The sequence below is a fragment of the Ensifer sp. Root558 genome (genome assembly GCF_001427045.1).
Taxonomy (GTDB): Bacteria; Pseudomonadota; Alphaproteobacteria; order Rhizobiales; family Rhizobiaceae; genus Ensifer; species Ensifer adhaerens.
In genome coordinates, this window is sequence record NZ_LMGC01000009.1 from 1 (window position 1) to 112,791 (window position 112,791).

General features: G+C 63.1%; 105 protein-coding genes and 2 pseudogenes (1 of these 107 only partly in view). 41 read left to right on the forward strand and 66 right to left on the reverse strand.

The features are described from left to right. Positions 1-64: 64 nt before the first annotated feature. The 7 genes from ASD63_RS11235 to ASD63_RS11265 form a co-directional block, all read right to left on the reverse strand. Positions 65-1,819, reverse strand: a complete 1,755-nt coding sequence (locus tag ASD63_RS11235) for an IucA/IucC family protein (RefSeq protein ID WP_060529291.1) — start codon at positions 1,817-1,819, stop codon at positions 65-67. Further along, positions 1,803-3,587 carry an IucA/IucC family protein gene (locus ASD63_RS11240; protein ID WP_060529292.1) on the reverse strand — a complete coding sequence of 595 codons (1,785 nt, stop codon included), beginning with the start codon at positions 3,585-3,587 and terminating at the stop codon, positions 1,803-1,805. The genes ASD63_RS11235 and ASD63_RS11240 overlap by 17 nt, the downstream gene beginning before the upstream one ends. Before the next feature lie 102 nt (positions 3,588-3,689). Then, positions 3,690-3,980, reverse strand: coding sequence for a DUF2218 domain-containing protein (locus ASD63_RS11245; RefSeq protein ID WP_034787636.1), 291 nt, complete (start codon positions 3,978-3,980; stop codon positions 3,690-3,692). 110 nt (positions 3,981-4,090) lie between these two features. Further along, on the reverse strand, positions 4,091-6,397 hold the full coding sequence (locus ASD63_RS11250) for a TonB-dependent receptor (RefSeq protein WP_082566290.1): 2,307 nt from the start codon (positions 6,395-6,397) through the stop codon (positions 4,091-4,093). A gap of 117 nt (positions 6,398-6,514) precedes the next feature. Next, on the reverse strand, positions 6,515-7,513 hold the full coding sequence (locus ASD63_RS11255; RefSeq protein WP_051659105.1) for a FecR family protein: 999 nt from the start codon (positions 7,511-7,513) through the stop codon (positions 6,515-6,517). A 165-nt stretch (positions 7,514-7,678) separates the two neighbouring features. Further along, positions 7,679-8,221, reverse strand: coding sequence for a sigma-70 family RNA polymerase sigma factor (locus tag ASD63_RS11260; protein WP_034787638.1), 543 nt, complete (start codon positions 8,219-8,221; stop codon positions 7,679-7,681). 117 nt (positions 8,222-8,338) lie between these two features. After that, positions 8,339-9,280 (reverse strand): LysR family transcriptional regulator, encoded by a 942-nt coding sequence (locus ASD63_RS11265; RefSeq protein ID WP_060529293.1) that lies wholly within the window; start codon positions 9,278-9,280, stop codon positions 8,339-8,341. A gap of 96 nt (positions 9,281-9,376) precedes the next feature. On the opposite strand from ASD63_RS11265, the gene ASD63_RS11270 reads away from it, so the two are divergent. Continuing rightward, on the forward strand, positions 9,377-10,792 hold the full coding sequence (locus tag ASD63_RS11270) for an aldehyde dehydrogenase family protein (protein WP_060517859.1): 1,416 nt from the start codon (positions 9,377-9,379) through the stop codon (positions 10,790-10,792). 136 nt (positions 10,793-10,928) lie between these two features. On the opposite strand, the gene ASD63_RS11275 is transcribed toward ASD63_RS11270, so the two are convergent. Next, positions 10,929-11,912, reverse strand: coding sequence for a TerC family protein (locus ASD63_RS11275; protein WP_034787640.1), 984 nt, complete (start codon positions 11,910-11,912; stop codon positions 10,929-10,931). A 224-nt stretch (positions 11,913-12,136) separates the two neighbouring features. Here ASD63_RS11275 and ASD63_RS11280 point away from each other — a divergent pair, with 224 nt between their 5' ends. The 3 genes from ASD63_RS11280 to ASD63_RS11290 all read left to right on the forward strand — a co-directional run bounded on the left by ASD63_RS11280 (position 12,137) and on the right by ASD63_RS11290 (position 13,987). Next, complete coding sequence (locus ASD63_RS11280) at positions 12,137-12,556, forward strand: GNAT family N-acetyltransferase (protein WP_034787642.1); 420 nt, start codon at positions 12,137-12,139, stop codon at positions 12,554-12,556. Between the two features lie 128 nt (positions 12,557-12,684). Then, complete coding sequence (yghU, locus tag ASD63_RS11285; RefSeq protein ID WP_034787644.1) at positions 12,685-13,599, forward strand: glutathione-dependent disulfide-bond oxidoreductase; 915 nt, start codon at positions 12,685-12,687, stop codon at positions 13,597-13,599. Positions 13,600-13,609: 10 nt separating this feature from the next. Continuing rightward, positions 13,610-13,987 (forward strand): hypothetical protein, encoded by a 378-nt coding sequence (locus ASD63_RS11290; RefSeq protein ID WP_034787648.1) that lies wholly within the window; start codon positions 13,610-13,612, stop codon positions 13,985-13,987. Positions 13,988-14,062: 75 nt separating this feature from the next. Here the strand turns inward: ASD63_RS11290 and ASD63_RS11295 are convergent, their stop codons facing one another. Both ASD63_RS11295 and ASD63_RS11300 read right to left on the reverse strand, forming a co-directional pair. Beyond that, positions 14,063-14,800, reverse strand: coding sequence for a glutathione S-transferase family protein (locus ASD63_RS11295; protein WP_034787650.1), 738 nt, complete (start codon positions 14,798-14,800; stop codon positions 14,063-14,065). 197 nt (positions 14,801-14,997) lie between these two features. Further along, positions 14,998-15,768, reverse strand: coding sequence for an SDR family NAD(P)-dependent oxidoreductase (locus ASD63_RS11300; protein ID WP_348272614.1), 771 nt, complete (start codon positions 15,766-15,768; stop codon positions 14,998-15,000). Positions 15,769-16,016: 248 nt separating this feature from the next. Between ASD63_RS11300 and ASD63_RS11305 the strand changes: the two are divergent. Next, positions 16,017-16,489: pseudogene (locus ASD63_RS11305) on the forward strand (VOC family protein). Between the two features lie 241 nt (positions 16,490-16,730). Here the strand turns inward: ASD63_RS11305 and ASD63_RS11310 are convergent. After that, entirely contained in the window at positions 16,731-17,426 is a 696-nt protein-coding gene (locus tag ASD63_RS11310) for a type 1 glutamine amidotransferase domain-containing protein (protein WP_034787656.1), read from the reverse strand. 122 nt (positions 17,427-17,548) lie between these two features. Here ASD63_RS11310 and ASD63_RS11315 point away from each other — a divergent pair, with 122 nt between their 5' ends. Together ASD63_RS11315 and ASD63_RS11320 are read left to right on the forward strand one after the other, a co-directional pair. Further along, positions 17,549-18,442, forward strand: a complete 894-nt coding sequence (locus ASD63_RS11315) for a LysR family transcriptional regulator (RefSeq protein WP_034787658.1) — start codon at positions 17,549-17,551, stop codon at positions 18,440-18,442. 140 nt (positions 18,443-18,582) lie between these two features. Continuing rightward, positions 18,583-18,762, forward strand: a pseudogene (locus tag ASD63_RS11320) (helix-turn-helix domain-containing protein); the annotation flags it as partial. Between the two features lie 19 nt (positions 18,763-18,781). Here the strand turns inward: ASD63_RS11320 and ASD63_RS11325 are convergent. Genes ASD63_RS11325 through ASD63_RS11335 form a run of 3 tightly spaced genes read right to left on the reverse strand, consistent with a single transcriptional unit; the run spans position 18,782 to position 19,770 of the window. Next, positions 18,782-18,997 carry a hypothetical protein gene (locus ASD63_RS11325; protein WP_034787664.1) on the reverse strand — a complete coding sequence of 72 codons (216 nt, stop codon included), beginning with the start codon at positions 18,995-18,997 and terminating at the stop codon, positions 18,782-18,784. Between the two features lie 42 nt (positions 18,998-19,039). After that, complete coding sequence (locus tag ASD63_RS11330) at positions 19,040-19,450, reverse strand: SRPBCC domain-containing protein (RefSeq protein WP_034787666.1); 411 nt, start codon at positions 19,448-19,450, stop codon at positions 19,040-19,042. After that, entirely contained in the window at positions 19,447-19,770 is a 324-nt protein-coding gene (locus ASD63_RS11335; RefSeq protein WP_034787670.1) for a metalloregulator ArsR/SmtB family transcription factor, read from the reverse strand. Before ASD63_RS11335 ends, ASD63_RS11330 begins: the two co-directional genes overlap by 4 nt. A 217-nt stretch (positions 19,771-19,987) precedes the next feature. Here ASD63_RS11335 and ASD63_RS11340 point away from each other — a divergent pair, with 217 nt between their 5' ends. Further along, the gene (locus ASD63_RS11340; protein WP_034787676.1) at positions 19,988-20,566 is read left to right on the forward strand and encodes a flavin reductase family protein; all 579 of its coding nucleotides are present in this window, start codon (positions 19,988-19,990) and stop codon (positions 20,564-20,566) included. A 168-nt stretch (positions 20,567-20,734) separates the two neighbouring features. Here the strand turns inward: ASD63_RS11340 and ASD63_RS11345 are convergent, their stop codons facing one another. Together ASD63_RS11345 and ASD63_RS11350 are read right to left on the reverse strand one after the other, a co-directional pair. Continuing rightward, positions 20,735-21,271: an invasion associated locus B family protein gene (locus ASD63_RS11345; RefSeq protein ID WP_034787678.1), complete on the reverse strand. Its 537-nt coding sequence runs from the start codon at positions 21,269-21,271 to the stop codon at positions 20,735-20,737. After that, complete coding sequence (locus tag ASD63_RS11350) at positions 21,271-24,321, reverse strand: autotransporter domain-containing protein (RefSeq protein ID WP_162253346.1); 3,051 nt, start codon at positions 24,319-24,321, stop codon at positions 21,271-21,273. The genes ASD63_RS11345 and ASD63_RS11350 overlap by 1 nt, the downstream gene beginning before the upstream one ends. A gap of 256 nt (positions 24,322-24,577) precedes the next feature. Here ASD63_RS11350 and ASD63_RS11355 point away from each other — a divergent pair, with 256 nt between their 5' ends. From ASD63_RS11355 to ASD63_RS11365, 4 genes are all read left to right on the forward strand, one after another. Beyond that, positions 24,578-25,495, forward strand: a complete 918-nt coding sequence (locus ASD63_RS11355) for a histidine kinase (RefSeq protein WP_200953477.1) — start codon at positions 24,578-24,580, stop codon at positions 25,493-25,495. An 8-nt stretch (positions 25,496-25,503) separates the two neighbouring features. Beyond that, positions 25,504-25,677: a hypothetical protein gene (locus ASD63_RS35660; RefSeq protein ID WP_200953479.1), complete on the forward strand. Its 174-nt coding sequence runs from the start codon at positions 25,504-25,506 to the stop codon at positions 25,675-25,677. Between the two features lie 122 nt (positions 25,678-25,799). Beyond that, the gene (locus ASD63_RS11360; protein ID WP_060529378.1) at positions 25,800-26,888 is read left to right on the forward strand and encodes a histidine kinase; all 1,089 of its coding nucleotides are present in this window, start codon (positions 25,800-25,802) and stop codon (positions 26,886-26,888) included. After that, positions 26,885-27,688 carry a LytTR family DNA-binding domain-containing protein gene (locus ASD63_RS11365; RefSeq protein WP_060529295.1) on the forward strand — a complete coding sequence of 268 codons (804 nt, stop codon included), beginning with the start codon at positions 26,885-26,887 and terminating at the stop codon, positions 27,686-27,688. The genes ASD63_RS11360 and ASD63_RS11365 overlap by 4 nt, the downstream gene beginning before the upstream one ends. 10 nt (positions 27,689-27,698) lie before the next feature. Here the strand turns inward: ASD63_RS11365 and ASD63_RS11370 are convergent, their stop codons facing one another. After that, entirely contained in the window at positions 27,699-28,592 is an 894-nt protein-coding gene (locus ASD63_RS11370; protein ID WP_060529296.1) for a LysR family transcriptional regulator, read from the reverse strand. Between the two features lie 147 nt (positions 28,593-28,739). Between ASD63_RS11370 and ASD63_RS11375 the strand changes: the two genes are divergently transcribed. From ASD63_RS11375 to ASD63_RS11385, 3 genes are all read left to right on the forward strand, one after another. After that, on the forward strand, positions 28,740-29,351 hold the full coding sequence (locus ASD63_RS11375) for a glutathione S-transferase (RefSeq protein ID WP_060529297.1): 612 nt from the start codon (positions 28,740-28,742) through the stop codon (positions 29,349-29,351). A 59-nt stretch (positions 29,352-29,410) separates the two neighbouring features. Then, entirely contained in the window at positions 29,411-31,477 is a 2,067-nt protein-coding gene (locus tag ASD63_RS11380; RefSeq protein ID WP_060529298.1) for a pyridoxamine 5'-phosphate oxidase family protein, read from the forward strand. 68 nt (positions 31,478-31,545) lie between these two features. Then, positions 31,546-32,766: an adenylate/guanylate cyclase domain-containing protein gene (locus ASD63_RS11385; RefSeq protein ID WP_034787961.1), complete on the forward strand. Its 1,221-nt coding sequence runs from the start codon at positions 31,546-31,548 to the stop codon at positions 32,764-32,766. A gap of 10 nt (positions 32,767-32,776) precedes the next feature. Here the strand turns inward: ASD63_RS11385 and ASD63_RS11390 are convergent, their stop codons facing one another. Beyond that, the gene (locus tag ASD63_RS11390; protein ID WP_060529299.1) at positions 32,777-33,070 is read right to left on the reverse strand and encodes a DUF6074 family protein; all 294 of its coding nucleotides are present in this window, start codon (positions 33,068-33,070) and stop codon (positions 32,777-32,779) included. 335 nt (positions 33,071-33,405) lie between these two features. On the opposite strand from ASD63_RS11390, the gene ASD63_RS11395 reads away from it, so the two are divergent. The 9 genes from ASD63_RS11395 (at position 33,406) to ASD63_RS11435 (ending at position 42,683) form a co-directional block, all read left to right on the forward strand. Further along, positions 33,406-35,124 (forward strand): ABC transporter ATP-binding protein, encoded by a 1,719-nt coding sequence (locus ASD63_RS11395; RefSeq protein ID WP_060529300.1) that lies wholly within the window; start codon positions 33,406-33,408, stop codon positions 35,122-35,124. A gap of 97 nt (positions 35,125-35,221) precedes the next feature. Next, on the forward strand, positions 35,222-36,784 hold the full coding sequence (locus ASD63_RS11400) for a D-aminopeptidase (RefSeq protein WP_060529301.1): 1,563 nt from the start codon (positions 35,222-35,224) through the stop codon (positions 36,782-36,784). A gap of 78 nt (positions 36,785-36,862) precedes the next feature. Next, positions 36,863-37,648, forward strand: a complete 786-nt coding sequence (locus ASD63_RS11405; protein ID WP_060529302.1) for a pseudouridine synthase — start codon at positions 36,863-36,865, stop codon at positions 37,646-37,648. A gap of 228 nt (positions 37,649-37,876) precedes the next feature. Further along, on the forward strand, positions 37,877-38,854 hold the full coding sequence (locus ASD63_RS11410) for a tripartite tricarboxylate transporter substrate-binding protein (protein ID WP_060517764.1): 978 nt from the start codon (positions 37,877-37,879) through the stop codon (positions 38,852-38,854). Between the two features lie 219 nt (positions 38,855-39,073). Further along, positions 39,074-39,535 (forward strand): tripartite tricarboxylate transporter TctB family protein, encoded by a 462-nt coding sequence (locus tag ASD63_RS11415; protein WP_034787711.1) that lies wholly within the window; start codon positions 39,074-39,076, stop codon positions 39,533-39,535. Positions 39,536-39,545: 10 nt separating this feature from the next. Continuing rightward, complete coding sequence (locus ASD63_RS11420; protein WP_060517766.1) at positions 39,546-41,051, forward strand: tripartite tricarboxylate transporter permease; 1,506 nt, start codon at positions 39,546-39,548, stop codon at positions 41,049-41,051. Positions 41,052-41,231: 180 nt separating this feature from the next. Beyond that, a complete protein-coding gene (locus ASD63_RS11425; RefSeq protein WP_060529303.1) occupies positions 41,232-41,627 on the forward strand; it encodes a hypothetical protein in 396 nt (131 codons plus the stop codon). A gap of 89 nt (positions 41,628-41,716) precedes the next feature. After that, positions 41,717-42,412, forward strand: a complete 696-nt coding sequence (locus ASD63_RS11430) for a helix-turn-helix domain-containing protein (RefSeq protein WP_051659109.1) — start codon at positions 41,717-41,719, stop codon at positions 42,410-42,412. Between the two features lie 55 nt (positions 42,413-42,467). Further along, entirely contained in the window at positions 42,468-42,683 is a 216-nt protein-coding gene (locus ASD63_RS11435) for a hypothetical protein (protein WP_034787730.1), read from the forward strand. Positions 42,684-42,726: 43 nt separating this feature from the next. Here the strand turns inward: ASD63_RS11435 and ASD63_RS11440 are convergent, their stop codons facing one another. From ASD63_RS11440 to repA, 4 genes are all read right to left on the reverse strand, one after another. Beyond that, a complete protein-coding gene (locus tag ASD63_RS11440; RefSeq protein ID WP_060529304.1) occupies positions 42,727-43,893 on the reverse strand; it encodes an RHE_PE00001 family protein in 1,167 nt (388 codons plus the stop codon). A gap of 736 nt (positions 43,894-44,629) precedes the next feature. Then, positions 44,630-45,898, reverse strand: a complete 1,269-nt coding sequence (repC, locus tag ASD63_RS11445) for a plasmid replication protein RepC (protein ID WP_060529305.1) — start codon at positions 45,896-45,898, stop codon at positions 44,630-44,632. A gap of 155 nt (positions 45,899-46,053) precedes the next feature. Next, positions 46,054-47,055, reverse strand: a complete 1,002-nt coding sequence (gene repB / locus ASD63_RS11450; RefSeq protein WP_060529306.1) for a plasmid partitioning protein RepB — start codon at positions 47,053-47,055, stop codon at positions 46,054-46,056. 3 nt (positions 47,056-47,058) lie between these two features. Further along, positions 47,059-48,258 carry a plasmid partitioning protein RepA gene (gene repA, locus ASD63_RS11455; protein ID WP_089043038.1) on the reverse strand — a complete coding sequence of 400 codons (1,200 nt, stop codon included), beginning with the start codon at positions 48,256-48,258 and terminating at the stop codon, positions 47,059-47,061. A gap of 284 nt (positions 48,259-48,542) precedes the next feature. Between repA and ASD63_RS11460 the strand changes: the two genes are divergently transcribed. Next, positions 48,543-48,734 carry a hypothetical protein gene (locus ASD63_RS11460; protein WP_034787749.1) on the forward strand — a complete coding sequence of 64 codons (192 nt, stop codon included), beginning with the start codon at positions 48,543-48,545 and terminating at the stop codon, positions 48,732-48,734. Between the two features lie 139 nt (positions 48,735-48,873). Continuing rightward, complete coding sequence (hutC, locus tag ASD63_RS11465; RefSeq protein WP_051659117.1) at positions 48,874-49,653, forward strand: histidine utilization repressor; 780 nt, start codon at positions 48,874-48,876, stop codon at positions 49,651-49,653. A 64-nt stretch (positions 49,654-49,717) separates the two neighbouring features. Here the strand turns inward: hutC and ASD63_RS11470 are convergent, their stop codons facing one another. The 7 genes from ASD63_RS11470 to ASD63_RS35665 form a co-directional block, all read right to left on the reverse strand. After that, the gene (locus ASD63_RS11470; RefSeq protein ID WP_034787751.1) at positions 49,718-50,971 is read right to left on the reverse strand and encodes an adenylate/guanylate cyclase domain-containing protein; all 1,254 of its coding nucleotides are present in this window, start codon (positions 50,969-50,971) and stop codon (positions 49,718-49,720) included. Positions 50,972-51,114: 143 nt separating this feature from the next. After that, positions 51,115-52,584 carry a HAMP domain-containing sensor histidine kinase gene (locus ASD63_RS11475; protein WP_034787754.1) on the reverse strand — a complete coding sequence of 490 codons (1,470 nt, stop codon included), beginning with the start codon at positions 52,582-52,584 and terminating at the stop codon, positions 51,115-51,117. Then, positions 52,581-53,255: a response regulator transcription factor gene (locus ASD63_RS11480; protein WP_034787757.1), complete on the reverse strand. Its 675-nt coding sequence runs from the start codon at positions 53,253-53,255 to the stop codon at positions 52,581-52,583. Before ASD63_RS11480 ends, ASD63_RS11475 begins: the two co-directional genes overlap by 4 nt. Before the next feature lie 66 nt (positions 53,256-53,321). Next, on the reverse strand, positions 53,322-53,702 hold the full coding sequence (locus ASD63_RS11485; RefSeq protein ID WP_060517777.1) for a hypothetical protein: 381 nt from the start codon (positions 53,700-53,702) through the stop codon (positions 53,322-53,324). Between the two features lie 244 nt (positions 53,703-53,946). Next, positions 53,947-54,255 (reverse strand): hypothetical protein, encoded by a 309-nt coding sequence (locus tag ASD63_RS11490; protein ID WP_060529307.1) that lies wholly within the window; start codon positions 54,253-54,255, stop codon positions 53,947-53,949. A 355-nt stretch (positions 54,256-54,610) separates the two neighbouring features. Then, entirely contained in the window at positions 54,611-55,363 is a 753-nt protein-coding gene (locus tag ASD63_RS11495; RefSeq protein WP_244495189.1) for an EAL domain-containing protein, read from the reverse strand. Between the two features lie 90 nt (positions 55,364-55,453). Continuing rightward, the gene (locus ASD63_RS35665) at positions 55,454-56,173 is read right to left on the reverse strand and encodes a hypothetical protein (protein WP_234798791.1); all 720 of its coding nucleotides are present in this window, start codon (positions 56,171-56,173) and stop codon (positions 55,454-55,456) included. A 311-nt stretch (positions 56,174-56,484) separates the two neighbouring features. Here ASD63_RS35665 and ASD63_RS11505 point away from each other — a divergent pair, with 311 nt between their 5' ends. Both ASD63_RS11505 and ASD63_RS11510 read left to right on the forward strand, forming a co-directional pair. Then, positions 56,485-57,870 (forward strand): sensor histidine kinase, encoded by a 1,386-nt coding sequence (locus ASD63_RS11505; protein WP_034787765.1) that lies wholly within the window; start codon positions 56,485-56,487, stop codon positions 57,868-57,870. Between the two features lie 5 nt (positions 57,871-57,875). After that, entirely contained in the window at positions 57,876-58,517 is a 642-nt protein-coding gene (locus ASD63_RS11510; protein WP_034787767.1) for a response regulator transcription factor, read from the forward strand. A gap of 53 nt (positions 58,518-58,570) precedes the next feature. Here the strand turns inward: ASD63_RS11510 and ASD63_RS11515 are convergent, their stop codons facing one another. Continuing rightward, positions 58,571-59,029, reverse strand: a complete 459-nt coding sequence (locus ASD63_RS11515; protein ID WP_034787769.1) for a hypothetical protein — start codon at positions 59,027-59,029, stop codon at positions 58,571-58,573. A gap of 276 nt (positions 59,030-59,305) precedes the next feature. On the opposite strand from ASD63_RS11515, the gene ASD63_RS11520 reads away from it, so the two are divergent. Then, positions 59,306-60,613 (forward strand): hypothetical protein, encoded by a 1,308-nt coding sequence (locus tag ASD63_RS11520; RefSeq protein ID WP_226020780.1) that lies wholly within the window; start codon positions 59,306-59,308, stop codon positions 60,611-60,613. Between the two features lie 40 nt (positions 60,614-60,653). On the opposite strand, the gene ugpC is transcribed toward ASD63_RS11520, so the two are convergent. From ugpC to ASD63_RS11590, 14 genes are all read right to left on the reverse strand, one after another. Next, a complete protein-coding gene (gene ugpC, locus ASD63_RS11525) occupies positions 60,654-61,736 on the reverse strand; it encodes a sn-glycerol-3-phosphate ABC transporter ATP-binding protein UgpC (protein ID WP_060529310.1) in 1,083 nt (360 codons plus the stop codon). A 3-nt stretch (positions 61,737-61,739) separates the two neighbouring features. After that, positions 61,740-62,786, reverse strand: coding sequence for an NAD(P)-dependent alcohol dehydrogenase (locus ASD63_RS11530; protein ID WP_060529311.1), 1,047 nt, complete (start codon positions 62,784-62,786; stop codon positions 61,740-61,742). A 32-nt stretch (positions 62,787-62,818) separates the two neighbouring features. Next, the gene (locus ASD63_RS11535; protein ID WP_244497233.1) at positions 62,819-63,640 is read right to left on the reverse strand and encodes a carbohydrate ABC transporter permease; all 822 of its coding nucleotides are present in this window, start codon (positions 63,638-63,640) and stop codon (positions 62,819-62,821) included. Continuing rightward, positions 63,640-64,500, reverse strand: a complete 861-nt coding sequence (locus tag ASD63_RS11540) for a sugar ABC transporter permease (protein ID WP_060529313.1) — start codon at positions 64,498-64,500, stop codon at positions 63,640-63,642. Before ASD63_RS11540 ends, ASD63_RS11535 begins: the two co-directional genes overlap by 1 nt. Before the next feature lie 90 nt (positions 64,501-64,590). Next, complete coding sequence (locus ASD63_RS11545; protein ID WP_082572853.1) at positions 64,591-65,868, reverse strand: sugar ABC transporter substrate-binding protein; 1,278 nt, start codon at positions 65,866-65,868, stop codon at positions 64,591-64,593. Between the two features lie 227 nt (positions 65,869-66,095). Further along, positions 66,096-67,028, reverse strand: coding sequence for an AraC family transcriptional regulator (locus ASD63_RS11550; protein WP_051659111.1), 933 nt, complete (start codon positions 67,026-67,028; stop codon positions 66,096-66,098). A gap of 96 nt (positions 67,029-67,124) precedes the next feature. Further along, a complete protein-coding gene (pepT, locus tag ASD63_RS11555; protein WP_060529314.1) occupies positions 67,125-68,357 on the reverse strand; it encodes a peptidase T in 1,233 nt (410 codons plus the stop codon). A 134-nt stretch (positions 68,358-68,491) separates the two neighbouring features. After that, entirely contained in the window at positions 68,492-69,298 is an 807-nt protein-coding gene (hpaI, locus tag ASD63_RS11560; protein ID WP_060529315.1) for a 4-hydroxy-2-oxoheptanedioate aldolase, read from the reverse strand. Between the two features lie 8 nt (positions 69,299-69,306). Beyond that, on the reverse strand, positions 69,307-70,110 hold the full coding sequence (gene hpaH / locus ASD63_RS11565) for a 2-oxo-hept-4-ene-1,7-dioate hydratase (RefSeq protein WP_060529316.1): 804 nt from the start codon (positions 70,108-70,110) through the stop codon (positions 69,307-69,309). Between the two features lie 3 nt (positions 70,111-70,113). Next, on the reverse strand, positions 70,114-70,983 hold the full coding sequence (locus ASD63_RS11570; RefSeq protein WP_060529317.1) for a fumarylacetoacetate hydrolase family protein: 870 nt from the start codon (positions 70,981-70,983) through the stop codon (positions 70,114-70,116). Further along, positions 70,980-72,416: a pyridoxal-dependent decarboxylase gene (locus ASD63_RS11575; protein ID WP_060529318.1), complete on the reverse strand. Its 1,437-nt coding sequence runs from the start codon at positions 72,414-72,416 to the stop codon at positions 70,980-70,982. Before ASD63_RS11575 ends, ASD63_RS11570 begins: the two co-directional genes overlap by 4 nt. A gap of 50 nt (positions 72,417-72,466) precedes the next feature. Beyond that, entirely contained in the window at positions 72,467-73,447 is a 981-nt protein-coding gene (hpaD, locus tag ASD63_RS11580; protein ID WP_034787793.1) for a 3,4-dihydroxyphenylacetate 2,3-dioxygenase, read from the reverse strand. Between the two features lie 33 nt (positions 73,448-73,480). Then, positions 73,481-74,998, reverse strand: a complete 1,518-nt coding sequence (gene hpaE, locus ASD63_RS11585) for a 5-carboxymethyl-2-hydroxymuconate semialdehyde dehydrogenase (RefSeq protein WP_060529319.1) — start codon at positions 74,996-74,998, stop codon at positions 73,481-73,483. Between the two features lie 64 nt (positions 74,999-75,062). Beyond that, positions 75,063-75,455, reverse strand: a complete 393-nt coding sequence (locus ASD63_RS11590) for a 5-carboxymethyl-2-hydroxymuconate Delta-isomerase (protein WP_034787798.1) — start codon at positions 75,453-75,455, stop codon at positions 75,063-75,065. A 126-nt stretch (positions 75,456-75,581) separates the two neighbouring features. On the opposite strand from ASD63_RS11590, the gene hpaR reads away from it, so the two are divergent. Further along, the gene (gene hpaR, locus ASD63_RS11595) at positions 75,582-76,052 is read left to right on the forward strand and encodes a homoprotocatechuate degradation operon regulator HpaR (RefSeq protein WP_090296574.1); all 471 of its coding nucleotides are present in this window, start codon (positions 75,582-75,584) and stop codon (positions 76,050-76,052) included. Positions 76,053-76,072: 20 nt separating this feature from the next. On the opposite strand, the gene ASD63_RS11600 is transcribed toward hpaR, so the two are convergent. The 6 genes from ASD63_RS11600 to ASD63_RS11625 are packed head-to-tail and all read right to left on the reverse strand — an operon-like array spanning position 76,073 to position 82,442. Continuing rightward, positions 76,073-77,083 carry a phosphotransferase gene (locus ASD63_RS11600; protein ID WP_060529320.1) on the reverse strand — a complete coding sequence of 337 codons (1,011 nt, stop codon included), beginning with the start codon at positions 77,081-77,083 and terminating at the stop codon, positions 76,073-76,075. A gap of 7 nt (positions 77,084-77,090) precedes the next feature. Beyond that, entirely contained in the window at positions 77,091-78,374 is a 1,284-nt protein-coding gene (locus ASD63_RS11605) for an aminotransferase class III-fold pyridoxal phosphate-dependent enzyme (protein ID WP_060529321.1), read from the reverse strand. Positions 78,375-78,377: 3 nt separating this feature from the next. Beyond that, the gene (locus ASD63_RS11610) at positions 78,378-79,733 is read right to left on the reverse strand and encodes an aspartate aminotransferase family protein (protein ID WP_034787806.1); all 1,356 of its coding nucleotides are present in this window, start codon (positions 79,731-79,733) and stop codon (positions 78,378-78,380) included. 2 nt (positions 79,734-79,735) lie between these two features. Further along, positions 79,736-80,398 (reverse strand): HAD-IA family hydrolase, encoded by a 663-nt coding sequence (locus ASD63_RS11615; RefSeq protein ID WP_060529380.1) that lies wholly within the window; start codon positions 80,396-80,398, stop codon positions 79,736-79,738. Between the two features lie 8 nt (positions 80,399-80,406). After that, positions 80,407-81,660: a Tm-1-like ATP-binding domain-containing protein gene (locus tag ASD63_RS11620; RefSeq protein ID WP_060529322.1), complete on the reverse strand. Its 1,254-nt coding sequence runs from the start codon at positions 81,658-81,660 to the stop codon at positions 80,407-80,409. After that, positions 81,660-82,442 (reverse strand): IclR family transcriptional regulator, encoded by a 783-nt coding sequence (locus ASD63_RS11625; RefSeq protein ID WP_060517815.1) that lies wholly within the window; start codon positions 82,440-82,442, stop codon positions 81,660-81,662. The genes ASD63_RS11620 and ASD63_RS11625 overlap by 1 nt, the downstream gene beginning before the upstream one ends. A 297-nt stretch (positions 82,443-82,739) precedes the next feature. On the opposite strand from ASD63_RS11625, the gene ASD63_RS11630 reads away from it, so the two are divergent. Together ASD63_RS11630 and ASD63_RS11635 are read left to right on the forward strand one after the other, a co-directional pair. Next, positions 82,740-84,191 carry an APC family permease gene (locus ASD63_RS11630; RefSeq protein ID WP_060529323.1) on the forward strand — a complete coding sequence of 484 codons (1,452 nt, stop codon included), beginning with the start codon at positions 82,740-82,742 and terminating at the stop codon, positions 84,189-84,191. A 71-nt stretch (positions 84,192-84,262) separates the two neighbouring features. Beyond that, entirely contained in the window at positions 84,263-85,741 is a 1,479-nt protein-coding gene (locus ASD63_RS11635; protein ID WP_060529324.1) for an aldehyde dehydrogenase, read from the forward strand. Between the two features lie 45 nt (positions 85,742-85,786). Here ASD63_RS11635 and ASD63_RS11640 read toward each other — a convergent pair whose 3' ends face one another. Continuing rightward, a complete protein-coding gene (locus ASD63_RS11640) occupies positions 85,787-86,689 on the reverse strand; it encodes a LysR family transcriptional regulator (protein WP_034787984.1) in 903 nt (300 codons plus the stop codon). A gap of 176 nt (positions 86,690-86,865) precedes the next feature. On the opposite strand from ASD63_RS11640, the gene ASD63_RS11645 reads away from it, so the two are divergent. Together ASD63_RS11645 and ASD63_RS11650 are read left to right on the forward strand one after the other, a co-directional pair. Then, positions 86,866-88,593, forward strand: coding sequence for an amidohydrolase family protein (locus tag ASD63_RS11645; protein ID WP_034787816.1), 1,728 nt, complete (start codon positions 86,866-86,868; stop codon positions 88,591-88,593). Positions 88,594-88,757: 164 nt separating this feature from the next. Further along, on the forward strand, positions 88,758-89,465 hold the full coding sequence (locus ASD63_RS11650; RefSeq protein ID WP_034787819.1) for a DUF6198 family protein: 708 nt from the start codon (positions 88,758-88,760) through the stop codon (positions 89,463-89,465). A gap of 84 nt (positions 89,466-89,549) precedes the next feature. Here the strand turns inward: ASD63_RS11650 and ASD63_RS11655 are convergent, their stop codons facing one another. The 3 genes from ASD63_RS11655 to ASD63_RS11665 form a co-directional block, all read right to left on the reverse strand. Continuing rightward, positions 89,550-90,803, reverse strand: coding sequence for a sensor domain-containing diguanylate cyclase (locus tag ASD63_RS11655; protein ID WP_060517822.1), 1,254 nt, complete (start codon positions 90,801-90,803; stop codon positions 89,550-89,552). 148 nt (positions 90,804-90,951) lie between these two features. Beyond that, a complete protein-coding gene (locus ASD63_RS11660; RefSeq protein WP_034787824.1) occupies positions 90,952-91,464 on the reverse strand; it encodes a flavin reductase in 513 nt (170 codons plus the stop codon). Positions 91,465-91,472: 8 nt separating this feature from the next. After that, the gene (locus ASD63_RS11665; protein ID WP_034787827.1) at positions 91,473-93,035 is read right to left on the reverse strand and encodes a 4-hydroxyphenylacetate 3-hydroxylase N-terminal domain-containing protein; all 1,563 of its coding nucleotides are present in this window, start codon (positions 93,033-93,035) and stop codon (positions 91,473-91,475) included. Positions 93,036-93,129: 94 nt separating this feature from the next. On the opposite strand from ASD63_RS11665, the gene ASD63_RS11670 reads away from it, so the two are divergent. Next, complete coding sequence (locus tag ASD63_RS11670; protein ID WP_034787830.1) at positions 93,130-94,008, forward strand: helix-turn-helix domain-containing protein; 879 nt, start codon at positions 93,130-93,132, stop codon at positions 94,006-94,008. A gap of 36 nt (positions 94,009-94,044) precedes the next feature. Here ASD63_RS11670 and ASD63_RS11675 read toward each other — a convergent pair whose 3' ends face one another. The 4 genes from ASD63_RS11675 to ASD63_RS11690 are packed head-to-tail and all read right to left on the reverse strand — an operon-like array spanning position 94,045 to position 98,002. After that, positions 94,045-95,169 carry a P1 family peptidase gene (locus tag ASD63_RS11675; RefSeq protein ID WP_060529381.1) on the reverse strand — a complete coding sequence of 375 codons (1,125 nt, stop codon included), beginning with the start codon at positions 95,167-95,169 and terminating at the stop codon, positions 94,045-94,047. 2 nt (positions 95,170-95,171) lie between these two features. After that, a complete protein-coding gene (locus tag ASD63_RS11680; protein WP_234824461.1) occupies positions 95,172-96,059 on the reverse strand; it encodes an ABC transporter permease in 888 nt (295 codons plus the stop codon). After that, positions 96,010-96,909, reverse strand: a complete 900-nt coding sequence (locus ASD63_RS11685) for an ABC transporter permease (protein ID WP_034787833.1) — start codon at positions 96,907-96,909, stop codon at positions 96,010-96,012. Before ASD63_RS11685 ends, ASD63_RS11680 begins: the two co-directional genes overlap by 50 nt. A 1-nt stretch (position 96,910) precedes the next feature. Then, on the reverse strand, positions 96,911-98,002 hold the full coding sequence (locus ASD63_RS11690; protein ID WP_060529325.1) for an ABC transporter ATP-binding protein: 1,092 nt from the start codon (positions 98,000-98,002) through the stop codon (positions 96,911-96,913). 162 nt (positions 98,003-98,164) lie between these two features. On the opposite strand from ASD63_RS11690, the gene ASD63_RS11695 reads away from it, so the two are divergent. Both ASD63_RS11695 and ASD63_RS11700 read left to right on the forward strand, forming a co-directional pair. Further along, on the forward strand, positions 98,165-99,244 hold the full coding sequence (locus ASD63_RS11695) for a spermidine/putrescine ABC transporter substrate-binding protein (protein WP_244497234.1): 1,080 nt from the start codon (positions 98,165-98,167) through the stop codon (positions 99,242-99,244). A 76-nt stretch (positions 99,245-99,320) separates the two neighbouring features. Next, a complete protein-coding gene (locus ASD63_RS11700) occupies positions 99,321-100,178 on the forward strand; it encodes a MurR/RpiR family transcriptional regulator (RefSeq protein ID WP_034787843.1) in 858 nt (285 codons plus the stop codon). A 17-nt stretch (positions 100,179-100,195) separates the two neighbouring features. Here ASD63_RS11700 and ASD63_RS11705 read toward each other — a convergent pair whose 3' ends face one another. The 6 genes from ASD63_RS11705 to ASD63_RS11730 form a co-directional block, all read right to left on the reverse strand. Then, on the reverse strand, positions 100,196-101,494 hold the full coding sequence (locus tag ASD63_RS11705) for an amidohydrolase family protein (RefSeq protein WP_034787847.1): 1,299 nt from the start codon (positions 101,492-101,494) through the stop codon (positions 100,196-100,198). Positions 101,495-101,539: 45 nt separating this feature from the next. Next, positions 101,540-102,499: a GlxA family transcriptional regulator gene (locus tag ASD63_RS11710; RefSeq protein ID WP_034787850.1), complete on the reverse strand. Its 960-nt coding sequence runs from the start codon at positions 102,497-102,499 to the stop codon at positions 101,540-101,542. Beyond that, positions 102,499-103,494, reverse strand: coding sequence for an SLAC1 anion channel family protein (locus ASD63_RS11715; protein ID WP_034787853.1), 996 nt, complete (start codon positions 103,492-103,494; stop codon positions 102,499-102,501). The genes ASD63_RS11710 and ASD63_RS11715 overlap by 1 nt, the downstream gene beginning before the upstream one ends. A gap of 157 nt (positions 103,495-103,651) precedes the next feature. After that, positions 103,652-104,413 carry a sulfite exporter TauE/SafE family protein gene (locus ASD63_RS11720; protein WP_034787855.1) on the reverse strand — a complete coding sequence of 254 codons (762 nt, stop codon included), beginning with the start codon at positions 104,411-104,413 and terminating at the stop codon, positions 103,652-103,654. A 28-nt stretch (positions 104,414-104,441) separates the two neighbouring features. After that, positions 104,442-105,317: an MBL fold metallo-hydrolase gene (locus tag ASD63_RS11725; protein WP_060517836.1), complete on the reverse strand. Its 876-nt coding sequence runs from the start codon at positions 105,315-105,317 to the stop codon at positions 104,442-104,444. Continuing rightward, positions 105,310-106,806: an aminotransferase class V-fold PLP-dependent enzyme gene (locus ASD63_RS11730; protein ID WP_082566296.1), complete on the reverse strand. Its 1,497-nt coding sequence runs from the start codon at positions 106,804-106,806 to the stop codon at positions 105,310-105,312. The genes ASD63_RS11725 and ASD63_RS11730 overlap by 8 nt, the downstream gene beginning before the upstream one ends. A 100-nt stretch (positions 106,807-106,906) precedes the next feature. Here ASD63_RS11730 and ASD63_RS11735 point away from each other — a divergent pair, with 100 nt between their 5' ends. After that, entirely contained in the window at positions 106,907-107,389 is a 483-nt protein-coding gene (locus ASD63_RS11735; RefSeq protein WP_060529326.1) for an Lrp/AsnC family transcriptional regulator, read from the forward strand. Positions 107,390-107,422: 33 nt separating this feature from the next. On the opposite strand, the gene ASD63_RS11740 is transcribed toward ASD63_RS11735, so the two are convergent. Both ASD63_RS11740 and uxuA read right to left on the reverse strand, forming a co-directional pair. Beyond that, on the reverse strand, positions 107,423-108,115 hold the full coding sequence (locus ASD63_RS11740; RefSeq protein ID WP_034787868.1) for an RraA family protein: 693 nt from the start codon (positions 108,113-108,115) through the stop codon (positions 107,423-107,425). An 8-nt stretch (positions 108,116-108,123) separates the two neighbouring features. After that, positions 108,124-109,314, reverse strand: a complete 1,191-nt coding sequence (gene uxuA / locus ASD63_RS11745) for a mannonate dehydratase (RefSeq protein WP_034787871.1) — start codon at positions 109,312-109,314, stop codon at positions 108,124-108,126. A 201-nt stretch (positions 109,315-109,515) separates the two neighbouring features. Here uxuA and ASD63_RS11750 point away from each other — a divergent pair, with 201 nt between their 5' ends. From ASD63_RS11750 to ASD63_RS11760, 3 genes are all read left to right on the forward strand, one after another. Beyond that, positions 109,516-110,259 carry a FadR/GntR family transcriptional regulator gene (locus ASD63_RS11750; RefSeq protein ID WP_051659113.1) on the forward strand — a complete coding sequence of 248 codons (744 nt, stop codon included), beginning with the start codon at positions 109,516-109,518 and terminating at the stop codon, positions 110,257-110,259. 111 nt (positions 110,260-110,370) lie between these two features. Further along, on the forward strand, positions 110,371-111,330 hold the full coding sequence (locus ASD63_RS11755) for a substrate-binding domain-containing protein (RefSeq protein WP_051659114.1): 960 nt from the start codon (positions 110,371-110,373) through the stop codon (positions 111,328-111,330). A gap of 74 nt (positions 111,331-111,404) precedes the next feature. Beyond that, positions 111,405-112,791: the 5' portion of a sugar ABC transporter ATP-binding protein gene (locus tag ASD63_RS11760; protein WP_082572855.1), read on the forward strand. The gene runs 158 nt beyond the window's last position; only the first 1,387 of its 1,545 coding nucleotides appear in the window; its start codon is at positions 111,405-111,407; its stop codon lies beyond the right edge, outside the window.

Here is a 112,791-nt window from a genome sequence, read left to right on the forward strand (position 1 = left end):
AAGCCGAAAGGCCGGAAGCGTGGCTGTCCCTCAATCATCACCTGCATCTCAGTGATCCGTTCTCTCAGCGGACGCGGTCTCTTTCATGCCACCTCCTTCGTTGAAGCATCCTTGCGGCCAAGGCGTTTGCCACCTCGTGGTGGTATTCCGGCTTGAGCGCGAGCAGCTTCCTCGTCATCAGGGATTCGGTCAGGATGCGGGGTTGGTCGCAGCCGAGCTGCGCCAGCCGCTCCGTCGCGCCGTGCTCCGCCTCGTAGGCGGCAAGCACGGTTTGAACGCGCTGCCAGAAGAGCGTTTCCGGCAGGTTGTAGCAGTGGTCGAGAAGGTGGGAGATCTCACTCAAATTGTAGACGAACAGCGTGTCCATCACCAATTCGCGCAGCGAATCCAGGTTGTCCGTCCAATAGAACTGGTCGGGCTCCGCCTCCCGGTAGATCGGCTCGAGCGACAGGAAATCCGGCGCCTTTTCCGGCGCGCGCAGAAAGCCCGGCGAAAACTCGATGCTCTCGTGAAAATCGCGCAGGATCAGCCGGGCCGGCCAGCCATCGCGATGGACGAGCAGCATGTTCTGCCCGTGCGCTTCTACCGCAAGCCCATGGTGCACCAGCAGGTGCCAGACAGGCAGGACCGCGACTTCAATCAGGCGGTTGATCCAGGGCATCAAGCCGAAGCGCTGGATCCAGTCGTCGGCGAAGGCACGCCCGTCCGCTTCGACCATCATCAGCGCGTTGAAGGGAATGACGGCCTCGCCGGAGCCAAGCGTCGCTTCCGCGTTCTCGCGCCAGATGGCTGCGACCTGTCCGGCCAAAGGGCCGTCCCTGTCGGCTATGATGCCGGCATATTCCTGCAGGACGGTGAGCGGATAGCGGTCGCGAAAGGCCGGATCTCCGGCAACCATCTCGGCGATCCAGCGCGAGATCACCGGCGCCGTGCAGACCGAATGCGGCTCAAGGGTACGGCGCGACGAGGTGTTGACGATGTTGAGCGGCAGCTTGACGCTCGCGGCCAACGGTCGGTCCCGGTTCAACAGGGATCGGACCGACTGCGTCGCCGTGTATCGGTCCCCCGCCGGGCCGAGGCAAAGGGCTTCGCCCGCGGCGATCCAGCCAGAAAGCTGTCTCTCACGGAGTTCGCGCCATTGCCAGGGATGCAGCGGTACGAGACCGAACGCATCAGGCGAAACACCGCGCTCTTGCCGCTTCGCCCGGAGTTCGGACCAGGTTTCCTCCCCCAGTTCCGCTTCCCAGAAGGCATCCTCGTCACCGGGGATCGCGCAGCGAAGATGCTTGCGCGCCACCAGAAGCCAGACGAGCTGGAACGCTCCTCCCATTTCGGGCCCATAGGCTGCATGGTCGGCGACGGAAAAGCCGGTACGCGCCTTGTAGCAGGGATGATAGGGATGGCCCTCCTCAAGCGCTCCCTCCAACTCCGCAAATGACAAAGCGCGGCGCAGCCGCGCCGGTACCTGACGCTCGTTCCAGGCGCTGAAGGCGATCGTCTGCGTGAGTTCGTTGAGCAGCTTTCCGCGCGTCGGTCCGCTGCCCGGCAGGACGGATACCAGCTGCGCCAGCGGCGGCACGACCCAGCCGTCCGCATCATCGCGCATCTCTACCGATCCGGCAGCCAGCCGGAGCCGGCCAAAGGGGCCGATGGCGCCGTGGCAGCGGAACTGCCGGCCGCCGATCGACCAGTGGAAGGTGGTGACATCCCCGTCCGTGTGCTCGCTGGCCTCAACGATACCTTCGAACAGCAGCGCGGCAACGAGCTGGCGAAGCACCCGCTCGTCCGGGCGGCCCTTGAGATCAAGAGGCAATGGCATGGTCGGTCCTCGGCGCAGTCAGAACAGCCGGCGCCCTCAGCGGGTTCGGCACGGGGCGATAAAGGGACGGCGCGTTGCTGGATTGCAGTTCGTCGACGTCGTAGAGACGCGTCGTCAGGTTGGCCTTGGAGACGATCGTCGGCAGGTCGAGCACGTGACGGGCAAAGTCACGCCCGGCGCCACTCATTCGGCTGGCATAGCGCTCGAGATGCCCGCGCAGTTCGCGCAGGAGCAGGCTCTCATCGCAGAGCCCGTCATGGCCCATGCGGCTTATCACCGAGAAGACCTGATTGACGATCAGGTAATAGGCGAAGCGATCCCGAATCTCGCTCTCGGCAAAATAGAGGGACGCGATCGTTTGCGTCTCGGGCACATGGCCGGCAATCAGGCTGCGGTACCGCTCCGAGAGATAGAAGCCCTGATTGTCCCGATAGTAGCTGACGGACGGATAGCCGGTGCCGACGTCCAGCAGGCTGTTTTGCTGGTGGGCTTCGAGCGCTATACCATAATCGTCATAGAGGCGGATCAGCGGCTCGACGGCGCAATCGAGATACCGGCGAAACCAGAGGTGCGTCGCATCGAGCAGGCTCTCGCCCGTACGGGCGGCGACCGTCCGAACCAGCCGTTCGAGGCGCGAAACCTGCCCCGGTAGCGGATCGGCCGTCAGGGCCGCGACGGTGACGACGCCCCGCCCACCGCCGTCCGCAAATGGGTTCTCCCGCAGGATGACTTCAAAGCCGCTCTCGCTGCGTCCGGGCAGCTCGAGCGTGATATAGGCGGGGTCTTGAATGATGCGGAAGTTTCGCGAGCGTTCGGCAAAACCGATCCGGTCAATCAGCTTCGCCATTGCGACACCCGCTTCGAGCTCCTGACGACGATTGAGACGCACAGAGTTGGTGATGCGCACGGGCAGGGAAAATTTAAGCATCCAGCCGGCATCGGCGCCGTAAACCGTGCGCACCGACGAGGTCGCGGTAAAGGCCGGGCCGGCGGGGCCGAGATGCCGCAGCCGCCCGTCCCCCAGCATGCCGCGGATATCGGGATCAAGCAGCAGGGCTTCAGCCTGAAGCGGATGCATCGGCAACAGATACTCGTCGTCTCCGAGCGCGATGCCGTTAGCATCCGACCCGACGAGGGACCGCACGATCTCGGGCGCTGCAACCGCGCGCGCGCAATCGTGCCTGATATCGCCGCGTTTTGCCGCGAAGTAGTGCAGTTTGAACTGGCCGCGCAGTTCCGGCGCGTAGCTCTCCTGCTGCCAATAGGTCATGCCCTGGCGGCTCTTCGGCGTCGGGTGCTGCCAATGGCCAAAGACGAGCGACTGCTCCGCTTCGATGAAATGACCGCCGTCCGCCGGCTCCGGCGCGGCCCTGTCGATATAGAGTGCCGTTTGCTGGTAACTTTCGAGCACGCGCATCAAGAGTTCGAGCTCGAAGCCGCGCAAAACGTCGGCCTTGGCCTCGTCGACCTGGCGGTAGCATTCGTGCACCAGGATATGGAGCGCCGAAATCAGTTCGATATGGCGCCAGGTGGCGTCGGACACGCCCCTGCCCCAGACCCTGCCGAAATGGTGTGGGCCGCAGAGCGACGGCGATGTCACCTCGGCGCGCAGGATCATCTGCTGCCTGGGCAGAGACCATTCCACGCAGTCGACGGCGCCGCCTGCGGCGCGATGCATGGCCCGGATGCCCGGATTGACTTCGCGCAGGTAGCAGTTTGCGAAGCTTTGAAAGGTGGCGATTTCTGCTATTTGCCTAGACGATTGCATCCTGATCCTCGGCACGCGACACGCATAGCCGCGCAATTGCGTTGGGCGCTTTCGACCAACACATTGAATTTTCTTGTCGGAACTAGCTTGCGAGCGGTTCGCTTAGCCGGCGGGCTGCCAGGCAAGCGGATCGGGCTCTTCCCGGAACGCGAAGCGCAGAAGATGGCTTTCGATCACCGATTTCGTGTCCGCAAGGTTGGCGTCATCGGGTGAGCGGGCGCGGATGCTCAAGCCTTCTGATGTGGCATGGAGGTAGCCGGTGCCGCAGGAAAACCTGAGCTCGGCGCGCGGGCCCTCCTGTTCGACGTCGACCTTGTGGGCGAAATGCTTGCAGAGCTGCGTCAGGTATTTCTGGCCGTCTTCCGTCGCAAAATGGGTGGTGGCTTCTTGCATCTGGAACTCCCGTTTCGGCTTTCGCTTGCGTGGGCGGCGCTTGGGTGGCCGCCTCCGCTTGTTGAGGCAACGGCCACCTGGAGGCGGCGGCCGTTGCGGTCGCGGACGCCCTAGAAAGTCGCCTTGGCGGTCAGGATGAAGGAACGGCCCGGCTCGTAGAGTGGCGTCACCGTTCCGAACTCCTGACCGTAGGTCGCCCGATCCGAATAGGTTTCGTCGAAAATGTTCTTCAGTTCGGCGCGCAGCGACAGGTTCGGCCGCTCCGGCGGCACGTATTCGACAAAGGCGTTGAAGACTTGGTAGCCCTCGAAGGGCTTGCTGCCGTCGGCAACGTCGTCGTAGTCGAGCGCAATTTCCGCGTCGGCCCCGAAAGTGACGCCCCAGTCCGTCAGCGTGTGGACCGCTTGCAGCGTGATGATCTGGCCGGCCGGCGCGGCCAGATAGGTGCCGAGATCAGAATCGGCAGGCTTGCCGTCGATCTCCACGTCGATATTGGCGTATTTCACCTTGAAAAAACCATCGCCCCAGCTGTAGCCGGCGCCGATCTCGAAGCCGCGCGAGCGGACGTCATGCGCTTCGATCCCGCGCGTGACCGCATAACGCGGCGTGCGCGCGTCATCGATATCGGTTTGGAAGACGCTGCCCTCGACGGTGAAGTCGTTGTAGTTCGCCTCCAGGCCCAGGATATAGTTGTCCGCCGTCACCGGCTTCGGACCGCTGCCATAGTTCCAGTTGGGATTCATGATGAAGTTTTCGGCGAGCGGAATGCCTGCCCAGACGTGCGAATAGCCCGCCTTGGCGGTCAGCAGGTCCTCGATGAGGTCGTACTCGCCCGAGACGTTGCCGCTGAGGCCCGAATTGTTCCACTCTTCTCCCGTCGTCCCGGTAAACTGCTGCGTGTCGCCGCGCGCACCGAAGGAGAGGCGCGTTCTCTCCCAGGGCTCGAGCCGGGCCTGGGCATAGATGCCGACATTGCGCGCCTTCTCGGTGCTGGCATCGAACATGTCGTCGAGGTCAGCCTTGTCGTCATAAAAGTCAACGCCGGCAATGACGTTACCCATGTCGAACGAGAACTTGTTCTCGAACTTGCCGTTGAAGCTGCTCGTGGTGCCGGTGGCGGGATAGGGCGGAATGTTGAGGCGCGGCGGCAGGATGATCGGAATTTCGACCTCCGTCCTGGAGTAGGCGAGCATCAGCGTTGGATCCCACCAGCCCTCCGGCGTGCTGTCGGTATAGGTAAACACCGTGTTCTGCCGGTCGAGCATGTAGTCGCGCACGCGCGGCTCCCATGGTGGGCGTCCGTCGATAAAGCCGATATTAGCGCGAAACGGACGCGGCGCGTCGTCGCGAATGCGGTCGTGGCTGATCTCGAAACGGTCGCCGCTGTCGAACTCGTAGGCAAGCTTGCCAAGCCCGCTCAACACGTCTGTCGAGGTGCCTTCCACGTCCTGCCCATTGCCGGCGGTGAAATCGTTGCCGTTGCCGAAATTGAAGTAGCCGAGGAACTCGAGCCCGTCGCGCATGCCGTATGCGGAGATCCCGGTCGTCACCGTGTCGCTGTTGAAATTGTAGCTCGACGTGACAAAGCCGCCGAAGCCGTCGCCATCGAGCAGATCGCGCGCGTCGATCGTCTCGTAAGCGATCGCGCCGGCAAGCGCCCCGGGACCGGCATCGGCCGGCGCAACGCCGGCATCGACGTTGACGGCCTTCAGCAGGCCGGGGTCAATGAGGTTGGTGCCGTTGTGGTGGAAGACCTTGTTGTTCTGTCGGCCGCCATCCATCGTGACAGCGAGGCTGGTTTCCTCGATGCCGTGGACGTAGACCTTCTGCGACATCGGCAACGAGCTGCCGACCGAAATGCCGGGCTCGCCGGAAAACACGTCGGCAATGTTGGCGGGGTTCTTGCGCTTCAGGTCTTCCGACGAGATGACGATCTCGCCGGCGCCGAGCGGCCCGGCACCGAAGGCCGAAATCGGATCGAGGACCGTTGCTCCGTCCGCAGCGACAGCAGCGCTGCCACCCGCCGACACGGCCGAGCCGACCAGCGCGGTGCCGCCCGATATCCTGTAGGAAATGCCGGTGCCCGACAAAAGCCGGGCAAGCGCCTGGTCCGCCGTCATCGTTCCGCTGACCGTCGCCGAGCGAAGCCCCTGCGAGGTGGAAGCCGCCAGGGTCACCTGCAGGCCGGACTGCCGCCCGAAGGCGTTGAGCGCGGTGGAAAGCGGCTGCGACGGGATGTCGAAGCTGCGGGCGTTGCTGACGCGCGACGTGGTCTGCTGGGCGGAGGCCGTGGAAACGGGCATCAGCGCGAGCGAGGAAAACGCGGCGATCGCCGTCGTCGTCAGCAGGCGCCGTCTTTCACGGCGACGTCCCGTATCGAATTTCAGATGTCCCTTGCGGCATTTCGGCGAACGCATTTTACCCCCGTCTCGGCATTCCACGCGGCCTTGCGGGCGCGCGTTTCCAACCAAAGACGACCGGCCCCGGATTTTTTTTCACCGGCGCGCGATTTTTTCCTGATTTTTTTACTCCAATTAAAACCGCGTCAGGATGCGGCCATAGGGGGTCACCTCGCGTACCTTGCCGCCGAAAGGCTGCACCAGCGCCTGGAGCGCCCGATCCGGATCCTTCAGATCGTAGACGCCGGTTACACGCCGCCCTGCCAGATCCGGCTGCGGAATGGAAATCCAGGCAGAATGGTAGCGCTGCAGCCGCTCGGCGGCAGCGGCGACCGTGACATCATTGACGAACATCCTGCCGCTTCGCCAGGCGCCGATATCATCCGCCGCGATCGCGCTTCGCAAGACTGCGCCGGTCGCATGGCTCACCGTCGCCATTTCTCCCGGGGCCAGTTCGAAATTCTGCTTGTGCGCGTTTGCACTATAGGAGACGGCCACCGTGCCGTGCGCCAGCTCGACGGTCGTCTCCGTGCTCGCCAGCTGCACATCAAACGCAGTCCCCAGCACGGACACCTCGACGCCACCCGCCTCAACGACAAAGGGACGCGAGGGATCGCGGGCGACGTTGAAATAGGCTTCGCCCTTCAGCAGCCTGACATGGCGGGTGCCGGCGCTGATGTCGGTGGCGATGGCGCTGCCGCCGCCCATTTCGATGATCGTCCCGTCCGCAAGCGTAATCGTCCTGTTTTGCGCCGTCTCGGTCACGTGATCGGCCTGCCACCACACGAGAAGCGACGGCAGGGAGACGAAGAGGACGAGGCAGGCAGCAAGCGCCAGCGCCACGCCGGCGACCAAGCCGCCCGTTCCCATCCGGCGACGTTGGCGGACCGGTGGCTCGACGAAAACGGACGGCCTTGCCCCACGCCATAGATGCTCGTGCACCGGCGGCACCTCACCGAGCAGCTGCCAGGTCCGCAACGCCGTCTGCCAGGCTTGGCCATGCAATTCCGACTGGCCCAGCCAGGCGCGGAACCGGGCTTGCGTGTCGCGACAGTTCGGGCGCGCCTTCAACTCGAGGAACCAATCCATGGCCTCTTCGAGCAGCGCCTCCGATATGTGGTTGTCCTTGGTCAAAGCCCTGCCTGCCGCTTGGATGTTCGACGCCCTAGCACTTTGTTTCTGTAGCCCCCAACCCCGTCAAGCGGCGTCACCGGGAAGCGGGACGCTTCCGTGGTACTTTCGCTCTGTCATAAAGACGACCAGCACCCGATTTTTTTTCACACGGGGACCCCTGAAATTCTAGGAGGCCCCACCCGCAAGCGTTGTCGCAACCCGCATCATGGCGGCGCGCACGTGGCGGTGCGCCGTCGCGACGGAGATGTCGAGATGGGCGGCGATCTCTTCGAGGGTGTAGCCGCCGAAACGGTGCATCTCGAGCGCGACCCGCACTTCCTCGGGAAGGTCTTCGAGAATGCCGGAGATGCGTCTGATTTCGTCGCTGACGAGAATGATGTCCTCGGGCGTCGGCACCTCGATCGGCATCGACCAGAACGGCGGCTCGCTCTGCTCTTCCCGCGCTTCGATCTTGCGGCGCTTCAAGAGGTCGAGGGACAGGTTGCGGACGATCTTGTAGAGATACGCGAGCGAAAGCCCGGACGGTCCGGCAGAAGGCGGATTGCCGGTGTTTGCCGGCGCAAATCGAATGAAGGCCTCCTGCACGATATCTTCGGCCGTTTCCCGCGATCCGACGATCCGCGTGGCATAGGCGACCAGGGCAGTACGGTTGGCGAAATAGACCTGATGGCGCGTATCGATGTCGACCACTGTGTCTGATCCGATCATATAATTTCGATTTGGCGCGGCGTGCGCACCCCTGCCGAGAGGCGATCTATGGCCAAGGGACCAATCGAGCGCCGTGTCTCTTAGCACGCAGAAATAAACTTGTCTGTAATACTCATGTTAAAATTTCAAGGCTGGCGAATGCGGGGTGTGAGCGGGCGCGCGGGGGCCGCCGGAACGCAGTTCCCGGACCAGATCGATCAGGGCACGCAATTTCGCCGGTACGTGCCGGCGGCCAGGAAAATAGAGACATAGCCCATCGTAGGGCGGCGTCCACTCTTCCAGCACCGGAACCAGACGCCCGGCCTCGACGTCGTCGCGGACGTGATGATCGGAGAGATAGGCCAGTCCCACCCCGCCGAGAGCCGCCTGAAGCATGAGTTCGCTGTCGTCGAGGATGAGCGGTCCCGGCGCATCGATTTCGACGCTTTCCCCGCGCCGGGAAAACTCCCAGTGATAGATCCTGCCGCTTGCCATGCGCGCCCGGATGCAGGCGTGCTGCCTCAGATCGCCCGGCAGCAGCGGCACCGCTCTTTCGCGAAAATAGTCCGGCGAACCCACGACGATCATGCTCGACTGAGGCACGACCGGAACGGCGACCATATCCGGAGGAACCGCCTCGGCGAGACGAAACCCGGCGTCGAAACCGAGCGCTACGATATCCACCAGCGCATTGTCGGTCGCAACCTCCAGCGCCATCTCTGGATATCGCCTCAGATACTCGATCAGTAGCGGCCGCAAAACCATCTTCGCCGCTCCCGGGGAGGTGTTGAGCCGCAGCATGCCGCTCGGTCGTGCCTGAGACTCCGTCGCCCGCTCGACGGCGCCGTCGATGGCGGCAAGAGCCGGCAGGATCTCGGCAACGAAAGCCTCGCCTGCCGTCGTCAGCGCCACCGATCGCGTCGTGCGGTTGAACAGGCGCACATTGAGGCGCGCCTCCAGCGCCAGGACCGCATGGCTCAACGACGAGGACGAAACCCCGAGTTCCCGGGCAGCGGCCCGAAAGCCGCCGAGCCGCGCGATTGCCGCCACCGCCTCCAGTTCGGACAGGCTCGCCTTCATTGCGCTATTTTCCTCATCAGAGTGTCTGTGATTGATGATCTTATCCTGACGATCGTTCCGATGCATATCCTTTTCATCGCAACAGGAAATCGGACGATGAAGATCATTGAGCAGATATATGTCGATGGCGCTTTCGTTGCGCCTCACGGCGACGAGCGCTTCGCGCTTTTCAATCCCGCCACGGAGGAAAAGATCGGCGAGGTCCGGCTGGGCGACAATCGGGATGCGCACGCGGCCATTGCTGCCGCGAAACGGGCCTTCCCGGCCATGCGGCAAACGACACCGGCCGAACGCATCGCCATGCTGCAAACGCTGGCGAAGGCTGTCGCCGCCAACGCCGATGCGCTTCGTGCGGCCATGACCATCGAATACGGCGCGCCGCAGTCGTTCCTCGCATTCTCCGTGCCGCACGCCGCGAACGTGTTCGACGTCGCGGCAAGGACCGTGGCCGACTACGCCTTTACCCGTCGTATCGGCAATGCGGAGGTGGTGATGGAACCCGTGGGCGTGGCCGCGGCAATCACACCCTGGAACAGCAACATCGGCTTCATCTGCACCAAACTCGCCACGGCGATCGCGGCCGGCACGACCATCGTGATCAAGCCGTCGGAGATGAGCGCTATCCAGACCCAGGTGCTGCTCGAAGTCTTGCACGAAGCGCGACTGCCCGATGGCGTCCTCAATGTCGTCAACGGCTACGGCCACGTGGTCGGCGCGGAACTCAGCCGGCATCCCGACATCGCCAAGATCACCTTCACTGGCTCCACCACGACCGGTCGGGAGATCCTGCGCAATGCAGCGGAAAGCTTCAAGCGCGTGACGCTCGAACTGGGCGGAAAAGGGCCGCAGATCCTGCTCGATGACGCGGACCTCGACCGGGCGATCCCGCATGTTCTGGCATCGGCCTTCCGCAACAGCGGGCAGGCCTGCATCGCCGGAACCCGGCTTCTTGTTCCGAAGCGAAGACATACGGAGGTGATATCGCGCCTTGCGCACGCCGTTTCCGCGCTGCGACCCGGACCTTCGAGCGATCCGGCCTCCGACATCGGCCCGATGGTGAGCGCCCGGCAGTGGGAGCGTGTCCAGGCCTATATCCGCCTGGGGCAGGAAGAGGGTGCGACGCTTCTTGTCGGCGGCGAAGGCCGGCCGGAAGGGCTGCAACGGGGATGGTTCGTCCGCCCGACCGTCTTTTCCGGTGTGACCAACGACATGCGGATTGCGCGCGAGGAAGTCTTCGGCCCCGTGCTCAGCGTTCTTTCCTACGAAACGGAAGCGGAAGCGATCGCGATTGCCAACGACACGGAATACGGATTGCAGTCCTACGTTCTTGGCACCGACGCCGAACGTATGCGCAGCATCGCCCGACAATTGGAGGCGGGGCGCGTGGTGATCAACGAAACCCCGGCCGACGCTCAAGCGCCCTTCGGCGGGTTCAAGCAATCCGGCATCGGCCGCGAATTCGGTCCCTTCGGCCTCGACGCCTTCCTCGAACCGAAGGCGATCATCGGGTGATGCCTCGCCCGGACGGCTCGACCCGACGGGTCGTCCGGGCGAGGGTCAACCCCACGCTCGGCAAGGCCAAAAAGATCGCGGCGGCCCCCTTTCGAAGGCCGCCGCGTTTCTCGTCACGGTCGGATGAGCCCGGGCGTTATGCCGGCAGTTGCTCTTCCTTGGTCTTGACCAGGCTCCAGACAACACCCGAAGCGATGATCGCGAAGGTGACACCGAGCGACAGGGCCGCGGGGAACTTCTCTAGCCCCAGGAGATCGGCGACGAAGATCTTCGAACCGATGAAGATCAGGACGACGGCCAGCGCCGGCTTCAGGTAGCGGAAGCGATGGATCATGGCAGCGAGCGCGAAGTAGAGGGCGCGCAGGCCGAGGATAGCGAAGATGTTCGAGGTGTAGACGATGAACGGGTCCGTGGTGATCGCGAAGATCGCGGGAACCGAGTCGACGGCGAAGATCACGTCGGCCACCTCGACCATGACCAGCGCCATGAAAAGGGGCGTGATGAACCAGGTCATCTTGCCGGTCTTCGGGTTGACGAGCTTCACGAAGAAGCGCTCGCCGTGATGTTCCTCGGTGACGTTGAAACGGCTGCGCATGAAGCGCACGAGCGCGTTGTCCGAAACGTTGGGCTCGGCCTCCTTCATCACCAGCATCTTGATGCCGGTAAAGACCAGGAACGCAGCGAAAATATAGAGAACCCAGGAGAATTCGGCGACGAGCGTCGCGCCGACGCCGATCATGATCGCGCGCAGCACGATAACGCCAAGGATACCCCAGAAGAGCACGCGGTGCTGGTAGATGCGCGGGACGGCGAAGAAGGAGAAGATGAGGGCGATGACGAAGACGTTGTCGAGCGCCAGGGTCTTTTCGACGACGAAGCCGGTCATATAGGCAAGGCCGGACTCGGCACCGAGATACCACCAGACGAAGCCGCCGAAGCTCAGGCCGAGGGCGATATAGAAGGCGGAAAGCTTGACGCTTTCGGCAACGTTGATCTCCTTGTTCTCCTTATGGAGAATACCAAGGTCGAACGACAGGATAGCGATCACGAGGGCGAAAAAGCTCGCCCACAGCCACAGTGGCGTTCCCAGCCACACTACAGACATGAAGGAAAAGTCCACAGACGGGTCCCCAATCGGCACATGCTGTCGGAATAAGGTCCGACATCGCAAGAGTGCCGAAGCTCTCGCCAGAGGGGCCCGGACCAGCGGGTTAGGCGGCAGATAGGAGCTCGGTTTTCCGGTATCAAGGGAGGCCCATGATTTTTTTCAAGAACTCGGCCGCGCTTGCTGGCAGCCGAGCCCTGGTGGTCAAAATCGATCCCGGCAAACTCTGAGGTTGAACCGTGACGGTAGAGAATCCGACTGAAGTACCCGCGTTCGCCTGGCGCGGCGCATTTGAAAACAAGGAACTGAATACCCTGCACGCCGAATGCTTCGAGCACGCCTTGACCGATGACGACTGGTGGAGCCAGGTCAACCGCTTCAGCCTCGGCTGGGTCACCATGCGGATCTCGGGCGCACTGACAGGCTTCGTTAATGTCGCCTGGGACGGTGGCGTGCATGCTTTCCTGCTCGATACGATGGTGACGCTACCGTTGAGGCGTAAGGGTTACGCCACGCTGCTCGTCGAAGAGGCCGTAACGCACGCCAAGGCCTCGGGCTGCGAATGGCTGCATGTAGACTTCGACCCGCATCTGCGCGAATTCTACGTCGACCGGTGCGGTTTCGTGCCGACGGATGCCGGTCTCATCCAACTTCGATAAAAAAATTCTCCAGCGTCTGGCCTTTGAGCATGGTCGTCCTCGCAGCCAAGTCGATGTGGTGGCTTGATAAACTTCCTATATAAGCGAACACGACGTTCGAGGTTTCCGCCAAGACAAGGACAGATTTGATGACCGAAAAATCCCCCGCTGACAATTTCCCCGCCGGCTATGACGTTCCCAAGGTCTGGACCTGGGACAAGGGCAATGGCGGCGCGTTTGCCAGCATTAACCGTCCGACCGCCGGCGCGACGCGCGATCAGGATCTGCCCGTCGGCAAGCATCCGTTGCAGCTTTACTCGCTGGCGACGCCGAACGGCGTGAAAGTCACGATCATGCTCGAAGAGCTGCTGGCGGCCGGCCATAAGGACGCCGAATACGATGCCTGGCCGATCCGGATCGGAGACGGCGACCAGTTCGGTTCTGGCTTCGTCGACGTCAACCCGAACTCCAAGATCCCGGCGCTGATGGACCATGCGCCCAAGGGCGGCGGCGCGCCGGTGCGCGTGTTCGAATCGGCCTCGATCCTCACCTATCTCGCCGAGAAATTCGGCGCCTTCTTGCCGAGCGAGCTTCGCGCCCGCACAGAGACCTTGAACTGGCTGTTCTGGCAGATGGGCTCGGCACCGTTCCTCGGCGGCGGCTTCGGCCATTTCTATGCCTATGCGCCGATGAAGATCAAATACGCCATCGACCGCTACGCGATGGAGGTGAAGCGCCAGCTCGACGTGCTCGATCGCCATCTCGCGGAGAACCGCTTCCTCGCCGGCTCGGAATACACCATTGCCGACATGGCCACCTGGCCCTGGTATGGCAATCTGGCGCTCGGGCAGGTATATGGCGATGCCGGTACTTTCCTCGAGGTTCAGAGCTACGAGCACGTCCAGCGCTGGACGGCCGAGATCGCCGCCCGGCCGGCCGTCAAGCGTGGCCGCATGGTCAACCGCTTGAGCGGCAACCCGTCCGAACAATTGCATGAGCGTCACGACGCTTCCGACTTCGATACGAAGACTGAGGACAAGATCGTCGAGAAGCAGACCGCCTAAGGAGAATAGAATGGCCAAGCTGGCTGATATGACGAAACACCGGGGTTTTCCCTACGCCATGCCGGGCACGGGCATCCAGTTCGTCATCCGTCGGGCCAACCCCAAGGGAGCAACGCCGATCAAGGCGTTGCCCCGCCATGCCCGGCCCGGCTCGGGGGCGCACCGCATCGATGCGGCCTTCCTCCACGCCCTCTGGCATCATTTCGGCGCGGAACCATTCGAGCGCGGCAATCTCGATGCCGCCCGGCTGAACCTCCTGTTCGGACGCGAGGTGCTGCCGGTCGACAAGGATTTCGATCCCGTGTCCTACGAAGCATTGCTCGTCATCAACGAGAAGGTTGCCCGGCAAAGCTTCCCGGAATCGTTCGTCGACGTATTCGAGGTGTGATGTCGGCGGCGGCTGGCCGCTCCAACTGTTTGAGGTGGCGCACCGCCTGCCGGTGCGCCACCTCACTTTCTTAAATCACGCGCGGAGTGCGCCCGTCATCCGCAACACATCCTCGAGCGGGACGAGGCCCTTCATCGCACCGCTGCCGGTAACAGGCTCGCCATCCTCGATCGCCACTGCGAAGCGGAAGGCCGGATCGGCCTCGATGCGCTGGCGCAGCGCATGGATGCGCGGATAGTTGCGCGCATAGTCCTTCGGATCGATCGCCTCATGGAAATCGACCCAGCGGGCCACGCCGGCAAAGACCGCATCGGCAAGCGTCGGCCGGTCGCCGATGAGGTAATCGCTGTCGCCCATCATCGCTTCGAGCTGCTTGTGACGCTTGGCGACGAATTCGCGGCCGAAGGCGCGCAAGGTTTCGCGGTATTCCTCCGTGGCGCCTTCGGATTCCAGCGCCACCCACATCGAGAAGAACGCGCCGGTAAAGCCGGTGTTGAGGAAGGCGATGAACTGGTGCATGCGGTCCGCCTCGAAAGTGCCCGGGGCGAAGCTGATGCGACGCTCCTGATCGCGCCCCTCCAGCCATAAGGCGATCGCCATGGTCTCGGTCAGCACGTCGCCCTTGTCGGTCACGAGAGCGGGCGTTTCGACCCGACCGTTGAAGCGCTCATAGGCGTCGGTGCGCATTTCCCCGAGCATGTCGACGCGGGTGAGGCGATAGGGCTGGCCGAGCCATTCCAAGGCGGTGACCAGGCCGGCGGAACTTCCGAGTGGAAAGCCTGAGGTGAAGATCGGTTCAGAGACACTGTGCATGATGTCGTTTCTCCATTGTTGATGTCATGGATATATCGACGTGGACGGCGCCTCTGTAGTCGGCCTAAATTGGACTTATCGTCTGCATATGTGGACGATCGAGATTGAAGGATCTCGGCGAACGATGCCTGATTTTCGCCGAACGCCATTGGGGCGTTCGGCAATGTATCGGATCGGTCTCTGACAGGCCCCCGCCGCTAGGCGGAGCGAGCCGGAGACGGATAGAGGCCGCCTTCGTCGGCATCGACGGTGATCGACAAGGTTACATGCCGCGGCCGCGTCAGCGCGAACAGCACTGCCTCGGCGATGTCCCGGTTCGTCGCCGCCTCGCCCTTCCGTCGACTGCCGGCCGCCTCCCATGCGCCATCAAGCGGCGAGATGTCCTCAATGTATGGCGGGTGGACGACGATCGAACGGACGGGGGTACCTGCAAGCTTCTGGCGCAGGCCATCGGCCAGGGCGGCCTGCGCCCGCTTGGCAGCATAAAAGGGCACGGACACGGTCTGGAGTGCGGCATTAGGCAGGCCGCTGATCGAGCCGATCGTGACGATATCCGGCCGGGGCGAGTGAGCGAACAAAGGCAGCAGCCCCTGGGTGAACAGGAAGGTCCCGGTAACCGCCGCGTTGACGACGCCGAGCACCGCGTCATCAGGATGATCCTCGTCACTGTCCTCGAGCCACATGGCGCCGTTGTTCACGAGGATATCGATGCGTCCGTTCTCGGCCTTGATGCCCTCGACTGCCGCAGCCACGCTTTTCGCATCCGCAAGATCGAGCGCAACGGTTTGTACCCGTCGCCCGAAAGCACGGACAATCGGTTCGGCCACGTCCGTGAGCGCGCTCTGGCTGCGCCCGCACAACACGAGAGCGCAGCCCGCTTCGGCCAATGCATAGGCCAGGGCCGCTCCGAGGCCGCGACCAGCACCTGTTACCACCGCAACAGTTCCATTCAGTTGTATCATCCGCATCCCCTAGGAGCGCGCGAAGAGAAGCCTCGCGCGCGTATCGAGGCTGCACAATTAGGTATCAGCGGTTGAACTTCCAACGGGAAAGCGCCGGATGCGACGACCCGGCGCACATGCCTTCGACGCGCGTTCCGTCGGGCAAAGGCAAGTGCGGGAAGATTTCAGGGTGGAGAAACGGGGGCACCGACCTATCTCGCAGAGCAGGTGGCGAAGGAAACGGCCCCTCCGGCTTCAAAACGAAAGGACGCGTCATGGCCAAGAATACGATCTGCCTCTGGTACGACAAGGAGGCCGAGACAGCCGCTCGCTTCTACGCCGAGATCTTTCCCGATAGCCGGGTCAGTGCCGTGCACCGCGCGCCCGGCGACTTTCCGTCGGGCAAGGCGGGAGACGTGCTGACGGTGGAGTTTACGGTCGCCGGAATTCCCTGCCTCGGCCTCAACGGCGGGCCGATGTTCAAGCACAACGAGGCCTTTTCGTTCCAGGTCGCCACCGACGACAGGAGGAGACCGACCGCTACTGGAACGCCATTGTCGGCAATGGCGGACAGGAGAGCGCCTGCGGCTGGTGTAAGGACAAATGGGGCATTTCCTGGCAGATCACGCCAAGGGTCCTGACCGATGCCCTGGCGGCCGGCGGCGGCGAAGCAAAGCGCGCCTTCGAAGCGATGATGACCATGGGCAAGATCGACGTCGCTGCGATCGAGGCGGCGCGGCGCGGCTGAAGCCTCCGCTCCGACGGAACTTTCCGGCCCGAGACGGCTTACCCAATGGTGTGCGGGCCGTGTCAACCGGACGCGACAGGGATGGTGAACATGGCGGTTTTTCCGGTTTCCCGCCATGGCCAACGCAATGGCAGTCGAGCGCCCCACCTGTCCGGTTCGCCTCACGCTGTCGGCGACGCATCGCCGGCAGCACGATCGGGACAGACTTGCCGAACCTTTCCAAGTGCCCGGCTACGCGGGATCAGGCACTCAGGATATCGCGAAGCGCCTCGCCGACCCCAGTCGCCGACTGCGGGTTCTGGCCGGTGATCAGCCTGCCATCGACAACCACCTTCGATGTCCAGTCCGCGGCCGGATGGTGCGTCGCACCGCGCTCGACAAGCGTGCTTGCGAGCAGGAACGGGACCGTCTTGTCGAGGCCGACGGCGCGCTCTTCGGAATCGGTGAAGGCGCTGACGTTGCGGCCAGCAACCAGATAGCGGCCGTCGGAAAGCTTGACGTTTACGAGGGCTGCCGGTCCGTGGCAGACCGCCGCGACAGCACCGCCGGCCTCGAACACCGAACGCGTCACCCGGTCGACGGCGCGGCTTTGTGGCAGGTCCCACATGGCGCCATGACCGCCGGCGAAGAAAATGGCCGCGTAGCGGGCGGGATCGATATCATCGAGCCGAACCGTCGTGCGGATTGCGGCACGGAACCCTTCGTCGTTCCAGTAGCGGACATTGGTCCCGTCATTGAGGTCGAGCCCGTCGACCGGCGGCTCGCCGCCCTTGATCGAAGCAAACTCGACGGCAATGCCGGCCGCCTCGAGCACGGCAAGCGGGTGGGTGACCTCTCCAAGATAGAAGCCGGTGGGTTGGCCGCCCTCCCCCTTAGTGCCATGGCTGGTGAGCACAAAGAGCACAGGCTTTTTCGGAACGGATGTCGTCTCTGGCATCATTTTCTCCTGGTTGAAGCGAGCCTGACATTGCGGCTCTCAATTGATGCTGCTTATTTATTGCTTCCATCTGCGGCGATAAATGCGCCGCGCAGGAAATGATCTGGTCTTCAGAGGCAAAAATGCGTCGCTTCGATCACCTCGCCGATGTCGAGGCTTTCATCACCGTCATGGACAAGGGGTCGATGACCGCAGGAGCCGTCGCGCTGGCCACGACGCCTTCCGTGCTGAGCCGCGCCATCACCAGGCTCGAGACGAAACTCGGCACGCAGCTGGTGCGGCGGACGACGCGGCGCATCAGCCTCACCGACGCCGGGCGGGTCTACCTCGATCAGGTGCGAGCAGCCTTCGAGACAATCGATCAGGCCGAACGCGCCATTCAAGGCGACGGCGTTGTTGCCGGACGCGTTCGGCTCAGTGCGCCCACGACCTATGGCCATTTCCAGCTGCCGGAAAAGCTGACCCGCTTCGCGACGAGGCATCCATCCGTCACCGTCGAGCTGTCGATTGCCAACCGCAATGTCGATCTGGTCGCCGAGGGCTACGACCTTGCCATACGCCTCGGCCAGCTCCCCGACAGCGGCATGATCGGCAGAAGGCTCGAAGATGCGCCGTTGAGGCTGGTCGCCTCGCCCGATTACGTCGCGCGGCGTGGCATGCCGCGTTCTGTCGACGAGCTCGCAGCACATACCTGCCTGCCCTTCATCATGCCGAGCAGCGGGCGTCCGGCCCCATGGCTGTTGCGCGTCGCCGGAGCCGACCTCGACTGGATACCCCATGGCCCGATCCAGGTGGAGGACGACGTGCTCGGCACCGTCTCGTTGACGGAGGCAGGCCTCGGGATCTGCCAAACCTATGATTTCATCGCGCGCGACCGCCTGGCGCGCGGCAGCCTGGTCGAGCTTCTGCCGGAATTCGGTGGCCGGTCGCGCCCCTTCTCCCTCATTTATCCGCCGCACAGAAACCTACCGGCTGCGACCCGAGCATTGATCGACTGCCTCGTGGAGCAGGCCTGAGGGAAGCGCTCGTCAGTTCGCGCCGTGGCCGTGGTGCCACCGCGCGCAATCAGCGGATCCGCAGTATGACAATCAGCAGCGATTTTGCGCCCTATCTGTTTCGCTGGTCGCTTATGCCCGATGTTGGGCCGATCGTAGAAGCACGTGTCGCGGCGGCCAGGCGCCTGCTCGAGCAGGGGCAGGACGCCCCCAAGCAGGTCGCCGCCCGCTGCGGCTTTGCCGATGCCGATACGCTCCGGCGCGCCTTCATGCGCCATGTCGGCGTCACGCCGGCCGAATATCGCAAGCGCTTTGCCAGCCCGGCTCTGTCCGCGGATTGAGCCGGGCTGGCGCTATTCCCTACTCCGCCGCCTGCATCCTGCCCTCGGGCTTGCCCAGATAGGGCAGCACGAAAAGGTAAATGCCGGTCGGTAGCAGCACCGCCAACGGCGGCAGGGGCAGGTAGTAGACCCATTCGGGGAGCGTCATTACTGGCATGCCGGCAAAGATCGCGGCAACGGCCAGGGAGAAGAGCAGCGACGTCCAGCGATGGATTTTCCGGATCAGGGCGGTCATTCTGGCACCTTGGGTTTGAGCAACGGTCGTCAATGGCTGCGATCAGTCGAGTTTCGCGACGACGTCTTCCAGCTGGGTGAAGAAGCGTGGCCATCCGACCGTCGCGCCCTGGAAATAGGCCTTTTGGTCGGCTCTGAAGCCGCGCTGTTCCATGCGCAGGCTCGTGCCGCCCCTGGCGGGCGCGAGCGTCCAGGTGACGACACTGGTCAAGTCCTTGGTGTCCCAGCGATAGGCGAGCGAGCGGTTCGCCTCGATCGTCTGAACCTCGCAATCGACCTGGCCCCAATCGGCGGAAAGGGTAAAGCGACGGCCGACTTCGGGAATGAAATCGTTGCGCATCAGCCATTCGGCAATCAGATGCGGCTGCGTCAGCGCGCGCCAGATCTTCTCCGGCGGATAGGGAAAGTCGCGTTCGACGACGACAGAGCGGGTGGTTTCCGTTGTTTCGATCATTGGTCCATTCTCTTCAGGAGATCATCGAGATCGTCGAAGCGGTCCTGCCAGAAGCCGGCCATCTCCGTCGTCCAGTCAACCAGCGTCGCGAGCGCTTCGCGCCGGGCGCTGTAATAGGTGTAGCGGCCCTCATGCCGGTCGTGCACGAGCCCTGCAGCCTTCAGGATCTTGAGATGCTTGGACACGACCGGCTGCGAAACCCCGGCATCGGCCAACAAGCCGACGACCGTGGTATCCCCCTGGCGGCAAAGGTGTTCGAAGAGCCCACGGCGTGTGGGATCGGCGAGCGCCCGAAAAACCGCGTCCTGTAACTCAGTCATATCTCATACCCGTTTGGCTATGAAATAACGTATAGCCAAACGGGTATGCGTTTGTCAAATGCTTATGTTTCGTCGGCCCGCATCCCTTTCAAGTGCCTTAGCCGCTGCCGTACCGCCCCTCCGGCACCGCGAAAGGTTGCGCTTGTTGGCGAAATGCAGCGCCCCTATAGAAGAGGCATGATCGGTCAATGTCCGCCAATGGCGGTGAGGTAGTCTGATGGTTTCGCATATTCGTGCCGTTCCTCTCGAAAAGGCATACCGGCTGCTGAACCATGGCCCGACAGTCCTGGTTTCCGCCCGCCATGGCGGCGTTCAGGATGTGATGGCGGCAGCCTGGGCCTGCGCGCTCGATTACGATCCGCCCAAGCTGACGGTCGTGCTCGACAGCGCCACCCGTACCCGCAGCCTCGCGGAGGAAGCGGGCGTGTTCGTCATCCAGGTGCCGACCGCCGCCCAGGCGCTGCTGACCCATGCGGTGGGCACCACGAGCCTTCACGACGATCCCGACAAACTTCGCAACGCCGGCGTCAAACTGTTCGACATGCCGGACTATGATCTTCCGCTTGTTACCGGTTGCTCCGCCTGGCTCGCCTGCCGGCTGATCAGCGAGCCGTCGATCGAGAGCCGCTACGACCTGTTCATCGGCGAAGTCTTCGCGGCCTGGGCCGACGATCGCGTGTTTCGCGACGGGCATTGGATGTTCGAGACGGCCGATCCGGCCTTGCGCAGCCTGCACTATGTGGCGGGCGGGCATTTCTACGCCATCGGCGATGCGATCGACGTGTCCTCCCGATAGGCCGAAAGCGCCCACCAACGGTGGCGCGTCCGGATGGCGACACTCGGTTCCCCCCATGGAGAAGACCCGGCCGCGCTCTTTCGCACGACCGGGCCCGCCCCGGGAGGCTACGCACCTTAAAAAAACCGGCCAAAAGCCTGGCGGTGAAGCGAAGGCCGTGACGTTGCCTCAGCTCTTTCCGGACAGGGCGATCACCCGGTCGAGTGCTGCAGCGAAGCCCTTGAGCGAGACAGCGAACGCCACGTCCTTTTGGCTGTCGCTGGCGAACGCGCCGATCTTCAATGCCGTGCCGCTACGAAGCAGCGCAACCGTCGCTTCGGTGAAGGTCAAAGGCACGATGCAGCCGAGCGGCAAGCAGGTGCGGAAGCGGGTCGGCTTGCCGCCGGTCGCGTCGTCGACGCCAAGCGTCACGCCCTTGTCCAGATAAAGACCGAAGGGGAGCGCGAGGCTCCCCTCAAGCCCGGCTTCGGCCGCCGTGCGAAGCTCGATCGTCAGGACATGCTGACCGCTCTTGTGGAACTGGCGCTGCGAGAGGAGGCAATGTTTCTTTCCCTCGATCTCGGCGCAGGCGACGCTCCAGTCCTCGTAGGTCTCCGAAAGCTGGGAGGGCGCCGCGGGTTTGCCGGCGGCGTCTTCGCCATGAAGCGGCGTGATGGCGACGAACGTCGCCATCAGCATTGTCGAGAGCCAGACGAACCTGCGCATCAGAAGCGCACATCGAGCTTGGCGTCGACCGCGTTCTGCGTCGTGCCGGAGCCGAACTGGCCGGTATAGGTGATGCCGAGGCTCGCATTGCCGGTCAGCGCGAAGTCGATGCCGGCTTCGATGATCGCCGCATCCTCGGCGATCGGCGTACCGGCGACCGAGAAGGCGCTGCCCGTGCCGAACGCCATCGACGAGAACGGGGTCGTATCGCCGAAGGCATGCTGCCAGCCGAGCATGCCGCGCAGCTTCGCTTCGGTCGTGCCGAGGCTGAGCGGAGCCGAAGCGCGAAGACCGAGCGTCGTGAAGGTCGTATCCGTCGTGTTGCTCCGGCTCGAAAGGGCCGCCGCACCACCGCGCTCGGTGAAGCCGTCGGTGTGCAGGCTGACATAGGCGAGGTTGGCGAACGGCTCGAGCGCGACACTCGGCAGGTCGATGCGGTAGCCGACTTCACCGAAGGCCTGGAAGGTACCGGCGTCATAATCGGCCTTCAACTGATCGCTGAAGCCCGGGAAGGCGACATTGCGCGACGTGTTGATCGAATGCCAGGTATAGGCAAGGCCCGAGCGCAGTGCGACGTCGCCCCACCGGCTGCCGCTATAGACACCAAGGTGGTAATTGTCGCTGTTGCCGCTCGCCGAGCGGCTGTCGACGTCGAAGTTGGTCCGGCTGTAGCCGGCCATGATACCGACGAGCGCATTGTCCGAGATAGCCGCATCGAAACCGGTAACGAAACCGCCGGTCGACTGATCGAGCGCACCGGCGTTGCCGTTGCCGTCGGTGTTGGTCCAGGACCCGAACACCTGTCCCCAGCCGACCATGGCCGGCGGCGCCACCGGGACAGAGTTGACCGCCGCGACTGCGCCTGTCGTGATCTTGTCCTCCGGACCGTAGGCCAGAACCGGGACGTTTGCAGCGCCGACGTCGCCGAAAGCATCGCGGATGCGGTCGTTCGCCGCGTGGCGCAACAGGCTGCTGTCGTTGATCAACGCGGTCTGGGCCGACGCATGGACTTCGCCGGAGAGCTGATCGAAGGCACGGCGTGCCCCGGCGCCGTCGAGCAGTGTCAATGCATTGTAGAGGCCGACCGACGGGCCGCTCTGGGCAAGAGTGTTCAGCGCCAGTGCCGTCTGCCGTTGGTTGCCGGTGGCAGCCTCGCCTTCGAAGACACCAGGCTTGGGCTCTCCGCCCGGCTCGCCCGGTTTCGGCTCTCCACCCGGCTCACCCGGCTTACCCGGCTCTTCGCCGCCCGGCTTGCCGCCGTTCTTGACCTTGATCGTCAGATCGACCTGCTTTTCCTTCTGGTCGAGCGAGATTTCGAGGAACGCCGATTTCGAAATCGCCTCGGCGAACTTGCCTTCGATCGCACGATCGGCGGTCAGGATCGTGTAGGTCTGACCGGTCTTGTAGCTGGTGTTGGCGTCGAGTGCCGTCACCTGGACATTGGTACCGGTTCCGATCTTGGCGATACCGGTGTTGTCGTTGGTGCCTATGCTCTTGACAACGATCCGGTCGGAGCGGCCGTCGCCGGCGATATCGGCCTCATAGATCGAGCCAGAGGCCATATCCAGCCGGCCCATGATCGTCAGCGTTCCGGTCGAATTGTTGCCGGGCGAGATGATCGCATTCTTGTCGATAAACGTGTCGCCGACCGTGCCGGAGCCGCCGAGCCTGCCGAAAGCGGTCGAGTTCGGATTGCGAATGCGGTTCAACTCGCCGAGCACATTCACTTCATTGGTATAGAAACGATCGCCCTCAACACGTCCCGTTTCGCCATCGACGATCAGGGTGCCGCCGCTCACTTCGAAGCGGGTCTCGCTGAAGTCCACGGGACCGTTGTCCGGGTCGTTGTCGATCGTGTCGATATTGCCCTTCAGGACCAGCTTGCCGCCGGAGACATTCACCTTGCCGTAGAACTTCGACAGGTCGCCGCCAACGATGGTCTCGCCGGAGAAGTTGGTGATCGTGCCCTTGCCGACCATCGTGTTGGCGAACTCGTAGCCCGTGTTCGTATGGTTGAAGTTGACGTAGCCCTTGCGCGGTCCGAAATCGATCTTCGCCGAGGAATTGACCGTGCCTGCCGCCTGCGCCTGTTCGGCGATCGGTTCAGCGATGTTGTTGAGATTGACCTTGCCGCCAATCGTCAGGTTGCCAATGCCCTCGTTGTTGATGCCGCCGACGGCGGAGAGCACGATGTCACCGCCAACCGAGAGCTTGCCGCCGTTGGCGATCGAAAGGTTCGCCCGACCAGCCTCGCCGATCAGCAACCTGTCGGCGACCTTGAGTTCGCTGCCGGCGCCGTCGATAACGGCCTGGATGGTGTCGGTGCTCTCGTCCTCACGCAGGATCGCGGTGTTGGTGGAAACGACAGCGCCCTTCTCGACGGTAAAGCTGTCGCCGATCGTGAATTCACCGGTGTTGACCCAGCGCGTATTGTCGCCGGTGACGAGCACCGTGCCGTTTTCGAAGTAGGTCTTGTTGGTGTTGACGAGGCCGCCGTCCTCGATCCGAACTGTAGCGGTGTTGAGCGTCAGTGCACCGTAAGCGACCCCCAGGAACTCGGTGTTTAGCATGGAACCCGCGCCGCGCACCACGAGCGTTCCGTCGCCCTCCTGCAGGGCGCCGACATAGGTCTCCTTAGCCGAAACCTTGCCGCCGTTCTCGACGATCAGCGTGCCCTTGCCGCCATAGATACCGCCTTCGAAGCCGCCAACAAAGAGCATGCGGTCGCCGTTGGGATTGGCATCGACGATGTCCCAGGTCGAGCCCGGCCCGGAGACGACGACCGTGCCGACGCTGCCGCGACTGTCTGCTATGTAACCATCGGTACTTTCAACCTTGGCGCCATTGTTGATCGTCAGTGTCGCGCCACCCGGCCCGCCGCGGATAACGAGATTGCCGTTGATCGTATGGTCGCTGGACCACGTTGTGTCGTTTGGAACCAACAATCCGGCCGCCTTTGCGGGCGACGGCACGAGTGGCACGGCGGCCAGAGCCAGCGAGAGCAGGCCGGCGCGACCGAGCGCCGTCGAACTCAGAAGGTTGATCCTCAAAACGTCCGCCTTCGCACAGGTATTCAATGTCTGCCCCTTTTCCTTTTCATTCGTGGGCGTACAAATCCCAGGCGAACGGATTCGCCGGGAAAGCACGGGTCATGGGGCGGCTATAGCAAGCCCGCAAAAAGCGAGAATTCGGCTTTCTGCAAACGGCAGATTGCGGCGTCGAAGGGCTGTGGCTTTCTGCAAACGGCTTGTTTTCGGCGACGAACGGCGGTCGACAACCATATGGACTTGAAGGATAAAACCTCGCATGGCGCGAGGACATGAGACGGTTTTGCCTGACGAGGCTGGATATGCCGCAAGCGTTCGGCGGGCGACGCTCTTCCTCGGGCTCCTCTACCAGTTCATGCAGTTCGTCATCAGCAGTACGCTCTGGGCTTTCCTTGGATATGACCCGATTGCGATCGCGCCGATCACCCTGATCCTGATGCTGAACGGGACACTCATGTCCTATGCGATGGCAGTGGCACTCTTTCGCTTCCGGGGCAGGTCCATCCTCTTCAAGCTTCTGCTCGGCTCCGCCCTGGCGCTCGTCGCCGCAGCGATCAATGCCAGCGTCGATCTCCTCAGTCACGGCCTGATCGAGCATGGCGATCCGGGCCCAATCAACTGGACCAATGTCGGCTACACCCTCATCTATTGCATGGCGCTGTTTCACGGATGGGCGTTTCTCTACATCGCCCTTCTCGCCAATTACGAACTGCGCGAGCGGGAACGCCGGCTTGCCGTGACACGGGAGGAAGCGCTGACGGCGCAGATGCGGGCGCTGCGCTACCAGGTCAATCCGCACTTCCTGTTCAACACCTTGAACTCGATTGCCGGGCTGATCGAAGAGGGCGCATCGACGACCGCCCGCCGCATGGTGCTCTCGCTCTCCTCCTTCCTGCGCACGACGCTCGAGCTGGATCCGATGCAGGACGTTTGCCTTGCCGACGAGCTGGCCTTGCAGCTCGGCTATCTCAACATCGAGGGCGAACGCTTCTCCGACCGCATGCGGGTCAAGCTCGACATTGCACCGGGCCTGGAGCAGGCGCTGGTCCCGAGCCTCATCCTTCAGCCATTGATCGAAAATGCGATCAAGCACGGCGTCGGCGGTTCGATCGGCGTGGTCGAGATCGTGATCCGGGCGGCAAGGCAAGGCAAGGCGAGACGCTGGAGCTTTCCGTAGAAAACGACATGGCGAACGAGCCGCCCCGCCCGGCGAATAAACCTGCCGGGACCGGCACCGGACTGAGGATTGTCGCCGACCGCATCAAGGCCCGGTTCCCCGAGGTCGGAGCCTTCATATCCGGCCTCGTGGCACCGCACCGTTTTCGGGCAGCGATCACCATGCCGCTGCGGCTGGTCTGATCGCCGCTCTCCGGCCAACGACGGCCGGCAAAGGTCGAAAGTCCGGGCCTTTCTGCAAACCGCTCGATTTGGCCGACGAACGGCAATCGACATCGGCGGCCGGTTGAAGGATAAAAATGGCCATGAAACCTGAGGACGACGCAAGATCGGTGGACGAGAGCGCTTACATCGCCAGCGTGCGGCGCGCGACGCTCTGGCTCGGTTTTCTCTACTGGTTCGTGGAATTCCTCATCAGCAGCATTCTTTGGGCGATCCTCGGGATCGACCCGATCATGTCCGCGCCAGGCAAGCTCCTGTTGATGTCCTGCGGCATGGTCTTTTCCTATGGCATCGCCGCTGCGATGTTCGGCGTCCGCCATCAACACATCGCGCTGAAGATCGTCGTCGGCTTTACGACCGCTCTGATGGCTGCGATCGCCAACACCGGCGTCGACTTTCTTCTCTATCTTTTCATCGTGCGTCCCGACCCGATCACGCCCGATTGGACCAGCATCGGCTACACGCTGGTCTACAGCATGGCGACCTTCGTCGGCTGGTCCTTCTTCTTCGTGGCATTGCTCTACAGCTTCGAACTGCGCGAGCGCGAGCGACGCCTGGCGATCACGCGCGAGGAGGCACTCGCCGCACAGATGCGGGCGCTGCGCTACCAGGTCAACCCGCATTTCCTGTTCAACACACTGAACTCCATCACCGGCCTGATCGAGGAGGGGCAGCCCCTTGCCGCGACGCGCATGGTGATGTCGCTGTCCAACTTTCTGCGCACGACGCTGGAGCTTGACCCGCTGCACGACGTGCGGCTTGCCGACGAACTCGCGCTCCAGGCCGGTTACCTGCATATCGAGGGCGAGCGCTATTGCGACCGCATGAGGCTCCGAATGGACATCGACACCGGTCTCGAGGAGGCCTTGGTGCCAAGCCTCATCCTGCAGCCGCTGATCGAAAATGCCGTCAAGCACGGGGTCAGCCGCTCGCCGGATCAGGTGGAAATCGTCATCAGCGCCGCCAAAGTGGGCCATGCGCTGGAAATCTCCGTCGAAAACGACATTGCGGCAGCACCCGAAACCGAGCGGAGGCCGGGCACGGGGATCGGACTCAAGAATGTAGCCGATCGCGTCCAGGCTCGTTTTCCCGGCGTCGGCGCCTGCGTTTCGGGTCTCGTCACGCCCGGTCGTTTCAGAGCTGCAATCACAATGCCGCTGAGGCTTGCATGAATGAAATCCAGACTGTTCCGCTTTCGATCCTCGTCATCGACGACGAGCCGCTGGCGCGGCGGCGCCTTCTGCGCCTGCTCGGCGCCATGCCCGCCGTTGAGGTGGTGGGAACGGCCGGCAACGTGCAGCAAGCCTGCTCCATGGTTGCCGAGCTTTCGCCGGACGCGATCCTGCTCGACATCCAGATGCCGGGCGGCACCGGCTTCGATGTCCTGGAACGGCTGGGCGACCACGCACCCGCAGTCGTTTTCGTGACCGCCTTCGACCACTATGCGCTGCGCGCCTTCGAAGCCGCCGCGGTCGACTATGTCACCAAGCCGATCGAATCCAGCCGCCTGCGCACCGCGATCGAGCGAGCCCGCCTCGCAATCGCCGCACGCACGAGCGCCGAGCGGGTGCTCGAACTCAACGAAACCGTGACGGCGCTGCGCAAGGCGCTGCGCAAGCACGAAACCCAGACCGGCGACCTTTGGATCAAGGCCCGGGGAGAATTCGTGCGGATCGCGCTCGACCGGGTCGTGCGCTTTCAGGCGGAACGCGACTATGTCCGCATTCACGTCGAGGGCCGGTCCTATCTGCACCACGAAAGCCTCGCCTCGCTCGAGCGTCGCCTCGATCCCGCAGAATTCCTCAGGCTGCATCGCAGCTCGATCGTGCGCCGGGACTGTATCATGGGGCTGAAGCAGGCCCCCTTCGCCGCGCTCATCGCCCTTCTCTCCGACGGCAGCGAGATCCGCGTCGGCCGAACCTACGCCCGACACATCCGCCCGACGACCGGCGAACGCAGCCAGCCGGACTAGCCGCCGCCCACTATCGCAGGACCGCGCGCAGCCGCGGGGCGGCGAAGTCGACGAAGGCCCGCAGCTTCATCGGCACCAGCCCCTGCGGAAGATAGACGAGCTGGACCGGCAGCGCCGGGTGCTCAAAGTCTTCCAGCAGCGGCACGAGCAGGCCGTCCGCCACTTGGCGCGCCACCTGATAGGAAAGCACCCGCGTCAATCCAAGACCGGATATCGCCGCGTCGACGGCGGATTCCGCGGTATTGACGATAAGCCGCGACCGGATCGGCGCGGCCAGCTCGCGCCCGCCGTCGAGGAAACGCCAGACATGGGCGGCCGTGACGTTTTCGAAGGTGATGCAATCGTGATCGGCAAGTTCGCTCGGGTGCCGGAGCACGCCATGCCGCGCGACATAATCGGGGCTTGCATAGACCACCCGGCGCACCGTGCCGATCTTCGTCGCCACGAGATTGCTGTCGGGCAGGTTGCCGATCCTCAGCGCCACGTCGATGTGATCGTCGACGAGATTGGCGAACCGGTCGCCCAAGGCGAGCCGCATATCGACCTCGGGATGAGCCTTGAGGAAATCGACCACGACGGGAAGCACATGCAGGCGTCCGAAGACGATGGGCGCAGAGACCGTCAGATCGCCCTTGATCGTGCTGTATTCGCCGGCTGCCACCCGTTCCGCCTCTTCGACGCGGGCAAGGATCTCCTTGGCAGCCTCGACATAGACGCGGCCCGCCTCGGTCAACTGGATCCAACGGTTGGTCCTGGTGATGAGTTGCGCGCCCAGATGCGCTTCAAGCTCGGAAACCTTCCGGCTGATCGTGGCCAGCGGCACCTTGAGGTGCCGGGAGGCGGCCGACAGGCTGCCGTTTTCGATGACGGCGATCAGAACCCCCATGGCGTCGAGACGGTCCACTTTTATCCTTCCATAATTCGGAAATCAGACTATCGAAATCGCATTCTACTGCCGAAAATTGGAAAGTCATAGATTGATCTCGAAGGCGGTTCATTCCGAACCGCCGGAGGGCCGTGACGGTTCTCAAGCTCTTCGAGGACATCTCCCATGAAACTCTACCGCCATCCGCTCTCCGGCCACTCGCACAGGGCGCAGCTTTTCCTGTCGCTGCTCGGCGTGCCGCACGAGCTGATCGACGTCGACCTCAAGGCGCGCGCACACAAGGCGCCGGAATTCCTGGCGCTCAATCCCTTCGGTCAGGTTCCGGTGCTCGACGACGAAGGCACGGTCATCGCCGACAGCAACGCCATCCTCGTCTACCTCGCCAAGAAGCTCGGCCGCATCGACTGGCTGCCGGAAGATCCGGCCGCGGCGGCGAAGGTGCAGAAATGGCTCTCGGTTGCCGCCGGCGACATCGCCTTCGGTCCGGCAGCCGCGCGTCTCGTCACGGTCTTCGGCGCCAATCTGGATGCAGAAGGGGCGATCTCCAGGGCCCACCGGGTGCTTGCACAGATCGATGCGGAGCTTGCCGGCCACGACTTCCTCGTAGGCGCAAGGCCGACCATCGCCGACGTCGCACTCTACAGCTACGTGTCGGCAGCACCGGAAGGCAATGTCGACCTTTCCGACTACGCCCATGTTCGTGCCTGGCTTTCGCGCATCGAGCGCCTGCCCGGCTTCGTCGGCTTTGAGAAGACCGCCGTCGGCCTCGCCGCCTGATCCAAGCTCCCCGGGGCGGCAACGCTGCCCCGGCCCCCTTCCAACCGGGACACCCGACCATGCCGGACAACGCACAGCAGAAAAAGCCGGATTCGCCGTGGCACGAAGGCGAACTCGCCATCCAGCGCAGCCTCGGCGTCGCCGAGCGCATGGATGCGACCGGGCGCAATTTCGTGCGCAGCTTCATGCCGGAGCAGCACCAGCAATTCTTCCCGATGCTGCCCTTCGCCATGTTCGGGGCCGTCGACGCGAGCGGCGATGTCTGGGCGACGATGCGCGCGGCAGCCCCCGGCTTCATGCAGGCGCCGGACGCCTGGAACCTCGATATACGGTTGCCGCGTGACAGGGATGATCCGGCCGATGCCGGCATGGAGGACGCGCACTCCATCGGCATGCTCGGCATCCAGCTCGAAACCCGGCGCAGGAACCGGTTGAACGGCGCGATCCGGCGCGATGCCGACGACGGCTTCACGCTCCGCGTCCGGCAGAGCTTCGGCAACTGCCCGCAATATATCCAGCTTCGTCAGTTCGCCTTCGTTCGCGACCCGCACCAGCCGGCCTCGGTGCGCCCGGTGCATGGTCGCGTGCTCGACGCCCGCGCCCGGGCCATCATCGCCAAGGCCGACACCTTCTTCGTCGCGTCCTACGTCGATCGCGACAGCGGCGAGCGCCAGGTCGACGTCTCGCATCGCGGCGGCAAGGCGGGTTTCGTACAGATCGGCGAGGACGGCGTGCTGACGATTCCGGACTTCTCCGGAAACCTGTTCTTCAACACGCTCGGCAATTTCATGGTCAACCCGCGCGCAGGACTGCTGTTCGTCGATTTTGCGACCGGCGACATGCTGCAGATGACCGGCAGCGCCGAGGTGATCCTGTCTTCTCCGGAGGTCGCGGCATTTCAGGGCGCCGAACGCCTGTGGCGCTTCCGGCCGGAGAAGGTCATTTATCGCGAGGACGGCCTGCCGCTTCGCTGGGCCTTCGAGGAGGGCGGCTGGTCTCCCAGTCTCAATTCCACCGGCGACTGGGATCAGGCGAAGGTCCGGCTTGAGGCCGCGGCCCTTGCCGATGCGTGGCGCCCGTTCCGGATTGCCCGCGTTGAGGACGAGAGCACGACGATCCGCTCACTCTACCTCGCGCCGGACGATGGCGTCGGGCTCATGGTCCATCAGGCCGGCCAGCACCTGCCGATCCGCATCAACGTCGGAGACGGCGAAAGACCGCTCGTCAGGAGCTATACGCTGTCCTCGGCACCGACGGATGGTCTCTACCGCATCAGCGTCAAGAAGGACGGCGTGGCTTCCCGGCACTTGCACGGACTGAAGCCTGGAGACCGGATCGAGGCGCGGGCGCCTGCCGGCAGCTTCACGATCGATGGAACCGAGCGGCGGCCCGCCGTGCTGATCGGCGCCGGCGTCGGCATCACGCCGATCCTTGCCATGCTCAAGCACATTGTCGCCGAAAGCCGCCGCAAGCGGCGCACGCGCCCGACCTGGATCTTTCAGGCCGCCCGCTCGCCGGAAGAGCGCGCCTTCGATCGGGAGATCGCCGACCTGGTCGCGGAAGGCGAGGGCAATATTCGTCTGGTGCGGGCGCTGAGCCAGCCGGCAACGGCCATCGAAAGCCAGGACTATGACATTGCCGGTCGCATCGACCTCACCCATCTCAAGGCCACCCTGCCCTTCGACGACTACGATTTCTATCTCTGCGGCCCGGCCGCCTTCACCCAGTCGCTCTATGACGGCTTGCGGGCGCTCAACATCGCCGATGCCCGCATCCATGCGGAGGCCTTCGGGCTGTCGTCGCTGACCCGGAGGCCGGACGGCGGTTCTGCCCCGGTGATGGTACCGGCGGCGAACGCCCCGGTTCACGTCGTCTTTGCCAAGTCGAGCAAGGAGGCGCGCTGGCAACCGGGCGAAGGCACGCTGCTTGATCTGGCGGAGGCGCGTGGCCTGAAGCCGGAATACGGCTGCCGCAACGGCAGTTGCGGCACCTGTCGGACGCCAGTGCTGGAGGGCAGGGTGACCTACCCCTCGCAGCCCTCCTTCCCGGTCGGCGAAGGCGAAGCGCTGATCTGTTGCGCCGTGCCGGCGGAGAGCGAAACGGGCAAACTGCATCTTTCGCTCTGAGCCCTGGTTCGGCTATGGATGATGCACCACATCATCAGGCAGTCGACCTCGGCCGAGCGGGATGCGCCATGAACGACCAACAGCTACGCGATATCGTGCTCTGGCTTTCCGAACAGGGCCTGAAGGGACTGGACGAGCCGGAGCTGTTTGCCGGCTTCTGCGAGCAATGTCGGGCAGCCGGTCTCGACCTTGCCCGCGCGCTCGGGTTGATCGACACGTTGCATCCCGAATTCGAGGGGCGCGCGTTCCAGTGGAACGACGAAAGCGAGATCACGCCGGAGGTCATCCAATACGGCTCGACGACCACGGGCGAGGCGCTGCTGAACTGGCAGAATTCGATCTTCTACCACATGCTTTGCGACCGAACCGCGGAGCGCCGCATCCGGCTTTCCTCCGACGAGGGCACCACCTACAACATATTGGACAAGCTGAAAGACGAAGGCCACACCGACTGCGTCAGCATGATCCACCACTTCACCGACCAGGGCCGCGTCGGCGAGATGGACTGTTTCTATTCCTATTGGACGACGCGGAACGACGGTGGCTTCAGCGACGATGACATCGCAGCACTCCGTATCCTGCTGCCAACGCTTGCGCTGGCGGTGAAGGCAGGCTCATGCGTGCGGATCATCAGCACGCTTGCGGACGTTTATCTCGGCGCCGATGCCGGCCAGCGCGTCGTCAAAGGCAGCATTGCCCGCGGTTCGGCCGAACGCATCGAAACGGTCATGTGGTTTTCCGACCTGCGCGGCTATACGCGCATCTCCGACACCGCAGCACCCGACGAGATCATCCCGCTTCTCAACGATTATTCAGGAACCGTGATCACCGCCATTCACGACCATGGCGGCAGCGTGCTGAAGCTGATCGGCGACGGTGTTCTGGCGATCTTCAATGCCGACGATCCGGGGACCGCCTGCGCCAACGCAATCGCCGCCGAACGGCAGCTGCGCCGCATGCTTGCGGAACTCGACACCCGCCGGCAGGCCGAAGGCAAGCCGACCACCGAGGTCTATCTCGGGCTCCATATCGGCGAAGTTTTCTATGGCAATATCGGCAGCCAGACCCGCCTCGATTTCACCGTGGTCGGCCCGGCGGTCAATGAGGTGAGCCGCATTTCCTCGATGTGCCGTTCCGTCGAGCGGCACATGATCATGTCGTCTGATTTCGTCGAAGCCTGCCCGCCGGATGAACGGGTCCACGCAGTCTCGCTCGGCCGCTTTGCGCTGCGCGGCATCGCGAGGGCCAAGGAGCTGTTTACCTGGGATCCGGAATTGCCGGTGGCTTGAGACGCAGCGGCTACTGGCTCATCGCGCCTGCAGAAAGACGCGAGAGGTGGCGATGCTGCAGCTCGATCTGCACCTCGTCCTGAAAAACCAGAACCTGATGGCGCACTTCGTCTTCCGAACATCCGCAGGCAAAGAGCTCATCCGCTAGAGCGCGGCAGCGGCGGCGCCAGAATTGCAGCGCCTCGGCACCGTGCAGATCTTCAAGCTCGGCGGCAGCACTGCGAATGGCATGCAATCTCCTGACCACCGGAAACGGAACAATGGTGTTGGTTTCCGTGGCTTCCACTGATTGATTGATTGCCATCGTCTCGTTTGCCCCCTGGACTTCGTGCGTTGACGCGAACGCACAAAGACGCCCTACGCGTAGTGATATCGAGCAATGGCTCCGCTTCCGGTGTCCCCAACCGAAGGCGATTTGCTCTGCTGATTCCATTTCTACGAAGCCTATGGTTAACGTTTCCTTCCCACCGGTGCCGAAGTGAACCGATTGCGTCTCGCAGGTGCACGAGACATCGGTCGCGTCACGTGGCCGACACGCTTTCACGCTTTTCTGGGTTGGTTTCGATCCAAAAACATGACATTAAAAATCATCTTTCTATCAGCGCCCATGGCGCCCCCGCCCCCAGTGAGTGCACGTGCATGCTGAAGCGTTTCTTCGCGTTCTACCGCCCCTATCGCGGCCTGTTCATTCTCGACTTTTCCTGCGCCGTACTATCAGGCCTGCTCGAACTCGGCTTCCCGATTGCGGTGAAGCTGTTCGTCGACCAGCTCTTGCCGAGCCAGGAATGGACACTGATCCTGCTGTCCTCCGTGGGGCTGCTGATCGTCTACCTGCTCAACACCGGCCTGATGGCAACCGTCACCTATTGGGGCCACATGCTCGGCATCAATATCGAGACGGACATGCGGCGCATGGCCTTCGATCATCTGCAGAAGCTCTCTTTCTCGTTCTTCGACAACCAGAAGACCGGCCATCTCGTCGGCCGCCTCACCAAGGATCTGGAAGAAATCGGCGAGGTCGCGCATCACGGTCCGGAGGATCTGTTCATTGCCGTCATGACCTTCATCGGTGCGCTGATCCTGATGCTGATGGTGCATTGGCAGCTGGCGCTGATTACCGCCGCCGTCGTGCCGCTGACCGCCTGGGTAACCAGCCGCTACGGCGGGCGCATGACCCGGAATTTTCGCAATCTCTACGGCCGGATCGGAGACTTCAACGCCCGTATCGAGGAGAATGTCGGCGGCATGCGCGTGGTCCAGGCCTTCGCCAACGAGGCCCATGAGCGCAGCCTGTTCGAGACCGACAACCAGAACTATCGCCGCACCAAGCTTGAGGCCTACCGTATCATGGCGGCCAGCACGTCGCTGAGCTACATGAGCATGCGGCTGACGCAGCTGATCGTGATGATTACCGGCTGCTACTTCGTGTTGACGGGCGAGCTGACCAATGGCGGCTTCGTCAGCTTCCTGCTTCTGGTCGGCGTCTTCTTCCGGCCGGTCGAGAAGATTAATTCGGTGATCGAGACCTATCCGAAGGGCATCGCCGGCTTCAAGCGCTTCCTCGAACTGATGGAAACCGAGCCCGATATCGAGGATCGTCCCGGTGCGACCGACGGCGCTGATCTCAAGGGCGACATCACCTACAGCAACGTCTCCTTCGGCTACAGCGCCGAAAAGCCGATCATCCAGAATATCGACCTCACGATCCGCGCCGGCGAGACGATCGCCTTCGTCGGCCCGTCGGGCGCCGGCAAGACGACGATCTGCTCGCTTCTGCCGCGCTTCTACGAAGTGATGGAAGGCGCAATCACTGTCGACGGCACCGATATCCGCGACATCACCCTGTCGTCGCTGCGCGGCCAGATCGGCATCGTGCAGCAGGATGTCTTCCTTTTTGCCGGCACCATTCGCGACAACATCGCCTATGGCCGGCTCGGAGCAAACGAAGCCGACATCCTGGAAGCGGCGCGGCGCGCCCGGCTCGACGGCATGATCGCGGCCCTGCCCGACGGCATGGACACGGTGATCGGCGAACGCGGCGTCAAGCTTTCCGGCGGACAGAAACAGCGATTGGCGATCGCCCGCATGTTCCTGAAAAACCCGGCGATCCTCATTCTCGACGAGGCCACCTCGGCGCTCGACACGGAAACCGAGAGAGCAATCCAGCAGTCGCTCGCCGAGCTTTCCAAGGGGCGCACGACGCTGATCATCGCGCACCGGCTGGCAACGATCCGCGATGCCGACCGCATCGTCGTGGTCGACGGCAGCGGCATTCGCGAACAGGGACCGCATGCAACGCTGCTGGCCGCCAAGGGCGCCTACAGCCGCCTCTATCACGCCCAGGCAGGCGCCGGCTGAGGAGAGCTGTCGGCGCGGCATTGCAAGTGCCGGGAGGGGGCGGTACGAACGAAGGCAGACACCGCCCTGCCCTTCGTCGGACCGATCCTTCAGCGCCATGACCACTTCCGAACTTTCCACTCTCGAACGCGCCCTAAAAGCCCTGCCCCAACACTATCCCGGTCCCGGCGGCGTCGCCGGTGTAGTCCGGGATGGTCAGGTGATCCTCAGCCACCGCTGGGGCTACGCCGACCTGACCGCCCGCAGGCCGATGACGGCGACAACCCGCGTACCGATCTGCTCGATCACCAAGCAGATGACCTGCGCCGTGCTTCTGGACGCCGTCGGCGAACCGGCAAAGCTCGACCGCGCGCTCGACGCCTACCTGCCTCTGCTTGAAGGCAAGCGCCCGACCGTGGCCCATCTCTGTCACAACCAGTCGGGGCTGCGCGACTACTGGGCGCTGACTGTGCTGCAAGGCGCCAGGCACGACGGCGCCTTCCGCCGCGAGGACGCACGGCCCCTGCTCTCCTCCGCGCGGTCGACCCATTTCGAGCCGGGCACGCGCTACTCCTATTCGAACGGCAATTTCCGCATTCTCGCCGACCTCATCGAAGCGCATACCGGGCGCTCGATGGCCGAGCTCTATCGGCGTTCCGTGTTCGGCCCGGCCGACATGCAGACCGCTGCCCTCACCGCCGATACGAGCCTGCCCCCCGATGGTATCGTCGGCCACGAGGGCAATGAGACGGCTGGCTATTTCGAGGCGGTCAACAACATCTACTGGGCGGGCGACGCCGGTGTTTCCGCTTCGCTCAACGATATGCTCGCCTGGGAATGCTTCATCGACCGGACGCGGAATGACGAAAACAGTCTCTATCGCCGCCTGTCCGTACCGCAGACCTATGCCGATGGCCGCCCGGCCCATTATGGGTTCGGCCTTGCGCATGAAAAGATCGGCGACGTCGCCATCACCGGCCATGGCGGCGCGCTGCGCGGCTTCCGCAGCCGCAGGCTCTACGCGCCCGCTGAGCGCCTTTCGGTCGTAGTGATGTTCAACCATGAAGCCGACGCCCATGCGGCGGCGACCGCACTGATGAAGGTCGCCCTTGGCCACAGCGACACCGAGCCAGCGACGGGCACCTGGGATGCCGACGGCACCGGCAGCTATCTGGATCCGGAAACGGGCCTCGCACTCGTCACCAGGCGCATCGGCAAATCCCGCGTCGCGCTGAACTTCGCCACGGGTGCCGAGACGCTTGCGGTCGGTCCGGATGGCAGCGCGCAGTCAGCGGCCGTTACCCTTCGCGTGGAAGGCGCCTCGCTGCACATGGAGCGCCCGCGTGAGAACCTGACGGTTCACGCCGCGCGCATCTCTGGCGCCGCCAAGCCTGATATCGCCGGCCGCTACCATGCGGCAGAACTCGACGCCCATCTCGACATCGTCTCCACCAACGGCGTCTTCTATGGTGGTTTCGACGGTTCGCTTGGCAGAGGCGCCATGCACGCCCTGCGGCCGCTCGCCGAAGATGTCTGGCTGCTGCGCTGCAAACGCTCGATGGACGCGCCGGCACCGGGAGACTGGACCGTAGTCGTTTCGCGTGACGCAGAAGGCAAGGTGACGGGGCTGACGATCGGCTGCTGGCTCGCCCGGCGGATCGACTATAGCAAGATCGGCTGATGTCGAGATCGCGCCGCCGGCGATGCTCGCAAGCGGGACCATGCTGCGCAAGATGACCAGCAACCGGAAGACCAGAACGTGAAACAGAAGCGACCGACAGCCGCCCGAGATACCGGCCGCCGCCCCACGGCCGATACGGGAAAACGCGTGACGGTCGCCCGCGCCCTTTCCAAGCTTGGTTACTGCTCGCGCACGCAGGCCGAAAAGCTGGTGCTTGAAGGCCGCGTCAGCATCAACGGGCGCAAGGCGACTGACCTCACCGCATGGGTCGATGTCGACAAGGACCGTCTCGCCGTCGACGGTAAGGCCGTGCTTGCCGAAGAGAAGGTCTACCTGATGCTGAACAAGCCGCGCGGGCTGGTGACGACCAGGCATGACCCGGAGGGCCGGCCGACGGTCTTCGATTGCCTGAAGGACATCGATTCCACCCATCTGTCGCCGGTCGGCCGCCTCGACAAGGCGAGCGAAGGCCTTCTGCTCTTCACCAACGATACGGTGCTTGCGCAGCGGCTGCTCGATCCGGAAACCCATGTCGGCAAGGTCTATCACGTGCAACTGGCCGGCCAGATCGACGACGCGCAGCTTGCGCAAATGGTCGCCGGCATCGACGAAGGCGGCGAGATGTTGCGGGCCGCCAGGGCCGAACGCCTAAGGGTGGGCGGCCGCAACATGTGGATCGAGGTGGAACTCGAAGAGGGTCGAAACCGCCAGATTCGCCGCATGCTCGATGCGCTCGGTTTCGAAGTGCTGCGGCTGCTGCGAGTTTCGATCGGGACGATCGCTCTCGGTGATTTGCCGAAGGGTGCTGCGCGTAACCTCACCGCCGACGAAATCGCCGATCTGAAGCGGCGCACCGGCCTCTAGGCCCTTCCCGCGGCGTGCAGTCAAACGCGCGATGGGTGGAAATCCACCCACGCGAGCACCGCCATGTTTCCGAATCCACCCAAAGCCGATCCAGGCTCCTGACAAATGCGTCGGATCGTGCGGACAGCCCGTTGTCTGTGCTAAGATTGCGTCCGCAAATGGGGGCATCCAGCACCGGCGTGGGAGGAAACCTTGCCGGCTGGCCATATTTCATCCGGGAGGAAGAAGATGAAAACCCTCAACGCATTGCTCGGCGCCGTTGCCGCCCTTTCCATTTTTGCCGTTTCCGCCAACGCACAGACCTACCCCGAACGTTCGATCACCATGGTCGTGCCCTTCTCCGCCGGTGGCCCGACGGATACGGTTGCGCGCCTGGTTGCTGAATCCATGTCGAAGGATCTCGGCCAGCAGATCATCGTCGAGAACGTCGGCGGCGCCGGCGGCACGCTTGGCGCCGGTCGCGTCGCCCAGGCCGATCCGGACGGCTACACCGTGCTGCTCCATCACATCGGCATGGCAACCAGCGCGACGCTCTACCGCAAACTCGCCTATGACACGCTGAACGCCTTCGAATATGTCGGCCTCGTCACCGAAGTGCCGATGACCATCGTCGCGCGCAAGGACCTCGAGCCGACCGACCTCAAGGGTCTCGTCGAATATGTGAAGGCGAACAAGGACACGGTCACCGTCGCCAACGCCGGCATCGGCGCCGCCTCGCACCTCTGCGGCATGATGTTCATGAGCGCCATCGAAACGCCGCTGACCACCGTTCCCTACAAGGGCACCGGTCCGGCGATGACCGATCTCCTCGGCGGTCAGGTCGACATCATGTGCGACCAGACGACCAACACCACCAAGCAGATTCAGGGCGGCACGATCAAGGCGTACGCCGTCACCTCGCCCGAACGCCTGAAGGTCTTCCCGGACTTGCCGACGACCACCGAAGGTGGTCTGCCGAACCTGCAGGTTGGTATCTGGCACGGCGTCTACGCGCCGAAGGGTACGCCGGCTGAAGTGACCGAACGCCTGTCGAAGTCGCTGCAGGTGGCGCTCAAGGATCCGAACGTGGTTGCCCGCTTCGGCGAACTGGGCACCGAGCCGTCTTCGGACAGCGACGCCACCCCCGCCGCGCTGAAGACCAAGCTCGAAGGCGAGATCGCCCGCTGGAAGCCGGTGATCGAAGCGGCCGGCCAGTACGCCGACTAATCCGTCGCTCATCGTGCCGCGCTCTCGAGCCATCTCGGGGCGCGGCGGTTCTGACATGGGCATGTTCCCGACGGTGTCCGGACAGGCGCCGTCAACAGCGGTTGACAGCTGTCAACGCGACGTTGCCCAATGTGCGAACCCGGCGCGAGCCGGCAATGCCAATGCGGGAGGCCGTCGACGCCTCGGCCCGGCTACCCCGCGAAAACAAATGGGGACACGATGAAATCACTCTCCTTCGATAGCACCAATGCGCTCTGCGGCGGGATCCTGACCGCGGTCGGCCTGTTCTTCGCCTGGCAGGCCTTCAACCTAGAGCTCGGCACGGCCTTCCGCATGGGGCCTGGCTATTTCCCCCTCGTGCTCGCGATCATCCTGACGCTCCTCGGCATCGTGATCCTCGTACAGTCCACCCGCGTCCAGGGGGAGCCGATCGGCGCGATTGCGCTGCGTGGCATGCTCTTCATTTTGCCGGCGCCGGTTTTCTTCGGCCTCACGGTCCGCGGCCTCGGCTTCGTCCCGGCACTGTTCTTCACGGCACTCATCGCCTGCTTTGCCTCCGGCCGCATGACGCCGCTCATGGCTTTGGCGCTCTCCGCAGCGCTGACGGCCTTCTCCGTCGCCGTGTTCAGCTATGGTCTCGGCCTGCCCTTCCAGCGCTTCGGCCCCTGGGTCCAATTCTAGGAGACGCGCAATGGATCTTTTCAACAATCTCGCGCTCGGCTTTGTAACCGCCGGTTCCCCCGCCAACCTGCTCTTCTGCCTCATCGGCGTGCTTCTCGGCACCCTGATCGGGGTCCTTCCGGGCATCGGCGCAACGGCGACCATCGCCATGCTCCTGCCGATCACCTTCCAACTTGAGCCGGTCTCCTCGCTGATCATGCTCGCCGGCATCTATTACGGCGCGCAGTATGGCGGCTCGACCACGGCGATCCTGATCAACATGCCGGGCGAATCGTCGTCAGCCGTCACCGCGATCGACGGATACCAGATGGCCCGTAAAGGTCGGGCCGGCGCCGCCCTGGCAATCGCTGCCCTCGGCTCATTCTTTGCCGGCACCGTCTCGACCTTCCTCGTCGCGGTCTTCGCGCCGCCCCTGACCGAAATCGCCCTGAAGTTCGGCGCTGCCGAGTACTTCTCGTTGATGATCGTCGGCCTCGTCTCCTCGATCGCACTCGCGCACGGGTCGATCGTCAAGGCGCTGGCCATGGTCGCCCTCGGCCTCCTGCTCGGCCTCGTCGGCACCGATATCTATTCCGGCACGCCGCGCTTTACCCTCGGCATCCGGGAATATGCCGACGGCCTGAACTTCGTAGCGCTCGCCGTCGGTGTCTTCGGCATCGCCGAGATCCTGCGCAACCTTGAAAACGAACGCACCCGCGAGGTGCTGATGGCCAAGGTCACCGACCTGATGCCGACCAGGGACGACTTCAAGCGCATGTTCGCGCCGGTCGTGCGCGGCACCATCATCGGTTCGGCGCTCGGCATTCTGCCCGGTGGCGGCGCAATCCTTGCGGCCTTCGCTTCCTACACCGTGGAGAAACGCGTCTCGGACCACCCCGAAGAGTTCGGCCACGGTGCGATTGCCGGCGTCGCCGGTCCGGAAAGCGCCAACAATGCGGGCGCGCAGACCTCGTTCATTCCGCTGCTCACCCTCGGCATTCCCGCCAATCCGGTGATGGCGCTGATGATCGGCGCGATGATCATCCAGGGCATCGTGCCCGGTCCGAACGTCGCAAGCGAACAGCCCGCCCTCTTCTGGGGCATCATCGCCTCCATGTGGATCGGCAATCTGATGCTCGTGGTCCTGAATCTGCCGTTGATCGGGCTCTGGGTGAAGCTGCTCAAGATCCCCTATTACGTGCTCTTCCCGATCATCATGGCGTTCTGCTCGATCGGGGTCTACAGCGTCAACTCCAATGTCTACGACCTCTATGCCGTCGCCTTCTTCGGCCTCGTCGGCTACCTGCTGTTGAAGCTGCGCTGCGAACCCGCTCCGTTGCTGCTCGGCTTCGTGCTCGGACCGCTCCTCGAAGAAAACCTCCGCCGCGCCATGATCCTGTCGCGCGGAGACCCGACGACATTCGTCACTCGACCGATCAGCGCCATCCTGCTTCTGATCGCAGCCCTGGTGCTCGTCGTCGTGTTCCTGCCGAGTGTGAAGGCCAAGCGCCACGAGGTTTTTGTCGAGGAGGATTGATCCCTGCCCGCCAATTTCGCAACAATAACAATATAATTCAATAGGTTAATCGCCGCGCCCCAATCGGAGGCGCGGCGTTCTTCTGGCTGCGGCATTCTGCCCCTGCGCGGTTTGCCACATTGAGCTTTATCAAGCCGGTCGCCAATCTCTGCCCCATCGAAACAGGAACGAGCCGGGGCGATGACACGTCGCGAGAAGATCAGATGGAACAATGCCGTGCGCATGCTTTGCGCCGCGGCGCTGTTCCTGCTTGGTTTTACCCATCTCGGCCCTGCCCTGGCCACTCGCCTGCCGGCGGCCGAACTGGCGCTCTATGCCCTGCCCGACGGGTCCCTGCCCGATTTTTGCCAGACCGGTTTGGGTGAAGACGGCAAAGACCAGCCCGGCCATAAACATGTTTGCAGCGCCTGTCGGTTCTTCTGGACGCTGCTGACGCCGCCGGACGGTTCTCTCAGCGAGCGCCTGGAGGCAAACCGCACACCTGCGATCCGGGTTGCGGCAGTTCGACCGGTGCCACAAGTTCACGCACCCAATGCCCGTCCGCGAGGCCCGCCACAGGTCGTCATCCGGCTTTGACCTCCGTTGACAGCTGTCAACATCCTTCTTCGACGCCCGTCGGCATCGGGGCATCACGCCTCCTTGCGTCGGTCATGCGGACGTTTTTCATGCCAGAAACCCTGATCACCACTGCCGCGCCAGCGGCTCCCCCTCGCGCGTCCTCGATAAGGCCGCCTCGCCCGGCCTCGCGTAGTCGTGTCGTCGGCGAAAACCTGACCCTGCTCTATGAGGGCGGACGCAACCGCGCGCTCTACCGTGTCGTTGACGGCTGCGTCGTGCTTTCGCAACTTCTCAACGACGGTCGCCGCCAGATCACCGACGTGCTCGGACCGGGCCGGCTCTTCGGCTTCACTATCGACGGCCGCAACATCGCCACCGCCGAAACGCTGAGTATCGCGCGCATCGAGCCTCTGGGTGACGCGGATCTCAACGCCACCAATCCGGCCGTCGCCAGCGAGTTGAAGACGACGCTGCACCGCATGCAGATCCATGCCACGCTGCTTGGTCGCAAGACCGCCAGCGAGAAAGTCGCCAGTGCGCTGGTGGAACTATCGCGCCTGTTCAATCGGACCGGCCGTAACGGCGCTGCCCGGTTGAGCTTTCATCTCCATCTCACCCGCGCCGACCTTGCGGATTGGCTTGGCCTTACCGTCGAAACGGTCAGCCGCTGTCTCAACCGTTTCAAGCGCGAGGGCCTGATCGACTTCAGCCACCCGAAGACAATGCGTGTCCTCGATCCCGAACGCCTCGAAGCGACCGCAGGCTTCACCCGACAACAGACCGGCGAGACGACACGCCCTTGAATAAAACCCGCGCCGCCTGTCCCCCCAATGCGGCCACCCACGCAAAGGAAAAACCATGATTGCGAGACTTGTCTACCACGTGCCGGTGTTCGGCTGGATGCTCAAGGAGGCCGTGCAAGGTTCACAGACGGCCAAGGTGCTGTTTCTGATCAACTGCGCGCTGCTCTGGCTGCTCGCCATCGTCGCCTTCGGCTACCCGGCGATCATCATTCCGGCATTGACGCTGGTGCCGGTGATCTTCGTTCTGTTGATCGTGATCACGATGGGCTGACGCCGATACGGTCCGGCGGCAAGCTTTCCGCGCTGCCGCCGGTTCAAAGCACGCCCCAGCCGCGGTAACGCCCGCGGCCGGTCATCTCGCGGATGCCAAGCTCGCGAACGAGGTTCAGCGCGCCGCGCGGCGTCACCCCGACATGCTTGGCGACCAAAGCCGCCGATACGATCGGCCGCGACAGAACCAGGTCGATCAGGGCCGGCAGACTGCTGTTGGAACGACGATCGCGAATGCGCATGTCCATCTGGGTCTTCGCAAGCAACAGCCGGTCGAGTTCCTTGAGACCGAGATCCGCCGTCACCGTCATCGCCTCCAGAAAGGCGCTCCAGCGGGTCAGTGGGTCCCGGGACCTCCGTCGCTCATAGCGGATGGTCTTTAGCCCGGTGTTGAACGACAGCAGGTGCGAGGTGACCTTGCCTCTGGAGCGCAGGTAAGCGCCGACCAACAATGACCCCAGCCAATGCTGACGGCGCAGAGGCTCCCTCCGCTCCCAGGCATCGAAAAGCAAGGCGGCTCCAAGACAGGGCGGCAGCTGATCAGCCGCTGCCACCATCTGGCGCCATTCGTCAAGACGCGCTTCCTCATCCCACTCTTCGTCGAAGAGCAGGCCGAGCTGTCCCATCGGCTCGCGGGCTGTCGCTAACGCCGTCCGTTCCGCGATTTCCAGCGTGTCTTGCTCATGCGCATCGAGCAGGCGCTGCGAGCGAGCGATGGCGGCGTCGATGGCCGCGAATTCGGCCGCCATCGGATTGCTGTCGCCGTCGTCCTCCGGCTCGCCGCGCTCCGGCTCACGATCGACACCTGCCGCCTGCCGTGTTTCGGCCCGCGCAAGTGAAGGGATATCGAGCTCCGGGGCCGGGCTCTGTTCGCCGCTGAGTGTTGCAAGCCCCTGGGCAGAAAGGGCCCAACCAGGCTCGCCGAGCCAGATGCGGCGGCGGACTTTCAGGACCGAATGGGCGATGGTCAACTCGTGGGTCGGCGCTCGCGCGTCCATGTGCGCATCGTGCAGCACGAGATCCTCGACATGAACGAGTTCGCCGGCCACCCAAAGTGCTGCAGTCGCGTCGAAGAAATGCCCGCGCTCGCGGTACCCGTCTTCGACGACATGACGGTTCGTGCGCTCATCGAGGCGCGCCAAGGCGTCTTCCGCCGAAATCATCAGCGGGATCAGCGTTGGATGGTAGGGATCGGGAGACTGGTATCGCATTTTGAAAATAAACGGTTCCTGCGGATGTGGAACGTAACATGAGAATCACTTCCCCCACAGGCAGGAGACGCTTTCTCCACCGCTTGAAGACCAGCAAGCCGCGCCGCCTGATTTCGCAAACGGCGACGGGGCGAATATTTCTATTCAAACAGGACTTGCATGTGTCTCGGCGCACGCCAATGTGTTGACAGCTGTCAACCGTGTTGATGTCTCGTCTATCAACGCCAAACCCGGTCAGTGAGTTGAGTACCATACTCGCTGTTTCCCCCAGCCATACCGTGTTCGCAATCACGCGGCAGTGAGATCCAACTATGCTTGGTGCTTTGTCGCTTTAGTTTACCCTTTCGCGACCCAGCTTTTTGGGGGAGGGCGCTCGGCTTTAAACCAGCAACCTGTTGACAGCTGGCAACAGCCCGCGAGTTCGCCACCTGAACGGATTCAGCCGCTAGAACGGGCTCTAACAAGGGAGGACGCTCAATCATTCGGCTCGAGATCGAGAAATTCGAAGTCTTGTACGCTGAGTCCGCGCAACGGAACTGAACCGCCCCTTCCTTTCCAAAAGAAGGAGAAACAGCAATGTTTTCTGATGGGTGGCGAGGGTCTGAAAACAATCTCAGACGTAAGAATAACGTAGAGATGTCAACGAATCCCTGCACTTACAGTGTCCCGCATTTCAACGTCACAGACAAGCCAAAGCGTTTCCGCGAGAGGCGACGCTCATGCCCCCTGTCGCTGTTCATCCGCTCACGGCCACCACTCCGGCCTGGGCTCGCAAGCGCGCCGACAGCATCGCCGACACGGTGAATGTCTGGTTTCTCGCGCGGCGCGTCAGGTCCCGCAGATAGCCCCCAGCCGAATGAATGTGCTCGGATCGTTCAAGAAGGCAGGCGAGTACCGTTGCCGTCGTTTCGGGACCAAGCACCGTGCACGCCTCGTCGTAGGCCTCCGGGCTGACGCCGAGCATCGTCCTGACAACGGTTGCGGCTAGGAACATGTCCCGCCAGTTGCCAATTCGCCCGGCTGGTCCATAGTCACGGATCTGCGGGCAGGCTTTCAGCACCACCGGCAGCGCGCCGATATGATCGTGAAGGCGAGAAAGGCCGGGCGACTTTGCACTGCCTGCAACGGTATCATCATCCGCGGTGCATGACGTCTTGGTGCCAGCCAGATCCGAAAATGCCGCTTCAGGTCTTTCACAAGCGTTTTCAGATTCAGATTGATAATCGGATTCTGAACTCTGTATGTGCCGCTCATACTGGCGTTCATTGGCAGCCGTATTCTGCGTTTTCAGCAAGTTTTCCAGGTAATTAGTCAGATTGGCGCGGAGTGCCGACAAAACGGCGAGGGCGCGCTCCACTTCGGTGATCAGCGGCTTGCGCGACAGTGCCGTGTAGACCGCCTGGCACTGCGTTTCCGCTTCTTCCGCTTGGAGGACATCGGACTGGCGCAGGAGCTCGACGAGCTTGACGACGTCGCGCCGGCAAAGGCTCAGACGTTCGCGCATCACCTGCAGGTAGCGACGATCCGCTTCCAGCCGTGTCGCTTCCGCTGCGAACTCGGACGCCCGTGCAAGCATCGGTGCGAGATCGAAGCCAAAGGCCTGGCCGATCGCGCCCTTGCGGTCACGTCGGGCGTAACGCTTGCCATTGGGACTGTCGCGCCTGAGGATGAGCCCAGCCGCGACAAGCGCCGTCAGATGCCGCCTCAGCGTCGTCTCGGCCATGCCGTGCGTACGGAGCGAAAGCTGCGCATTCGACGGAAACACGACGAGGCCGGCGGCCGGGTCGAGTTCGGCCTTTGGGTAAAAGGACAGCAGTGCGTTCAGCACCGCAAGCGAACGGTCGGAAACCCCAAGGCTGGTCTTGGCGGCACACACCGTTCGAAACAATTTCCACTTGTCGACGCTCCCGTCGTCGACGGCCGGAGCGCTGGAAAGTTGGTATGCCAACATCCCAAGCGTCATCGACCGCCGCCCGAAGGGCGTCGTGACAATCCCACGATCCATTCTTCTTCACCTTTTCCAAGGCAAAAGAAATCCGTTCGCCGAAACGACGTTGAAAACTCTTGACACCGATTCGCGGAAATGGGATTCTCTAGTTGCTACACGAGAGAAGGGTTTCCGCAGCGCTAGTCGTTCGGAAGCCTTTTTCTTTTGCTCAGTTAGTCTCCTGTTTCCTCTTGATATTCGAGGTACAGAGATTTGAGCCTCTGCCTCACGAAATCTGCAAAGCCTGGTGCCGTCTTGCTGTTGAAGGCAAGCGTCGTCTCGACGTCCGTTTCACGGATACGCACCGGGGTTGTGTTGTCTGGCGCCAGCCATGGGATAGGCCGGGCACGCGCCCTGGAGGCGCTTAAGAAAGTGCACAAGGCGTCGAAACGCTGATCGCTGCCGGCCTTCTGGAATTCTCGGCTTTGCGTGAAGGCGGCTGCGGCCTCCGGCTTGCCATCTTGTGCGAGAAGCTCAGCGAGTTCAAACCAACGGCGCCGTCCGATCGATGGTGCCGGTCCGATGGCCTCGATCAGCGCAATCGGTAGCCGGCGAACAACAGAAATCATCTTCGACAGGGCGGCTTTGTCGACACCCAGCGCCGACATGATGATCTCACGCGAAAACCCGCGATCCTCAAGGCGGCTGCCAAAGAGCGAGCGCTCGATGAAGGAGAGGTCGGAACGGGTGTTGTTTTCCTGTCCCTGCGAGACGACCAATTGCTCGTCATTGAGATTGCGAACGACCGCACGAACACTGCTACCGATGTCGCGGGCAGCAGCCAGGCGGCGATGGCCGTAGGCGACCTGGTATCGCCCCTCGATGGTTGGATGCGGCCGGACCAGGATGGGCACCTGTTGTCCGTGCTCTCGCATCTGTTCAGCGAGGCTCAGTTGCGCGTCGGCCGCAATCCCGAGACGATCGACGATGAAGGATGCGTCGATGAGCGACGGATCGAGTTCGACGACCGCTTGCCCTTCGGCAAGTTGCCGCTCAAGTTCCTGGGCCCGTTCAACCTTCTGCGTGATGTTCGACAGCGACCGGGTGATGCCACCGACAGCAGTCGGGGGGCGGGCACCGGCCATCAGCCCGGCGATCGGCCGGTCGTTGCCCGGTGCGCCGTTGGCATCGTCGATGCGTTCCTCCGATATCCCGATCAGGTTCTTACGGGCCATGGATTACTTCCTCCCCCAGACCTTGCGGACCAGGTCCTCGATCTCGCCATTGACGAGGTTGAGAGAGTCCATGGCGCGGTCGTAGGTGCCGCGGACAAACTGCGAGCGCTCGACTTCATAAAGCGTTTGCTTCGTTACGCCGGCGTCGGAGATAGCTGTCGACTTCACCATGGCGTTCTGCAGCATGCGATTGCCGAAAATGGCGCGCATAAAACCGGTCATCTGGCTTTGAGGGCCGTCGTTCGGCTCAAACCGTGTTCCGAGATAGCGCATCCAGTCATAGCTGGTGCGGCCACCGGCTTTTTCGACGACGCTCATCAACTCACTCGTCATCGACAGGAACTGCGACATCGACATGACGTCGAGCATCTGCGGATGCACGGTGATCAGGACGGACGTTGCGGCACAGAGCGCCGACATGGTGAGGAAGCCGAGCTGCGGCGGGCAATCGATGACGACGATGTCGTAGAAGCTCTCGATATCGGCGAGCACATCGCCGATGCGGGCGAAGAAAAGGGTTTCTGCAGCCCCGCCCGTCATCATCGCCTTCGGCGTTTCGTGCTCGAATTCCATGAGTTCGAGATTGCCGGGAATGAGATGCAGATTGGCGGTGTAGGTCGACCGCACGATATCGGCGATCGACCGCGGGGCGTCATAGCGGATCGCGCCGTAAAGCGTCTCGCCTTCTCCGACATCCAACTCCGGTTGATGGCCGAAGAGGGCGGAAAGCGAAGCCTGCGGATCGAGATCGATCGCGAGCGTGCGGTAGCCGCGAAGTGCCAGATATTGGGCGAGGTGGGCTGAGGTCGTCGTCTTAGCCGACCCGCCCTTGAAGTTCATCACAGACAGGACCTGCAGCTTTTCATCGCCGCGCCGGTGCGGGACATATTTGCCCGACTTGCCGCCATCGTCGAGAACGCGGCGAATGCGTTCGATGTCGGAAACGGCATACATGCGCCGACCGTTTGACAAGGGCGCTGGGCCGTGGCCCTCTGAGGCCACCTGCCTCAGATAGCCTTCGCCGATTCCGATGAAGGCTGCCGCTTCGGCAGGGCTGAAGAGACGCATCTGCTTTTGCGCTTGCGGGGGGAAGATTTTCTTTTGGTGCTGCTGCAGCTGATGGGCAAGCTCCAAAGCATCGGCAGCCAGAAGCGTCGGCAGATGCTCCTGTGCGTCCTGGCTTTGAATTTTTTGCTGCAACATTGATATCCCCGAAAACTGCGCAAAAATCGTCATATCCGGACAATATGCGCAGATGCACTATGCTCCGATTCGGCGCGGTTTTACAAATGCATAGCGTTTTGACGGAGGTGCTGCCCTTGCGGTGGAAAGCGAGCTTGTGAAGCGGCCGAGTTGTCCGCGGACAACTTCCCTTCGGGCACGTTCGCGCATCTCCAATTAGAGCATAGATTTAATAGACTATTGACAGCGGATCTGATTGTGTCAGGATTGTGTTCAGTTGGCGATTGGATGCATGGAGCTTCCTGATGTTCTATCTCGGTGGAATGACCCTTGGCTATCTTGAGCCGCCCCCGCCTGTGCCGAAGGCGATGAAGACAAAGCGGCAGGCGGAAGTGGATGTCGCCTCGACGACGCTCGACAAGGCGACGTGCGAAGAGTCCGATCGTAATCAGGAATGGGCGCGCGCGTTCCTGACGCCGTGGCACCTCCTTTACTGAGGAGTGAGGCGTGGCGCCGAACTGCGCCGCCCAAGCGTTGACAGCTGTCAACGTGAAAGCCGTTTCAGCCGCCGTGGAAAAGCGCAAATCGGCGAGGGAAGGGCTGTTTCGCGGCTGCGAATTGATTAAGTTCGCTGTCATGGACACCAAGCAAGATCGATCCGTTTCAAGTGACCCGCCTGGCGATGCGGCCGACAGTCAGGGGCAGGTGCTATCGCTGCACCAGCGCATCCTCGGTGACGTCGAAGGGCGCATTCTTTCCGGGGAGTGGCCACCCGGACACCGCATCCCGTTCGAGCACGAACTGACCGAGCAATATGACTGCTCGCGCATGACGGTGAACAAGGCCCTGACCGAACTCGTCAAGCGCGGGCTGATCGAGCGGCGGCGCAAGTCGGGAAGCTACGTTACCTTTCCGCAGGTCCAGTCCGCCGTCATGGAGATCCACGACGTTAAACTCGAAGTCCAGTCGCTGGGGCTCGATTACAGCTTCCGCGTGGATGAGCGAAAAGTGCGCAAGGTCGAAAGCCGGGATCGTGAACGCCTGGATCTCCCGAGCTCGGGCAAGCTGCTGGACGTAACGTGCCGGCATTTTGCCGGCTCGCGTCCCTTTTGCTTCGAGGAGAGGTTGATCAGCCTTTCTGCGGTTCCGGAGGCCGAAGAGGAAACATTCGAGACCGCGGCGCCCGGTTCGTGGCTGCTCGGCAAGGTACCGTGGAGCACGGCCGAACACCGCATTCGTGCCGTGGCGGCCAGCAAGTCGGCAGCGCAGGCGCTCGGTATCGCCACCGGCACAGCCTGCCTCGTCATCGAGCGGCGGACCTGGAGCGGACGGGCGCCGGTCACGCATGTGCGGCTCACCTATCCCGGCGACCGCCACGAACTCGTTGCGCAGTTCGCGCCCAGCCCCATCGGCTAGTCGAAGGATCGGTTGTCCGCGGACAACCGATGAAGCAGGCCCTCGATCGGCGGTTCCGCGCCGATTATCCTGCGGCGAGGCGCAGCTTCGGTGCCGGTTCGTTGCCGGAAAAAGCGAAGACCTCGATGGGTTCACCGATGCCCCTGACCGGGTAGGCGCCGAGATGCTCCATGCTCGAGGCGCAGCCGGCCAGCTCGACGAAGGCGCGCGACAACAGCACCGGGCGTTTGGTTTCCTTGGTCAGGCTCTCAAGCCTTGAGGCGATGTTGACGGCGGGGCCGATGACGGTGAAGTCGAGCCGGCGGCGCGAGCCGATATTGCCATACATCACGTCGCCGACATGCACGCCGATGCCGTAGCCGAGCGGCTCGCGACCTTTCGAGAGGTTGTCCTGGTTCAGGACGGCGATGGCTGCCTCCGCCTCCCGGATCGCCTGGAGCAGATTCTCCGCGGCGTCGGGGTTGCTTAGCGGAAAGATCGCCAGCAGCCCGTCACCCATGAATTTGAGGATCTCGCCTCCATGGCGCTCGATCGGTTCCGACATGGCGTCGAAATAGGCGTTCAGCAGTTCGATCACGTCGTCGCGCGGCCAGAGATCGGAAAGCTTTGTGAAATTGCGCAGGTCGCAGATCAGGATGGCGGCACCGACGGTGACGCCGCTGCCCCGTGTGGTGGCGCCGGCAAGGATCTGTTCGCTCGCGTGCGGGCCGACATAGGTTTCGAGCAGCGTTCGGACGAAACGGTTCTTCAGCCTGATTTCACTGACCAGCGCCAGCGCCGGCACGATCTTCGCGAGAAAGGCCAGATGTTCGTCTTCGAAGCCGCCCTTCCGGTCGCTGGCAAAGGTGACGATGTGGCGTTTGCCGAGCGTGTGCTCAAGCGGCCAGGCGATGTATTCGGTCAGGCCCTCGGCCCTGAGGTCAACATAGAGCGAGCTCTGTTCCTGCTCTTCCGTCAAGTCCTCGAGGTTGGTTCGAACCTCGGTGCCACCGTTATTGATCACGTAGAGCGGGCTGTTGAGGTAGAGAGCGGTGTTCTGGGTGCCATAGTCGTAGAGATCGATTTCGCCCTCGGCCAGCCCCTTGCGCCACAGGATGCGAGCGCCGAGCCATTGCGGATGGTTGATGCGGAAGTGCAACGTGGCGCGCGCAACCGGAATACCGGCGGCCTGCAGCCGTTCGCCCAACTCGACAAGGATATTGTCGATGAAGCGCTCGTTGCGCGTTTCGATGATCAGCCAGTCGAGCACGCCTTGGCGTCGAGCCGGAAAGCTGCCATCCTCGGGTGAAGGCGAGGGGGCCTCAGATGGGGTCTGCATTGCTGTTCTCCATGGCGCTCAAGCGGGTGAAGCCGCTTAAGCCGAACGATGTATCGCAGCAAATGTGGAGCATCGGCACCGCCTTGATAAGGGGCAACCTGAAAAGCTTTTGAGAAATCTGGGGCGGCATGCCGCCGCTTCTGTCAGACGATCGGGCGTGCCGGCGCGGCCGCAGGTCGGCTTCCGTCGATCAGCGGCAAGTGCAGGCGCACCCGCGTGCCACGCCATGGACCGGTGAGAATGTCGATACGGCCGTCGTGGAGCCGGGCGATCTCGCGCGCGAGATTGAGCCCCAGCCCGGCGCCGGTGGAGCGCGGACGCAAGCGATAGAAAGGTTCGAAGACGCGATCGCGCTCCTCTACCGGAATGCCGGGGCCTTCGTCGTGGATTTCGAGCCCGCCGGCGGCGTCGACCAGAACGGTGATCGTGCCGGCACCGCCGCCATGTTCGATGGCGTTGCGCAGAAGGTTGGCGACAGCCTGCTCGATCTGCCGCGGCCGCGCGCTGACCAGGGCGCCCGGCGCTTCGGCTTCGAATGCCAGCTCGTAGCCGGCTTCGAACGCAAGCGGTGCGAAGTCCGCTGCCATGACCCTCCCGAGAGAAACGAGGTCGACCACCTCGAGCGGACCGCCGGCATGTTCGAGGACTTGCCGGTCGAGAAGCTGCTGGGCGAGATGCGACAGGCGCTCGATATCGAGCCTCAGGCGGGTGGTTTCGGGGTCTTCCTGCAGAAGCTCGGCGCGGGTCCGCAGGATCGCGATCGGGGTGCGCAATTCATGGGCCGCATCGGTCAGGAAGCGGTTGCGCTGGTCGTATCCCTCTCCCAGTCGCGCCAGGGCCCGGTTGAAGGCCCGCACCAAAGGGGCGATTTCGGTCGGCACTTCCTCGGTTTCGAGCTGCACCGCGCGGTTGTCGATGTCGATGCGCCCCGCCTGGTCGGCGGTCGAGACGAGGCTCGCGAGCGAACGGCGCACGACGGCCGGCGTCGTCAGCAGAGTGGAGACGCCCATGACCAAGACGATCGGCAAAAGGAAGCAAAGGACAACAAGCACGAGCGTCGGCATGACCTCCATCCACGCCGTCCTGCCGTCGAGGTCGCGCGCCATATCGACATTGATGCTGATCTGCACGTCCAACGGCTCATTGTCGCGGCGGGAGGAAACGGTCGCCGCGAGGATCTGGACCCGGCCGGCTTCGGTCTCGACATTGTGGAGGACAGCGTCCGGAAGCGTACCGCCTTCTTCGAAAAGCAATTTCGCCCCCTCCACCCGTTGCAGCAGGTCGCCACCGGCTTCTTCATAGGGGGCAGGGACGTTTCCGTAGCGCACGACCTGGCCGGCGGCGTCGCGGACGATGTACCAGAGATTGGGATAGGACTGGCGAAGCTCGCGCAGGTCCTCGGTCTCGTGGACGGCCAGCACGCCGTTCGCGTCGCGCCCGACGGCGCGGTCGAGCACATCCAAGGCGGCTTCGTTGTCGACGAGCAACCGTGGCTGGGCGATGAACACGCCCAGGAAAAGCAGGCCGATGAAGACGAACAACGTGGCCGCCTGCAGGAGGATCAGCCGACGGACGAGGACCCATTGCAGCGAGCGCGGACGAACCTTGATCATGTCGTCGCGCGCAGGAGATAGCCGAGATTGCGGATCGCCCGGATTTCGACGCCGGCGCCGACGTCGTCGAGCTTGCGGCGCAGGCGCGAAAGATGGGAGTCGAGCGCGTTGGATTCGATCTCGTCTTCCATGGCGTAGACCGATTCTTCCAGCGTCGCCCTGAGCACGGTTCGGCCGGGCCGCCGCATCAGCGCTTCGAGCGCAAGCCGTTCTCGGCGCAGGAGGTCGAGAGGCTTGTCGTCGACGGCGGCCTCCCGGTGGCGGAAGTCGTAGATGAGCCGCCCGACCTTGGTCTGCTCCGATTTGAGCGTGACCGGACGGCGCGCAAGCGCGCGCAGCCGCGCCATCAGTTCCTCGACGGCAAAAGGCTTGGAAAGATAATCGTCGGCACCGGCATCGAGCCCGCTGACCCGGTCGTTGATCGATCCCAATGCCGTCAGCATCAGGATCGGCGCCTCGACGCCAAGGCTTCTGAGCTTCGGGATAAGATCCAGCCCCTCGCCATCCGGCACCCGGCGGTCAAGCACGACCACGTCATAGGGCCAGAGTTCGGCAACGGCCTCGGCGTCGGCGAGCGTCGAGACATGATCGACGATCACCTGGCGCCGCGCCAGGGCAGCCTTGAGGGCCGAGGCCATCTCCGGCTCGTCTTCCAGCAGCAAGATGCGCATGCCACTTTCCCTTCTGTGCCCGCATCTATGCGGGTCGCTGATCCGTCACGTCGACTGCCCGAGGCGTCACTCGCATTCCAGCTTCGGCTGGCGGAAGTTGGTGATGTACCAGCGGCCGTGCTGCATCCGGGCGTAGAAGCTATAGAAGCACTCCTGTTCCTCGACATAGCCCGGCGTCGAATACTCCTCGTAGCGCATTCCGCGCCGGGTGTCCCTGATTTCGCCGCTGGATGTGCCGGAGACGACATTCGTTGAGATCTTGCGCCATTGATAGGCGCGCTCGTTCCAGCCGAGATCGAGAACATTGGTGGGCGGACCATAGTCGATGATGACGGATTCGACCGGCTGGCCGATATAGGTCTTCATCGTATCGGATGCACAGCCGGCCAGCAGGGCGGCGGTGGCGGCGAAGCAGGCGAGGGTGCAAAACCCCTTAATGGAGAGCATGGCGGATCCCGGTTTTCCTGCAGCGCCAGTCGTCCACGGGACGCGCGAAGCCAGCAGTTGTCGTTGACGTGCCGCCCGTCCGGAAGGACTGCGATCCGGAGCGATGCGACGGCTGACCGGGAGCTAAAGGGCCAAGATTACAGGGGCATTGCAGGGCCGGCGCGAAGCTGGCGAAAGCTGCGCCGACGAAGCCGGTGGCGGGGGCAACGGATGTCGTTACTGCCGAAGAAGCGCTGCATGCTTCCTAGGCAGCGCGGTCTGTGTCACGTGTTTGCGCTACCTTGGGATCAGCCGCGTAAACCAGGCCCGGCTTGACGATCCACTCGCCCGTGCGAAGTGCCAGTACATCAAAGCCGCCGCTCACCAGGCGCGGTGCCACGCCGACGAAACGATAGACAAGGCCCTCTCCGTCGCGCACGGATTCCCGTATCGGACAACCGCCCAGAGAGCCGATAACGTCGCCCTCGAACGCGACATCCACCAGCATGAAATATTCCGTCGGCAGACGGCGGCTGGCTCTGGAGGAGAGTTTGAACCCGTTTGTGAATTTCATAGTCTTGCTCGTCTGTGACGCCTTCGGAACCGGACATGCCGGTACTGGCAAGCGTCTGCGCTGTTCTGTTGCTTTCGCGTCCGAAGCCGGGTGGGTTGCCGCCAACGCAAATCCGGCCGATCACAGGAAAGGTGAATGCTGCGGCACCGGGTGTTGCGGCGCGGCACGTCTCAAGCCATCCAAAAGCGGCACCAGCATGGCAGCATGCCTGAGGCAAAACGACCTACAGGCACATTGCCGCCCGCTGCTTCTATCGCGCGGATCGGCATAGGATTTCGCCTGGGAAGATGGGATGGGAAGATCAGAAAAGCATAAGGGGAGGGAGTGCAGTGCGCTTGGATGATTGCGCGCGACGCTAGCAGAGCATCGCGGTTTGAGCTGGACGCAACTCGCCGCCAAACAGCGGGCTGAGGGTCGGTTCGGAGAGCAGGAACCCTTGCACGTGCGTTGCCCCGGCGCCTTGCGCGGCCTCAAATTGTGCATAAGTTTCAACACCTTCGACCACAACGACGGGAGCGACGCAGGACGCCAGACCCACCATGTGCAGAAGGAACCGCTCCGCGTCGGGACGTCCGAGCCGCAGGAAGAAGCCGTCGATCTTCACGATGTCGACGGGCAGGGACAAAAGTGCCTCCGGCGTCGAAAATCCCGTTCCGAAGTCATCGACGGCGACCCGATATCCAAGCTCTCGTACGCTTCGAACGAAACACCCGGCCGTCGGGAGCGCTGAGATCGGCAGGCTTTCGGCGAGTTCGAGCACGAGGCGCGATGCCAGCCCCCGATGGGTCGACAGCAGATCCAGGAGCAGCGTCCGGTTACGTTCATCGCAGATGCTTCCGACCGAGATGTTGCAGCCGAGGTCGCCGGTTGGATGATGCGCCAACCAGTCGAAGGCGAGCGTGAGCATGTGCCTGTCCAGCGCAGCAATGCGGCCGGCCGCCTCCAGATAGCGTATGAACTCGCTGGCGGTCATGACCTCGCCGTCGGGTCGGATGATCCTTCCCAGACACTCCGAATAGAGCACGGTGCCGACATCGGCGACGGCATTGACGTGTTGAAGTGAAAACCCGACGCGCCCTTCTTTTGCTGCGTGGTCGAAGATTTCCACAACACGGTCAAACATTTAAACTCCATTGGCTTGGACGCGGGTCCGGATGCAGCCACCGGCTCACCAAGTGAGCCGGTGGCCAGTTCCTCGTTATTGGGCGGTCTCCGGCTCCGGTTCGACAACAACCACCGTCTGCGGCGGCAGCGTGCCGCGGATTTCGTCGATCTTGCCAACGGCGGGGCCGACCCCGAGAATCCCCTTGGCTTCGTCGACCATGTCGTCGGTCACCACGCCATCCTTGGTGAAGCCCGCTAGCGCCTCGCGCAGCGCTTCGTCGCTCAGCGCAGGATCGGCTGGGATGGCGTCGACGCCATTTTCCGCCTCGAACTGCGCATAGGCGATTGCGTAAGCGGAAACGGCCGCCATCTTCGGATCGTTTGAATTGAGATAGGCGTGGTAGTTGCGGTTGAGCGAGTTGAACCCTCGCTTAGACTCGGGCGCCACAACGGGATCGACTACCGGATCGACCACCGGGTCCGATGCAACCACGACCGATTTGGCGGGTTTCTCGGCTTTTGCCGATTTGGCTGCCTTGGTCGCCTTGGTCTTGCTGCCGGAGGTCCCGGATTTGTGCTGCGATTTTCCACTGGACTTGCCAGTGCTCGTTTCCTTGCTTCCGCGGGAAGTGTCGGATTTGCTGTGGCCAGAACCGCCACCGTGGCTCCCGCCATTGCCACCACCGTTGCCCCCGCCGTTACCGCCGCCGCCACCATTGCCACCACCGCCGCCATTGCCGCCTTTGGCGTAGGCGGAATCGATCAGGCTCAGGGAACCGGCAGCCATTGGCGCGACTGCCAGCGTCAGCGCCATGATGCTCCGGACGATCAGCTTCGTCACAGGCATAGATATCTCCTCATTTCCAACTGGTCGTTCTCATTTGCTTACGGATCGAGACACGACGTTCGATGTGAAGACGATATCTGCGCCTCCGAGACGGCGCCATCGGCCCCCGACCATTGCCTTTTCGCCTAGGACCTAGGTCCTATTCCGCAGCATCAAAGGTCCGAACAGTTCGGTCGCGATGGCTGCGCCATTGACCCTGTCATGAGAGTGGTTAGGTTGGCGCGGCCTTGCTACAATCGTCGCGCCGCACGAGCCGGCGGCCCGATCCGAGAGACCTGGTGCGCGTCCAACAGCTTATCACCCGCTGGAATTCTCAATCTCTAGCCACCCAGTTCCTGCTGATCGGAGGAGCGGTCGCCGCTTGTGCGATGGTTCTGGTCGGCGCCTTCGTATCGAACAGGATCGAAGACGCAGTCACCCGGAATTCCGCCGCAACGACGGCGCTTTACGTCGACAGCGTGATCGCGCCGTTGCTGCCCGATATGCAGACGAATGAAGTGCTCGATGAAACGGTTGCCCGTGCGCTGGACGAGACCCTTGGCCAGGGCGCGCTCGGCGAACGCCTCCTCTCGTTCCGCCTTTGGCGTGCGGATGGCACGCTTCTCTATTCGAGTGACCAGGCGGCCGTCGGCACCAAGGTGGAGCCAAGCGAGGAACTTCAGACGGCATTTTCAGGCAAAATGGTCGCCCGCTTCGACCAGGCCGGGGATGGGACGGCGGACAGGGCTACGGCCGAGCCGGCGCTTGCCATCTACAATCCGGTGCTCCAGCCCTGGTCCGGCCAGGTGGTGGCCGTGTCGGAATTTCATGAGGTGGCCAATGATTTCGAACAAAGCCTCAATCAGGCGCGCGCACACACCTGGTTGGCGGTCGCAGCCTTCACGCTTGCCTTCTTCGTCGTGCTGTCGGCGATCGTGCTTCGGGGCAGCAAGACGATCGAGAGCCAGCGGCATGCGCTCGCCCAGCGCGTCGACGAGCTTTCGGCATCGCTGGCGCAGAACGAAACGTTGCGCGGCCGGCTGCAGCGCGCGTCGCAGCGCGCCACCGCATTGAACGAAAGCTATCTGAGGCGCATCGGCGCGGACCTGCATGATGGCCCCGCCCAACTCGTCGCCTATGCTTCGCTAAGACTGGGCAGCGAGACCTTGAAGCGCGACGCGACGCCGGCGGCCACCCGTGCGCGCGAGATCGGCGCGATCAAGGCGAGCCTCGACGAGGCGATGCAGGAGATCCGCACAATCTGCGGCGGCCTGGTCCTGCCGCAGATCGAGACGGCCGGACTGGCAGAGATCCTGCAGCGTTGCGTGAAGGCCCATCAGCAGCGCACAGGGGCGGCGGTCGAGCTCGCCCTGGCCGATCCGCCGGACCGTCTGTCGCAGGCGGCAAAGATCTGCATCTACCGCTTCGTGCAGGAAACCCTCAACAACGGCTACCGGCATGCCGGCGGCGTGAGGCAGCAGGTATCGCAACGAACAGTCGGCGACCGTGTCACCATCGAGGTCGCCGACGGCGGACCCGGATTTGATCCGGACAAAGTTCCGCCCACAAGTCTTGGTCTTGCCGGCCTGCGCGAACGGATCGAAAGTCTCGGCGGAACGTTTGAGCTCATCATCGAGCCGACCGGCACCACCGTTCGCATGACGACAAGCGTCAAGGAGATCTGACAATCATGACGTCAAGGATACGCGTTGCCGTGGTCGACGACCACCCTCTGTTTCGCGAAGGCGTGACCCGGAGCCTGTCGGAGATCGAGGGGTTTGAGATCGTCGCCGAGGGCAGTTCGAAGGACGACGCGACCGGGATCGCGCAAAGCCTCGGACCGGATGTGATGCTCATGGATATCTCCATGCCGGGCGGCGGGCTGGAGGCGATACCGGCGATCCTGGAGGTCGCTCCGTCGCAGAAGATCATCATGCTCACGGTTTCCGAAGACGGAGATGACGTGACCACGGCGCTCGACCGGGGTGCCACCGGCTATGTGCTGAAGGGCGTCGGCGCCTCGGCGCTCGCCGAGGTCATTCGCACTGTCGCTTCGGGCGAGCGTTACGTGGCGCCGACCCTGTCGGCCAAGCTTTTGTCGACGAAGGGCCCGGCTCAGCCTGGAAAATCCGGTCTGGTCGCAACCCTGACGCCCCGCGAGAAAGAGGTTCTGCACCTGGTGGCCGCCGGCATGAGCAACAAGCATGTCGCCATCGAGCTGGACCTGCAGGAAAAGACCGTGAAGCATCACATGACGCAGATCATGACGAAGCTCGGGGTCGCCAACCGCACCGAAGCGGCAATGGTTCTGCGCGACGCGCGCGAGCTTTAGTCTCTGAGACCGACCGATACCGTCGCACCGCCGACGCTGATCGGCGGCGCGTGCTAATGCGCCAGGGTCTCCATGCGCTGCTTGTCGGCTGATGTCGCGCGCCGGTTGATGATCGTCCGTCCGCGGGCATCCTTCATGATGTAGCGCCCCTTCCTGACTTGCTCGGTTATGCCGCCCTTGTGACGGATACCGGTTTCGCCATCGTCGGTGGCGTCTTCATTTGCACGGGAGGCCTTGGAGTTTCCGCCGGAACGGTTTTCGTTGGAATTCCCGTTTCCATTGCCGTTGCCACCGCCATTGCCGTTATTGCCGCCGCCGTTCCCGTTCCCTCCGCCATTACCACCACTATTTCCACCGCCGTTGCCGCCGCCACTATTGCCGTTCTTGGCGAGGGCGACCGTCTCGGTCATCGACAGGCCTGCACGGGTCAGATCGAGCTTGTAGGGAAGGGTCGTCACCAACAGGACCGCGGGCCAGAAGAATGCAGCAAGAAAAATCCGGCGATTGGGCATTTCAGTCCTCTGGCGATGTCGCGGCACAGGGTGGGCACGCTCCGGCGGATACCGGCAAGCTCGACTTTGCTCATGGCCGGCATGGCCAGTCAACGCGCGTCTGCGCTGGTTACGCTTTCCCAGACCTTTCCCCGGCGACGGCCGGACAATCGTCGGATTCCCTTAGGACCAAAGTCGGGTTCAATGCGTCGTCGTTTGGCGGCTGTGGCCTGCGCTCTTGCCGAGCAGCGACCGTGGCGTGACGGGTAGTCAGGCGATGGCGCGATTGAAATTGTCATGCACGCCGTTGCATCGTTTCATTTGGCCATATTCTCGACACCGAGATCGTTGACGTCTCCGGCAGGCTGGGACCACCCGGCGCTCATCGAGCGCCCGCTCCTGCGCCTCTTCGGAGGCCCGGGGGCGGGCGTTTTGCGCCTTTTGAAAGATCAACACTTGTCACACGACAAATCGACCGGGCACGTCAAGAAACGCATCGTGCTGCATTTTCCCGGCTTCGAGCCGCTGGATGCCGTCAAGCATCAGGCGCGCTACAAGCGATCGGCGGTCAAGACGGCGAGACTTCAGGATTTCGATGTTCAGGTCGGGCAGGTGGAGAGCGAGGGACCCGGCCGCTATTTCGACGTGGATAGCCAGGGCGCCGACTGGCAGACGGCCAGCCGCGTCTACATCTTCGATCACGACGAGATCGTCCGACGCCTGAATGGCCGGGGCACGCTGCATCGAATGGTCGCGGGCTACCTGAGCGCCCTGCGCGTCGTCTGGGAAGGCGGCGCATTCGGCTACTTCCGGCATGCCTGGCGGTTCGGCCTGTTCTTTCTCTTTCCGTTCCTGCTGGTGGCAATTGGCGTCGCGGGGAGCGTGTTGATCGGCACCGCCCCCTACTGGCTTGCGCTTGAATCATCGCTTCTCGTCCTGAGCGCGATCGTCGCCTACCTGGTCTTTTTCAAGCTGTTTCTCCCCTGGTCGGAGCGGTGGCATACCCTGCATCTCTTTTCTGACTGGGAGCTGGCGGTTGCCGTTGCGCGTCTGGAAAAACCATATTTAAAGCAATGGGTTGAAGACAGCCTGGCATCCGTGCGGGCCGCGCTCAACGAACCGGCCGACGAGTACGTCATCAGCTCTCACAGCATGGGCTCCAGCATCGCCACCCAGGTGATCGGCGCCCTGGTGGAGCGGGAGCCAGGCCTCTTTGCCGGAAAACGCATCGTCTTCGTCACGCTCGGCGGCGCGATCCTGCAGTGTGCGCTGCTGCGCTCAGCCGAAGTGTTGCGCGCGCGCGTCGGCGCCATCGCCCGGGTGAAGGATATCTTCTGGTTCGACGTCCAGTGCCTGACCGACGCGATCAATTTCTACAGATGCCAGGTGGTGGCGCTTGCCGGACACGGCGATGCGCCTCAGCCGCCCATCGTTTTCATCCGGCTCAAGCATATGCTGTCACCGGAGCGCTATGGCCGGATCAAGCGCGACTTCCTGCGTGTGCACCGCCAATACGTGCTCGATGCCGACGTTCGCGCGCCCTTCGATTTTACGATGATGACGGCCGGGCCGCTCCCGGCCGCCTCATTCGCCAACGCGGCCTGAAGGCAAACAGTCCTGTCGGGGCAGGGCTGTTGCTTGCCGCTCACCTACTCAGCACCGAGAGACCGCTCTCCCGGTCGAACAGGTGCAAGCCGTTTGGCTCGATTGTGAAGGATACGGCTTCCCCCGGCCTGGGGCAGCCGCTGGCCTTGACCAGTGCGCCAATTTCCTTGCCGGCAAACAGAAAGGTCACGAGCGCGTCGTTACCATGAAACTCGACCAGGTCGGCGATGCCCTCGACACGATTGAGCCCGCTTTCCGCCGGCGCCAGGTCGGCGGGACGTATGCCCAGCACCAGCGTCTGGCCATGGCGAAGCGTGAACCTGTCGTCCGAGATCGCGAAGCTGCCGCCCGCACTGCGCAACAGCCAGCTGCCTTCGGTCTTTTCGGCCGTCACGTCGATGAAATTCATGTTGGGTGTGCCGATAAAGCCGGCGACGAAGAGCGTGCGCGGGCGTTCGTATATCTCGGCGGGCGTTCCGACCTGCTCGATCGCGCCACCCTTCATCAGGACGATCCGGTCGGCAAGTGTCATCGCCTCCAACTGGTCGTGGGTCACATAGATCGTCGTGGTCTTCAGCTTCTGGTGCAGCCGGGCGATCTCGACCCGCATGTGATTGCGCAGCTTCGCGTCGAGATTGGAGAGCGGCTCGTCAAAGAGGAAGACCCGCGGCGTCTTGATCATCGCGCGGGCGATAGCGACGCGCTGCTGCTGCCCGCCGGACAGCTCGGTCGGCTTGCGGGCGAGATAGGGCTCGAGGCCGAGCGTTCCCGAAACAGCGCGAATCCGCGTATCGATCTCCGCCTTCGGCACCTTCATGCGCTTCAGTCCGAAAGCGATGTTGTCGTAGATCGTCATGTGTGGGTAGAGCGCATAGTTCTGGAAGACCATGGCAACGCCGCGGTCGCGAGGCGGCAGGTCGTTGACCGCCCGCCCGCCGATCGAGACGATGCCGCCGGATATGTCTTCGAGACCGGCAATCATGCGCAGCAGCGTGGACTTGCCGCAGCCGGATGGACCGAGAAACACGATGAATTCATGATCGGCGACATCGAGGTTGAAATCCTTGATGACATCAACGGCGCCGTATTGCTTGTCGACATTGGAGCAGACGATGTTCGCCATGGCTCAATCCTTCCCACTGTCCATGTGGATCTGTAGTTTGATATCAGTCGGTCGGGCGGATGCGGCCCGCTCGAATGCCCTGATGCTGTCTTCGAAGCGGAAGGTTTCAGTGATCAGCGGCTTCAGATCGACCTTGCCGGACGCGATCAATTGCAGGGCGCGGTCGAAGATGTTGGCGTAACGAAACACCGTTTCGATCCGGACTTCCTTGGAGATTGCGCCCGGAACGTCGAATTGTACCGGTTCGACCGGCAGGCCCACCAGAACCACGGCACCGCCCGGGCGGACCAGATCGAATATCCCGGAAAAGGCCTTGGCGCTGCCGCTCGCCTCGAAGACGAGATCGGCGCCCCAGCCGCCGGTTTCCGCGGCGATGACATCGGCAAAAGGCCGCTCGGCGATGTTGACCGGGATGATGCCCGGATACTGAGCGGCGATCGCCAGCTTCTCCGCGCTGAAATCGGAGATGAAGACACGGCTGCAGCCACCGGCAAGGGCTGCGAGCGCCACCATGATGCCGATCGGCCCGCAGCCGATCACCGCGGCGACATCGCCCGGTGCAATCCGCGCGCGGGCGGCTGCCTGCATGCCGATGGCGAACGGTTCGACCATCGCGCCTTCGGCAAAGGAGATGTTATCGGGAAGCTTGTAGGTGAAGGCGGCGGGATGGACTGCGAAGGGAGCGAGCACGCCATGAACCGGTGGCGTTGCCCAGAACCGCACCTTGGGATCGACATTATAGATGCCGAGCTTGGAAGCGCGGGAGGTCAGTTCTGGAACACCCGGCTCCATGCAGACCCGGTCGCCGACGTCGAGCGTTTCTACATTGCTTCCGACCGCGACGACGGTGCCGGCCGCCTCATGACCGAGCACCATCGGTTCGCGCACCACATAGGGGCCTATGGCGCCGTGGGTGTAGTAGTGCACGTCGCTGCCGCAGACCCCGACCGTGTCGATAGCGATCTTGACGTCATCGGGACCAAGTTCCAGCGGGAGATCGATCTCCCGGATTGCGAGCTTGCCTTTTTGCTCGAGGACCAACGCTTGCATGAAGGATTTCCTTGTTTTTCCAGTCTTGGGATTCATTGGGTCTTGCGCTTGAAGGCGCTGTTGAGCATGCCACTTAGAACCCCGATGAAGAGCAGCGGCGGGATGGAGAGCAGCACAACGGAGGCGTTGAGGATGCCCCAGGGCACGTCGCGACCGAGCTGTGTCAGCTCCGAGGCGACGATCGGCAACGTCTTGGCGTCGGACGTCGTCAGCATCAGCGCAATCAGGAATTCGTTCCAGACGAGCACGAAGGCAAAGGCGACAGCTCCGATCAGCGACCGAAGGGCAATCGGCAGCGCGATAAGGAAGAAGATCGCATAAGGACCGCAGCCATCGACGCGGGCAGCCTCCTCGACTTCCTTCGGCACTCGCGCAAAGGCCGGGACGCTCAGCCAGATGATGGTCGCGAGCGTCAGCAGCGAATAGGTGACGATCATCGACAGGCGGGTGTCATAGAGGCCGAAATCGAGCCAGATCACCATCAGCGGAATGGCGATTGCGACCGGCGGCAGGAAGCGCAGCGACAGAACGAAGAACTGAATGTCGCGGGACCAGCGGTTGGGATAGCGCGCGATCGCATAGGCGGCGGGCAGGCCGAGGGTGGCACCGATCAGCACCGCAGCGCCCGATATCAGCAGCGAATTGACCAGGCCGGCAAAGACGCTTTCGCGGCCGAGCACATAGGCGAAGTTGTCGAGCGTCGGCTCGAAGAAGAAGAGCGGGGTCGGTGTCACGATGTCGACCCGGTTCTTGAAGGCATTGAGCGCGGTCCAGAACATTGGAAACACGGCAGAGAAGGCGGCGACGGCAAGGATGAGCCGGCCAATGAAGCGGCCAAGGGCGTGGGCGGTCATCACTGAACCCTCTTCCATATGAAGGTGAAGGCGATCGAGGTGGCGATCATCATCAGAACCGCCATGCTGGAGGCGTAGGAAATCCGGCCGGACTCGATGAAGCCTTGCGAGAAGGCGTACATGTCGAGCGTTTCGGTCGCGATGCCGGGGCCGCCGCGGGTCATTACGTAGATCAGGTCGAAGGCGCGCAGCGACTCGATCATCTTGACGAAGGCAAGCGAGATCAGCGGCGCCTTCAGCATCGGCAGTGCGATGAAGGCGTAAATCTCCCAGGTGCGGGCGTGGTCCAGCCGTGCCGCTTCGAATGGCTGGGGCGGCAGCGTTTCCAGGAGCTTCAAGACGATGACGGCGAAGAACAGGCCCCATTGCCAGACATCGACCAATGCGACTGTCGCAAGTGCAGTCGCCGGATTGGACAGGAGATCGAGTGGCTGACCGGTGATTGCCTTGTAGGGATAGGTGGCGATGCCATAGAGCGGATGGAAGGCGAACTTCCAGACGAAGGCGGCCGAAACGCGTGGCAGGATCACCGGTACCAGAAACAGGAGCGCCAGCAGGTTGCGCGTGCGCGGCGAGACGCATTCGAAGAGCAGGATGCCAAGGCCGACGGCGATGGCGAGCGTTATACCGACGGTCACGGCTTCCCAGGTCAGGGAGACGCCGATCGCATTGATGAAGCGGCGGTCCGAGAAAAGGTCGATATAGTTGGCGAAACCGACGAAGCTGCCGTCCGGACGGCTGAGTTCCCGGTTTTGGAACGATATGTAGATCGCATAGGCCGTCGGCACGAGGGCGAGAACGGCAAGGATGCCCATGGCCGGGGTGAGGAACACCGCCGGCAGGCTGTTTTTCTGCTTCATGTGATCAGTCCTACGGCTGGGCTTTGAACGCCCCCGATGGTGCGGGCCACCGGCGGCTTTGCCGGCCGATGGCCCTTGGGAGGAACCGGCTTACTGGCTGCGGGCAACCAGGTCTTTGGCGAAGCCGTCGAGTTCGTCGAGGCCTTCCTTGATGTCGGTGCGCGTTCCGGTGATCAGCTCCTCGAGGATGATGCCCCAGCGGTCGCCAAGATCAGGCCATTGCGGGTTCTGCCAGAAGTTGACGGCGGTGACCTTGCCGGTATCAGCAAGCGCCTGGCCGAGATCGGGGCCGTAGAGCTCGGCGAATTTCGGGCTGGTCATGATGCTGGTGCGATTGAGTTCGCTGAACTGTCCGGCTTCGAGCCGCCGGGCCTCGTTTTCCTTCGAGGTCGCCCAAGCTACGAACAGACCGGCGCAGGCCTTGGAGGCCTCATCCTTGTTGGCCTTCATGCCGACTGCCAGACCATGGCCGTAGCCGCCGCCCGTCAACGGTGCCGGAGGCGGCAGGTAGCCGACCTTGCCGGCCACCTTCGAGGACTTCGGATCGATCGCCATGCCGACGAGCGGGGTGGATTCGATCAGCATCGCCACCTGGCCGGAGGTAAAAGCACCAACCGCCTCGTCCCAGCCGCCGGTCTGGCTGCCCGGTGCCGAGTACTTGAAGAGTTCGAGATAGGTCTCGGTCGCCTTGACCGCCTGTTCGCCGTCAAAGACCGGCGTCTTGCCGTCGAACCAGTTGCCGCCGAAGCCCTTGAAGAAGGGCATCCAGCGCCAGACATTGGCGCCCGAGCCGCGCTGGCCGCGAAGGGCTGTGCCGTAGATACCCTGGTCGGGCTGATTGAGCTTCTTCACTGCGGCAACATATTCGTCGAGCGTCTTCGGCGGCGTAATGCCGGCCGCCTCGAGCAGGTCCTTGCGGTAGACCATGAGGTCCCCGCCGCCAGTGACCGGCGCAAACCAGACCTTGCCGTCATAGGTCGCGACCTTCTGGCGGCCCGGATCGAAATCGGCGTAGTCGTAGTCGGCAGGATAATAGTCCATCAGCGGCGCGACCCAGCCGGCCGACGCAAATAGCGCCACATTTGCCTCGTCGATGTAATAGACGTTGTACTTGCCGATGGTCGAGGCGTCCGCCTTGGTCTTGGCGCGGCGGTCGTTTTCGTTGAGATAGTCGATCTCAAAGGATGCGCCGCCCGAGAGCTTCTCGAATTCGGACTTGTAGTCTTCGAGCAGCGTCAGGCCGTCGCGCGGCTGGGCGAGCACCTTGATCGTGCCGGAGCATTCGGCAGCGACCGCAACAGTCGTCAGGCCGGTGGAAAGAAGGCATGCGAAGGCGATGCTCGAAACGAGCGTTTTGGCTTTTTTCATTGTGAAAAGACCTCCCCAGGTCTGCGATGCGCGCCGGATACTCCTCAGATCCAGTGCGTTTTCCTCATAGCGAACCGTTTCGCTGGGTTCGATGATAGGCCTTACGCTCTGCCGAACTAGCGTGCGCGATGCGGCAATTCTGTACTTTCTTGCAGAAAATTTCCAGATGCCAGCCGTTTGCAGCGCAGCAAACGCAAGGATTCATTGCCTGGGTGGGTGAAACGCGCCTAAGAACGGGAAGTACGACGCTGGCCCGTCAGCCGCCTGTAGGCCGAAGGCGTCATCTTGTGCTGGCGCAGGAAGGTGCGATTGAAATTGGAGATGTTGAGGTAGCCGACCTCGAAGCAGATGTCGGTGATCGGCACGTCGGTTTCGGCAAGCAGCTTGCACGCCTGCCAGATGCGCAGCTTGTTGACGTGGTCGGTAAAGGTGTTGCCGGTATTCTTCTTGAAGAAACGGGAAAAGGCCGTTTCGCTCATGCCGGCCTGCCGGGCAAGATCGGCAAGATGAATGTCGGTGGCGATGTTCTCGTAGATGAAGGCCAGCGCGCCGCGCAGCACGTCAAGCGATTGTTGGTCGAGTTCTGGCGCGAATTCCGGCGAGGAGAGCAACTCGTATTCCTCGGTGTTGACCAGCAGATCGAGCAGCTGGATGAACAGCGAGAAGCGCGAGAGCCCTTTCAGGCTGCCCATGCGTTCGATCAGATCGGCGCCCTTGGCGCGGGCTTCGCCATGAAACACCAAGCCGCGCTCGGCGCGGGCGAAGAAGGCCTCGAGCTCGGCAAATTCCGGCAAGGCGTCGGTGATCTCGCGCATGCGATCCGGGTGGAACTGCATGACGATGTCACGGCCTTCGATAATCTCATCGGGTTCGGTAACCGTTACCCAGTCATGCGGCAGGTTGCTGCCGATGACGGTGAGATAACCCGGACCGAACTGGCCGATATGATCACCGACGAAGGCAAGGCCCGAGGCCTTGCGGATGAGATGGATTTCGATCTCCGGATGGAAGTTCCAGACGTTCCGTTCCCAGGGATAGTTGTCGAGACGCCATAGGAACGTCTCGTTGACGCCGGTGACGATGTGCTCGAAGGTCGGCGGGTTGGTTGCGAGCGAAGCGGGCTTTGCCGGCGCGCGTTTTGAGCCTCGCGCCGTACTCATCGCCTGACCCTCCTTCGCGCCGTGTCGATCGGTCGTCTCCTTTGGAGAAGGAGCGGCTGCCTATTGCACCCAAGCCGCCCCGTTTTCCGGACTATGTCAGGCGCGTTCGGCCCAGATCTTGGCGAGCTCGACCAGCGTCTTTACGCTGCGCTCCATGTCCTGGCGGCTGACCCATTCGAGCGGCGAATGGAAGGCGTGGCCGCCGGCGAAGAGGTTGGCCGAAGGCAGACCCATGAAGGAGAGCCGCGAACCGTCGGTGCCGCCGCGGATGCTGCCGCGCACCGGCTGCATGCCGGCCCGGCGGATCGCCTCGATGGCGTTTTCGACGATCTCCGGATGGCGGTCGAGGATGGCCTTCATGTTGCGGTACTGCTGCTTGACCTCGAAACTGTAGGTGGAGCCCGGATAGGCCTTCATCACGTCCTTGACGATGCCTTCGAGCATGGCTTCCTTCGAGGCAAGGCCCGCCTCGTCGAAGTCGCGCACGATGAGGCCGAGCTGCGCCCTGTCCATCGAGCCGGTCACGCCGGTCGGATGCACGAAGCCGTCGCGGCCCTCGGTGCCCTCGGGCGAAACCTCCCGCGGCAGCCGGCTAATGATGTTGCCGGCGATCTTGATGGCGTTCTCCATCTTGTCCTTGGCAAAGCCCGGGTGGATGGCGACGCCCTGAATGACGATCTCGACGCCATCGGCGGAAAAGGTCTCGTCCTCGATATGGCCGGCGGTTTCGCCATCGACCGTATAGCAGAATTGGGCCCCAAGCTTCTTCAAGTCGACCTTGTCGACGCCGCGGCCGATCTCTTCGTCGGTGGTGAAGAGCAGCTTGATCGTGCCGTGCTTGATTTCGGGATTGTCGACGAGAACTTGAGCGGCCGCGACGATCTCGGCAAGCCCGGCCTTGTCGTCGGCGCCGAGCAGCGTCGTGCCGTCGGTCGTGACGATGTCATTGCCGATCTGGTCGTTGAGAACCGGGTGGTCGGCGACGCGGATTACCTGCTGCGGATCTCCCGTGAGCCTGATATCGCCGCCCTGGTAGTTGCTGACGATCTGCGGCTTGACGTTCGTGTCGGTGAAATCCGGCGCCGTGTCCATGTGCGAGCACCAGCAGATGACCGGCACCGGCTTGTCCACGTTCGAAGGAATGGTGGCATAGACGTAGCCGTTTTCATCGAGATGGGCGTCGGCAAGGCCAATCGTCAGCAGTTCCTCGACGAGCACGCGACCGAGGTTCTTCTGCTTTTCCGTCGACGGCTGCGTCTTCGACCTCGCGTCGGACTGGGTGTCGATGACGACATAACGAAGGAAGCGGTCGAGAACGGTATCGGTCATGGCGGGAATCCAATGCTGGTGGGCGTCAGACCGCTATACCCCCAGACAGAGACGAGGGAAAGTCGTGACCGCCCAACGCATGCGGTTGGTGGTGGCCCGACTGGCTCCTCCGGTCGCGGCGCAGACGATGCCGATCAGTAGATTTTTCCAGCCGTCGTCTCGGTCTCGCCTCTGGTACCCTTGAACTCCGCTGCCAGCTTCGACGTGGCGCCGACCAGCAGGCCGACATCGTTGCCGACCGCCACAAAGGTCGCGCCGAGTTCTAGGTAGCGGCGGGCAAGGGCCTGATCGGAGGTCAGGATACCGGCCGCCTTGCCGTGCGACTGGATGCGAAAGAGCGCCGCCTCGACTGCTTGTTGTACCTCCGGCGCACCGGGCTTGCCGAGGAAGCCCATGTCGGCGGCAAGATCCGCCGGGCCGATGAAGACACCGTCGACGCCTTCGGTCGTGGCGATCTCGTCGAGCGCGGCAAGGCCGGCCCGGCTTTCGATCTGCACGAGCAGGCAGATCTCGTCATTGGCGGTCTGCAGATAGTCGGGAATACGGTTGAAGGCCGATGCCCGGGCAAGGGCGGCACCGACTCCACGCACGCCATGGGGCGGATAACGCACGGCGCGCACCAGGGCGCAGGCCTGTTCGGCGCTTTCGACCATCGGCACCAGCAGCGTCTGCGCGCCGATGTCGAGGATCTGCTTGATCATCCAGGTCTCGCCGATCGGCGGCCGGACGATGGCGTGGCTTGGCGATGCGGCGAGCGCCTGGAGCTGTGCCGCCAGAAGCGGCACGTCGTTCGGCGCATGCTCGGCGTCAAGCAGCAGCCAGTCGAACCCGGCGCCGCCGCAGATCTCGGCCGTATAGGGATTGGCGAGCGCCAGCCAGAGGCCGATCTGCGGACGCTTGTCAGTGAGGGCCTGTTTGAACGTATTGCGCGGAGCGGGCATGGTCGGTCCTATTCGAAGAAGCAGCTGACGGTGCCGGACGGGCCGAAGTCGGCGACGATGGTGTCGCCATGGCGCGCCTCGACCGGGCGGATGAAGGAGCCGGCAAGCACGATCTGGCCGGCCTCGATACGGTCGCCGTAGAGCGCCAGGCGATTGGCGAGCCAGGCGATTCCGCGGGCCGGGTGGTTGAGCACGCCGGCGCCCAGTCCTGTCTCTTCGACCTCGGCATTGCGCGAGACGATCGCGCCCATCCAGCGCATGTCGATCGCATCGGGCCGCATCTGTCTTCCGCCAAGCACGATGCCGGCATTGGCGGCGTTGTCGGAGATGGTATCGACAATCGTGCGCGCCTTCTTCGTTTCCGGATCGACGCGCAGGATCCGCGTATCGAGGATTTCGAGCGCCGGCGTCACGTAATCGGTGGCGTTCAACACGTCGAAGACGGTGACATTGGGACCGGAAAGCGGCGCCTTCATCACGAAGGCGATCTCGGCCTCGATGCGCGGCTGAATGAAACGATTGCCCGGAATGCGCGCGCCGTCCTCAAACAGCATGTCATCGAAGAGCACGCCGGAATCGGGGATGTCAATGTTGAGCGCATATTGCATCGCCTTCGAGGTCAAGCCGATCTTCCAGCCGATCACCCGGCGTCCGGCGGCGATCTTCCGTTTCACCCAGGCGGCCTGCACCGCATAGGCGTCGTCCATGGTCATTTCAGGGTGTTGCAGCGACAGGAGACCGGTCTGGACGCGCTCGCGTTCGGCGGTGTCGAGCGCGGCGGCCGCGGCTTCGGTCTGGGATTTATCAAGCATGGCTCAGGCTTCGTCGGCAACTGGGTTGATGAGCGTGCCGATGCCTTGGGCCTCGACCTCGACGATGTCGCCAGGCTTCAGCCAGATTGGCGGATCGAAACGGGCACCGGCGCCAGTCGGCGTGCCGGTGACGATGACGTCGCCGGGCACCAGCGTCGTGAAGGTAGAGACGTAATTGATGATCTTGCGGAAGGAGAAGATCATCCGGCTGGTGCGGTCTTGCTGGCGAACCTCGCCGTTCACGCGGGTTTCCAGCTTGATGTCGGCAAGCTGGGCCTCGTCGGTGAATGGCACCAGCCAAGGACCGATCGAGCCGGTGCGGTCGAAGTTCTTGCCCTGGGTGACGTTGAACTTGGCATGGCGCACCCAGTCGCGGATCGTGCCTTCGTTTGAGAGCGAAAGCGAGGCGACGTGGTCGAGCGCCGTCGCCTCGGGGATACGACGACCGCCCTTGCCGATGACGATGACGATCTCGCCTTCATAATCGAGTTGTGCGCTTTCCGGCGGGCGGATCAGCGGCTGCCCGTGTCCGGTGAAGGAGCGCGGGAAACGGATGAACAGCGACGGGTTGGAGGGTGCCACCTGCCCGTCCTTGTATTCCTCATTGCGGTCCGGAAAATTGACGCCGACGCAAATGATCTTTTCCGGTGCCGGTATAGGGATCTCGTAGCGGATATCGTCGAGCGAAATGTCCGCCGGCAGTCCGGCCGCTTCGTCGGCAAGCCGGGTAAGGGCACCGGCTTCGATCACCTCGCGCAGCGTCGGAAAGGTCGATCCATATCGTGTGCTAAGGTCGATCAATCCATTGCCGGAAACGAGGCCGTAGCCCCGCCTGTTTCCGGCCGAAAAGGTGACGAAACGGGGAGGTGTCATCGGGAAGCCTTCGTTTTTTCGTGTTGTCCGTCGAGCGCGGCGGCGACCTCGACAATGACCTCGAACGCCGTCTCGGCATCCTCTTGCGTCATGTCGAACTGGCCCGCCTGGAAACGGATCGCCACGCGACCATCGACGCGCGTCTGGGTCAGGTAGATGCGGCCGTCATCGTTGATCGCGTTGACCAAAGCGATGGTGTGGGCGTCCGGATCCCCTTCGCTCAGATGGCGGAACGAAAACAGCGACAGCATCGGTGCGGTCACGATCTCGAAATCCCGGTGCTCGGCCAGCCGCTCCGCCAGTTGCCGGGACCAGCGCACGTGGTTGCGGACCATCGTCTGCAGGCCTTCGAGACCATGGAAGCGCAGCAGGAACCAAAGTTTCAGAGCCCGGAAACGCCGGCCGAGCGGGATCGTCCATTCGGAATAGTTGATGATACCGTCGCGCCCGTGCGTCTTCAGATATTCCGGCTGGATCGCCAACGTCTTCACCAGATCATCGGGACTGCGGATGAAATGCGCCGAGCAGTCGAACTGCGCACCCAGCCACTTGTGCGGATTGAAGACGACGGAGTCAGCGTTTTCGACGCCGGCCCAGAGTTCGCGAAACTCCTCGCAGATCATCGCGGCACCGGCCCAGGCAGCATCGACATGGACATAGAGACCGTGCGCATGGGCGACCCGTATAACCTCGGCGATGTCGTCGCAGGCACCCGTGCTTGTCCCTCCGGTGCAGGCGATCACGCCCGCCGGCACGAGGCCTGCTGCCTTGTCGCGGAGGATCGCCGCTTCGAGCGCCTGGCAGTCCATCGCCCGCCGCGGCCCGTTCGCCGGGATTCGCACGAGGTTCTCCTCGCCGATCCCCGAGACCCAGATCGCCCGGTCGATCGAGGTGTGAACCTGATCGGAGGAATAGATGCGAAGTTGCTGCTGGCTGGCGAGGCCCTTCTTGTTGCCGTTCCACCCGAGCGCCTTCTCGCGCATGACAAGCACGGCCGAGAGTGTCGCCGAGGACGCCGAATCCTGGATCACACCGGAGAAGCCCTCGGGCAGACCGATCGCCTGGCGCAGCCAGTCGAGGACCTTGGTCTCGAGCTCGGTCGCCGCCGGCGAGGTCTGCCAGAGCATGCACTGCGCCGCCATGGCGGTGACGAGGTATTCGGCGACGACGGAGACGGGTGCCGCGTTCGCCGGGAAATAGGCAAAGAAACGCGGATGCTGCCAATGGGTCATGCCCGGCAGGATGATCTTCTCGAAATCCTCGAAGATCGCCTGCATGTCCTCGCCGGCCCGTGGCGGCTGCGCCGGGATCTGGGCGGCAATCGCCCCCGGTGCCGTCTGCGCCCGCACGGGGCGGTCACGCAGCGAGGCGCGATAGTCCGCACCCCATTTCGCCGCCTTCAGCGACCATTCGGTGAAACTCTTCTCGTCCATTTTCTACTCCCGTTCGATGCGAGGCCCTTAGCCGATCCACTCGCCAAACGTCACGGCGCGACGATCGGTTGGGCTTTCAGGATCGAGTCCCTCGCCTCGGCACCGGCAAAGGCGCTGCCTTCCTCGAACCAGGATTTCGGTGCCGGCGCGCCCCAGAGCGTCTGGCGCTGCGGGTCCTTCAGGTCCCACTTGATCGGTTCCAGATCCGGATCGACGGTCTGGTAGTCGGAGCAGTAGATCTCGATGCGGTGTCCATCAGGGTCGCGGACATAGAGGAAGAAGGCGTTGGAAATGCCGTGGCGGCCGGGGCCACGTTCGATATTGGCGAGCCAACCGGAGGTCGACATCAGGTCGAGCAGGTCGATGATGTTGAGCGGCGTCGGCACCCAGAAGGCGGTGTGGTGCAGGCGCGGGCCGCGGCCGTTGGTAAAGGCGATGTCGTGCACGCCGCCCTTGCGATGGGTCCAGGCGGCCCAGAGACGTCCCGTCTCCTCATCGGCCGTGTATTCCGTTACCCGGAAGCCGATCTCGTTGTAGAAGGCGACCGCTTCGTCGACATTGGGCGAGAAGCAGTTGAAGTGGTCGATGCGCAGCGGTTTGACGCCGCGGTAGAGCGCGTATTTCTGGTGGATTGGCGGCAGGCGGTCCATCTTCGAATAGAATTCGAGCGGGATGCCCTGCGGGTCACGGGTGCGAAAGGTGCGTGACTGGTAGGGGCGTTCGATCCACTCGACAGGCAATTCTTTCGCTTTGAAGAAATGCGCGGCCTTTTCGAGATCCTCGTCGCCAAAGACCTTGAAGCCGAGGTCGCGAGCCTCAGCGCTCGCCGCCTTCTTCAGAATGATGCAGTGGTGGCCGCGTTCCTCCATGGCCCTCAGATAGATCGTGTCCGCCGTCTCGTCGGTGACCTGCAGGCCCAGCACGTCGACATAGAAGGCGCGCGATTTGGCAAGATCGGTGACGGCGAGCTCCACATGGCTCAGCCGCACGATGTTGAAGGGCGGGTAGAGGTTCGGTTTCGGCAAGGGCATTGATGTCTCCTCCAGATTTTTTTGCCAGCGCGCTCAGCCGCCGAGCTTGGCGATCGCATGCGCCGAGCTGGCAAAGGCGATGTTCTTGGTTTCCATGTAAAAATCGAACGACCAGTCGCCGCCGTCGCGGCCAATGCCCGAGCTCTTGACGCCGCCGAACGGCGTCGGCAGGTGGCGCACATTCTCCGAGTTCACCCAGATCATCCCGGCCTCCAGATGATCGGTGAAGCGGAACGCGCGGGTGACGTCGGAGGTCCAGAGATAGCCGGTCAGGCCGTATTGCGTGTCGTTGGCAAGCGCCAGCGCCTCCGCCTCGTCCTTGAACGGGATCGCCGTCAGCACCGGCCCGAAGATTTCTTCCTGGGCAATGCGCATGCCGTTATTGGCGCCGGTAAAGAGCGTCGGGGTCACATAGCAGCCACCGCCCGGACCGTCGAATTTCTCGCCGCCGGCAGCAATGGTTGCACCCTCCTCGCGGCCGATTCGGATATAGTCGAGCACCTTCTTCTCATGCACGGGGTGAATGAGCGGGCCGACGACGGTCTCGGGGTCAAGCGGATGACCGACCTTGATGCGCTTGGCCTTCTCGGCGACGAGCGCGGTGAACCGGTCATAGATGCTGTCTTCGACCAAAAGGCGCGAGGACGAGGTGCAGCGTTCGCCGTTCAGCGAATAGATCATGAAGACGGCGGCGTCGGCCGCGCGTTCGAGATCGGCATCGGCAAAGACGATCACCGGGTTCTTGCCGCCGAGTTCGAAATGGACGCGCTTCAGTGTCTCGGCACCCTGCTTCATGATCATCGAGCCGGTGCGGCTTTCACCGACGAAGCCGATCGCCTTGATATCGGGGTGCTCGGTCAGCGCCCGGCCGGCGTCTTCGCCGAAACCGTTGACCAGGTTCCAGACACCTTTCGGCAGCCCGGCCTCCTCGGCGATCTCCACCAGCAGCCGTGCGGTCAGCGGCGAGAACTCCGCCGGCTTGTGGACGACCGTGCAGCCGGCGGCGAGCGCCGGGGCGATCTTCCAGGTCGACAGCATGAAGGGCGTGTTCCAGGGCGTGATGATGCCGACTGGGCCGATCGGCACGCGCGTCGTCATGTTGATCTGGTTGCCGCCGCGCAGCATCTTGCCGTCGCGTGCCTCCGGCGCCCGGTCGGCAAAGAAGCGGAAGTTTTCCGCACCGCGCAGCGCCGCCTTGGCCATGAACTTCAGCGATTGTCCGGTATCCACGCACTCGACGAAGGCGATCTCCTCGGAGCGCGCGACGATCGCATCGGCAATTTTATGCAGGAGCTTCTTGCGCGTATCGCCGGGCATGGACGCCCATTCGGCGAAGGCTGCTTTCGCGGCCTTGGCGGCGCGGTCGATATCGGCTGCCTTGCCGCGCGCGATCTTCGCCAGCGGTTTCAGGTCGATGGGCGAGATGGTCTCGAAAGTCTCGCCATCAAGCGAGGGAAGGGCTTCACCGTTGATGTAGTTGAGCACGCCTTCGCGTCTGAAGCGGGCAAGATAGCGTTCCGCCTTGGCGAGGTTTTCGGCGAGCTTGGACATGATGGTCTCCGATGCTGGCGCAGACTTCGCCGCGCACTGCTGTGTTTTTGTGGGAGGGCCGCGCTCAGCCGTTGGAGGCGCGCAGCCTGGGGTGAATGGCGTTCTTCTTCCAGCTCAGCTCCGGATCGATCTCGCGGATCTCCAGGCTGAGGGCGAAATGCGGCGTCGAGAAGAGCGTCGAGAGTTCTTCGCTGACGGCCTTGAAAATCGCGTCGCCGGTCGCCTTCTTCTCCGCTTCCGTGCGGCCGCGGCCGATGCGGAAGGACAGGTCGATGAAGCCGTTTTCCGGCAGGAGGTCGGCGATCGCATAGTCGCGGCTCTGGATCGTGCGCACCCTGATGGCGCCAAGCTCGAAGAGGCCGGTGCCGAGGATGGTCGCGTGCACCGTGCGGCACAGCTTGGCAAAGTCGACGCGAGTGTCGAGGTTACCGGAATATTCGATTGTCAGATGCGGCATCTTTCCTCCCGATGCGCTCTCATATATTTAACACGTTAATGAAATTGCCGACGGTGTCAAGCAGCCCGTTTCCCGCAGCTGCGACTGCCGATTGCAGAACGAAAGAAAATGTCCGATAGAACGCCTATGAGCCGCGAAAAGCCTCCCACCGACCTGGGCCACGACGCCCTTTTGCCGCACAACACGCGCCGTTCGCTGCCGATCGCGCTTCTGCGCGCACGCGAAGCCGTCATGGCGCATTTTCGACCGATGCTGGCGCGTCACGATATTACCGAGCAACAATGGCGGGTGATCCGCATTCTCGCCGAAGCCGGCCGGGTCGATGCGTCCGAGATGGCCGACAAGGCCTTCATCCTGGCGCCAAGCCTGACGCGCATCATCCGCTCGCTCGAGGAGCGCGGCCTGATCACCAAGCATAAGGACGCCGACGACGGCCGGCGCGTTCTGCTCGAGATCGCGCCCGAGGGCATGCGGGTGATCGCCGACGTCAGCCCGGAAAGCCGCGCGATCTACGAGGAGCTCGAAGCTCGCTACGGCCACGAGCGCGTCGAAGTCCTGCTCGATATGCTGGACGAACTCGCCAGTCTCAACGACTGAGTGCTTCGACGGCGCCCTGATCATCGAACCCCCAGTTCTTCCGCAAGCGCCAGCGTCTCGTCGGCATATCGCAGGACGCGGTCGCGCGCCGCGGGCAACTCCGGCCGCGAGGCAAACCAGCCGATATAGGTGAGGCTGCGAAGCACGAGGAACAGCGGCAGGCAGGAAAACGCTTCGTCCGGCAGGGCGCGGCGGCTTCGATAGCCTGAGATCAGCACAGCCTCGATCGTCTCATATGCCGGCTCGCGCCGGTTTTTCAGGAGTGCGGTCGCGATGTCGAAGAGGCGAAAGCCGTAGCCGGCATCGTCGAAATCGATGACGGTCACGCCGTTCTCGGCAACGAGCACGTTCTCCCGAACGAGATCGGCATGGATCAGCCCAAAATCCTGCGCCGGAGTCGGCATCGTTGCCAGGCGCCGCCGGAGATCATGGCGCAACGCCGAAAGTGCTCTTGTCTGCGCCGAAGACAAGCCGTCGCAGTCCCAGAACCGTCCCCAGAGCGGCCGCTCGCCGAGCAGTCCTTCCGCATCCCAGGCGGGGCGCCAGAATCCCTCCGGCGACGTCCAGCGGTCGGCGAGATTGTGCATCTCGGCCATGGTGGCGCCGAGTGCCGAGAAGATCGCGCCGAGCTTTTCGGGTGTGTGGGACAGCGGCTTTCCGCTTTCGCCGAGCGTCTGTCCGTCCATCCAGCCGATGATATCGGCGTGCTGCGCGGCAAACGCTTCATCTTCCGGCAGGGCAACAAGCAGGCATCCGTCCGCCGTTGCGATCGGCCGCGGCAGCGCGAGACCGCTATCGACGAGTGCTGCCATCCATTGCAGTTCCGAGCGAAGGGCCGCTTCGCCGTGACAGCCGGCGCGGTGCAGCCGCAGCGCCGCCGACCGACCATCGGCGAGGCATACGCGAAACACCGCGTTTTCCCGATACTTCAACAGTTCCGGCCGTTGGTCGGCGACGCCCCAGTGCGAGAGCGCCTGGCAGGCCCGCCTGTCGAGCGCGGCGCGAAATTGCGGAGGCAGGTCGGCGATCATCGTCGGCTCACAGACCCGAGAGCACGTCGTCGAGCGTCGACAGCATGACGTCGGCATTCTCGCGGGTAAACGGCATCGGCGGCCGGATTTTCGTCGTGCATTGGTGGACGCCAAGCTTGCCCATCAGCACGCCTCGCTCTCGCATGCCGTTGATCACCTTTGTCGCGAGACCGCTCGCCGGTGTTTTCTCGCTGCGATCGGTGACGAGTTCCGCACCGAAGAACAGGCCGCTGCCCCTGACGTCGCCGATCACGTCATGTTTGTCCGCAAGCCGCGCGAGACCCGCCTTGGCGTAAGCGCCCACGGCAGCGGCGTTCTCGATGAGCTTCTCACTTTCGATCACATCGAGCACCGCCATGGCGGCAGCGCAGGATACGGGGTTGCCGCCGAAGGTGTTGAAGTAACGAAACGCCTTGCGGAAGGCATTGAGTGTTTCGCTTCCCGCGACCACGCCGCCGATCGGGTGACCGTTGCCCATGGGCTTTCCAAGCGTGACGATATCCGCAAGGATGCCGGCTTTCTGGTGCCCCCACATGTGCCTGCCGGTGCGACCGAAGCCCGGTTGGACCTCATCGGCAATCACAAGGCCGCCCGCCTTTCGGACGGCGGCGACGGCGCCGTCGAGAAAGCCGGATGGCAATTCCGGAAAGCCTTCGTTGGCGAAGAAGGGGTCGATGATCAGCGCCGAGAAGCCGTGCGGGCTCTGCTCAAGCGAGGCGATCGCTTCTTCGACCTTGGCGGTGAAGGCGGCAGCGAATGCGTCACCCGGCTCGCCGCCGAGCGGTCGGTAGCTGTCGGGTGCTGGCACGTGGCGCACGTGGCCGCCGAAGCCGCCGACCGGCGGCATTCGGGTCGAAAGCTGCGACACGGCCGCGGTGTTGCCGTGATAGGTGTGGTCGGTGGCAATCACCCCGGTTTTGCCGGTCACGGCTTGAGCCATGCGCAGCGCCACGTCATTCGCCTCGCTGCCGGTGCAGGTGAGGATCGCCGCGTCGAGGCTCTTGTCGAAGGTCGCGGTCAGCCGCTCGACATAGTCGAGAATGCCTTCGTGCAGATAGCGGGTGTGGGTGTTGAGGGTTGAGGCCTGCCGGGCGATCGCCTCGGTCACCCGCGGATGGCAATGGCCGACATGCGGCACGTTGTTGTAGCAGTCGAGATAGCGGCGGCCATCGGCGTCGAAGAGCCAGACGCCTTCGCCCCGCACCAGATGCACCGGCTCCTCGTAGAACAGCGACATGTTGCGCCCGAGCAGCCGCTCGCGGCGCGCGATCAGATCCGCGTTGCCTGTCATGGTTTATCCCCGTGCGGCGGTGAGGCCGGCGTCCAGCGCCGTCAGAATACGGGCGACATCGCCGGCGGTGATGACGAGTGGCGGCGAGAGGATGACATTGGCGCCCGAGGTTCGCACCATGACGCCGGCGTCATAGGTCACGTCCTGGACCTTCTGCACCACATCCTTCGCCGCAGCGGTCTTCTTCTCGCGATCCGAGACCAGTTCGAGCGCGCACATCAGACCCTTGCCACGCACGTCGCCGATCAGTTCGTGCCGCTCCTTCAGCGCTTCGAGACCGGCGATGAGTTCCTCGCCGCGGGCACCGGCATTCGCCGCCACGTTCTGCTTGCGCGTCTCCTTCAGCGTTGCGAGCGCTGCCGCAGCACCGACCGGATGGCCGGAGTAGGTGTAACCATGGCCGATGGATCCGGCAGCCGTCTTGTTGCTTTCGAAAGCCTCGGCCACCTTGTCGGCGATCATCACTGCGCCGAAGGGATAGTAGCCATTGGTGATCGCCTTCGCGGTCGACATGAAGTCTGGCTTCACGCCCCAGAGACGTGAGCCGGTCCAGGCGCCGGTGCGGCCGAAGGCGGTGATCACCTCGTCGGCAATCAGCAGAATGCCGTGGCGGTCGCAGATCTCGCGCATCAGCGGCATGAAGGTCTCGTGCGGCACGATCACGCCGCCGGCGCCAAGCACCGGCTCCATGATCAGCGCCGCGATGGTGTCGGCGCCCTGAAAGGCGATCTCGTCCTCGAAGAGTCGCGCGATCGACTTGGCGATGACAGCGCCGTCGGTCGTGTCGAACGGGTTGCGATAGGTATAGGGCGCCGGCAGATGATAGACGCCGGGCAGCAGCGGCTCGTAGTTGCGACGGAAATTGGCATTGCCGTTGACCGAGGCGCCGCCGAAATGGGTGCCGTGATAACCCTTCTTCAGGGCGACGAACTTCGTGCGCTCCGGCTGGCCGTTGAGCTTGTGGTATTGGCGGGCAAGCCGCAGGCAGGTCTCGACGGAATCCGAGCCTCCCGAGGTGAAGAACGAGCGCGTCAGCCCGTCCTCGCGGAACCATTCAGCGAGCTCGTAGGAAAGCTCGATCAGCGGCGAATTGGTGGTGCCGCGAAAGGTCGAATAATAGGGCAGGTCGTCGAGCTGGCGGCGGATCGCCTCCTTCACCGGTTCACAGGAATAGCCGAGATTGACGTTCCAGAGACCGCCGACCGCGTCGAGCACCTTCTTGCCGTGAATGTCGACGATCTCGACGCCTTCGCCGGCATTGATGATGCGCGGCGGCGTCGCCTGCATCTCGGCCGGATGCGCCATCGGATGCCAGAGGTGGCGGGCGTTGTTCTCGATGAGGAAGTTGGTTTCGCGCATGCTCATGCTCCTGTCAGTTCGAGGCCGAGCATCTGAAGCGCTCTGGCATAGCTTTCTGCGGGGCGGGTGACGTCGAAATGGACGTGAGGCAGGCCGACGGCCCGCGCACCCTCGATGTTCTTCAACTGGTCATCCACGAAGACGCAGGCTTCGTGCGGCAAACTGAGCTGGCTCAGCACCAGTTCATAAGCGCGCGGATCGGGCTTCAGGATGTTGGTGTAGGTGGCGTCGACGATAATCTCGAAGAGTTCGATCAGCGGGAAACGCTCGCGGAACGCGACGCCATAGAAGAGGTCGAGTTCGTTGGAGAGGATCGCGAGGCGGACACCGGCCCTGTGAGCGGCAAGGATCGCGTCGCGTGCCTCGGGCCTGAGCACCAGCTCCGGTTCGGCCCCGCGCGCCCGCTGCACGAAGGTCTTCATGTCGCTCCAGTCTTCGTCGAGCAACTGTCCGACCTCGCGCGTGCGTGTCGTCCAGTAGTCCCGTTCGGTGATCTCGCGCCGCTGCATGGCGGCCCAGAGCGGGTCGGTCGCCGGATCGAAGGGGCCGCGCCACGTGAGCGTGCCCGGCGCAAGGCCAAGTGCGCGCTCGGTGACATCGTGGGTCTCGAATAGCGTTCGGGTGACGACGCCGCCGAAGTCGAGGATCAATGCCTTGTCGGTCATGTTCTTCGTCATGGCCGGCCCTCGGGCACGATGCCGCGCGACACCCAGTCGTCGAAGATCGCAAGTGCTGCTTTCGAGAATTCCGGGGCGTTGATGTGGCTGTCGACCTCATGCAGCGCGACGCCTGAAGGGATGGACCGGCGCATCTCGTCGATGAAGGCGTCGAGGGCTTCCGGCTCATGCAGCGGCTCCTCCGGTTGGTCCCATTCCTGGATGCCCCGAAGCGGCAGGATGAAGGCGACCTCAGCGCCGGTGCCGGCCAGTTTGCCGCCGATGACGCGAGCGATCTCGCGCCGCCCCTGGACTGACGTGGTGACCGAGCCGAGCAGCCGGTTGTGGGCGTGATAGGGGCGGTCGGCGAAGGCTTGCGGAACAGGCTGCCAGGCCGGCAGGTCGACCATGTCGACGGCGCCAGGCGCGACGATCTGGGGGATGCCGGCTCGCCCGGCATTTTCAAGCCGGTCCGGCCCTGAGGTGACGACCGTTCCGTGATGGTGGTTGCTGACCTCCTGGATGCAGAAGTCGAAGACGGCCGTGAAACCCTTCTCGGCCGCGATCGCCTCGAAAGCGCGCCCGCCCATGCCGGTCGAATGGAAGACGGCGACGTCATAGCCGCGGCGCTCGAGTTCGGGTTTCAGGTATTTCATGTATTTGAGGCAGCTCGATCCCAGCGAGGTCATGCCGATCAGCGGCCGCGATCCATCCGGCGTTGTACCGAACCGCGCGGCACCGACGACCGCGCCGCAGGCCTGGGAGAGCACCGAGCGGCAGATGCCGTTGAGACCATAGAGCCCGCCAGCCCAGAGGATCATCATCAGATCAGGCGCGATGCGCTCGGGCGGCAAGAGGTGCGAATAGGCAATCGTCGAGACGATGAATTTCGGCACGCCGAGTGGTAGCGCCGCGGCGACGTCGAGCGCCAGATCGGTGCCCATGGAGCCGCCGAGAATGATGACGCCATCGGCCTGGCCGGCCTCGTAGAGCGAACGGGTAAGGGCGGCGGCACCTGTTGCCATCAGCGCCATGGCGCTGTGTTCGTCGCCGCTGGATGCGATGGCCGCGATCGAGACGCCGGCTGCTTCGGCAATGTCGTGGCGCGAGTATTCAGGCTGATAGGGCGGGTCGCCGAGAATGCTGACATCCATCATCACGGGCAGGCCGCCGGCTTCGCGGATGACGGACGCCATGAACTGGAGTTCGTCGCATTTGGTGTCTCCCGTACCCACGACCAGGATATTGGGGAGACGGTTCATTGCATTCATCAGCCGGCCCTCCTTGCCAGCGGATCGGCAGCAACCTGCTCCAACCCGAAAAGTCTTTCGGAAATGCGTCTTGCCGCAGCCATAGCGGCGCGCCCCATCTGTTCCACCGTCTCCTTGTCGGCACGCGTTGCAGGTGCGGCGATGGCAATGGCGCCGACCGGCGTTGTGCCGGGCGCACGGATCGGGGCGGCGACGCTGACGACGCCGGTCTCAAGCCCGTGATGGCAGATCGAGTAGCCGCGCCGGAGCGTCTCGCCGAGCGTCTGGCGGAGTGCGGCCGGATCCGTCAGCGTGTGGTCGGTGAAGGCCTGGAGCGGCGCCGACAGGGCCGCGTCGATCTCCTTCTGCGGGCAGAAGGCGAGAAAGCCGAGCCCGGATGCGGTCGCGTGGAAGGGCAGGATGCTGCCGACGTCGACGATGACACGATGCGCCCGCTGCGAGTCTTCCACATGAATGGTCGAGAGGCGGCCGGCGGCGTATTCGGAGAGGTGGACGGTCTCGCCCGCAAGGCTTGCGAGTTCCCGCGCAAAAGGTGTCGCCACGCTCAGATAGGGAAAGCGCGCCTCGCGGATACGGGCGAGCCGCACCGGTGCACCGCCCAGCCGATAACGGCGCGTTTCCACGTCCTGCTCGACGAAGCCGTGTTTTTCCAGTTCGACGAGAAAGCGCCTGGCCGTCGCCTTGTCGAGCCCGCAGTGGCGGGCGATGTCGCTCAACCCCGCCTCTTTCTCAAGGCGCGAGATCGCGTCGAGCAAAGTCAAGGCCTTACCGATGGTGCTCATCCATTCCTCCGTTGTCGAGCGCCCCGTCAGTCCTCTTGCCTGTTCCCTCCTAAGGAGCGGTAGACCCGCTCTCCCGGTCGTTCTGGGTCGAGATACTTAACATGCGAAATAACTTGACAGGGCCAGATGCAATTTGCAAGTCTATATTTGAAGCTAAGGTTCAAATAATGAACCGAAAGACTTGCGCGGCAAAGACAAAAAGCAAGCCCCGCGCCTCAAGTCCGCTTCAGGGAGCCGCCGACGGAGAGAAGGACCGGAGGCGAAAAGGCGTTCGCGCCAGCAAGGGGAGCCAAGACCATGACCAATTCACCCGCGCCCGTGACCGGGGCGAACCAATTGCGCAAGAACGCCCTCGGCGTCGGCGCCGTCACCTTTCTCGTCGTTTCCGCCGCTGCACCGCTGACCGCGGTTGCCGGCGGCGTTCCATTGTCGATGATGCTCGGAAACGGTGCGGGCATTCCCGGCACCTTCCTGATCGTCACCGCAATCCTGCTTCTGTTCTCGGTCGGCTATGTCGCCATGGCGAGGCATATCCGCAATGCCGGCGCCTTCTATGCCTATACGGCACAGGGCCTCGGCGGGCTGATGGGCGGTGCCGCTGCAATGATCGCGATCCTCGCCTATAACGCCATGCAGATCGGCGTCTTCGGCCTCTTCGGCGCGGCAACCGCGGGGCTCTTCGCCGGCCTGGGGCTCGACCTGCCCTGGTGGGTCTGGACCTTTATCGGCATCGCTGCGGTCGGCATTCTCGGTTATCGCCGCGTCGATCTCTCCGCCAAGGTGCTGACTGTCCTCGTCATCCTTGAATATCTGGTCGTGCTCGTCATCGACGTCGCGATCCTCGCCAAGGGCGGCGACGGCGGATTGACGACGGTTTCGTTCACGCCCTCGGCGATCCTCTCCGGTTCGCCGTCGATCGGCATTCTCTTCTGCTTCGCCGCCTTCATCGGTTTCGAAGCGACGACGATCTACAGCGAGGAAGCCCGCGATCCGGAGAAGACCGTGCCGCGTGCGACCTATATCTCGGTGCTGATCATCGGCATCTTCTACATGTTCACCTCGTGGCTGATGGTGAACGCCGCCGGCGCGGACAAGCTGGTGCCCGAACTGCAGGGCCTTGCCGATCCGACCACTTTTCTCTTCGGCCTCGCCGAACGCTATGCCGGCGGCTGGCTGCCGCCGTTGATGAACGTGCTCTTCGTCACGAGCCTCTTTGCCGGCGTGCTGGCGTTCCACAACGGTGTCGCCCGCTATCTCTACGTCGCCGGCCGCGAGCGCCTGCTGCCCGCCTCGATCGGCGTCACACATCCTGTCTACCACAGCCCGCATGTCGGCTCGCTGATCCAGACGGTTATTGCCGTGCTAATCGTCGCGCTCTTTGCGGCAACGGGCCAGGACCCGGTGCTGGCGCTGTTCTCCTGGCTGACCAACGTCGGCACGCTTGCGGTCATGACGCTGATGGCCTTTACCGCCTTTGCGATCGTCGCCTTCTTCAACCGCAATCCTCGGCTTGAAACGAACCCGCTGGTCACCAAGGTCATCCCCGTCGTCACCGGTCTGATCCTCGTTGCCGTCATCATCGCGATCGCGGCCAATTTCGGCGATCTCGCCGGCGCTACCGGCATGCTCGCGGTGTTCTTGCCGGGGCTCGTCGTGATCTTTGGGGTCATCGGGCTGTTCCTGGCGGCCTCGCTGAAATCGGGCAATCCGATTGAGTTCGCCCGCCTGGGTGCCGGCCAGGAGATCTGATCTCTCGGGAATATCGCTTTTGGGGATGGCGGCCCGCCGCCATCCCTGCAAACCAAACGGGACAGGACACGATGCAGGACAAGATCGATCAATTGCGCAACCTGCCCGTTGCGGCCCAAAAACTGTTCATCGGGGGGCGTTGGCAGGAGAGCCTCTCCGGTCAAAGCCTCGATGTCGTCTCGCCGATCGACGGCAGGCATCTGACGACGATCGCCGACGCGGCAGCCGGTGATGTCGATGCCGCGGTCCAGGCCGCCCGCGCCGCTTTCGAGAAGGGAAGCTGGTCGAAGGTTGCCCCGGCCCAGCGCAAAAAGGTTCTCACGCGCATTGCCGAGATCATCGAGGCGCAGGCACTCGAGCTGGCCGTTCTCGGCGTACGCGACAATGGCACGGAAATCTCTATGGCGCTGAAGGCCGAGCCCGGCAGCGCCGCCGGCACCTTCCGCTACTATGCCGAGGCGCTCGACAAGGTCTATGGCGAGATCGCTCCGACGGCCGACAATATTCTCGGTCTCGTGCACCGCGAACCGATTGGCGTGGTCGCCGCGATCGTTCCCTGGAATTTTCCGCTGATGATCGGCGCCTGGAAGATCGCGCCGGCGCTTGCCGCCGGCAATTCCGTGGTGCTGAAACCGGCCGAGGGCGCCTCGCTCAGCCTGCTCAGGCTCGCTGAGATCTGCGCCGAGGCCGGTCTGCCAGAGGGTGTCTTGAATGTCGTGACCGGTCGCGGCGCGACCACGGGCGAGGCGATCGGCCTTCATGGCGATATCGACGTTCTCGCCTTTACCGGATCCGGCGGCGTCGGTCGTCGGCTGCTCGAATATTCCGCGCGCTCGAACCTGAAGCGCGTCTATCTCGAACTCGGCGGCAAGTCGCCGAACGTCGTCTTTGCCGACGCACCCGACCTCGACCAGGCCGCGCGCATTTCCGCCTATGGCATCTTCCGCAACTCCGGCCAGGTCTGCGTTGCCGGTTCGCGGCTGCTTGTCGAGCGCTCCATTCACGAAGCCTTCGCCGAGAAGGTGGCAGCGATCGCAGGATCCGTGAAGGTCGGCGACCCGCTGCGTCTTGCGACCGAGGCCGGTGCGATTTCGAGCGAGGTTCAACTCAAGAAGAACCTCGATTTCGTCAGAGAGGCCGAGGCTGAAGGTGCAAGGCTGCGCTCCGGCGGCAAGCGCATCCTCGAAGAAACCGGTGGCTCCTACATGCAGCCGACTGTCTTCGACGTTCAGCCGGATATGAAGCTGGCGAAGGAGGAGGTCTTCGGCCCCGTGCTTGCGGTCATACCGTTTAATGACGAGGTCGACGCACTCCGGATCGCCAACGCGACCGACTACGGTCTGGCGTCGGCCGTCTGGACTGCGAACCTGTCACGCGCGCACCGCATGGTGCGCGGCATCCGCGCCGGCGTGGTGCACGTCAATACCTATGGCGGCGCCGACAACACAGTGCCGCTCGGTGGCGTCAGGCAGTCCGGCAATGGTCACGACAAGTCGCTGCACGCGCTCGACAAATACATCGATCTGAAGACCGCCTGGATTCAGCTCTGACCCCCGGGACGACAAACCGTATCGGCGTTGGGCCGGGTAAGCCGGCTATTCCATCGTCGCCCGCAAGGCCCGGATGATCTCTTCGGCAAACATGGCGGCGGCCAGGCCGTGGCCGCGTCTTTCCCGCTGCACCAGCGAAAGCACGTTCTTTGCAAAAGTCCGGTCACGGATCTGCAGGTATGTCAGGACGCCGTTTCGCTGTTCCTCGGTAATGTCGAACTTGCTGAGGAAAGCGATGCCGTCGCCGGCCGCGGCCAGGAACTTCATCGCCTCGATGGAATTGGTGAGATAGCTCGGCTCGACTGTCAGCCCGGCCTCAGCGAAGGCGTCGGCGACGATGCCATGGATCTGCATCGACTTGTCGGCAAAGATCAGCGGGTAGAGCTGGCAATAGGCCAGCGGCAATGATTCCATGCCGGCGAGCGGGTGTTCCGGAGCAACGACCGCGCCGAGGCGGGTGTCCATCTTCCAGAGAGTCTCGACCTGCGGCGTCGGCGGGAGACTGAAGGCAAAGCCGAGGTCGGCCTCGCCACCGGCCACCGCCTGAACGATCTCGCGGGCGAACATTACCCGGATCGTGATCTTGAGGCGTGGATGGCGTGCGCCGAAGATCGCAGCCACCTTCGGCACGATGCCGCCGGCAAGGCCGTTCATTGTGGCGATGATCACCTCGCCGCTCTGCAGCGTCTTGATATCGCGAATTTCGGCTTCGACCTGGCTGTATTCCTTCATGGTCCGGCGCACATGCGCGACGAGGATTTCACCGGCCGGCGTCAGCCTGAGGCCGCGCGGCAGCCGCTCGAACAGCGGTTCGCCGATATCCTCCTCAAGCTGCAACACATGCTTGTTGATGGCCGAGGCAGCGACGTTCAGCCGTTCGCTCGCCCCGCGGATCGAGCCTGAGCGCGCCACCTCGTCGATATAGCGCAGCACGCGTGAATGCAGCATGGTCTTCCCCATTTAATCGTTCTCGAAAAGCGAACGGTACGAGCAGAAAATACTGCTTTTCGGAAGCGGTGCAATGACTTCTTATGGTTGGCGAGGGGCGCGCTGCCGGCACTGCACCCGCTGAATATGGCGGGTTATGGGCAGGCGCCGACGACTCTGAAAGTGGAGGACTATTCGTGAACCAGACTGAAGCCGCGCATTACGAAAAGGTGCGCGCCATCTTCGATATCCTGAACGGCGAGCGGGAGGCGGATCTTCTTTTGAAGAACCTGAACATCCTCGATGTTCATGGAGAGACCGTCTACCAGGGGTCCATTCTCGTCTACGACAAGCGCATCGTTGCGCTCAACCCCGACGAGACCGTCTTGAAGGTCAAGCAAGTCTTCGACGGCAAGGGCCTCTATGCGATCCCCGGCCTGATCGACGCGCATATCCATTTCGAATCCCAGCTCGCGCACCCGACGGCGCTCGCCGAGGCGATGGTTCCCTGCGGCACGACGACGATCTATGCCGAGTGCCTGGATCTGCTCAGCGCCGCCGGCAAGGAAGGCATCGAAGCGGCCGAGAGCCTTTTCCGGGATTACGAGCAGCTGCCCTATCGGCTCTATGCCTTCGCACCGGGCAAGAAGACGGCGGCATCGGTGACGGAAGCGGTGCTCAAGTTGGAACCGGTGATCGGCCTAGGGGAGTTCGAGCACTTCACCTACAGTTCCGGCAACGACGACGATTTCCGCAAGGCGGCCTGGGTCCGCGCCAAGGGCGGCTTTATGAACGGCCACTGGGGCGTCACGGCGCTCTCCGACATGATCCTCAACTACCTGCCGGCGATCGGCGTCTCCAACAATCACGACGTCTGGAACGAGAAGGATATCGAGAAGAGCATTCGTTACGGCTTCCCGACGCACATCAAGTTCGGGGTCGGCAGCAGCGAGGTGATCAAGGTGCTGTTGCGCGCGATCGTCGACCGCAAATGGCCGACCGACAATTTCATGCTCTGCACCGACAACATCTCGATCGAGCGACTGCTCACCATGGGCCACATGGACTGGATCATTTCGCTCTCGGCCGAAATGGGCATCAACCCGATCCACGCGATCAAGATGGCGACCTACAACACCGCGCGCTCTTTCCACATGGAAGACAAGATCGGTTCGCTGACGCCCGGACGGTTCGCCGATATCGTCTTGACCGACAGCCTGTCGAAGATCAATCCGCTCTACGTGTTCAAGGATGGCGAACTGGTCGCAAAAGACCGCAAGCTGCTGAAGAATGCCGACATCGACTATTCCGGCATGTGCAAGGACGGCGTTTCCGGCCTCGCCGATCTCTCGCCGGAGCAACTGGACATCGTGCCCCTGGAAGTGTCGGAAGACGGCACGCAGGCCAAGGTCTATTTGTTCGATGTCTACGGCCGCGGCCACGCCAAATTCTACCAGGAAATCTGGGTTCCGCTGAAGGATGGCAAGGTCGTTGCCGAGCATGAGGGCAAGAAGATGAGCCGGCTGTCGGTCGTCCAGCGCTATGCCGACGGCAAACGCCATGTGGTGAACGGGCTTTTCAAGGGCGTTCATGTCGATCGTGGCGCAGTGGCGACCTTTTGGCCGGCGCCGAAGCCCTATTTCGTCGTCGTCGGTCAGGACAGCGCCGAGATGTGCCATTGCCTCAAGCGGGTCGATACCCATGCCGGCGCCTGCATCGTCACCGACGACAGGGTGGAAAAGGCCGTCATGCCGCTGGAGATCTACGGGGTCATGGCGAACATGAGCGTCGAGCAACTGACGGCCAGTGCCGCTGCGATCGATGCGGCGCTCGAAGCTCTTGGCAACCGCAACGAAGGCGAACCGGTGGTCAACAAGCTGCTCAGCCTGTTCATCTCGTTGCACCGGTTCCGCTTCATGGCCTAGAGCCATTCAGAAAAAGGAGACGGGCGTTTCGGCGTCCGTCTGCCTGGAAAGTGGCGTGCTTCCGCGACAATGGGCGGACATGCCGAAAGATTTAAAAGCGCATCGCTGAGGGGGCGATGGGCCGGCGGGGTAAGGAGCTCCGCCTCGTTTCGAGGGAGGAAACAATGGCACACAATGCGGCGGAAGCCGAAATCGTCGATACCGGCAGCCTGACGCGGCGCTGGATCATGTATGTCGTCGGCATCTATGTGCTGACCTTCGGTGTCAGCCTGGCGATCCGCGCCGGCATCGGCATTTCACCCCAGAGCAGCCTGACGCGGACCATGACGCTGGTCTATCCGCCCTTCAGCCAGGGCACCTACAACTTCATGCTCGAACTGATCATGCTGTTCCTGACCTATCTGGTCCTGCCCAAGGACTTCAAGCTCAAGAACTTCGCCTCGCTGATCCCGGCTTTCGTGCTCGCGGTTTTCCTGGACTTCAACCTGGGGATCACCGAGTTCATCAAGCTCGAGGCCTATCCGCTGCGGGTGGCGCTGCTGGTCTTTGCCGATGCGGCGCTCGCCTTCGGCCTGTTCCTGATGATCCGCGCCAATCTGGTGCTGATGCCGATCGACATGTTCGTCAACACCATCTTCAAGCGCACCGGCTGGAAGTGGGGCAACATCAAGACCGGCTTCGACTGCACGCTGCTGGTTCTGTCGGCCTGTATCGGTCTGCTCTTCCTCGCAGAGGTCAAGTTCATCCGCGAAGGCACGATCCTGAACGCCATTCTCGTCGGTCAGTACATCAAGCTCTACTTCTTTCTGTTCAGGAAGTTCCAGGGCAAGGCGACACCTTCGCCGAAAGGCCTGGAAGCGGCCGCGGAATAGCACCCCGCGCGAAGATGCGAGAAGTGGCGCCCAACCGGCGCCCCTTCATCATGTGTCGTGATCTCTGCTTACGGGCGAACAGGCTTATCCGAAAGCGAGTTCGAGGTTCTGCCGGTCCCGTGCCACGACCTGGCACTTAGTTTCGAAACCGTCGCCGGCGACCACCAGGACGAGTTCCGGTGGTATGCCGGCGGAATTCGAGACCGTAACCGCCGCGCCATCGGCGCCCAGCGACCGGATGGTGCAGTCGATCCGTGAATGCCTGTCGTCGAAGAGAATGGTTCCGGCCTTCAGCACGCGCTGGCGCGGACCGAGCGGATAGCCGGCTTCGAGACTGCTCCATTCGACGCAGCGGTTTCGTCCTCCGGCCTTGGCGAGATACATCGCCGCATCCGCCTGGGCGAGCAAGGTCGCGTTATCCCTGCTATTGGCCGAAAGGGCGGCGGTGCCGAAGCTCGCAGTCACCGCGAGCTGGCCGAATTCACCGTGGATCGTCTGGGCGGCGATCGCTGCCCGCAATTTTTCCGCCGCCGTCAGCGCGCCTGTCGCGTCGACATGCGGCAGCATGACGGCAAATTCCTCGCCGCCGAGCCGCCCAAAGAGGTCGCTTGCTCGCAGATTGGACTGGCAGATGGAGGCAACGGCCTTCAAGACCTCGTCTCCTGCCGCATGCCCGTGTGTGTCGTTGACCCGCTTGAAATGGTCCACATCGAGGACGATGCAAGACAGGTCATGCTGGTGCCGCACCGCGAGCGAGATCAGCTTGTCCGCTTCCTCGCGGAAGGCGCGCCGCGTCAGCGTCCCGGTCAGTCCATCCGTCGCGGCCGAGCGGAGCAGATCGATCCGGTCCATCGCCACGCCCGCCAACTCCATCAGGATCGCAAGATCCGTCTCAGTGAACTGTCGTGGCGCGCGATCGATCGCGCACACGGTCCCGACTGTATGCCCGTCCCGCGTCTTCAGCGGGACGCCTGCGTAGAACCGAACATGTTCGGGACCGGCCACGGCCGGGTGCTGCGAAAAGCGTGCATCCTTCGTGGCGTCGTGGACGACGAGAGGCTCCTCGGCGACGACGACATATCGGCAGAAGGTCTCTTTGCGCGGGACCTCGTCGGCCGAAAGGCCGGAGCAGGCCTTGTACCATTGGCGATGTGCATCGACCAAAGAGACGATGCCGATCTCTATGGAGAAGACCTGTTTGATCAGCCGTACGACCCGTTCAAGGCCTTCATCCCTTGGCGTGTCGAGGATATCGAGATGTCCAAGGGCGGCCAAGCGATCGAATTCCCTGCCTTTCGCGTCCGTCGTCGGACGTCCGGCTGGCTCAGCAACCACCATTCCGTTTTCCTTTCTCATTCCACGCCCGGCAATAGACGCGTTTTAGGGAAAAAACAAAAGGCGCTGAACAGCAACTGGATGTGGATTGCGCCGGCTCTGTGGCGAAAGATGCTGTGTTTGTACCGAACCAGCGACGCTGCGTCCGTGCTTAACCGCCGAAACTTCCGAGCTGCGTCGGCACGTGTACATAGTTGCGGTCGAAGTAGAGCAGCGCATTGCCATCGCTGCGCGAGCGGATGCCGACGACCCGGCCGATGAGGATATGGTGCGTACCCAAGAGCCGCGCCTCGGCCAGTTCGCAGTCGAGCGAAACGATCGCATCCTTGACGGCGAAGCTGCCCGATTGCATCTCGACCCAGTCGGTGGCGGCATAGCGCGCGGCCATGTCCTGCGTCGCGCCGGCGAAATGACCGGCGAGATCCCGATGGTCGTGGCTGAGCACGTTGACGCAAAAGCGCCTGTTGTCGATGAACAGCCCGCATTGGGTGGAGTTCCGGTTCATGCAGACAAGCAGCGTCGGCGGCTCGTCGGTTACCGAGCACATGGCGGTGGCCGTGAACCCGCCGCGTCCGGCGGGTCCGTTGGTGGTGATGACGTTGACCGGCGCGCAGACCCGCGCCATCGCATTGCGAAACTCGGTCTTCGAAACGAGCGGTTCCATGGCCGGCCTCACTCGGCTGCGCTGCGAAGGGTGGCGTTGTCGTCGAGCGGCGGCAGCCAGGTATTGCCGGTCCAGCCGTTCTCGTCGTAGTCGGCCATGCACTGATCGACGAGCGCCTCCATCTCCTTCAGACGCCCGCCGCGCTCGGCGCCCTTTAACACCTGCAGCCGCACCTCTTCGGGTGCACCGGCATAGTTGAGTTCGTAAAGCGCGTGCCGCCCGCCAAACTCGGTGCCGGTCGCGTCCCAGAGCAGCTTCATGATCTTGATGCGCTCGATATGGCCCATATCGTTGGAGCCGCGCACATATTGCGCCAGATAACGATCGATCTCGGGATTGCCGAAATCGCGCGCCGAGGAGGGCAGGTAGATCAGGCCGGAGGCGACGACCCTGCGGATCGTCTCGACGACGCGCGGATAGGCCTCCGACATGAAGGTGCGGTAGGAAAGCGCAGCTTCGAGATTGGGCAGCACCGCGCCGTCGGCCCAGGGAATGGGGTTATGCGCCATGGCGTTGGAGAAGCTCCAGAACATGTGTCGAAGGGCAATGACCTCGCCGAGCGCCGCCTGGTTGCCGCGGAAGGCGTCGCCGCCGGTCGCCCTCAAAGCCTTGGCAAGCAGGCCGGCGAGGAAGTCGAGTTTCACCGCGAAGCGGGTGCAGCCCTGGAAGCAGTAGCCGTGCATGAAGCCGGAGGCCGGGTGGAAGGAGAGGATCTTGGCGGCGTCGCGCAGCACCAGAACATCCTCCCAGGGCACGAAGACATTGTCGAGCACCAGGATCGCGTCATTCTCGTCGAAGCGCGACGACAGCGGATAGTCGAAGGGATGGCCGACCGTGTTGGCCGTCTGCTCGTAGGAGACCCGGCAGAACATCTTGATGCCCGGCGCGTTCATCGGAACGATGAACATGACGGAGAGCGAGGGATCCTCGGTCGCCGTCGCCGAGCTCTGTGCGAGGAAATTGTAGTGCGTCAGCGCAGAGGAGGTTGCGACCACCTTGGCGCCGGAGACGTAGATGCCGGCATCCGTTTCCTTGGTGATGTGGACGAACACGTCCTTCACCGCATCCGCCGGCTTGTGGCGATCGATCGGCGGATTGACGATCGCATGGTTCATGAAGAGGGCGGCTTCCTGGGCGCGTCGGTGCCACGCGAGCGCATTGTCCTTGAACGGCCCGTACCAGTTGGCATTGGCGCCCAGCGTGTTCATCAGCGCCGCCTTGTAGTCGGCGGTGCGGCCCATCCAGCCATAGGACATGCGTGCCCACTCGGCGATCGCGCCTTGCTGTGCCGCAAGATCGGAGGAGGAGCGGGCGACGCGGAAGTATTTGTGGGTGTAGCCGCCCGAGCCCGTGTCGGTCGGTGACGTCAGGATATCCTTCTTCGCCGGGTCGTGCAGCGCGTCATAGAGCCTTGCGAGCGACCGGGCGGAATTGCGCATCGCCGGATGGCTGGTGACGTCGTGGACGCGCTCGCCATTGATATAGACTTCGCGGCCGTCGCGCAGGCTTTCCAGATATTCGGCGCCGGTGAAGGGCCGCGCCCTGTCGGCGCGGAAATCCTCTGCTCTCATTTTCTCCTCCTTGAGTTTCGTCAAGGCTAGGCGTTGAAATCGGCAGCGGCCATGGACAGAATGGCAAAATGACTTGGACTTTTTCGGGTGGAGCATGAGCAGCAGCATTCCAAGTTTCTTCGTCTATGGCGAACCGGAGCAGAAGGTCGAGCCCGGGTTCTTCCATGTCGAGACGGTGATGGCGCGGCGGAACCTGCATCAGGGCCAGGTCAAGGCGCACAAGCACGACCAGATGGGACAGATCACCTACTGGCTGAGCGGCGGGGGAACTTACTTCATCGACGACAAGCCTTTGGACTTTTCCGCACCCGCCATCAGCTTCGTGCCGAGCGGCATCGTGCACGGGTTTTCGGTCGATCCAGAGACGAGCGACGCGATCGTCGTCTCGATTGCCGATGGTGCGCTGCTCTCCATCCGCGAGCAAACGACGCTGGGGCTCGATACGCCCATGATGATCCGTGGCGACGGTGAAGACCGGCATTGGCGCCGTCTTGCGGAACTGCTCGATATCGTCGCTGATGAGTACGCCTGCGGTGCCACGGGCGCGCAGCGGATGCTGGCATCTCTGGTCGCCGCCGTGCTGACCCAGATCGCCCGTCTGGCAGCCGCAGCGCCGCCAACCGCCCAGCCTACACAGGCGATGCTGGCCACGGAACTGCGCCGGCTCATCGATCTGCGTTTCCGCGAGAACTGGAGCGTCGGGCACTACACCGACGCGCTCGCCACGACGCCGCACCTGCTTGCCAAGGCGAGCAGGGATGCCTTCGGCATGCAGGTGAAGGAACTGATCAACGAGCGGCGATTGCTCGAGGCCAAGCGCCTGCTGCTCTTTACGGTCCGGCCACTCGAAGACATTGCCTATGAGATCGGCTTTGCCGACGCCGCCTACTTCTCGCGCTTTTTCCGCCTGAGGGTCGGCGAAGCCCCGAGCGACTGGCGCCGCGCGCGGTTGAACTCGCCTGGAGCCGGCTAAGTCACCGGCTCCGAGAGGTATCGCTAAGTCCGTCGGTTATCGGCCATAGGCCCGCATAACCGCCATCAGAGGCTCATGCCGGATCGCCTGGATCTTGAAGCGATCATGGGCTGTACCGCCGGAATCTTCGGCCGCGATCATCGCGTTCACCACTGCTTCTTCCACGCTGTCGACGGTCGCGAGATAGACGGGGTCAAGCAGCTCGTCGTTGACGATTTCCAGCGACAGCCGTGGCGGCGCCTTGTGGGCCATCGGCTGGGTGTTGGCGGTGGAGAAGGCGAGGAAGATGTCGCCGGAATTGTTGCCGCCGGGCGTGCCGTTGCGGCCGATGCCGATCGCCGCCCGTCGCGCCAGGCGCTTGAGTTGATGCGGTGCCATCGGCAGGTCGGTCGCGATCACGACGATGATCGAGCCGCGCTCCTGCATCTGGCTTTGCGGCGTGCCGTCGCGCATGTGTTCGCCGACCGGAACGCCGCGGATCGTCAGCCAGTCGCGTTGCCCGTGATTGGCCTGGACCAGCGTGCCGATCGTGTAGTCGCGGCCGCCGAATTCAACGACGCGCGAGGCGGTGCCGGTGCCACCCTTGAAGCCATAGGCGATCATGCCGGTGCCGCCACCACAATTGCCTTCCTGGACCGGGCCGGACGCGGCAGCGTCGAGTGCGGCGTGCACATCGGCTTCCGTGATCGGCTGGCCGTTGATGTCATTCAAAACGCCGTCATAGGTTTCGGCGACCACCGGCATCAGCCAGAGGAAATCATCGGTGTCGTAGGTCGTCCTGTAGCGCTCCAGCATCCATTGGATGGTGGCGTGGTGGGTCATGCCGACCGCATGGGTGTTGGTGATCATCACGGGTCCGAGGAAGAAGCCGCCATCCTCGATCCAGTGGGTGCCGGTCATTTCGCCGTTGCCGTTGAAGCGGTGCACCCCGGCATAAACCGGGACCGGTGTTTCCGATCCGGCATGCGGCAGGATGGCGGTGACGCCGGTGCGCACCGGGCGCTTTCGGCCGGGTCGCGGCGTTTGCTCCTCGATAGTGCGGAAGCCGACGGCAATGCCTTCGACATCCGTGATGGCGTTGAAGCGGCCGGTGCGGCCGGCAAAGGGCAGGCCGATATCGCGGGCGCGGGCGCTGGAGGGCGTAAAGGTTTTTTCGTTCATGATCATTTCTGCCGGGAGCGAAGGTAAAGGCCGAGCGAGGCGACGACGAAGGAGAAGGTCAGCATCATCACGGCGATGGCGTTGATCTCCGGTTTGATGCCGCGCCGAAGCATGGAGAAGATGAACATCGGCAGCGTCGTGACATCGACGCCGGCGATGAAATAGGTGATGACGAGATCGTCCATCGAGATGATGAAGGCGAGCAGCGCGCCGCCGACGATCGCCGGGAAAAGCTGCGGCAGCACCACCCGACGAAAGGTCATCCATTCGTTGGCGCCGAGGTCGGCCGACGCGTGTTCCAACGTGCGATCCATGCCGGCAAGGCGGGCCGAGACGACGATGAAGACGTAGGAGATCAGGAAGGTGCACTGGCCGATGATGATCGTCGTCAGGCCCAGCCGGATGCCGGAATTGACGAAGAAGATCAGGAGCGCGATGCCGAGCACGATATCCGGCATCAGCATCGGCATGAACATCACCACCCGGTAGAAGCGCTGGCCGACAAATTCGAAGCGGTAGAGCGCAATCGCGATCGCCGTGCCGAAGACGGTTGCAATGGCCGTTGTCGAGGCGGCGATGACCAGGCTGTTCCACACCGCCTGCAGCAGCTGCCCCGTCGATTCGATGTAGAGCGCGCTCTCGGAGACCTTGGTCTTGAAGCCGAGAACCTGAGCGTACCATTCGGTGGTGAACCCGGTCCAGGTCATCATGTTCACCGGATTGGCGTTGAACGAATAGACGGCGATGACCACGAGCGGGATGTAGATGAAGGCGAAGAACAAGCCGGTGTAGGCAAGCAGGCCACCGGTAAAAAGGGATCGAGCGATCTTCATGGGCGCCTCACCGTGCCAGTGCGGCGGCAGCGCCGCGCCGTCCGGAAAGGATGACATGGGCGATCATCATGATCAGCATGACGCTCATCACCATCATCGCCAGTGCTGCACCGAAGGGCCAGTTGCGGGCGGCGAGGAACTGCTGCTCGATGAGGTTGCCGAACATCATCACCTTGGCGCCACCAAGCACCGCCGGCACGACGAAGTTGCCGAGCGCCGGGATGAAGACGATGACGGAGCCGCCGGCGATGCCGGGTGCGGTCAAGGGCAGGATGATGCGCAAGAAGGTGCGCACGGGGCCGGCGCCGAGATCGAGCGAGGCGCGCACCAGCGTCCAGTCGAGTTTCTCGACGCTGGCATAGACGGGCATGAACATGAAGGGAATGAACACATAGGTCATGCCGAGGATGATCGCGCCCTTGGTGTAGATCAGGTCGAGCGGCCGTTCGATCAGCCCCGTGGATAGAAGCACTTCGTTGACGAGGCCGGTCTGGCGCAGGATCAGCACCCAGACGAACAGCCGCACGATCAGACTGGTGAAGAAGGGCAGTGTGATCAGGAACAGGCAGAAGTTCTTCCAGCGGTCGGAAAGCCGGGCGATGCAGAAGGCCGCGGGGTAGCAGACGAGGAGGGTCGCGAGCACCGTAAGGGCCGCGATCTCGATCGAGCGCAGGAAGATCGCGATGTAGATCGGATCGAACTCCTCGAACATCGGATCGGCGAAGCCGAGAATGCGGCCGAAATTATGCGGGTAGAAGGTCCATTCCACCCCGCCATAAAGGCCGGGTGCGAGAAAGCTGGTCACGATCATGATCGCGAGCGGCCCGAGGAAGAAGACGGCGAGAAAGGCCGAGACGGGCCCGAGCAGGAGTGCAAGCTGGAAGCGGCGGCGACTGGCGATCGTCATCTTAGGCACCTGCGCTTTCGCCAATCAGGTGCACGGCGGCTGGATCATAGGCAAGTCGCGCCTTGCGGGTCTGCTCGACCGCGCCGACGAGGCTGCGGCGGTTGGCCGGAATCTCGGCGACGACCTTGCGGCCCTCGGCGGTGCGACCGAACAGCTCGAAGGTGGAGCCGACGAAGACGATCTGGTCGAGATCGACGTCGATCGTCGGGAAGGGAGCGTTGTCCTCGACGAGGAAGAACTGTTCCGGACGGATCAGCGCCGTTGCCTCTGTCGAAATCGTCCGCTCGCAGGGCCGGTGGCGGATCGCCATGCCGTCAGCCGTCATCAGCCGGTCGCCGTCGAGCCTGCCTTCGAACAGATTGCTGGCGCCGATGAACGTTGCAACGAACGTGTTGACCGGATGGTCGTAGATGGCGCGCGGCGTATCAAGCTGCTGGATGCGCCCGCCTGATAGCACGGCGACGCGATCCGACATCGTCAGCGCTTCCTGCTGGTCATGGGTGACGAAGATGAAGGAGATGCCAAGCTCGTTCTGCAGCGTCTTGAGCTCGATCTGCATGGCCTGGCGCAGGTTCTTGTCGAGCGCCGACAGCGGTTCGTCGAGCAAAAGCAGCTTCGGCCGGGCGATGATGGCGCGGGCGAGCGCCACCCGCTGCTGCTGGCCGCCGGAGAGCTGGCGCGGCTTGCGTGCTTCCATGCCTTCGAGCCCGACCATCTTCAGGGCGGACGCGACCTTTTCCCGGCGCTGCGGCTTGGCAACGCCCGCCACCTCCAGCGAGTAGGCGACGTTTTCGCCGACGGTCATATGTGGAAACAGCGCGTAGTTCTGGAAGACGGTGTTGACCGGGCGACGATAGGGCGGCCGGTCGGTCATGTCCTCGCCGTCGATCAGGATCGAGCCGCCGTCGAGTTCGACGAAGCCGCTGATCGCCTGCAGCAGTGTGGTCTTGCCGCAACCGGAGGGACCGAGCAAGGTCAGGAATTCGTTGCGGCGGACATCGAGATCTATACGGTCGAGAGCGGTCACGGTGCCGCCTTCCGGAGTGGTAAAGGCCTTGCTCGCCTCCACCAGCCGGACGATGGAATTCTGCATACTTCTGTTCCCCAAAATGTTATGCAAATAACGCTTGTGCGTTTTCGATATATGGATACCATTTGCCTATCGGAGTCAACGGCCACGAGAAGCCGTGATCCGGAAGCGGCCGGTCAAGATCGTGTCAGGCCGTCCGGCCAGAACCATCAGAGGAGAATTTCGATGACGATGACAAACGGGAGGACCCGCGGGGGCAGGAGAGCCTTCGCGACCCGTGCGCGCACAGTGGCACTGTCCCTCGCGACGCTGACAGCCCTTTTCGGCACGGCGCAAGCGGCCGAGCTCAACATCTACAACTGGGGCGAATACATCAATCCGGCTGTCCTCAAGAAGTTCGAGGAGGAGACCCAGATCAAGGTCAACCTCTCGACCTATTCCTCCAACGAGGAGATGCTGGCGAAGATCCAGGGTGGCGCCACGGGTTACGACATCGTCTTCCCGTCGGTGCACATGCAGGACATCATGGCCAAGCTCGACCTGCTCGAAAAGACCGACATCAACACCTATGAGGGCTTCAAGAATATCGACCCGACGTTCCTGCGCGCCAAGAGCGACCCGAAGGGCGAATATTGCCTGCCCTATGCCTTCGGTACGGTCGGTATCCTTTATAACCGCACGCTGCTCGGCAAGGACGTGACCGGCTGGCGCGACCTGATCGAAACCGTGAAGGCCAAAGGCCTGAAATTCACGCTGCTTGACGACATGCGCGAGGTGCTGTCGGTCGGCCTCATCCTCAATGGCCACAAGGTCAATTCCACCGACCCTGCCGAATTGCAGCAGGCGGCCGATACGATCATCGCCATGAAGCCGGATGTCGCCGCCTTCACCTATGACACCCGCCCGATGGTCGCGGCCGGCGATGTGGCGGCCGGTCATTTCTTCGTCGGCTCGATGGTCGACGTCTTCGGCAATCCGAAGGATCTCGGCTACGTGATCCCGGAGGAAGGCGCGACGATGTATCAGGAGGATATCTGCGTTCTGAAGACCGCGCCGAACAAGGAGAACGCCGTAAAGTTCATGCAGTTCTACACGCGTCCCGAAGTGGCGGCGCTCAACATCGAGCAGCAGACGAACGGCACGGCCAACGTGCCTGCGCGGCAATTGACCCCCGAGCAGATCAAGAATAGCAAGGAAATCAACCCGCCGCCGGAAACCATGCAGAAGCTGCAGATCTTCGAAGATCTCGGCCCCGGCGTGCGCCAGCTCGATCGGGTCTGGACGAAGGTGAAGACGGCGCAATAAACAGGCGATGCGACGGAGCGGGATATGCGGCGCTAGCTTGCCGGCGTCCCGCTCCGATCATGCAAGGGGAGGGGACGTGGCGCAGCGAATCCTGAAGCTGGTGCGCAGCGACGAGCTCAGACGCTCGAAATCTGATAAGCTCATCGCCAACTACATCGAGCGTAATCTGGCCGACATTCCCTTCGAGACGGCGCGTTCGATCGCGACCCGGCTTGAAGTTTCGCCGATGACGGTCGGGCGTTATCTTCGGCGCATGGGCTTCGACGGTCTCGACGAGCTGAAACTGGAGCTTCGGCGCGACGGCTCCAACAATCCTGCCTGGCAGGTGAAGGGATCGGTTGGCCGTCTGCGCGACGACAACCGCGAAGGCAAGCTGCTTGCCGGCCTGATCCAGCAGCAGATCGACAATCTCGGCATGATCTATGAGTTGACGACCGCGCCGGAATGGCAGCAGGCGATCGACGCTCTGATTGCTGCCAGCGAGGTCTATGTCGCTGCCTACCAGAACGTACGCGGCATCGCGCAGTATTTCGCGAGCCAGCTATCCTATACCCGGTCGCGGGTGCAGTTCGTCGATGGCCTCAACGGCACCTATGCCGAGCTGCTCGACGGTTCCGTCGAGGGACGCGTGCTGTTCCTGCACGACGTACGCCGCTTCGCCGCCAAGGCGCGGCCCTTGGCGGAGGAGGCGCGTCGGGCCGGCGTCAAGGTCATCCTCTTCACCGACGAGTTCTGCCCCTGGGCGCCGGAGGTCTCCGACATCTGCCTCGTCGTGCCCGGGTCCCATGGTCCGCTCTGGGATGGAGCAGCAACGACCGTCGCGGTCATGGACCTGCTTCTGAGCAACATCATCGTCGTCCTCGGCGACGAGGTCGGCGAGCGCGTCGCCCAGCTTACTCGGCTACAGAACGTCTTCGGCGACTTCGAGGATTGAAATCGAAGTCCGAAAGCTCAGGGCGCCGACGTCTGCGGGATGTAATCCAGCCCGATGTCGATGGAGGCCGGCCGGCCGTCGAGAAGCAGTTCGCTGATGCGCGGCGCCGTCCTGGCGATGACCTTGCCGTCCTTGACCACGCAGAGCCGGTTCGGTTTCAGCCGCAGCGCTTCGCTGACATCGGCCGCCTGCATCAGGACGAGGTCGGCCTTACAGCCGACGTCGAGGCCATAGCCTTCAAGGCCCATGGTTTTCGCTGCATTCACGGTGATGGCGTCGAAGATCTTGCGCTTGTCCTCGATCCCGCCCATCTGCGTCACGTGGATGGCCATGTGAGCCACTTCCAGCATGTCGCCCGAACCCATCGAGTACCAGGGATCCATGACGCAGTCGTGCCCGAAGGAAACGTTGAGGCCGGCCGCCATCAACTCGCGAACCCGCGTCATGCCGCGGCGCTTGGGATAGGTGTCGTGGCGTCCCTGCAGCATGATGTTGATCAGCGGATTGGGGATCACGTTGATCTCCGCCTCCGCCATCAGCGGGATCAGCTTGGAGACATAGTAGTTGTCCATCGAGTGCATCGAAGTCAGGTGCGATCCGGCGACGCGGCCCTGAAGTCCGAAACGGACCGTTTGAGCCGCCAGCGTCTCGATGTGGCGCGACATCGGATCGTCGGTCTCGTCGCAATGCATGTCGACCGGCAGGCCGCGGTCTGCGGCGATCCGGCAGAGCACTTCCACCGAGCGGGTGCCATCTTCCATCGTGCGCTCGAAATGCGGGATGCCGCCGACGATGCCGATGCCCATATCGAGTGCGCGGTTCAGTGAAGCCTCGCCGTCGGCCGCGCGAAAATAGCCGTCCTGCGGGAAGGCGACGAGCTGCAGGTCGATATAGGGCGCGACCTTCTCCTTTACCTCCAGCAGTGCCTCGGCCGTCACCAGCCGTGGATCGGAGGTGTCGACGTGGCTGCGGATGGCAAGAAGGCCCTGGCTGACGGCGAGGTCGCAATAGCGCAGCGCCCGCGCGACCAGCGCCTCCTTGGTCAACATCGGGCGCAGCTCGCCCCAGAGCGCGATGCCTTCCAGCAGCGTGCCGGAGACGTTCATGCGCGGCAGTCCGAGCGACAGCGTCGCGTCCATGTGGAAATGCGGGTCGCAGAAAGGCGGGCTGAGCAGGCGGCCGGTGGCGTCGATTTCTTCGCCCGCTGTCGCGGCAAGAGCCATCTCGATCGCTGCGATCTTGCCGCCCTTGACGCCGACATCGACGCCAAGCCGTCCGTCCGGAAGATTGGCATTGCGGATGATCAGGTCGAACATGCTGGTTTCTCCGGTGGCGGTAACGGCGCGGGCCTTGAGCGAGGCTTAGGAGCCGAAGCTCTTTCGATAAGCCGCCGGCGACGTGCCGAATCGACGAACGAAGGAACGACGGAAGGCGATATCGTCATGGAAGCCGATATCGGTCGCAATCTTTTTGAGCGGGATGCTTGTGTCTTCGGCCAATCTGCGCCCCGCCTCAAGCCGCATGCTCTCAACATAGTCAGCCGGCGTCATGCCCACCTCCTGCTTGAATTGCCTGGAGAAGTTTCGCTCGCTCATGCCGGTGCGCCTGGCGATCGCCCCGACACCGAGATCGGCAGAGAGGTTGTCGGCAATGTAGTCCTGCGCCGCGCGAATAGGGGTCTTCTGCGCAAGCTGGCCGGCAAGGAGCGTGCTGAACTGGGTCTGGCCGCCGGGTCGCTTGAGGAAGACAACAAGTTCACGCGCGACTTTCAAGGCGATGTGCAGGCCGAGATCCTTTTCGACGATGGCAAGTGCGAGGTCGATGCCGGCTGTCACGCCCGCCGAGGTCCAGACATTGCCGTCCTTGGTAAAGATGCGGTTGGGCTCGAGCTTCACCTCCGGAAAGCGCTTGCCGAATTCCGCCGCTTGCGACCAATGCGTCGTCGCCCGCCTGCCGTTCAACAGGCCCGCTTCGCCGAGCACGAAGGCGCCGGAGCATACCGATCCGAAGCGACTGGCACGGGCGGATGCGTCCTTCACCCAAGTCAGAAGCGATATCGGAAGCGGTCGTTCGTGAATGAGCGGGTCCCCGGCAACCAGCAGGGTATCGATGTCGGCAATGCCGTCATCCATCGCACGGTCGGGAAGGAGGGTCAGCCCGGAAGACCCACGCACCGGGGCGGTGGAGGCGCTGACGACCTCCACCGAATAATGGTCGGTGCCACTCTGACGGTTGGCCTCCGCGAACACGTCCGAAGGGCCGATAACGTCGAGGAGCTGGACGCCCTGCATTGCGACGATCGCGACTTTGTGAACGGCCATTAGCGAACCTCGAACAATCTGCCGGTGAGGATGATGCTGATCGTCCGATAGAAGACAACCGCAATCGCGCCAGCCAGAAACAGAAAGAACAGTCCAGCCAGCCCGGTGAGGACGGTGCTCTCGGCAGACGCAGCATACCGGAAGAAGGCGATCGAGAGCGCAGCAAGCGGAAAGCTGATCGCCCACCAGCCGACGCTGAAGGGGACATGGGAGCGGAATACCATCGGCGACAGGACGAGCATCAGAAACAGCGCGAAGTAGAACAGGACCGTGGCGAAGAGATCGACCGAACCCGTGACATTGGTATAGGCGAGGAAGCCGACGGCAAAGGGGGCGACCAGAACCATGAGAGACGGCCGAGCCAGCGCCGGAAGTGGATCTTCATGGCGCAACCGCGAGAAGATCAGCGCAATGAAGACTGCGGCGATGACGCTGCCGACCGAGAAGGCAAGCATGTTGACCTCATGTGCCCAGGCGAACGGCATGGCGTGGCCGGTAACGGCGATATCCAGAGTGGCGACACCGGGGATGAGCAGCGGCGGCAGCGTCGTATCGCGCGACTGTTGCCGGCCGAGGAAGCCCCTGGCGACGACATAAGCGAGGGCGAAGGTCAGCGCCGACGCAGCCGTCCAGACGACTTCTGACAGCAGCGGGCTATAGCGGTTCAGAAAAGCTGACTGCAGAAGCAAGCCGATTGCGACCGTTGCGAAGAAGTTGCTTTGAACCGGATGGGCGAATTCGGCGGCGACCGTGGCCGGATGGCGGTGCCACTTGAAAGCGTAGCCGAGCGCAAGGCTTAGAAAGATCGAAGTCCCGAGCCAGCCGACATATTCGCCGGGAAGGGCCGGCAGACCGATCGTCCTGGTGGCTTCGCGCCAGGCGAGGCTCAGGCCGGTTATGCCCATTACCGAGGCGAACAGGTTGATCGGAAGCTGCGAGATCGACCTGCGGGTCAACGGCGTGCTGTTCGAGAGGTCCATGGATTGAACGGTCATTGGATTATTCCTGTCCGAAAGAGTGCTGACAGGATTAAAACACGCCACGCCGTTGTCTTGAATGATCCAGATAGTACGATTCCGGACTCGCTGCGTATGTTTCCGGCCAAGGACCGATCAGTCGCGCCGTCATATGGATTGCGGACGGCGAAGCCGGTCACACGGCTCCGTAGCTGCGCCAGAGAACGTAAAGGCTGACGGAAAAGATGATCGCGCGGAAAATCTTGGTCAGCGTATCGCGCTGGGTCGAAAGCTGGGTCGAAACGATCGTGCCGATCACGCCACCCGCGACGCCACCCAGGATGAAGTAGCCGGCGATGCGCCAATCCACCAATCCAGAGGCGGCATAGTTGATCGCGGTCGTCAGGCCGAAGGTGCCGACAGCAAGCAGCGACGTGCCCACAGCGTTGATGAGCGGCATGCCGGTCGCAAGCAGCAGTCCGGGAACGATGAGGAAACCGCCGCCGATGCCGAAGAAGCCGGAACAGGTGCCGGTCAGAAGCGCTGTCAAGCCGGTCTTGCCGTGTGTGCCGAGCGAAAGCGACTGCGGTGTCGCCGCCGTGTCGCACCTGACCTTCCGCATGGCGAAGCTGACGAACATCATCACGAGGCCGAAGAGGAACAGCAATCGCTGGCCATCGATCAGCTTGCCGAGGCTGGAGCCGAAAAAGGCGCCAAGCGAACCCGCGACCGTGAAGATCAGCGCGCAGCGCCACCAGAGATGACCGCGGAGCGCGTGGCTTATCAGGTTGAGATAGGCATTGGCGGAAACCGCAAGCGCTCCGGTGCCGAGCGCGGTGTGCACGTCGCGGATGCCGACGACATAGATCAGGAGCGGCGTCGCCAGGATCGAGCCGCCACCGCCGATCAGGCCGAGCGTGAAGCCGGTGAGCGAACCGGAGCCGATCGCAAGCAGCATCTGCTGGAAGGGGTCCGCCACGATGCCGCTACCCCCAGACCGAACCGGGCAGCGCGTCGAGCGGTATCTTCAGGTAGCGTCGGCCGTTGTCCTCGGCGACAGGGAGCTCGCCGCCACGCACGTTCACCTGCAGCGCGTACAGGATGAGCTTCGGCATCGGCAGGGTGCGGTCGCGCGCCTCGCGCAGGCCGACGAAATCGGCCTCGGACTTGCCGGCAACGTGCGGGTTCGTGGCCTTCTGTTCGGCGACCGTGCTTTCCCAGCGCGCCTCGCGGCCGCCGGGGCAATAGTCGTGGCCGGTGAAGAGCCGTGTTTCGTCCGGCAGTGCCAGAATGGCCTGGATCGAGCGCCAGAGGTCGGCAGCGCTTCCGCCCGGAAAGTCGGCGCGGGCCGAGCCGCTGTCGGGCATGAACAGCGTGTCGTGAATGAAGGCGGCGTCGCCGATCACGTAAGAGATCGAGGCGAGCGTATGTCCCGGCGAATGCATGACGTGGGCCTTGAGCTCACCGATCTGAAACGTCTCGCCGTCGGCAAACAGCCGGTCCCATTGCGAACCGTCGCAGGCGAAGTCCGGCCAGTTGTAGATCTCCTTCCAGATCCGCTGCACGCCCTTCACATGTTCGCCGATCGCCGTCGGCGCGCCGGTCTTCGCTTTGAGGTAGCGCGCCGCCGAGAAATGGTCGGCGTGCGGGTGGGTGTCGAGGATCCACTCGACCGTCAAACCCTTGGCGGCGATATGGTCGAGGATCGCATCGGCATTCCGCGTCGCGGTCGAGCCGGACTTTTCATCGAAGTCCAGCACCGGATCGATGATCGCGCATTTGCCCGTCGCCGGGTCGGCGACGACATATTGGATGCTGCCGGTGCGGGGATCGTAGAAGCCGGTCACATCGGGCTTATGCATAGGCGAGGGCCTCTTCAGCCGCGGCGCACGGGAAGAAGATCGCGCGGGCGGGGTCAAAATCGTAATCGGCTTCGAAGCTCGGGGCGTCGGCGGCGAGCTGCGTGACGCAATCAAGAATGTACTTCACCTTGTCTTCCGAAAGCAGCACGCTGAAGTTCAGCCGGGTGAAACCCGGCTTCTCGATTTCCTCGCCGGCAAGGATCGCCTGGCGGATCTGTTCGGAGTGCTCGGCATCGATCGACAGCAGCCGGTGAACGTAAGGTCCGGCGCAGGCGCAGCCGCCGCGCGCCTGGATGCCGAAGCGGTCGCTCAGCATGCGGGTGACGAGCTGCTGGTGGACATAGCCGCCCTTGCCGTTCCTGATGCGGAACGAAAAGATCGGCAGCCGGTCCGGTTCTTGCAAGCCGAGCAGTTCCAGTTGCGGAATGGCCCTCCAGGCGGCAAACGCCTGCTCCGCCAGTTCGCGGTTGCGCCGCTCCATGCTCTCAAGCCCGATCGCGTGTTTGACGATGAAGGCAAGGGCTGCACGGATGTCACCGACGACGTTCGGCGTTCCGGCCTCTTCGCGGGCCTCGATGTTGGCGCTGTAGTCGTGTGTATCCGGCGAAACGAACTTCACCGTGCCGCCGCCCGGCCAGGTCGGCTTGTCGGTCGTGACACTGTCGCGGCGAACGATCAGGATGCCGGAAGCACCCGGGCCACCGATGAACTTGTGCGGCGAGACGACGATGGCGTCGATCTCGGCACCGGAAACGGGAGACATGGCGATTGGAACATAGGGGCCGGCGCCGGCATAGTCCCAGATCATCTTCGCACCGGCAGCCTTGACCATGCGGGTGATCGCGGCCACGTCGCTGGTGATGCCGGTGATGTTCGAGCCGGCCGAGAGGGTACAGACTGTCAGGTCGGACGAGCCAACGCTCAGCGCTTTGCGAAGTTCCGTGAGGTCCGGTCCACCCGCCGGGCATTCGGCGATCTCAACGATCTCAGCGCCGCTTTCGCGCCAGGGCAGGATGTTGGAGTGGTGCTCGTAGGGGCCGATGATGACGCGGACGGTTTGGCCGGCAGCAACCGCGTCGCTAACGCCGACGAGCTTGACCAGACGGTTGATGCCGGAGGTCGCACCGGAGCCGGTGAAGATCACGGCATGGTCGGCCGTGGCGCCGCAGAATTCCCCGATCAGCGCTCGCGCTTCCCGCCGCATCCGGGTCATGAAGCCCCCGCAATAGGAGGCTTCGGTGTGGCTGTTGGCGTAGTAAGGCAGGACCTCTTCGAGCACGAAATCTTCGATCACGCGCAGCGCGCGGCCGGAGGCGACGTAGTCGGCATAGACCAGTGCCTTCGTGCCGTAGGGACCGGCGATCCGCGCCTTCGCTCCGACCAGATCGTCGCGTAGCTCGGCGACGAGACCCGGCCGGTTGAGGGACTGGCGGAACCGGGCGAGCGGCGAGAGCGCCTCGCAGGGTTGGTGGACGGCGGGCACGATCATCGCGCTTACTCCTCGGAGCGGACATTGACAGCAATTGTAATCCCGTCCAGGGTCGAAAACCTCACCTATCTTCTGCGGTTTCATCGAGGAATTGTGTCAAATGATCGAATCGTCGTTCAAAATCGATGCTTTCGATCTGAACATTCTTACCGCATTGCAAAAAGATTCGTCGCTGTCGCAGCGGGATCTGGCCGAAAAGGTCGGCCTGTCGCAAAACGCCTGCTGGCGACGCCTCCAGCGCCTGCAGGCAATCGGCGTGATCCGGGGCTCGCATGCAGACATTGATCTCGACGCTTTGGGGCTGGATCTCACCGTGTTCGTGATGATCCGCACCCGCCATCACTCCAAGGAATGGAGCGACGGTTTTCGGCAGCATGTCGAGCGGTTGCCGGAGGTGATCGATTTCTATCGCATCGGCGGGGATTGGGATTATCTGATCAAGGTGGTGACCCGCGGCATGCGCGGCTATGACACCTTCTACCAGAAGCTCATCACCAATTTCGACCTCGCCACGGTCACCGGCTTCTTCTCGATGGAGGCGATCATCAACGGTCGCCCCGTGGATCTGAGCCGGTTGAGGTGAGGCGCCGTCTCCCGGCACCTCATCATTCTGTCGTTACATGACGCCGAAGCGTTCGAAGGCCTCGACGGTGCTCATGCCGGCCTCGATCGCCAGCCGCACCTTGTTTTCAGTCTCGGCCTTTTCCAGCGCCAGCGCGATCGCCTCGCGCTCCGCCTCCTTCGGGATGACGAGCACGCCGTCGCGGTCGCCGAAGAGGATGTCGCCCGGCCGGATGCGGATGCCGCCGATCTCGATCGGGATGCCGTAGTCGACGACCTTGCCGCGTGGGCCCTGGTCCTGGGCGTAGGAGCCGTAGCAGAAGGTCGGGAAATCGAGCGCGAGAATGCCGGCGCTGTCGCGGCAATAGCCGTCGCAGATCGCACCGGCCGCCTTGAGTTTCATTGCTCGCGTCGACATCAGTTCGCCCCAGACCGCATAGCGCGGCGACGAGCCGGAACAGACGTAGATCTCGTTTTCCTTCAGGCTATCGAGTGCATGGAACATCAGGCCGAAAGGCTTGGCGCTGAATTCCGAATGGCCGCCGGCCTCAGCGGTCGCGAAAAAATCCGCCTCCAGCACGGGCATCGCGCGGCCCACAGCGACCATGTCGTCGCGCAGCGCCTTGATCTGCGGCGGCAGGAACTGGTGCTGCAGGCCCATCGTGTCGAGAATGTCGCCGACCACGGCCGTGAACAGCCGGCTGCGCATGGCGGTAAAGAGTTCGGTATCGTCTTCAAAATGTTTCATGTCTTCCCTCAATCCTTGTGCGCCATGGCCGTTGCAATGCCCTGCATGACGCCTCTGATTTCTGCGAGACCCTTCAAGCGCCCGATCAGCGAATAGCCGGGGTTGATCCGCTCCTTGCCGATGTCGTCTGCGAGCAGATGGCCGTGATCGGGCCGAAGCGGGATCTGCCAGTCGGTGCGACCCTCGCGGACGCGGCGCTCCTGCTCCTGCATCAACGCCAATATCACCGCGGGCATGTCGCTCGATCCGCCAAGATGGTCGGCCTCGTAGAAGGATCCGTCTTCTTCGCGCTGGACGTTGCGCAGATGGGCGAAATGGATGCGCGGGCCGAATTCGCGCACCATGGCCGGCAAATCGTTGTCGGCGCGTGTGCCGTAAGAGCCGGTGCAGAAGGTGATGCCGTTGGCCGGACTGTCGACGGCAGCGAGAATGCGCCGGACGTCGGCCGGCGTCGAAACGATCCGCGGCAGGCCATAGAGAGAGAAGGCTGGGTCATCCGGATGGATGCAGAGCCGGATACCGACTTCTTCTGCGACCGGCACGATCTCCCTGAGGAAGCGCGCGAGGTTCTCATGCAAGATGTCGGCGGTGACGCCATTATATTCCGAGAGGGCTGCGAGGAAGCTCGCCCGGTTGAACTGGCGCTCGGTGGCCGGAAGACCGGCGATCAGATTGCGTTCGATCCGGTCGATTTTCGCCTGGTCCATCTCGTCGAAACGCTGGCGGGCGGCGGCGATCTGCTGCGTTGAGTAGCTGTCCTCCACATGCGGACGCTGCAGGACGAAGAGGTCGTAAGCGGCAAAATCGACAGCATCGAAGCGCAGCGCAAAGCCGCCATTGGCCAAAGGCTGCATCAGTTCCGTGCGCGTCCAGTCGACCACCGGCATGAAGTTGTAGCAGACGATGCTGATGCCCGAACGTGCCAGGGCGCGAAGCGTATCCTTGTACCAGCCGATATAGCGATCGCTATCTGGCGTCGCGAGCTTGATCGAATTGTGCACCGGAATGCTCTCGACGACGCTCCAGCGCAGGCCGGCCGCCTCGATCAGCGCCTTCTGCTTAAGGATAGCCTCATCGGACCACGGCGAGCCGTCGTAAATGTGATGCAGCGCCGACACGATCCCTGTGGCGCCCGCCTGCCGGATGTGGCTGAGCGGCACCGGATCGTTGGGCCCGTACCAGCGAAAGCACTCTTCCATCAGTCTCATGCAGAACTCCTACCCGCTTCCGTGGCTATTGTTGGACCACGCCCGGCAATAATGTCCCATTGGTCCAACAATTCAAGTCTGAAAGCGGAGATTTCGCGTGAAAATCACCGATTAAGCTGAGACCTTAAAATTTTCGCTTGACGGAAACTGCAATCTGGACCAACAAATAAGGCATCGCAGGGAGGAGAGCCGGTGAGCAGTTCGGTAAGGGAAGAGGTGTTGTCGGGCGTCGAGGCCGTGGAGCCGGGCAAGACCTCGGCCGTCGATCGGCTGGTCGAGCAGATCCGCGACATGATTTCTGAGCGTGGCCTTGGTGTCGGTGACGCGTTGCCGACCGAGCGTGATCTCGGCGAACAGTTCCAGGCCGGCCGCAACACCGTGCGCGAGGCGCTGCAGGTGCTGCGCGCCTATGGCATGGTCGAGACCCGGCCGAAGGTGGGCGCCGTGATCAGCGGTGGCCACGGCGAGGCGATCCGCCGGCTCTTTGCCTTTCACAACGGTATCTCACCGGACTCGTTTCATGACCTGCAGGGCTTCCGCCGCATCATCGAGACCGGTGTCGGCGAACACATCATCCTGACGGCCAGCGACGCCGATTTCGACCGGCTCGATGCGATCAATTCCAGGATCCTTGAGGCCGAGAGCGTCGAGGCAGCCGCACAGTGCGACTATGAGTTCCATTCGGCGATCGTCGAACTCTCGGGCAACCGCACGACGCTTGCCGCCTATCACATGCTGCGTTCGGTGATCGAGGAGGTCATGCGGCTCGGCAAGGCCGAACGTCCGGTGCACGCGGCGACCTTCGAGGCGCATGCCGAGATCATCCGGGCGCTGAGGGCGCGCGACCGCATCGCCTATGTCTACCTGATGAGCCGTCATCTGGAGTTCGGCATCCGCTTCGTCGATGCCGTGCCGGGCAGCTCGCAGCCACGATAAACATTTGGAGATTGGGTCCGAACCGCGCTTCACGCGGTGCGGGCAGCCATTTGCCGGATTTTCGCCCGTTGGTCCGGCGGCACGAACAGGGCACTTGGGAGGAGAACCAATATGAGCAACATGAAACGTCTGGCGCTTGCCGCACTTCTTGCCACCGTCAGCTTTGCGCCGGGCGCAGCCTTTGCTGGCGGCAAGGCGATCGCTGGCATCGTCTTCCAGCAGGACCAGTATTTCCGCGGCATCCAGATCGGCATGGAGAAGGCTGCGGAAGCCGCCGGCGACGAGCTTCTCGCCGGCAACAGCGACAGCAAGCTGGAGAAGGAAGCGCAGCTCATCGACACCTACATCGCTCGCGGCGTGAACTCGATCGTCGTGGCGCCGCTTTCGGCCGATGCCTCGGTGCCGGCGCTGAAGAAGGCGCGTGATGCTGGCATCACGGTCGTCACCTACGGCACTTCGGCCAATGGCGACGTCGCCCAGGCGACGGTGACGAGCTCGGACCGCGATATCGGCATCGGCACAGGCAACGCCGCAACCGACTTCCTGAAGACCCTCGGCAATGGTGGCAAGGTCAAGATCGGCACGCTCGCCTTCAAGGCACTGCTGCCTGAACAGTCGAACGCCCGCGTCGACGGGTTCTTAAGCGTCGTCAAGGACCAGGTCGATATCGTCGCCCAGCAGGATGCCTGGCTTGCCGAAAAGGCGCTCGCGGTCGCAAGCGACATGCTGACGGCCAATCCCGATATCCAGGTGATCTACGCTGCCAACGAGGGCGGCACGATCGGTGCGGTCCAGGCCGTGAAAAAGGCAGGCCTCGAAGGCAAGGTCTTCGTCTTCGGCACCGACGGTTCCGAGCAGCTCGCCAACATGTTGCTGAATTCCGACAACGTACTGCAGGCAACGACGGCGCAGCAGCCGCTCGAGGTCGGCAAGCAGGCGATCGAAGCGGCACAGAACCTGCTCGACGGCAAGAAGATCGAGACCAAGGTCAACGTGCCGGTGCTGCCTCTGACGCGCGCCGATACGCAGGCGGTCGCGGCCTACAAGGAAGGCCTGAAGGCGCTGAAGTGATTGGGTTTTGACGTCAGCCGAGCGGCGGGACATCGCGCCCGCCACTCCCTCGTCTTGCACAGCAGGAAATCCGCATGAGCTATCCGCAACCGAGTTCAGCCGCGTTGCAAGGGGTGCAGGGACGGCTGGACTTTCGGGCCGTGACCAAGCGTTACGGTCCGACTGTCGCCCTCTCCGAATTCACCCACAGCTTCGCCCCCGGCCAGGTGCATGCCCTGATGGGCAAGAACGGCTCGGGCAAATCAACGCTCGTCAAGCTGCTTGCCGGCGTCACCGAGCCGACATCGGGCACGATCAGTGTCAATGGCGAGGATCGCCATTTCACCTCGCCGCATGATGCCTTTGCCGCCGGCATCGTCACCGTGCACCAGGAGCTCTCGCTGGTGCCGGAGCTTTCTGTCGGCGAGAACATCTTTCTCGGCCGGCTGCCGCATCGGCGTCGCGCCGGTTTCAGCGTCGTCGACTGGGCGGGCCTGCACAAGCGCGCCGGCGAATTGCTTGCCGACATGGGGCTTGCGATCGATTCCCGCCAGCCGGTTTCGGCGCTGAGCGTCGGCCAGCAGCAGGTGGTGGAAATCGTCAAGGCGATGTCCTTCAACCCGTCGATCCTGCTCTTGGACGAACCGACCTCGGCGCTGGCGTCGCGCGAGGTCAAGCAGCTCTTCGCACTGATCGAACGGCTGCGCGCCCGCGGCGTGACGATGATCTACATCACCCATCGGATGAGCGAGCTTTTCGAGATTGCCGATACCTGCACGGTGATCCGCGACGGCCATTACATCGGCGCGGTCGAGATGAAGGCGACGACGCCTTCGGCGATCGTCGGCATGATGTTCGGCGATGCCGCCCGCGCAACGCGGCCGCCGCGGCGCACGCTCGATCGCACCCGGCCGGTGCTCGAGGTGCGGGATCTCAGCCGCTCCGGGCATTTTCAGAATGTTTCTTTCGATCTCTATCCGGGCGAAATCCTCGGAATCGCCGGCCTGCTCGGCGCCGGGCGCACCGAACTGATGAGGGCGATCTTCGGCGCCGACCGGATCGACAGCGGTTCAGTGACGTTCAACAGTCGCGATATGACCGGTGCCAGCCCACGCGACATGCGCAATGCGGGACTCGGCTACACGCCGGAAAATCGCAAGGAGGTCGGCCTCGTGCAGTCGCTTTCGACCGCCGACAATCTCTGCATGGCGAGCCTCGGCCCGATCTCCAACAGAGGCTTCATTTCGCGCCGCCGCGAACAGCCGCACGTGCGCCGCCAGATCGCCGATCTGCACATCAAGTGCGGCGATCCGGAACTGCCCGTGTCGTCGCTGTCGGGCGGCAACCAGCAGAAGGTGGTGATCGGCAAATGGTTGAACCGGCAGCCGTCGGTGATGTTCTTCGATGAGCCGAGCCGCGGCGTCGACGTCCAGGCCAAGCGCCAGATCTTCGACATCATCTGGCAACAGGCCGCCGATGGCC

Excerpts from the sequence above, each read along its gene's own strand:
- ASD63_RS11395 (WP_060529300.1), top strand. The coding sequence starts at position 33,406 with ATGCTGAAGCGTTTCTTCGCGTTCTACCGCCCCTATCGCGGCCTGTTC.
- ASD63_RS11470 (WP_034787751.1), bottom strand. The coding sequence starts at position 50,971 with ATGCAGACCCCATCTGAGGCCCCCTCGCCTTCACCCGAGGATGGCAGC.
- yghU (WP_034787644.1), top strand. The coding sequence starts at position 12,685 with ATGACCGAAAAATCCCCCGCTGACAATTTCCCCGCCGGCTATGACGTT.
- ASD63_RS11420 (WP_060517766.1), top strand. The coding sequence starts at position 39,546 with ATGGATCTTTTCAACAATCTCGCGCTCGGCTTTGTAACCGCCGGTTCC.
- ASD63_RS11415 (WP_034787711.1), top strand. The coding sequence starts at position 39,074 with ATGAAATCACTCTCCTTCGATAGCACCAATGCGCTCTGCGGCGGGATC.
- ASD63_RS11235 (WP_060529291.1), bottom strand. The coding sequence starts at position 1,819 with ATGCCATTGCCTCTTGATCTCAAGGGCCGCCCGGACGAGCGGGTGCTT.
- repA (WP_089043038.1), bottom strand. The coding sequence starts at position 48,258 with ATGTTGCAGCAAAAAATTCAAAGCCAGGACGCACAGGAGCATCTGCCG.
- repC (WP_060529305.1), bottom strand. The coding sequence starts at position 45,898 with ATGGATCGTGGGATTGTCACGACGCCCTTCGGGCGGCGGTCGATGACG.
- ASD63_RS11290 (WP_034787648.1), top strand. The coding sequence starts at position 13,610 with ATGGCCAAGCTGGCTGATATGACGAAACACCGGGGTTTTCCCTACGCC.
- ASD63_RS11680 (WP_234824461.1), bottom strand. The coding sequence starts at position 96,059 with ATGTCATCCTTTCCGGACGGCGCGGCGCTGCCGCCGCACTGGCACGGT.
- ASD63_RS11265 (WP_060529293.1), bottom strand. The coding sequence starts at position 9,280 with ATGAAGGCGAGCCTGTCCGAACTGGAGGCGGTGGCGGCAATCGCGCGG.
- ASD63_RS11460 (WP_034787749.1), top strand. The coding sequence starts at position 48,543 with ATGTTCTATCTCGGTGGAATGACCCTTGGCTATCTTGAGCCGCCCCCG.
- repB (WP_060529306.1), bottom strand. The coding sequence starts at position 47,055 with ATGGCCCGTAAGAACCTGATCGGGATATCGGAGGAACGCATCGACGAT.
- ASD63_RS11550 (WP_051659111.1), bottom strand. The coding sequence starts at position 67,028 with ATGAGTACGGCGCGAGGCTCAAAACGCGCGCCGGCAAAGCCCGCTTCG.
- ASD63_RS11610 (WP_034787806.1), bottom strand. The coding sequence starts at position 79,733 with ATGCGCGAAACCAACTTCCTCATCGAGAACAACGCCCGCCACCTCTGG.
- pepT (WP_060529314.1), bottom strand. The coding sequence starts at position 68,357 with ATGACCGATACCGTTCTCGACCGCTTCCTTCGTTATGTCGTCATCGAC.
- ASD63_RS11300 (WP_348272614.1), bottom strand. The coding sequence starts at position 15,768 with ATGCGGATGATACAACTGAATGGAACTGTTGCGGTGGTAACAGGTGCT.
- ASD63_RS11690 (WP_060529325.1), bottom strand. The coding sequence starts at position 98,002 with ATGCAGAATTCCATCGTCCGGCTGGTGGAGGCGAGCAAGGCCTTTACC.
- ASD63_RS11660 (WP_034787824.1), bottom strand. The coding sequence starts at position 91,464 with ATGGAACCGCTCGTTTCGAAGACCGAGTTTCGCAATGCGATGGCGCGG.
- hpaE (WP_060529319.1), bottom strand. The coding sequence starts at position 74,998 with ATGTCCAAGCTCGCCGAAAACCTCGCCAAGGCGGAACGCTATCTTGCC.
- ASD63_RS11665 (WP_034787827.1), bottom strand. The coding sequence starts at position 93,035 with ATGAGAGCAGAGGATTTCCGCGCCGACAGGGCGCGGCCCTTCACCGGC.
- ASD63_RS11245 (WP_034787636.1), bottom strand. The coding sequence starts at position 3,980 with ATGCAAGAAGCCACCACCCATTTTGCGACGGAAGACGGCCAGAAATAC.
- ASD63_RS11735 (WP_060529326.1), top strand. The coding sequence starts at position 106,907 with ATGATCGAATCGTCGTTCAAAATCGATGCTTTCGATCTGAACATTCTT.
- ASD63_RS11675 (WP_060529381.1), bottom strand. The coding sequence starts at position 95,169 with ATGAACGAAAAAACCTTTACGCCCTCCAGCGCCCGCGCCCGCGATATC.
- ASD63_RS11380 (WP_060529298.1), top strand. The coding sequence starts at position 29,411 with ATGCCGGACAACGCACAGCAGAAAAAGCCGGATTCGCCGTGGCACGAA.
- ASD63_RS11485 (WP_060517777.1), bottom strand. The coding sequence starts at position 53,702 with ATGCTCTCCATTAAGGGGTTTTGCACCCTCGCCTGCTTCGCCGCCACC.
- ASD63_RS11345 (WP_034787678.1), bottom strand. The coding sequence starts at position 21,271 with ATGCGCAGGTTCGTCTGGCTCTCGACAATGCTGATGGCGACGTTCGTC.
- hpaD (WP_034787793.1), bottom strand. The coding sequence starts at position 73,447 with ATGCCCTTGCCGAAACCGAACCTCTACCCGCCCTTCAACATCGTGCGG.
- ASD63_RS11540 (WP_060529313.1), bottom strand. The coding sequence starts at position 64,500 with ATGAAGCAGAAAAACAGCCTGCCGGCGGTGTTCCTCACCCCGGCCATG.
- ASD63_RS11390 (WP_060529299.1), bottom strand. The coding sequence starts at position 33,070 with ATGGCAATCAATCAATCAGTGGAAGCCACGGAAACCAACACCATTGTT.
- ASD63_RS11515 (WP_034787769.1), bottom strand. The coding sequence starts at position 59,029 with ATGCCCAATCGCCGGATTTTTCTTGCTGCATTCTTCTGGCCCGCGGTC.
- ASD63_RS11315 (WP_034787658.1), top strand. The coding sequence starts at position 17,549 with ATGCGTCGCTTCGATCACCTCGCCGATGTCGAGGCTTTCATCACCGTC.
- ASD63_RS11480 (WP_034787757.1), bottom strand. The coding sequence starts at position 53,255 with ATGCGCATCTTGCTGCTGGAAGACGAGCCGGAGATGGCCTCGGCCCTC.
- ASD63_RS11510 (WP_034787767.1), top strand. The coding sequence starts at position 57,876 with ATGACGTCAAGGATACGCGTTGCCGTGGTCGACGACCACCCTCTGTTT.
- ASD63_RS11685 (WP_034787833.1), bottom strand. The coding sequence starts at position 96,909 with ATGACGATCGCCAGTCGCCGCCGCTTCCAGCTTGCACTCCTGCTCGGG.
- ASD63_RS35665 (WP_234798791.1), bottom strand. The coding sequence starts at position 56,173 with ATGGCGCTGACGCTGGCAGTCGCGCCAATGGCTGCCGGTTCCCTGAGC.
- hutC (WP_051659117.1), top strand. The coding sequence starts at position 48,874 with ATGGACACCAAGCAAGATCGATCCGTTTCAAGTGACCCGCCTGGCGAT.
- ASD63_RS11435 (WP_034787730.1), top strand. The coding sequence starts at position 42,468 with ATGATTGCGAGACTTGTCTACCACGTGCCGGTGTTCGGCTGGATGCTC.
- ASD63_RS11670 (WP_034787830.1), top strand. The coding sequence starts at position 93,130 with ATGAGCAGCAGCATTCCAAGTTTCTTCGTCTATGGCGAACCGGAGCAG.
- ASD63_RS11330 (WP_034787666.1), bottom strand. The coding sequence starts at position 19,450 with ATGATCGAAACAACGGAAACCACCCGCTCTGTCGTCGTCGAACGCGAC.
- ASD63_RS11725 (WP_060517836.1), bottom strand. The coding sequence starts at position 105,317 with ATGCATAAGCCCGATGTGACCGGCTTCTACGATCCCCGCACCGGCAGC.
- hpaI (WP_060529315.1), bottom strand. The coding sequence starts at position 69,298 with ATGCCCGCTCCGCGCAATACGTTCAAACAGGCCCTCACTGACAAGCGT.
- hpaR (WP_090296574.1), top strand. The coding sequence starts at position 75,582 with ATGAGCCGCGAAAAGCCTCCCACCGACCTGGGCCACGACGCCCTTTTG.
- ASD63_RS11520 (WP_226020780.1), top strand. The coding sequence starts at position 59,306 with ATGCACGCCGTTGCATCGTTTCATTTGGCCATATTCTCGACACCGAGA.
- hpaH (WP_060529316.1), bottom strand. The coding sequence starts at position 70,110 with ATGCTTGATAAATCCCAGACCGAAGCCGCGGCCGCCGCGCTCGACACC.
- ASD63_RS11605 (WP_060529321.1), bottom strand. The coding sequence starts at position 78,374 with ATGACAGGCAACGCGGATCTGATCGCGCGCCGCGAGCGGCTGCTCGGG.
- ugpC (WP_060529310.1), bottom strand. The coding sequence starts at position 61,736 with ATGGCGAACATCGTCTGCTCCAATGTCGACAAGCAATACGGCGCCGTT.
- ASD63_RS11365 (WP_060529295.1), top strand. The coding sequence starts at position 26,885 with ATGAATGAAATCCAGACTGTTCCGCTTTCGATCCTCGTCATCGACGAC.
- ASD63_RS11335 (WP_034787670.1), bottom strand. The coding sequence starts at position 19,770 with ATGACTGAGTTACAGGACGCGGTTTTTCGGGCGCTCGCCGATCCCACA.
- ASD63_RS11710 (WP_034787850.1), bottom strand. The coding sequence starts at position 102,499 with ATGGCCGTTCACAAAGTCGCGATCGTCGCAATGCAGGGCGTCCAGCTC.
- uxuA (WP_034787871.1), bottom strand. The coding sequence starts at position 109,314 with ATGGAAGAGTGCTTTCGCTGGTACGGGCCCAACGATCCGGTGCCGCTC.
- ASD63_RS11600 (WP_060529320.1), bottom strand. The coding sequence starts at position 77,083 with ATGATCGCCGACCTGCCTCCGCAATTTCGCGCCGCGCTCGACAGGCGG.
- ASD63_RS11720 (WP_034787855.1), bottom strand. The coding sequence starts at position 104,413 with ATGCTGCTTGCGATCGGCTCCGGTTCGCTCACCGGCTTCACGCTCGGC.
- ASD63_RS11535 (WP_244497233.1), bottom strand. The coding sequence starts at position 63,640 with ATGACCGCCCACGCCCTTGGCCGCTTCATTGGCCGGCTCATCCTTGCC.
- ASD63_RS11250 (WP_082566290.1), bottom strand. The coding sequence starts at position 6,397 with ATGCGTTCGCCGAAATGCCGCAAGGGACATCTGAAATTCGATACGGGA.
- ASD63_RS11360 (WP_060529378.1), top strand. The coding sequence starts at position 25,800 with ATGAAACCTGAGGACGACGCAAGATCGGTGGACGAGAGCGCTTACATC.
- ASD63_RS11545 (WP_082572853.1), bottom strand. The coding sequence starts at position 65,868 with ATGAAAAAAGCCAAAACGCTCGTTTCGAGCATCGCCTTCGCATGCCTT.
- ASD63_RS11325 (WP_034787664.1), bottom strand. The coding sequence starts at position 18,997 with ATGACCGCCCTGATCCGGAAAATCCATCGCTGGACGTCGCTGCTCTTC.
- ASD63_RS11625 (WP_060517815.1), bottom strand. The coding sequence starts at position 82,442 with ATGAGCACCATCGGTAAGGCCTTGACTTTGCTCGACGCGATCTCGCGC.
- ASD63_RS11635 (WP_060529324.1), top strand. The coding sequence starts at position 84,263 with ATGCAGGACAAGATCGATCAATTGCGCAACCTGCCCGTTGCGGCCCAA.
- ASD63_RS11730 (WP_082566296.1), bottom strand. The coding sequence starts at position 106,806 with ATGATCGTGCCCGCCGTCCACCAACCCTGCGAGGCGCTCTCGCCGCTC.
- ASD63_RS11740 (WP_034787868.1), bottom strand. The coding sequence starts at position 108,115 with ATGAAACATTTTGAAGACGATACCGAACTCTTTACCGCCATGCGCAGC.
- ASD63_RS11530 (WP_060529311.1), bottom strand. The coding sequence starts at position 62,786 with ATGCAAGCGTTGGTCCTCGAGCAAAAAGGCAAGCTCGCAATCCGGGAG.
- ASD63_RS11575 (WP_060529318.1), bottom strand. The coding sequence starts at position 72,416 with ATGGACGAGAAGAGTTTCACCGAATGGTCGCTGAAGGCGGCGAAATGG.
- ASD63_RS11375 (WP_060529297.1), top strand. The coding sequence starts at position 28,740 with ATGAAACTCTACCGCCATCCGCTCTCCGGCCACTCGCACAGGGCGCAG.
- ASD63_RS11440 (WP_060529304.1), bottom strand. The coding sequence starts at position 43,893 with ATGCGATACCAGTCTCCCGATCCCTACCATCCAACGCTGATCCCGCTG.
- ASD63_RS11270 (WP_060517859.1), top strand. The coding sequence starts at position 9,377 with ATGAAGATCATTGAGCAGATATATGTCGATGGCGCTTTCGTTGCGCCT.
- ASD63_RS11355 (WP_200953477.1), top strand. The coding sequence starts at position 24,578 with ATGGCGCGAGGACATGAGACGGTTTTGCCTGACGAGGCTGGATATGCC.
- ASD63_RS11615 (WP_060529380.1), bottom strand. The coding sequence starts at position 80,398 with ATGACCGACAAGGCATTGATCCTCGACTTCGGCGGCGTCGTCACCCGA.
- ASD63_RS11430 (WP_051659109.1), top strand. The coding sequence starts at position 41,717 with ATGCCAGAAACCCTGATCACCACTGCCGCGCCAGCGGCTCCCCCTCGC.
- ASD63_RS11620 (WP_060529322.1), bottom strand. The coding sequence starts at position 81,660 with ATGAATGCAATGAACCGTCTCCCCAATATCCTGGTCGTGGGTACGGGA.
- ASD63_RS35660 (WP_200953479.1), top strand. The coding sequence starts at position 25,504 with ATGGCGAACGAGCCGCCCCGCCCGGCGAATAAACCTGCCGGGACCGGC.
- ASD63_RS11310 (WP_034787656.1), bottom strand. The coding sequence starts at position 17,426 with ATGCCAGAGACGACATCCGTTCCGAAAAAGCCTGTGCTCTTTGTGCTC.
- ASD63_RS11385 (WP_034787961.1), top strand. The coding sequence starts at position 31,546 with ATGAACGACCAACAGCTACGCGATATCGTGCTCTGGCTTTCCGAACAG.
- ASD63_RS11425 (WP_060529303.1), top strand. The coding sequence starts at position 41,232 with ATGACACGTCGCGAGAAGATCAGATGGAACAATGCCGTGCGCATGCTT.
- ASD63_RS11655 (WP_060517822.1), bottom strand. The coding sequence starts at position 90,803 with ATGGTGGTTGCTGAGCCAGCCGGACGTCCGACGACGGACGCGAAAGGC.
- ASD63_RS11590 (WP_034787798.1), bottom strand. The coding sequence starts at position 75,455 with ATGCCGCATCTGACAATCGAATATTCCGGTAACCTCGACACTCGCGTC.
- ASD63_RS11410 (WP_060517764.1), top strand. The coding sequence starts at position 37,877 with ATGAAAACCCTCAACGCATTGCTCGGCGCCGTTGCCGCCCTTTCCATT.
- ASD63_RS11475 (WP_034787754.1), bottom strand. The coding sequence starts at position 52,584 with ATGATCAAGGTTCGTCCGCGCTCGCTGCAATGGGTCCTCGTCCGTCGG.
- ASD63_RS11695 (WP_244497234.1), top strand. The coding sequence starts at position 98,165 with ATGACGATGACAAACGGGAGGACCCGCGGGGGCAGGAGAGCCTTCGCG.
- ASD63_RS11650 (WP_034787819.1), top strand. The coding sequence starts at position 88,758 with ATGGCACACAATGCGGCGGAAGCCGAAATCGTCGATACCGGCAGCCTG.
- ASD63_RS11400 (WP_060529301.1), top strand. The coding sequence starts at position 35,222 with ATGACCACTTCCGAACTTTCCACTCTCGAACGCGCCCTAAAAGCCCTG.
- ASD63_RS11260 (WP_034787638.1), bottom strand. The coding sequence starts at position 8,221 with ATGATCGGATCAGACACAGTGGTCGACATCGATACGCGCCATCAGGTC.
- ASD63_RS11640 (WP_034787984.1), bottom strand. The coding sequence starts at position 86,689 with ATGCTGCATTCACGCGTGCTGCGCTATATCGACGAGGTGGCGCGCTCA.
- ASD63_RS11705 (WP_034787847.1), bottom strand. The coding sequence starts at position 101,494 with ATGTTCGACCTGATCATCCGCAATGCCAATCTTCCGGACGGACGGCTT.
- ASD63_RS11490 (WP_060529307.1), bottom strand. The coding sequence starts at position 54,255 with ATGAAATTCACAAACGGGTTCAAACTCTCCTCCAGAGCCAGCCGCCGT.
- ASD63_RS11755 (WP_051659114.1), top strand. The coding sequence starts at position 110,371 with ATGAGCAACATGAAACGTCTGGCGCTTGCCGCACTTCTTGCCACCGTC.
- ASD63_RS11340 (WP_034787676.1), top strand. The coding sequence starts at position 19,988 with ATGGTTTCGCATATTCGTGCCGTTCCTCTCGAAAAGGCATACCGGCTG.
- ASD63_RS11240 (WP_060529292.1), bottom strand. The coding sequence starts at position 3,587 with ATGCAATCGTCTAGGCAAATAGCAGAAATCGCCACCTTTCAAAGCTTC.
- ASD63_RS11295 (WP_034787650.1), bottom strand. The coding sequence starts at position 14,800 with ATGCACAGTGTCTCTGAACCGATCTTCACCTCAGGCTTTCCACTCGGA.
- ASD63_RS11570 (WP_060529317.1), bottom strand. The coding sequence starts at position 70,983 with ATGACACCTCCCCGTTTCGTCACCTTTTCGGCCGGAAACAGGCGGGGC.
- ASD63_RS11630 (WP_060529323.1), top strand. The coding sequence starts at position 82,740 with ATGACCAATTCACCCGCGCCCGTGACCGGGGCGAACCAATTGCGCAAG.
- ASD63_RS11715 (WP_034787853.1), bottom strand. The coding sequence starts at position 103,494 with ATGACCGTTCAATCCATGGACCTCTCGAACAGCACGCCGTTGACCCGC.